Origin of the sequence: Komagataeibacter swingsii, from assembly GCF_003207895.1 — a bacterium.
GTDB lineage: Bacteria > Pseudomonadota > Alphaproteobacteria > Acetobacterales > Acetobacteraceae > Komagataeibacter > Komagataeibacter swingsii.
Window position 1 is genome coordinate 1 of the sequence record NZ_NKUB01000011.1, and the last position, 109312, is coordinate 109312.

Annotated in this window: 122 protein-coding genes, 1 tRNA gene and 2 pseudogenes (1 of these 125 cut by a window edge); 72 read left to right on the forward strand and 53 right to left on the reverse strand. The window is 63.1% G+C overall.

Annotated elements, in window-relative coordinates; genetic code table 11:
* A partial coding sequence (locus CFR76_RS09655) for a transposase (protein ID WP_146222658.1) occupies positions 1-217 on the forward strand: 217 nt, incomplete at its 5' end.
* Between the two features lie 12 nt (positions 218-229).
* The gene (locus tag CFR76_RS17720; protein WP_146222659.1) at positions 230-517 is read left to right on the forward strand and encodes a hypothetical protein; all 288 of its coding nucleotides are present in this window, start codon (positions 230-232) and stop codon (positions 515-517) included.
* Here the strand turns inward: CFR76_RS17720 and CFR76_RS17725 are convergent.
* Positions 514-720, reverse strand: coding sequence for a hypothetical protein (locus tag CFR76_RS17725; protein ID WP_146222660.1), 207 nt, complete (start codon positions 718-720; stop codon positions 514-516). The two genes, CFR76_RS17720 and CFR76_RS17725, sit on opposite strands and share 4 nt — an antisense overlap.
* A gap of 374 nt (positions 721-1094) precedes the next feature.
* On the opposite strand from CFR76_RS17725, the gene CFR76_RS09660 reads away from it, so the two are divergent.
* Both CFR76_RS09660 and CFR76_RS09665 read left to right on the forward strand, forming a co-directional pair.
* Positions 1095-1586 (forward strand): LysM peptidoglycan-binding domain-containing protein, encoded by a 492-nt coding sequence (locus CFR76_RS09660; RefSeq protein ID WP_208623966.1) that lies wholly within the window; start codon positions 1095-1097, stop codon positions 1584-1586.
* A 67-nt stretch (positions 1587-1653) separates the two neighbouring features.
* A complete protein-coding gene (locus tag CFR76_RS09665; RefSeq protein ID WP_244191864.1) occupies positions 1654-2040 on the forward strand; it encodes a lysozyme inhibitor LprI family protein in 387 nt (128 codons plus the stop codon).
* A gap of 235 nt (positions 2041-2275) precedes the next feature.
* Here the strand turns inward: CFR76_RS09665 and CFR76_RS18020 are convergent, their stop codons facing one another.
* Positions 2276-2413 (reverse strand): hypothetical protein, encoded by a 138-nt coding sequence (locus tag CFR76_RS18020; RefSeq protein WP_167402102.1) that lies wholly within the window; start codon positions 2411-2413, stop codon positions 2276-2278.
* 171 nt (positions 2414-2584) lie between these two features.
* Between CFR76_RS18020 and CFR76_RS09670 the strand changes: the two genes are divergently transcribed.
* The 5 genes and pseudogenes from CFR76_RS09670 to CFR76_RS09695 all read left to right on the forward strand — a co-directional run bounded on the left by CFR76_RS09670 (position 2585) and on the right by CFR76_RS09695 (position 9675).
* Entirely contained in the window at positions 2585-3064 is a 480-nt protein-coding gene (locus CFR76_RS09670; protein ID WP_244191865.1) for a lysozyme inhibitor LprI family protein, read from the forward strand.
* Between the two features lie 215 nt (positions 3065-3279).
* The gene (locus CFR76_RS09675) at positions 3280-3495 is read left to right on the forward strand and encodes a hypothetical protein (protein ID WP_110556958.1); all 216 of its coding nucleotides are present in this window, start codon (positions 3280-3282) and stop codon (positions 3493-3495) included.
* A 226-nt stretch (positions 3496-3721) separates the two neighbouring features.
* Positions 3722-3853, forward strand: a pseudogene (locus CFR76_RS09680) (IS5/IS1182 family transposase); the annotation flags it as partial.
* A gap of 495 nt (positions 3854-4348) precedes the next feature.
* Positions 4349-6697 carry a TonB-dependent siderophore receptor gene (locus CFR76_RS09685; protein WP_110557047.1) on the forward strand — a complete coding sequence of 783 codons (2349 nt, stop codon included), beginning with the start codon at positions 4349-4351 and terminating at the stop codon, positions 6695-6697.
* 707 nt (positions 6698-7404) lie between these two features.
* A complete protein-coding gene (locus tag CFR76_RS09695) occupies positions 7405-9675 on the forward strand; it encodes a TonB-dependent receptor (protein WP_110556960.1) in 2271 nt (756 codons plus the stop codon).
* A gap of 120 nt (positions 9676-9795) precedes the next feature.
* Here the strand turns inward: CFR76_RS09695 and sodC are convergent, their stop codons facing one another.
* The 3 genes from sodC to CFR76_RS09705 form a co-directional block, all read right to left on the reverse strand.
* A complete protein-coding gene (gene sodC / locus CFR76_RS09700; RefSeq protein WP_110556961.1) occupies positions 9796-10323 on the reverse strand; it encodes a superoxide dismutase[Cu-Zn] in 528 nt (175 codons plus the stop codon).
* 223 nt (positions 10324-10546) lie between these two features.
* The gene (locus CFR76_RS18025; RefSeq protein ID WP_167402100.1) at positions 10547-10711 is read right to left on the reverse strand and encodes a hypothetical protein; all 165 of its coding nucleotides are present in this window, start codon (positions 10709-10711) and stop codon (positions 10547-10549) included.
* Positions 10712-10767: 56 nt separating this feature from the next.
* Positions 10768-10968 carry a hypothetical protein gene (locus CFR76_RS09705; protein ID WP_110556962.1) on the reverse strand — a complete coding sequence of 67 codons (201 nt, stop codon included), beginning with the start codon at positions 10966-10968 and terminating at the stop codon, positions 10768-10770.
* Between the two features lie 744 nt (positions 10969-11712).
* On the opposite strand from CFR76_RS09705, the gene CFR76_RS18395 reads away from it, so the two are divergent.
* From CFR76_RS18395 to CFR76_RS09720, 3 genes are all read left to right on the forward strand, one after another.
* Complete coding sequence (locus CFR76_RS18395) at positions 11713-11865, forward strand: response regulator transcription factor (protein ID WP_244191878.1); 153 nt, start codon at positions 11713-11715, stop codon at positions 11863-11865.
* A 115-nt stretch (positions 11866-11980) separates the two neighbouring features.
* A complete protein-coding gene (locus CFR76_RS09715; protein WP_244191866.1) occupies positions 11981-13141 on the forward strand; it encodes a hypothetical protein in 1161 nt (386 codons plus the stop codon).
* A gap of 60 nt (positions 13142-13201) precedes the next feature.
* On the forward strand, positions 13202-14275 hold the full coding sequence (locus CFR76_RS09720; RefSeq protein ID WP_110557048.1) for a glycosyltransferase family 4 protein: 1074 nt from the start codon (positions 13202-13204) through the stop codon (positions 14273-14275).
* 252 nt (positions 14276-14527) lie between these two features.
* Here the strand turns inward: CFR76_RS09720 and kdsA are convergent, their stop codons facing one another.
* From kdsA to tpiA, 4 genes are all read right to left on the reverse strand, one after another.
* Positions 14528-15376 (reverse strand): 3-deoxy-8-phosphooctulonate synthase, encoded by an 849-nt coding sequence (gene kdsA / locus CFR76_RS09725; protein WP_110556964.1) that lies wholly within the window; start codon positions 15374-15376, stop codon positions 14528-14530.
* Positions 15373-17016, reverse strand: a complete 1644-nt coding sequence (locus tag CFR76_RS09730) for a CTP synthase (RefSeq protein WP_110556965.1) — start codon at positions 17014-17016, stop codon at positions 15373-15375. The genes kdsA and CFR76_RS09730 overlap by 4 nt, the downstream gene beginning before the upstream one ends.
* A 139-nt stretch (positions 17017-17155) precedes the next feature.
* Positions 17156-17452: a preprotein translocase subunit SecG gene (gene secG / locus CFR76_RS09735; protein WP_110556966.1), complete on the reverse strand. Its 297-nt coding sequence runs from the start codon at positions 17450-17452 to the stop codon at positions 17156-17158.
* Positions 17453-17489: 37 nt separating this feature from the next.
* Positions 17490-18233 (reverse strand): triose-phosphate isomerase, encoded by a 744-nt coding sequence (gene tpiA / locus CFR76_RS09740; protein WP_110556967.1) that lies wholly within the window; start codon positions 18231-18233, stop codon positions 17490-17492.
* A gap of 206 nt (positions 18234-18439) precedes the next feature.
* Here tpiA and CFR76_RS09745 point away from each other — a divergent pair, with 206 nt between their 5' ends.
* The 14 genes from CFR76_RS09745 (at position 18440) to CFR76_RS09805 (ending at position 32614) form a co-directional block, all read left to right on the forward strand.
* On the forward strand, positions 18440-20431 hold the full coding sequence (locus CFR76_RS09745) for a peptidylprolyl isomerase (RefSeq protein ID WP_110556968.1): 1992 nt from the start codon (positions 18440-18442) through the stop codon (positions 20429-20431).
* The gene (trpE, locus tag CFR76_RS09750) at positions 20428-21996 is read left to right on the forward strand and encodes an anthranilate synthase component I (RefSeq protein ID WP_110556969.1); all 1569 of its coding nucleotides are present in this window, start codon (positions 20428-20430) and stop codon (positions 21994-21996) included. Before CFR76_RS09745 ends, trpE begins: the two co-directional genes overlap by 4 nt.
* 103 nt (positions 21997-22099) lie before the next feature.
* Positions 22100-22696, forward strand: coding sequence for an anthranilate synthase component II (locus CFR76_RS09755; protein WP_110556970.1), 597 nt, complete (start codon positions 22100-22102; stop codon positions 22694-22696).
* A gap of 6 nt (positions 22697-22702) precedes the next feature.
* Positions 22703-24037: an anthranilate phosphoribosyltransferase gene (gene trpD, locus CFR76_RS09760; protein ID WP_110556971.1), complete on the forward strand. Its 1335-nt coding sequence runs from the start codon at positions 22703-22705 to the stop codon at positions 24035-24037.
* Positions 24038-24040: 3 nt separating this feature from the next.
* Positions 24041-24931: an indole-3-glycerol phosphate synthase TrpC gene (gene trpC / locus CFR76_RS09765; RefSeq protein WP_408884367.1), complete on the forward strand. Its 891-nt coding sequence runs from the start codon at positions 24041-24043 to the stop codon at positions 24929-24931.
* Entirely contained in the window at positions 24928-25419 is a 492-nt protein-coding gene (gene moaC, locus CFR76_RS09770; protein WP_110556973.1) for a cyclic pyranopterin monophosphate synthase MoaC, read from the forward strand. The genes trpC and moaC overlap by 4 nt, the downstream gene beginning before the upstream one ends.
* Positions 25420-25550: 131 nt before the next feature.
* Positions 25551-26510 carry a pyruvate dehydrogenase (acetyl-transferring) E1 component subunit alpha gene (pdhA, locus tag CFR76_RS09775; RefSeq protein WP_244191879.1) on the forward strand — a complete coding sequence of 320 codons (960 nt, stop codon included), beginning with the start codon at positions 25551-25553 and terminating at the stop codon, positions 26508-26510.
* A 7-nt stretch (positions 26511-26517) separates the two neighbouring features.
* The gene (locus tag CFR76_RS09780) at positions 26518-27876 is read left to right on the forward strand and encodes a pyruvate dehydrogenase complex E1 component subunit beta (RefSeq protein ID WP_110556975.1); all 1359 of its coding nucleotides are present in this window, start codon (positions 26518-26520) and stop codon (positions 27874-27876) included.
* Positions 27877-27890: 14 nt separating this feature from the next.
* Entirely contained in the window at positions 27891-29147 is a 1257-nt protein-coding gene (locus CFR76_RS09785) for a pyruvate dehydrogenase complex dihydrolipoamide acetyltransferase (RefSeq protein WP_110557049.1), read from the forward strand.
* Between the two features lie 12 nt (positions 29148-29159).
* Entirely contained in the window at positions 29160-30569 is a 1410-nt protein-coding gene (gene lpdA, locus CFR76_RS09790; protein ID WP_110556976.1) for a dihydrolipoyl dehydrogenase, read from the forward strand.
* A 26-nt stretch (positions 30570-30595) separates the two neighbouring features.
* Complete coding sequence (locus tag CFR76_RS18030) at positions 30596-30745, forward strand: hypothetical protein (RefSeq protein WP_167402103.1); 150 nt, start codon at positions 30596-30598, stop codon at positions 30743-30745.
* 59 nt (positions 30746-30804) lie between these two features.
* Entirely contained in the window at positions 30805-31797 is a 993-nt protein-coding gene (gene lipA, locus CFR76_RS09795) for a lipoyl synthase (protein ID WP_110556977.1), read from the forward strand.
* Positions 31797-32285: a type II toxin-antitoxin system RatA family toxin gene (locus tag CFR76_RS09800; protein WP_110556978.1), complete on the forward strand. Its 489-nt coding sequence runs from the start codon at positions 31797-31799 to the stop codon at positions 32283-32285. The genes lipA and CFR76_RS09800 overlap by 1 nt, the downstream gene beginning before the upstream one ends.
* A 38-nt stretch (positions 32286-32323) precedes the next feature.
* The gene (locus CFR76_RS09805; protein WP_208623968.1) at positions 32324-32614 is read left to right on the forward strand and encodes a hypothetical protein; all 291 of its coding nucleotides are present in this window, start codon (positions 32324-32326) and stop codon (positions 32612-32614) included.
* Between the two features lie 146 nt (positions 32615-32760).
* On the opposite strand, the gene CFR76_RS09810 is transcribed toward CFR76_RS09805, so the two are convergent.
* Genes CFR76_RS09810 through CFR76_RS09825 form a run of 4 tightly spaced genes read right to left on the reverse strand, consistent with a single transcriptional unit; the run spans position 32761 to position 36347 of the window.
* Positions 32761-33264, reverse strand: a complete 504-nt coding sequence (locus CFR76_RS09810) for a CinA family protein (RefSeq protein ID WP_110556979.1) — start codon at positions 33262-33264, stop codon at positions 32761-32763.
* A gap of 31 nt (positions 33265-33295) precedes the next feature.
* Positions 33296-33760, reverse strand: a complete 465-nt coding sequence (locus CFR76_RS09815; RefSeq protein WP_110556980.1) for a phosphatidylglycerophosphatase A family protein — start codon at positions 33758-33760, stop codon at positions 33296-33298.
* Positions 33760-35742, reverse strand: a complete 1983-nt coding sequence (locus CFR76_RS18705) for a lytic transglycosylase domain-containing protein (RefSeq protein ID WP_110556981.1) — start codon at positions 35740-35742, stop codon at positions 33760-33762. Before CFR76_RS18705 ends, CFR76_RS09815 begins: the two co-directional genes overlap by 1 nt.
* Entirely contained in the window at positions 35742-36347 is a 606-nt protein-coding gene (locus tag CFR76_RS09825; protein WP_110556982.1) for a YjbE family putative metal transport protein, read from the reverse strand. Before CFR76_RS09825 ends, CFR76_RS18705 begins: the two co-directional genes overlap by 1 nt.
* Positions 36348-36572: 225 nt before the next feature.
* On the opposite strand from CFR76_RS09825, the gene purB reads away from it, so the two are divergent.
* From purB to CFR76_RS09875, 10 genes are all read left to right on the forward strand, one after another.
* A complete protein-coding gene (gene purB / locus CFR76_RS09830) occupies positions 36573-37925 on the forward strand; it encodes an adenylosuccinate lyase (RefSeq protein WP_110556983.1) in 1353 nt (450 codons plus the stop codon).
* A gap of 51 nt (positions 37926-37976) precedes the next feature.
* The gene (locus tag CFR76_RS09835) at positions 37977-38720 is read left to right on the forward strand and encodes an NRDE family protein (protein ID WP_110556984.1); all 744 of its coding nucleotides are present in this window, start codon (positions 37977-37979) and stop codon (positions 38718-38720) included.
* A 131-nt stretch (positions 38721-38851) separates the two neighbouring features.
* Positions 38852-39616 (forward strand): phosphoribosylaminoimidazolesuccinocarboxamide synthase, encoded by a 765-nt coding sequence (purC, locus tag CFR76_RS09840; protein ID WP_010507961.1) that lies wholly within the window; start codon positions 38852-38854, stop codon positions 39614-39616.
* Positions 39613-39855 carry a phosphoribosylformylglycinamidine synthase subunit PurS gene (gene purS / locus CFR76_RS09845; RefSeq protein ID WP_110556985.1) on the forward strand — a complete coding sequence of 81 codons (243 nt, stop codon included), beginning with the start codon at positions 39613-39615 and terminating at the stop codon, positions 39853-39855. Before purC ends, purS begins: the two co-directional genes overlap by 4 nt.
* Positions 39852-40235, forward strand: coding sequence for a Rap1a/Tai family immunity protein (locus CFR76_RS09850; RefSeq protein WP_110556986.1), 384 nt, complete (start codon positions 39852-39854; stop codon positions 40233-40235). The genes purS and CFR76_RS09850 overlap by 4 nt, the downstream gene beginning before the upstream one ends.
* A complete protein-coding gene (gene purQ / locus CFR76_RS09855) occupies positions 40232-40936 on the forward strand; it encodes a phosphoribosylformylglycinamidine synthase subunit PurQ (RefSeq protein ID WP_110556987.1) in 705 nt (234 codons plus the stop codon). The genes CFR76_RS09850 and purQ overlap by 4 nt, the downstream gene beginning before the upstream one ends.
* Complete coding sequence (purL, locus tag CFR76_RS09860; protein WP_110556988.1) at positions 40933-43143, forward strand: phosphoribosylformylglycinamidine synthase subunit PurL; 2211 nt, start codon at positions 40933-40935, stop codon at positions 43141-43143. Before purQ ends, purL begins: the two co-directional genes overlap by 4 nt.
* A 19-nt stretch (positions 43144-43162) precedes the next feature.
* Positions 43163-43396, forward strand: coding sequence for a BolA family protein (locus tag CFR76_RS09865; protein ID WP_110556989.1), 234 nt, complete (start codon positions 43163-43165; stop codon positions 43394-43396).
* Between the two features lie 38 nt (positions 43397-43434).
* The gene (gene grxD / locus CFR76_RS09870; RefSeq protein WP_110556990.1) at positions 43435-43770 is read left to right on the forward strand and encodes a Grx4 family monothiol glutaredoxin; all 336 of its coding nucleotides are present in this window, start codon (positions 43435-43437) and stop codon (positions 43768-43770) included.
* Positions 43771-43912: 142 nt separating this feature from the next.
* Positions 43913-44245, forward strand: coding sequence for a hypothetical protein (locus CFR76_RS09875; RefSeq protein ID WP_208623969.1), 333 nt, complete (start codon positions 43913-43915; stop codon positions 44243-44245).
* Positions 44246-44260: 15 nt separating this feature from the next.
* Here the strand turns inward: CFR76_RS09875 and CFR76_RS09880 are convergent, their stop codons facing one another.
* A complete protein-coding gene (locus tag CFR76_RS09880; RefSeq protein WP_408884368.1) occupies positions 44261-44659 on the reverse strand; it encodes a YraN family protein in 399 nt (132 codons plus the stop codon).
* 121 nt (positions 44660-44780) lie between these two features.
* Here CFR76_RS09880 and CFR76_RS09885 point away from each other — a divergent pair, with 121 nt between their 5' ends.
* The 3 genes from CFR76_RS09885 (at position 44781) to CFR76_RS09895 (ending at position 47496) form a co-directional block, all read left to right on the forward strand.
* Positions 44781-46199, forward strand: a complete 1419-nt coding sequence (locus CFR76_RS09885; protein WP_110557052.1) for a phospholipase D-like domain-containing protein — start codon at positions 44781-44783, stop codon at positions 46197-46199.
* A 203-nt stretch (positions 46200-46402) separates the two neighbouring features.
* Positions 46403-47107 (forward strand): ferric reductase-like transmembrane domain-containing protein, encoded by a 705-nt coding sequence (locus tag CFR76_RS09890; protein WP_110556992.1) that lies wholly within the window; start codon positions 46403-46405, stop codon positions 47105-47107.
* The gene (locus CFR76_RS09895; RefSeq protein ID WP_244191867.1) at positions 47095-47496 is read left to right on the forward strand and encodes a cytochrome c3 family protein; all 402 of its coding nucleotides are present in this window, start codon (positions 47095-47097) and stop codon (positions 47494-47496) included. The genes CFR76_RS09890 and CFR76_RS09895 overlap by 13 nt, the downstream gene beginning before the upstream one ends.
* A gap of 15 nt (positions 47497-47511) precedes the next feature.
* Here the strand turns inward: CFR76_RS09895 and CFR76_RS09900 are convergent, their stop codons facing one another.
* Together CFR76_RS09900 and CFR76_RS09905 are read right to left on the reverse strand one after the other, a co-directional pair.
* Entirely contained in the window at positions 47512-48210 is a 699-nt protein-coding gene (locus CFR76_RS09900; protein ID WP_110556993.1) for an endonuclease/exonuclease/phosphatase family protein, read from the reverse strand.
* Positions 48207-49283 carry an AI-2E family transporter gene (locus CFR76_RS09905; protein ID WP_110556994.1) on the reverse strand — a complete coding sequence of 359 codons (1077 nt, stop codon included), beginning with the start codon at positions 49281-49283 and terminating at the stop codon, positions 48207-48209. The genes CFR76_RS09900 and CFR76_RS09905 overlap by 4 nt, the downstream gene beginning before the upstream one ends.
* Before the next feature lie 118 nt (positions 49284-49401).
* On the opposite strand from CFR76_RS09905, the gene CFR76_RS09910 reads away from it, so the two are divergent.
* From CFR76_RS09910 to CFR76_RS09930, 5 genes are all read left to right on the forward strand, one after another.
* Positions 49402-50250 (forward strand): sulfurtransferase, encoded by an 849-nt coding sequence (locus CFR76_RS09910; RefSeq protein ID WP_110556995.1) that lies wholly within the window; start codon positions 49402-49404, stop codon positions 50248-50250.
* 15 nt (positions 50251-50265) lie between these two features.
* Positions 50266-51525 (forward strand): cystathionine beta-lyase, encoded by a 1260-nt coding sequence (metC, locus tag CFR76_RS09915; RefSeq protein WP_110557054.1) that lies wholly within the window; start codon positions 50266-50268, stop codon positions 51523-51525.
* 140 nt (positions 51526-51665) lie between these two features.
* A complete protein-coding gene (adhP, locus tag CFR76_RS09920; protein ID WP_110556996.1) occupies positions 51666-52700 on the forward strand; it encodes an alcohol dehydrogenase AdhP in 1035 nt (344 codons plus the stop codon).
* 99 nt (positions 52701-52799) lie between these two features.
* Positions 52800-53099, forward strand: a complete 300-nt coding sequence (locus tag CFR76_RS09925; RefSeq protein ID WP_244191868.1) for a hypothetical protein — start codon at positions 52800-52802, stop codon at positions 53097-53099.
* Between the two features lie 650 nt (positions 53100-53749).
* On the forward strand, positions 53750-54775 hold the full coding sequence (locus CFR76_RS09930) for an acyltransferase family protein (protein WP_167402104.1): 1026 nt from the start codon (positions 53750-53752) through the stop codon (positions 54773-54775).
* A 289-nt stretch (positions 54776-55064) separates the two neighbouring features.
* On the opposite strand, the gene CFR76_RS09935 is transcribed toward CFR76_RS09930, so the two are convergent.
* Together CFR76_RS09935 and CFR76_RS09940 are read right to left on the reverse strand one after the other, a co-directional pair.
* Positions 55065-55328: a hypothetical protein gene (locus CFR76_RS09935; protein ID WP_244191869.1), complete on the reverse strand. Its 264-nt coding sequence runs from the start codon at positions 55326-55328 to the stop codon at positions 55065-55067.
* A gap of 337 nt (positions 55329-55665) precedes the next feature.
* The gene (locus tag CFR76_RS09940; protein ID WP_110556998.1) at positions 55666-56994 is read right to left on the reverse strand and encodes a DUF6056 family protein; all 1329 of its coding nucleotides are present in this window, start codon (positions 56992-56994) and stop codon (positions 55666-55668) included.
* Between the two features lie 202 nt (positions 56995-57196).
* Between CFR76_RS09940 and CFR76_RS09945 the strand changes: the two genes are divergently transcribed.
* Entirely contained in the window at positions 57197-58648 is a 1452-nt protein-coding gene (locus tag CFR76_RS09945) for a sugar porter family MFS transporter (RefSeq protein ID WP_110556999.1), read from the forward strand.
* A gap of 117 nt (positions 58649-58765) precedes the next feature.
* Here the strand turns inward: CFR76_RS09945 and CFR76_RS09950 are convergent, their stop codons facing one another.
* From CFR76_RS09950 to CFR76_RS09965, 4 genes are all read right to left on the reverse strand, one after another.
* On the reverse strand, positions 58766-59887 hold the full coding sequence (locus CFR76_RS09950; RefSeq protein ID WP_110557000.1) for a restriction endonuclease, SacI family: 1122 nt from the start codon (positions 59885-59887) through the stop codon (positions 58766-58768).
* An 80-nt stretch (positions 59888-59967) separates the two neighbouring features.
* A complete protein-coding gene (locus CFR76_RS09955) occupies positions 59968-60909 on the reverse strand; it encodes a DNA adenine methylase (protein WP_110557056.1) in 942 nt (313 codons plus the stop codon).
* 413 nt (positions 60910-61322) lie between these two features.
* On the reverse strand, positions 61323-62000 hold the full coding sequence (gene trhA / locus CFR76_RS09960) for a PAQR family membrane homeostasis protein TrhA (RefSeq protein WP_110557001.1): 678 nt from the start codon (positions 61998-62000) through the stop codon (positions 61323-61325).
* Positions 62001-62463: 463 nt separating this feature from the next.
* Positions 62464-62715 (reverse strand): hypothetical protein, encoded by a 252-nt coding sequence (locus CFR76_RS09965; RefSeq protein ID WP_110557002.1) that lies wholly within the window; start codon positions 62713-62715, stop codon positions 62464-62466.
* A 163-nt stretch (positions 62716-62878) separates the two neighbouring features.
* Between CFR76_RS09965 and CFR76_RS09970 the strand changes: the two genes are divergently transcribed.
* The gene (locus CFR76_RS09970) at positions 62879-64132 is read left to right on the forward strand and encodes a DUF2075 domain-containing protein (RefSeq protein ID WP_110557003.1); all 1254 of its coding nucleotides are present in this window, start codon (positions 62879-62881) and stop codon (positions 64130-64132) included.
* Between the two features lie 329 nt (positions 64133-64461).
* On the opposite strand, the gene CFR76_RS09975 is transcribed toward CFR76_RS09970, so the two are convergent.
* Positions 64462-64701, reverse strand: coding sequence for a hypothetical protein (locus tag CFR76_RS09975; protein WP_025438756.1), 240 nt, complete (start codon positions 64699-64701; stop codon positions 64462-64464).
* Between the two features lie 119 nt (positions 64702-64820).
* Entirely contained in the window at positions 64821-65009 is a 189-nt protein-coding gene (locus CFR76_RS09980) for a CsbD family protein (protein ID WP_208623970.1), read from the reverse strand.
* Positions 65010-65283: 274 nt separating this feature from the next.
* Between CFR76_RS09980 and CFR76_RS09985 the strand changes: the two genes are divergently transcribed.
* Together CFR76_RS09985 and CFR76_RS09990 are read left to right on the forward strand one after the other, a co-directional pair.
* The gene (locus CFR76_RS09985) at positions 65284-66684 is read left to right on the forward strand and encodes a M20/M25/M40 family metallo-hydrolase (protein WP_110557004.1); all 1401 of its coding nucleotides are present in this window, start codon (positions 65284-65286) and stop codon (positions 66682-66684) included.
* 168 nt (positions 66685-66852) lie between these two features.
* Complete coding sequence (locus CFR76_RS09990; protein ID WP_110557058.1) at positions 66853-67755, forward strand: sulfurtransferase; 903 nt, start codon at positions 66853-66855, stop codon at positions 67753-67755.
* A gap of 30 nt (positions 67756-67785) precedes the next feature.
* Here CFR76_RS09990 and CFR76_RS09995 read toward each other — a convergent pair whose 3' ends face one another.
* On the reverse strand, positions 67786-68706 hold the full coding sequence (locus CFR76_RS09995; RefSeq protein WP_110557059.1) for a DMT family transporter: 921 nt from the start codon (positions 68704-68706) through the stop codon (positions 67786-67788).
* Positions 68707-68928: 222 nt separating this feature from the next.
* Here CFR76_RS09995 and CFR76_RS10000 point away from each other — a divergent pair, with 222 nt between their 5' ends.
* Positions 68929-69738, forward strand: coding sequence for a class I SAM-dependent methyltransferase (locus CFR76_RS10000; RefSeq protein ID WP_208623971.1), 810 nt, complete (start codon positions 68929-68931; stop codon positions 69736-69738).
* Between the two features lie 218 nt (positions 69739-69956).
* Here the strand turns inward: CFR76_RS10000 and CFR76_RS10005 are convergent.
* The 3 genes and pseudogenes from CFR76_RS10005 to CFR76_RS18805 form a co-directional block, all read right to left on the reverse strand.
* A pseudogene (locus CFR76_RS10005) lies at positions 69957-70313 on the reverse strand (hypothetical protein); the annotation flags it as partial.
* 17 nt (positions 70314-70330) lie between these two features.
* Entirely contained in the window at positions 70331-70735 is a 405-nt protein-coding gene (locus CFR76_RS18800; RefSeq protein ID WP_110557005.1) for a GFA family protein, read from the reverse strand.
* A 181-nt stretch (positions 70736-70916) separates the two neighbouring features.
* Positions 70917-71060: a GNAT family N-acetyltransferase gene (locus CFR76_RS18805; RefSeq protein WP_110557006.1), complete on the reverse strand. Its 144-nt coding sequence runs from the start codon at positions 71058-71060 to the stop codon at positions 70917-70919.
* A gap of 461 nt (positions 71061-71521) precedes the next feature.
* Between CFR76_RS18805 and CFR76_RS10020 the strand changes: the two genes are divergently transcribed.
* Positions 71522-72121 (forward strand): CatB-related O-acetyltransferase, encoded by a 600-nt coding sequence (locus CFR76_RS10020; protein WP_110557061.1) that lies wholly within the window; start codon positions 71522-71524, stop codon positions 72119-72121.
* 187 nt (positions 72122-72308) lie between these two features.
* Here CFR76_RS10020 and CFR76_RS18035 read toward each other — a convergent pair whose 3' ends face one another.
* Both CFR76_RS18035 and CFR76_RS10030 read right to left on the reverse strand, forming a co-directional pair.
* On the reverse strand, positions 72309-72467 hold the full coding sequence (locus CFR76_RS18035) for a major capsid protein (protein ID WP_167402101.1): 159 nt from the start codon (positions 72465-72467) through the stop codon (positions 72309-72311).
* On the reverse strand, positions 72439-73293 hold the full coding sequence (locus CFR76_RS10030) for a hypothetical protein (protein WP_110557007.1): 855 nt from the start codon (positions 73291-73293) through the stop codon (positions 72439-72441). Before CFR76_RS10030 ends, CFR76_RS18035 begins: the two co-directional genes overlap by 29 nt.
* A gap of 136 nt (positions 73294-73429) precedes the next feature.
* On the opposite strand from CFR76_RS10030, the gene CFR76_RS10035 reads away from it, so the two are divergent.
* The 4 genes from CFR76_RS10035 (at position 73430) to CFR76_RS17730 (ending at position 75552) form a co-directional block, all read left to right on the forward strand.
* The gene (locus tag CFR76_RS10035; protein ID WP_110557008.1) at positions 73430-73708 is read left to right on the forward strand and encodes a BrnT family toxin; all 279 of its coding nucleotides are present in this window, start codon (positions 73430-73432) and stop codon (positions 73706-73708) included.
* Positions 73696-74037: a helix-turn-helix domain-containing protein gene (locus CFR76_RS10040; protein ID WP_208623972.1), complete on the forward strand. Its 342-nt coding sequence runs from the start codon at positions 73696-73698 to the stop codon at positions 74035-74037. Before CFR76_RS10035 ends, CFR76_RS10040 begins: the two co-directional genes overlap by 13 nt.
* A 129-nt stretch (positions 74038-74166) precedes the next feature.
* Positions 74167-74376 (forward strand): hypothetical protein, encoded by a 210-nt coding sequence (locus CFR76_RS10045; RefSeq protein ID WP_146222661.1) that lies wholly within the window; start codon positions 74167-74169, stop codon positions 74374-74376.
* A 330-nt stretch (positions 74377-74706) separates the two neighbouring features.
* Positions 74707-75552 (forward strand): hypothetical protein, encoded by an 846-nt coding sequence (locus CFR76_RS17730; RefSeq protein WP_146222662.1) that lies wholly within the window; start codon positions 74707-74709, stop codon positions 75550-75552.
* Between the two features lie 13 nt (positions 75553-75565).
* Here the strand turns inward: CFR76_RS17730 and CFR76_RS18710 are convergent, their stop codons facing one another.
* From CFR76_RS18710 to CFR76_RS10130, 17 genes are all read right to left on the reverse strand, one after another.
* The gene (locus CFR76_RS18710) at positions 75566-75700 is read right to left on the reverse strand and encodes a hypothetical protein (protein ID WP_264986544.1); all 135 of its coding nucleotides are present in this window, start codon (positions 75698-75700) and stop codon (positions 75566-75568) included.
* 94 nt (positions 75701-75794) lie between these two features.
* Positions 75795-76424 (reverse strand): hypothetical protein, encoded by a 630-nt coding sequence (locus tag CFR76_RS10050; RefSeq protein WP_110557010.1) that lies wholly within the window; start codon positions 76422-76424, stop codon positions 75795-75797.
* 159 nt (positions 76425-76583) lie between these two features.
* Positions 76584-76904 carry a hypothetical protein gene (locus tag CFR76_RS10055; RefSeq protein ID WP_244191870.1) on the reverse strand — a complete coding sequence of 107 codons (321 nt, stop codon included), beginning with the start codon at positions 76902-76904 and terminating at the stop codon, positions 76584-76586.
* A gap of 147 nt (positions 76905-77051) precedes the next feature.
* Positions 77052-77390, reverse strand: coding sequence for a hypothetical protein (locus CFR76_RS10060; RefSeq protein WP_110557011.1), 339 nt, complete (start codon positions 77388-77390; stop codon positions 77052-77054).
* Between the two features lies 1 nt (position 77391).
* Positions 77392-77829, reverse strand: coding sequence for a structural protein (locus CFR76_RS10065; protein ID WP_110557012.1), 438 nt, complete (start codon positions 77827-77829; stop codon positions 77392-77394).
* A gap of 36 nt (positions 77830-77865) precedes the next feature.
* Entirely contained in the window at positions 77866-78174 is a 309-nt protein-coding gene (locus tag CFR76_RS10070) for a hypothetical protein (protein WP_244191871.1), read from the reverse strand.
* Between the two features lie 65 nt (positions 78175-78239).
* On the reverse strand, positions 78240-78716 hold the full coding sequence (locus tag CFR76_RS10075; RefSeq protein WP_110557014.1) for a hypothetical protein: 477 nt from the start codon (positions 78714-78716) through the stop codon (positions 78240-78242).
* A 14-nt stretch (positions 78717-78730) separates the two neighbouring features.
* Complete coding sequence (locus CFR76_RS18405) at positions 78731-80116, reverse strand: hypothetical protein (protein WP_244191872.1); 1386 nt, start codon at positions 80114-80116, stop codon at positions 78731-78733.
* Between the two features lie 188 nt (positions 80117-80304).
* A complete protein-coding gene (locus CFR76_RS10090; RefSeq protein WP_244191873.1) occupies positions 80305-80802 on the reverse strand; it encodes a phage baseplate assembly protein in 498 nt (165 codons plus the stop codon).
* Positions 80799-82463 (reverse strand): phage tail assembly protein, encoded by a 1665-nt coding sequence (locus CFR76_RS10095; protein WP_244191874.1) that lies wholly within the window; start codon positions 82461-82463, stop codon positions 80799-80801. Before CFR76_RS10095 ends, CFR76_RS10090 begins: the two co-directional genes overlap by 4 nt.
* Positions 82460-82843 carry a phage tail tube protein gene (locus tag CFR76_RS10100; protein ID WP_110557015.1) on the reverse strand — a complete coding sequence of 128 codons (384 nt, stop codon included), beginning with the start codon at positions 82841-82843 and terminating at the stop codon, positions 82460-82462. The genes CFR76_RS10095 and CFR76_RS10100 overlap by 4 nt, the downstream gene beginning before the upstream one ends.
* A gap of 9 nt (positions 82844-82852) precedes the next feature.
* Positions 82853-84340 carry a phage tail sheath subtilisin-like domain-containing protein gene (locus CFR76_RS10105; RefSeq protein ID WP_110557016.1) on the reverse strand — a complete coding sequence of 496 codons (1488 nt, stop codon included), beginning with the start codon at positions 84338-84340 and terminating at the stop codon, positions 82853-82855.
* On the reverse strand, positions 84337-84576 hold the full coding sequence (locus CFR76_RS10110) for a DUF2635 domain-containing protein (protein ID WP_110557017.1): 240 nt from the start codon (positions 84574-84576) through the stop codon (positions 84337-84339). The genes CFR76_RS10105 and CFR76_RS10110 overlap by 4 nt, the downstream gene beginning before the upstream one ends.
* A gap of 8 nt (positions 84577-84584) precedes the next feature.
* Positions 84585-85103: a hypothetical protein gene (locus tag CFR76_RS10115; RefSeq protein WP_110557018.1), complete on the reverse strand. Its 519-nt coding sequence runs from the start codon at positions 85101-85103 to the stop codon at positions 84585-84587.
* The gene (locus CFR76_RS10120) at positions 85100-85444 is read right to left on the reverse strand and encodes a head-tail joining protein (RefSeq protein WP_110557019.1); all 345 of its coding nucleotides are present in this window, start codon (positions 85442-85444) and stop codon (positions 85100-85102) included. Before CFR76_RS10120 ends, CFR76_RS10115 begins: the two co-directional genes overlap by 4 nt.
* A complete protein-coding gene (locus CFR76_RS10125; RefSeq protein WP_110557020.1) occupies positions 85441-85722 on the reverse strand; it encodes a hypothetical protein in 282 nt (93 codons plus the stop codon). The genes CFR76_RS10120 and CFR76_RS10125 overlap by 4 nt, the downstream gene beginning before the upstream one ends.
* A gap of 10 nt (positions 85723-85732) precedes the next feature.
* Positions 85733-86809: a major capsid protein gene (locus CFR76_RS10130; protein WP_279628926.1), complete on the reverse strand. Its 1077-nt coding sequence runs from the start codon at positions 86807-86809 to the stop codon at positions 85733-85735.
* Positions 86810-86817: 8 nt separating this feature from the next.
* Between CFR76_RS10130 and CFR76_RS10135 the strand changes: the two genes are divergently transcribed.
* Genes CFR76_RS10135 through CFR76_RS10155 form a run of 5 tightly spaced genes read left to right on the forward strand, consistent with a single transcriptional unit; the run spans position 86818 to position 90029 of the window.
* A complete protein-coding gene (locus CFR76_RS10135) occupies positions 86818-87402 on the forward strand; it encodes a chromosome partitioning protein (RefSeq protein ID WP_244191875.1) in 585 nt (194 codons plus the stop codon).
* The gene (locus CFR76_RS18040) at positions 87399-87536 is read left to right on the forward strand and encodes a hypothetical protein (RefSeq protein ID WP_167402106.1); all 138 of its coding nucleotides are present in this window, start codon (positions 87399-87401) and stop codon (positions 87534-87536) included. Before CFR76_RS10135 ends, CFR76_RS18040 begins: the two co-directional genes overlap by 4 nt.
* A complete protein-coding gene (locus CFR76_RS10140) occupies positions 87533-88408 on the forward strand; it encodes a DNA adenine methylase (RefSeq protein WP_208623973.1) in 876 nt (291 codons plus the stop codon). Before CFR76_RS18040 ends, CFR76_RS10140 begins: the two co-directional genes overlap by 4 nt.
* Complete coding sequence (locus CFR76_RS10145; RefSeq protein ID WP_110557023.1) at positions 88405-88641, forward strand: hypothetical protein; 237 nt, start codon at positions 88405-88407, stop codon at positions 88639-88641. The genes CFR76_RS10140 and CFR76_RS10145 overlap by 4 nt, the downstream gene beginning before the upstream one ends.
* Positions 88638-90029: a tyrosine-type recombinase/integrase gene (locus tag CFR76_RS10155; RefSeq protein WP_244191876.1), complete on the forward strand. Its 1392-nt coding sequence runs from the start codon at positions 88638-88640 to the stop codon at positions 90027-90029. The genes CFR76_RS10145 and CFR76_RS10155 overlap by 4 nt, the downstream gene beginning before the upstream one ends.
* 62 nt (positions 90030-90091) lie before the next feature.
* On the opposite strand, the gene CFR76_RS10160 is transcribed toward CFR76_RS10155, so the two are convergent.
* Positions 90092-90166: transfer RNA gene (locus CFR76_RS10160), tRNA-Met, on the reverse strand.
* 177 nt (positions 90167-90343) lie between these two features.
* Between CFR76_RS10160 and CFR76_RS10165 the strand changes: the two genes are divergently transcribed.
* A complete protein-coding gene (locus CFR76_RS10165) occupies positions 90344-91573 on the forward strand; it encodes a mechanosensitive ion channel family protein (protein ID WP_110557025.1) in 1230 nt (409 codons plus the stop codon).
* 27 nt (positions 91574-91600) lie between these two features.
* Here CFR76_RS10165 and CFR76_RS10170 read toward each other — a convergent pair whose 3' ends face one another.
* Positions 91601-92443, reverse strand: a complete 843-nt coding sequence (locus CFR76_RS10170) for an undecaprenyl-diphosphate phosphatase (protein WP_110557026.1) — start codon at positions 92441-92443, stop codon at positions 91601-91603.
* 123 nt (positions 92444-92566) lie between these two features.
* On the opposite strand from CFR76_RS10170, the gene CFR76_RS10175 reads away from it, so the two are divergent.
* Positions 92567-93025: an MlaD family protein gene (locus CFR76_RS10175; RefSeq protein WP_110557027.1), complete on the forward strand. Its 459-nt coding sequence runs from the start codon at positions 92567-92569 to the stop codon at positions 93023-93025.
* Between the two features lie 105 nt (positions 93026-93130).
* On the opposite strand, the gene CFR76_RS10180 is transcribed toward CFR76_RS10175, so the two are convergent.
* Both CFR76_RS10180 and CFR76_RS10185 read right to left on the reverse strand, forming a co-directional pair.
* Positions 93131-94225 (reverse strand): ATP-grasp domain-containing protein, encoded by a 1095-nt coding sequence (locus CFR76_RS10180; protein ID WP_110557028.1) that lies wholly within the window; start codon positions 94223-94225, stop codon positions 93131-93133.
* Positions 94222-94797: a DedA family protein gene (locus CFR76_RS10185; RefSeq protein ID WP_025438730.1), complete on the reverse strand. Its 576-nt coding sequence runs from the start codon at positions 94795-94797 to the stop codon at positions 94222-94224. The genes CFR76_RS10180 and CFR76_RS10185 overlap by 4 nt, the downstream gene beginning before the upstream one ends.
* Positions 94798-95075: 278 nt before the next feature.
* On the opposite strand from CFR76_RS10185, the gene CFR76_RS10190 reads away from it, so the two are divergent.
* From CFR76_RS10190 to CFR76_RS10235, 10 genes are all read left to right on the forward strand, one after another.
* The gene (locus CFR76_RS10190; protein WP_208623974.1) at positions 95076-96092 is read left to right on the forward strand and encodes a lytic murein transglycosylase; all 1017 of its coding nucleotides are present in this window, start codon (positions 95076-95078) and stop codon (positions 96090-96092) included.
* A complete protein-coding gene (locus CFR76_RS10195; RefSeq protein WP_110557030.1) occupies positions 96089-97366 on the forward strand; it encodes a D-alanyl-D-alanine carboxypeptidase family protein in 1278 nt (425 codons plus the stop codon). The genes CFR76_RS10190 and CFR76_RS10195 overlap by 4 nt, the downstream gene beginning before the upstream one ends.
* A 3-nt stretch (positions 97367-97369) precedes the next feature.
* A complete protein-coding gene (gene tmk, locus CFR76_RS10200; RefSeq protein WP_110557031.1) occupies positions 97370-98044 on the forward strand; it encodes a dTMP kinase in 675 nt (224 codons plus the stop codon).
* Complete coding sequence (locus CFR76_RS10205; RefSeq protein WP_110557032.1) at positions 98037-98999, forward strand: DNA polymerase III subunit delta'; 963 nt, start codon at positions 98037-98039, stop codon at positions 98997-98999. Before tmk ends, CFR76_RS10205 begins: the two co-directional genes overlap by 8 nt.
* Positions 98996-100534: a methionine--tRNA ligase gene (metG, locus tag CFR76_RS10210; protein ID WP_110557033.1), complete on the forward strand. Its 1539-nt coding sequence runs from the start codon at positions 98996-98998 to the stop codon at positions 100532-100534. The genes CFR76_RS10205 and metG overlap by 4 nt, the downstream gene beginning before the upstream one ends.
* On the forward strand, positions 100531-101328 hold the full coding sequence (locus CFR76_RS10215; RefSeq protein WP_110557034.1) for a TatD family hydrolase: 798 nt from the start codon (positions 100531-100533) through the stop codon (positions 101326-101328). Before metG ends, CFR76_RS10215 begins: the two co-directional genes overlap by 4 nt.
* 3 nt (positions 101329-101331) lie before the next feature.
* Complete coding sequence (locus tag CFR76_RS10220; protein WP_110557035.1) at positions 101332-102126, forward strand: MBL fold metallo-hydrolase; 795 nt, start codon at positions 101332-101334, stop codon at positions 102124-102126.
* Between the two features lie 258 nt (positions 102127-102384).
* Positions 102385-103887, forward strand: a complete 1503-nt coding sequence (gene guaB, locus CFR76_RS10225) for an IMP dehydrogenase (protein ID WP_110557036.1) — start codon at positions 102385-102387, stop codon at positions 103885-103887.
* Positions 103888-103932: 45 nt separating this feature from the next.
* Positions 103933-105228: an RsmB/NOP family class I SAM-dependent RNA methyltransferase gene (locus CFR76_RS10230; RefSeq protein WP_110557037.1), complete on the forward strand. Its 1296-nt coding sequence runs from the start codon at positions 103933-103935 to the stop codon at positions 105226-105228.
* A gap of 222 nt (positions 105229-105450) precedes the next feature.
* The gene (locus CFR76_RS10235) at positions 105451-107304 is read left to right on the forward strand and encodes a cation:proton antiporter (RefSeq protein WP_208623975.1); all 1854 of its coding nucleotides are present in this window, start codon (positions 105451-105453) and stop codon (positions 107302-107304) included.
* Here CFR76_RS10235 and CFR76_RS10240 read toward each other — a convergent pair.
* Positions 107291-107746 carry a L,D-transpeptidase family protein gene (locus CFR76_RS10240; RefSeq protein ID WP_110557039.1) on the reverse strand — a complete coding sequence of 152 codons (456 nt, stop codon included), beginning with the start codon at positions 107744-107746 and terminating at the stop codon, positions 107291-107293. The two genes, CFR76_RS10235 and CFR76_RS10240, sit on opposite strands and share 14 nt — an antisense overlap.
* Positions 107747-107966: 220 nt before the next feature.
* Between CFR76_RS10240 and CFR76_RS10245 the strand changes: the two genes are divergently transcribed.
* Complete coding sequence (locus CFR76_RS10245) at positions 107967-108686, forward strand: response regulator transcription factor (RefSeq protein ID WP_025438719.1); 720 nt, start codon at positions 107967-107969, stop codon at positions 108684-108686.
* 80 nt (positions 108687-108766) lie between these two features.
* Here the strand turns inward: CFR76_RS10245 and CFR76_RS10250 are convergent, their stop codons facing one another.
* A protein-coding gene (locus CFR76_RS10250; protein ID WP_208623976.1) for an exodeoxyribonuclease III crosses the window boundary here: on the reverse strand, positions 108767-109312 show its 3' portion. It continues 249 nt past the right edge of the window; 546 of the gene's 795 nt are visible here — the last part of the coding sequence; its start codon lies off the right edge, out of view; its stop codon occupies positions 108767-108769.

Below are 109312 nucleotides of genomic sequence, written 5' to 3' on the forward strand. Positions count from 1 at the left end.
TGATATTGAGATAGGGCAGAATCATACCAGCCCTGCAAAGGGTTTTGTTCCCGCCGAGAAAAGATGGGTGGTCGAACGCGGCTTTGCATGGTTAGGTGATTACTGGCGTTTGGCTGTGGACAGGGAACGTCTGTTGAAAAACAGCGCAACCTTTGTCCGTATAGCATTCATTCGCCTTATGTTGAGGCGATTGTGCCCTGTCCCTAGTTTATGGTGAGTCTTTACTTAAATGTGTGATATTCTTGGACTAAGTGGAAAGTCTTATAAATTCTCATGGGAAGACTCTCTTCCAGAGGAAAGAGGGGTTTATATTATTGCTCCGAAATCCAAGGATAACTATATCTATAGAACCTTTGAACCTGTCATGGGTTACTCTGAAAATTTGAAGAATGATGGTGTAAAAATTAAGCAGATAAAAGATAAATATGATTATATTTGTGATGTTGATATTCTTATTTATACTGGAAAAGACTCCGAAAACGTATTTAAAGATATAGAATACAACTTCAACTCTTAATTTTTTATAATGTTTTCTAATTCTCGTATGCGATTTTCAAGGGCGTATATTTTATAACGATTTTCCTGATAGAGCTTATAAGCAACCATATAAGCTGCACCTTCAAACGGACGAAAAAGCATCCGTGCAGCCGTGCATTTAAAATGCCACCATTCACTTTTTATTCTTTTCCATCCTTTTGGATTTGTAACTGAGTTTTTCATTCCATTCTCCTTGGGAGCCTAATAGGTTCCCTTTTCTTTGTTTCGAGGGTCACTCCTCAAGCCGACGACCGACTTAGAAGCCCTCATTACTGATTTACCGGCATTTCATGACCATAACATATTGATATTACACGGTTTTTATTTAGAAAGTTACTTATTACGAAACAGTCTCTAAATGGAAGAATGGCATTGATGCTGCCGGGCGTTCCCCAGCCCAGTGGAATGCATGGGATAGCGAAATCCGCCGCACGGTCGATGAATACAACCGGCATTTATCCAATGCACCTGGCTATCATCCGCTGGATTGACGCTGGATCAAGGCGATTATCTGGGTAGAGACCGGGGCGCACAGCCCCGCATGGACCCGTCAGCCCATGCAGATCGGTAATCCGGGTGATCCGGGACTGACTTCGCTGTTGTCTGGAAAGGAGGGTGGTGACCACATTGTGCCACCTGCGTGGAAAGGGCGTCTGACAGTTGGTTCTGCTCGGTCAAATCCGGTAGATAACATTCGTGCCGGGGTCGGATATCTGCTTATGAGGATGGCAAACTTCAGGATGGATACGGTTGTCGATCCTAATGCCAGGATTGAGAAAGTTATGGTCACGGCGTCGAACAACAATCTGTGGAATATCGCGAGGAACACGGGTACAACAGTTAAAAACCTGCAAAGCCTGAATCCGGGTATTACGCCAGTCCAGCTTAAGCCAGGAATGGAACTAAAATATCAGAAAGCGTCTGAACAACGGGTGATTTTTGGATGGAAAAACATTGCCGCATCCACAGTGGCAGATTTGTATAATCATGCTAACATTTATGATTATACAAGGAAACTGAATTATGTATTCCCTCGTGTCGGTCGATAACAAATTTTTAATGCGCCGAAAGATAATTTCTTGTTTTTGCCTAATTCTCTGTATTCCAATGACAGCTATGGCAGAGACCAAGTCTATAGTCCCGACAGACGAGGAATTATATGAAGAATGTAGTGAATTTTCGATGGCAGGAATACATGAATGCCTACAAAAAAAACGTGATGAAAGTCAAAAAGCGTTAACGCAAGCTGAAGCCCATGTGAATACCATGCTGTCCCGATGGGATGTGGAAGACCAATATATTGTTCAGGCTAAAAGTCATTTTGCAATAGATAAGCAGGAATTTATTAATTATCGTGAGGCGCACTGTCTATTTATAAAATCTTTGGGGGCTAGTGGAATTGGTAATGCATTGGAAATAAAGGAATATTCGTGTATTGCCGAATTGAATTACAGAAGAATTGCGCAATTGCGGGAAGCTGTTTCTCAGTTCCAGCTTAAATAACTCGCCTCTTGGGTGAAAATAAGATCCCCTTTCATGTTTTCTGCTACTGCTGAGACAAAGGCGAAAATCGCCAGACGGAGTAAGGAAACTGGTTTGTCATTTAAGATTATGCTGTGACGGTGAGTATGCGAAGTTGTGGCAGTATCTAAAGCGAGGATTGAGTCTCAAAGGAGCTTATTCATTATCCCGATAGTCCCGAAATCTCACAATTTTTTCTTTAATTTCTGTTGGAAAATCAGGAATGTAGCATTTTTGCAGGACTGTTAGAGGCTGTTTGAAAACAAATCATTGATAAAAAACAATAAAAGTTTTTGGGTGCCGCCTTTTTCTCAAAAAGGCGGCGTTCTTTCGAAGCTTCTGCAAAAAGCTTCACCAAAAACTTCCTTTAATTTTAAAGCGCTATCATGAGCTGACTTTTCAAACAGTCTCTCAGAAGGCGTTTGAGCAGCATGTATTTTTTTTGGGTGGAAAAATATTTCTTCATTTAGTATAGCCCAGCCATATAATACAAGTAATGTTATCATCTATTCAAGGAAATTAGATTATGTGCGAAAATTCACTGGTCCGTAATAATTTTCCTATATGGATGAAGATTATTCTTGGGTTCAGTCTGGCTACCTGTCTTTCAACAATAGCCAGAGCAGATGATGCGTCTACAACTCCAACAGAAAAGGAATTATATGACGAATGTAGTGAATTTTCAATGGCAGGGATACATGACTGTCTGCGGAAGAAACGCGATGAAAGTCAGAAAGTGTTGGCGCAGGCTGAAGCGCGCATGAACACAGTGATGTCCCGATGGGATGTGGATGATCAGTTTATCGCGATAGCCAAAAGCAATTTCATCAAGGACAAACAGGAATTCCTGAAGTATCGTGAGGTTCATTGTAATTTTATGAGATCGTTGGGTGGTCCTGTAATTGGTATCGGGTTGGATGCAAGATTGTATACATGTGTTGCTGAGCTGAATTACAGGCGCGCCAGACTTCTTGAAGATGTATTTCCTGATTTGCCATCTAAATAGATTGTTTATTGTACAGGAAAATAAAATTTCATCATTTTCGTGATTCTAATATCATTGGATAGGTCAGCACCCGTTTAACGATCGTATCGAGAGTAAATAAAACAATGGCTCACTGTTCTGGATCACGCTGTGACGGTAGTTTTTCGGACTGGTAGCGGTATCTTAAACTGAGATCGTAGAACAACATTCTGTGGAATATCGCGAGGAACACGGGTATGACAGTTAAAAACCTGCAAAGCCTGAATCCCAGCATTACGCCAGCCCAGCTTAAGCCAGGAATGGAACTAAAATATCAGAAAGCATCTGAACAACGGGTGATTTTTGGATGGAAAAACATTGCCGCATCCATGATGTCAGATTTACATAATCATGCCAAAGTTTATGATTATACAATAAAACTGAATTATGTATTCTCTTGTATCAGTCGATAATAAATTTTAATGTGCATGAAGATAATTTCTTTTTTTGTCTGATTTTCAGCGGTCTATCTAGAATAGACCAAGTATGTGGTGCCAATAAAAGATAAATCATCATGACGAATGTAGTAAATTTCGATGGCAGGAATACATGGCCGGCTGCAGAAAAAAGTATGATGAAAGTCAAAAAGATTTAAGGGGTGTTATGTAATTTTGTGCCTGATTTGTGCAGCAATCAGGCATGATACCTGCACGCAAACCATATCCCTCTGATGTATCAGACGAAGAATGGTTTCTGGTTGTCCCGTATCTGGCCCTGATGCGCAAGGATGTGGAACAACGGCATCACGCAGTGTGCGAACGGTTCAATGGGTGGCCTGGCGCGCCCCGGCGTCATGGTTCACGTGGCTTTTTTCTTCATGGCGCGGCGGGGCCTGCGATGTGACGACAGGCAGGCGCCCTGACATGCCCCCCGCGCTGGCGGAGCATTCATCCGATCTTTCCTTCAGCTGCCCCGACACTATTCCATGGTTGCGCCAGAATACGCGATACGACGATCATGCCATCGCATGCGCGGCGGGTTCTGGCCGCGCGGTCCGGAATCACAATGGTGAAAATATGGAGGGGGGACTAATTCCGCCCGGCCTCAGCCCGCGCCATCACCGCGGGCACGCATCCGGTGTCGCTGTCATATTCTGGCAACACCTGTCGGTTATATATAGACATATATAGGTCTAGATACGAATATATATAGACAAATCCATCCGGCAAATGGAAAACACCTGTAGATGTCCTTTGCTCATACTCATGGTTGAACAGTATTATGCGTCGTTGTTATAATGCATTTTTTTTCGTAGGAACGCCGGGCCTGGTTTTGCTGGCGGGCACGGCGCTGGCTGCGCCGTCCGATACCGTATCGACGGGTGCGACTGCCAGGCTGGTCCCTGTAAAGGGGGCGCCGCGTCATGATTCCAGACCATCTGCAAAAACCCCGGCGGACCACGCAGCCCAGGCGGCCGCGGCGGGTACGGACGCACCCATCGCCGGGATACTCGACGGGTCCAATGGCGAAACGATAACCGTCCACGGCCACCATGCGGCGGATGGCACCGGCGCCAAATATATGAACAAGAACATCTATCTCGGCCCGCTGGGCAACCGGGACACGCTGGATACGCCGTATTCCGTCATGGGTGTTACGCATGATGTCGTGGTCAACCAGCAGTTGCGCAACGTCAACGACATGGCGCAGTACCTGCCTTCCGTGCAGTTGGAAATCCGTGGCGACCCCAACACGTCCCGCCCGCAGTCGCGCGGGTTCGAGGCCGACGTGATCTCCAACTCCCGCCTTGACGGGCTGAACGTGGTGTCCACCACGCCGTACCCGGCGGAATGGGTGGACAACCTGCAGGTGCTCAATGGCCTGGCCGGGGCGATGTATGGGCCGGAAAACCCGGCGGGTGTGTTTGAATACACGCTCAAGCGCCCGACCAACCGCCGCACCGAACGGCTTTCGGTCGGTGTGGATTCCATCGGCACGCCTACGGTCAATGGCGATATTTCCGGCCGTGTCGGCAGGAAGGGCTGGTTTGGCTACCGCCTGAACATGCTGCACGCCAATGGTTCGGCCTACGCGCCCGGAAGCTGGATACGGCGTGAGATGGTCAGCGCCGATTTCGATATCCATTTCGATTCCAAGACGGTCCTTGAACTGGACGCCAGCCATTACACCTATGACGAACGCGGCATGGCGCCCGGCTTTGGCATTTCCGCCGGCACGGCCGCCAACCCGACCGGCATTGGCGGGCAGTTGCCCGAGGCCCCGGACCTGAGCCGGCGCATGGCGCCCGACTGGAGCGGGTACAACATGGAGACCAATACCTTCCTGGCCAAGATCAAGCACCAGATCAACAGGGACTGGAGCTTTACGCTGGGCGGGCTGTACCAGGACGCCAAGCGCCAGTCCTTTGGCATAAGCGATACGCTCAGCGCCACCGAAGGGTATGAAGGTTTCTATACGTCCAAGGCCACGGCCACGACAACGGCGGACGATTTCCGCGTTGGCAGTAACATGGCCTATTTCAACGGCCGCGTGCATACCGGCCCCCTGACGCATGACCTGGTCATCGGCACCAATGGGTACATGATGGGGAATTACAATCCGACCAAGGCCGTGACCAGCGCCCAGAGCCTGGGCACATACAACATGTATGGCGCCGCGCCCACCAACGGCACGCAGCCCTATTATACCGGCCGCTACAAATCCAGTTCCATCATGAGCCAGTCCTTTATCATTGGCGATACGATGCGGATCAACAGGCACTGGTCGGTGATGGGCACCCTGGCGTGGAGCTGGATCAGCCAGGAAGGCACGACCAGCTACAAAACCCCGCTCCAGAAAACCTTTGAGGCCGACGCGACGTTCAGCCCGACGGCCAGCGTCATATACAAGCCGACGCGTAACCAGACCCTGTACTTCACCTATGGGCGGTCAGCGGAGGCAGGGCCGGTCACGCCCAATAACGCCGCCTATACCAATCCGAACATAGCCTTGCCGGTCTCGCATTCCGAGGAATACGAAGTCGGGTACAAGGTGCGTTACCAGAAGATGCAGTTCAATGTCGCCGGTTTCCGCATGACCTCGCCCTATGCGATGTACGTGCCCACGGCCAGCAATGCCTGTAGCAACGGCAAGAACTGCCAGACCTATGAATATGGCGGCACGCAGCGCAATTATGGCGTGGAGGCCCAGATTTCGGGCGAGGTCCTGCCCAACCTGTCCGTGCTGGCCGGCATGACCTGGCTGGATGCGGAACTGGTCAACAGCAGGACGGCCACCTACAACAACAAGGAAATTGTCGGCGCGGCCCCGCTGCAGGCCAGCCTGCTGCTGGATTACCGCCTGCCGGCCTCGATGGGATCGTTCGCCTCGGGCTGGGCGTTCAATGCCAGCGTGCATTACATGGGCAACCGTGCGGCCAACATTACCAATACGCTGCATACCGGGTCCTACACCACGCTGGACCTTGGGACACGTTACGCCTTCCACGTATCCAAATTCCCGTGGGTCGCGCGCTTTGGCGTCAGCAACGCCACGAATGAACGGTACTGGGCCTCGGTCTATACGGGTGCGCCCAGTGGCACATCGGGCGCGGCGTCAACCCTGTATGCCGGGCTGCCGCGCGTCTATCACTTCACGCTCTCGCTGGAATTCTGACCCCGTATCCCGGGTCGCCGTCAGGTCACGGCCTGTGGCGGCCCGGATAAGGGCGGAACGGCCATCCGTGCCGCGGACTGGCCGCGACAGCCGCTATACGTCCTGAAGGTGCGGCAACCCTTCGCGACGCGGCCACGGGTTCGGATATCTTGATGAACGTCCCCGGCCTGCCGATGTAAGAGACTGTTTGAAAAGTCAGTTCATGATAGCGCTTTAAAATGAAAGGACGTTTTTGGTGAAGCTTTTTGCAGAAGCTTCGAAAGAACGCCGCCTTTTTGAAAAAAAGCAGCACCCAAAAACTTTTTCTAAGCGCGCAGGGGCCATTCACCCGATGCCGCCGGACCCCGTTCAATACCCGATACAGCCGCCACCATGGCCCCGATACGGGAGTGGTGGTTGATCTGTATCGAGATATGGCGAAGCTTTGCAAAAGGTTTCGCCTTTTTCATTCCAGAATGCGCAATGCCAGTGCGAAAGCGCCGGATCATCTTGCGCCCCGTGTCGCGCATGGTCGGGGGCGGGGCCGGTTTTCCGGAGATATCTGCACGCATGCGCCCTGCAAACACGCCGTGGCCGGTCGGGCGGGCTGCGTCAGCGCATGCGCGCCGGTGCGGTGGCAGGCTGGGGAAGGGAGATATTTTGATATTGCAATTCATTATCAATTGCTGAATAAGCTGCCGGGAACCGTCACAATGTGAGCTTTGATAATGAGTCTTCGTGCGCTTTGCCTGAGCACCATCTGCGCCACCAGCCTGCTGGCGGGTGTGGGCAGTCCCGCCGCATCCCTTGCCGCAACGGACGGGGACAGCGCCGTGCAGCAGAAAAAGGTTAAAACGACCGCCCGGCCCGATGCGCCCCCGGCCCATGCCCCCGATGCGGATGCACAGGCAGGCGCGGCCAATGCGCCGGACGCGGCCCCGGGCGGGCACGAGGATATTGTCGTCACCGCCGCGCGCCAGAACCGCATGTATGTCAGCAGCGGCGGCGACCTGGGCGCGCTGGGCAAGAAGAAGGGGCTGGACGTGCCCTTCAACATCCGCAGCTACAATGCCAGCCTGATCCTGAACCAGCAGTCACAGACACTGGGCGATGTGCTGCTGAACGACCCCACCGTGCGCACGACCATGGGCTACGGCAATTACGCGCAGCTTTTCCAGATCCGCGGGTTCACGCTGTATGGCGATGACGTGGCGATTGATGGCCTGTATGGCGTCACCCCACGCCAGCTTGTCTCGCCCCAGCTTTATGATTCGGTGCAGGTGCTCAACGGCGCCAGCGCGTTCCTTAACGGCGCGGCCCCCGGTGGCTCGGCCATTGGCGGCAATGTCAACCTGATCCCCAAGCGGGCGGCGGCAACCGACATCACGCGCATCACCGGCGATTACACCAGCAGCGGGCAGGGCGGTGGCGCGTTTGACATAAGCCGCCGGTTTGGCCGCGACCACGCCTTCGGCTTCCGCTTCAACGCCGCCGGCATGGATGGGCAGACCGCGATAAAGGGCGAACGGCGCGATGACGTGGCCCTTGGCGCGGCCCTTGACTGGCATGATGACGATACGCGCATCGACATGAACATGAATTACCAGAAGCAGCAGGTTTATGGCGGGCGCAGCGCCATCATCGTCTCCAGCCTGGCCGATGGCATGCCCGCCCCCAAGGCCACCGCGCCGTCGGAAAACTGGGGCCAGCGCTGGGCCTATACCGACCTGAGCTACCTGTTCGGCACGCTGAACATCGAACATGACTTTGGCAGCCACATTACTGCCTATGGCAAATTCGGCGCGCAGGGCGGCAATGAAATGGGCAATTACGCCACCACCACGCTGACGGATTCCGTGACCGGCGCGGGCAAGGTCGGCGCCATGGCGGATGCCTACAATGTCATGAACGAGGCGACGCAGGCCGGTATCCATGCCCATGCCACCACTGGCCCCATCAAGCATGAAATCAATGCGGGCGGGTCCGCGATATGGGAGGAATCGGACGCCGCCTATGCCATGAGCCTGACATCACAGGCGGGCAACATCTATCACCCCACGCAGTTCACCCCGCAGGAAACCTATAGCGGCGGCACGCTGGACAATCCCGGCCGGGTGGCGTGGAACAAGCTGTACAGCCTGTTCCTGTCGGACACGATGACCTTCTGGCACGACCGCATCGCGCTGACGGGGGGCTTCCGGTACCAGGATATCCTGTCGGATTCCTTCGCCTACGGCACGGGCAAGCTCGGCACCCATTACGATGCGGCGGCGTTCTCGCCCGTGATCGGCCTTGTCATCCATCCGGTCAGGCATGCGGCCCTGTATTTCAACCGCATACAGGGCCTGTCGGCGGGGCAGACGGTGGGCGCCACCTACGTCAATGCCGGGCAGGTCTTCGCCCCGTACCAGAGCACCCAGTACGAGGTGGGCGCCAAGTATGACGTGGGCCGTTTCGCGGCCGGTGTCGCATTTTTCCAGACATCCATGCCGCAGGGCATGACCGAAGCCTACGGCAATACCGGGCAGGAGATTTACACGCAGGACGGCAGGCAGCGGAACCGGGGCATGGAACTGACCTTCAATGGCGAGATCCTGCGTGGCCTGCGCTTCAACGGCGGGCTGACACTGATCGACGCCAAGCAGATGCAGACCGCGGGCGGCGCGTATGACGGCAAGACCGTGATCGGCGTGCCGAACTACACCATCAACGGCAACCTTGAATACGACGTGCCGTTCGTGAAGGGGCTGACGCTGGTGGGCCGTGTCATCAGCACCGGCAAGCAGCAGTTCAACAGCATGAACACGACGCACCTGCCGGCATGGTCACGCTTCGACCTTGGCGCGCGCTATACGTTCCTTGCGGCGAAAAAGCCGCTGACCGCGCGTTTCGAGGTCGATAACATCGGCAACCAGCGCTACTGGGCTTCGGTCTACCAGAGCGACCTGGTCATGGGTGATCCGGAGACCTTCAAGTTCTCGATCAGCGCCGACCTGTAAAAAACCGGACGCAAGTAATGGAAGTTTTCGGGTGCCGCCTTTTTTCAAAAAGGCGGCATTCCTTTTGACGCTTTTTGCAAAAAGCGTCACCCGAAAACGTCTTTGCTTTGGAGTGTCGTTTTACCGGATGACCCCGCAGGCCACGCGATCGCCCGCGCCGCCAATGGGCTGGCTGCGATAGTCATCGGGGTTGGCGTGGATGACCAGCGCCGATCCGTCCGTATCCAGCAGGGCAGGGCGGCCATCCGCGCCGTTGAGGGAGACCAGCGTGGAATACATCTCCACCGTCGCCGTCCCGTCCTGGCTGACATACAGGTTGGGCAGGTCGCCCGCGTCATTGGCGTTCGCATTCAGCAGGCCATGCACCACCGGCGTCGCCGCATGGACATGCGCCCCGGCGGAGGTGAACTTCGGCGGCCCGCAATCGCCCTTTTCATGGAAATGGATGCCGTGCCAGCCGGGGATCAGCCCATGGGCCGTAATCCGCAGCAGCACGCCATGGGGGGCGTCCGTAACCTGCATGGTGCCGTGGTCGGCGCCATCATTGCCGACCAATGTGCCCGACGCCGTGCCCGCGGCATGGGCCATGGCGGGCAGGGTGGCCAGCCCGGCCAGCAGGCCGAGCAGTCGAAGGCGTGGTGTGAACATGGTCTTTTTTCCTTATTCCCGTTCGCGCATGGGCGGCCAGCGTGCCGGAATTAAGACCAGTTCGCAATAACCCGGAACCCGTCCCGTATTCCGCACCCATGGCACATGATGCCCGGACCCGTGCGCGGACAGGGTAATCAGTGCGAAAGGGGACGGAATTCACTTTGTGCTGAACGGGGCAGGACGTACGCCGGCAATAAAGAAGTTTTTGGTGAAGCTTTTTTCAAAAAGCTTCGAAAAGACGCCATCTTAAAAAAAAGCGGCACCTGAAAACTTTTATTAGAGACTGTTTGAAAACAACCCCTTTATAAAAAACAATAAAAGTTTTTGGGTGCTGCCTTTTTTCAAAAAGGCGGCGTTCTTTCGAAGCTTTTGCAAAAAGCTTCACCAAAAACTTCCTTTAATTTTAAAGTGCTATCATGAGCTGACTTTTCAAACAGTCTCTTACATGATGACCAGAACGTTTTCCTGCCCCGGATCAGCCCCCAGGTCAGCATGGGCAAAGGGCGCGTTTGCCCGCAGCACCAGGTCGCGCAGCCGGTCGGGGTCTATGGCGTGGACCGTGCGGTTGCGGCGGCCGGTCATGGTGCGCGCGCCCGGCAGGCCAAGCCCCCCGATCATGCTGCGGCGTGGGATATCGGTCATTACGCACGCCTTGCGGCTGTTTCGCATGGTGGTTCGCGGGGGGCGTGGTGCTGGCCCGCGCTGCATGCCTTTGGTAGCATCGACCATGCTGTCGGGGTATCAGGCGGAAGGGGGATGGACGTGTACTGCTTGGGAATTACGGGATGCAGGTAAGCGACCTTGCATTCCACGCGGCCCTGGGCAAGCTGGTCGCGGATGTGGGGCATGCGGATTTCTGGTGGCGGTTGACAACGTTCCTGCGCCGGCAGGTGGCGTTCGATACATGGGTCGCGATGATTTTCCAGCCCGGGCGCAGGCCGGTCCTGCTGGCCGGCTGCCCGGGTGACGCGGCGGCCGAGGCGCTGCTGCGCGACTACCTGGCGCGTTTCCACCTGCTGGACCCGTTCTGCCGCTTCGCCCTGTCCGGCCCCGAGGCCGGGCTGTACCGCATTGACGATGTCGCCCCCGAACTGTTCCGCCAGACCGAGTATTACCAGACCTATTACCGCCACATGGTGGACCATGACGAAGCGCAGTTCCTGGTCCCGGTCGGGGGCGGGCGGGTCATTTCCCTCTCGCTTGGCTCGCACGGGGTCTTTTCGGCGGCGGATATGGGTGGGCTGCAGCTTTATGCCGCGTGGGTGCTGCCGCTTATGGCGCTGGCGGTCAGGCTGGAAGCCGGCCGGCGGCGCGGACGTGGAGGCCGTGCTGGAACGCCTGGGCCGCCCCCGCCTGACCGCGCGGGAAATGGATGTGATGGTGCTGATGCAGGCGGGGCATTCGACCAAGTCCATTGCGCGGTCCATGCGGATCTCGCCGCATACGATCAAGGTCCACCGCCGCAACATCTATGAAAAACTGGGCGTTTCCACGCAGGCCGAGGTCTTTGCGCTGCTGTCGGGGCGCATGGCGCGCTAACCATCCCCGCGCGCCGGGGCGACGGGCGGTAAAGCGAGGGGCGGGAAGGCGAAGGGTTCCCATCGGTGGCGGCACGCTGTATGCCCACACGATCCCTGTCATGACATCGCGGCCCATGAAGATCGGTTTCCTGTTCAACCACGACTGCACCCACCAGGTCTCGCACACCGCGCCGATCATCTGCGAGCTGGTGGCGCTGGGGCAGGATGTGACGGTCGTGACCTCCACCCCCGCGCAGGAAGCGCATGTGCGCCGGACCATCGCGCCCTGCATGGACCGCGTGCGCTTTGTCCGCATTGATATCGGGCCGGTGTCGCGGGCCATAAACGTGGTGGCGCAGGCGGTCGTGCCCTTCCGCCGCATCGCCAACCTGCGCGAAAACGTGGACCTGTTCCGCCAGTTTGACGCGCTGGTGGTGCCCGAAACCACGTCGGCCCTGCTGAAAAGCCACTTCAACCTTGATATCCGGCTGATCTATTTCCCGCACGGGGCGGGGGACCGCTCCATCGGCTTTCGCGACGTGACGCGGTTTTTCGACCTTGTGCTGCTGCCCGGCGCCAAGACGCGCGACCGCATGCTGGCGCGGCGGCTTGTCCGCCCCGGCCACCACGCCGTTGTCGGCTACCCCAAATTCGACACCGTGGACATGGCGGCCCGTCCGCGCCTGTTCGGCAACGACCGGCCCACGGTGCTGTACAACCCGCATTTCGACCCGGTCCTGTCATCATGGTGGGACATGGGGATGGACGTGCTGGAATGGTTCGCGCGGCAGGACGACTACAACCTGATCTTCGCCCCCCATGTCATGCTGTTCCGCCGCAGGCTGCATACATCGGTCGAACACCGCCGCGTGCGCCTGCGCCGGATGATTCCCGAACGCCTGCGCAACCTGTCGCATATCCGCATCGACACCGGCAGCAGCCGGTCGGTGGACATGTCCTATGTCCTGGCTGCCGACATCTATCTGGGTGACGCCAGCAGCCAGGTCTATGAATGGATCGCCCGCCCCCGGCCGTGCATCTTCCTCAATTCCCACCACGCGCGCTGGCAGGGCAACCCCAGCTACGCGCACTGGAACCTGGGGCAGGTGATCGACAGCGTCAGCGCACTGCCCCATGCCCTGGCGGTGGCGAACGGGCGGCAGCACGAATTCGCCCCGCTCCAGCAGGCCGCGTTCGACGCCACGTTCCATACCGTCGCGGGCGAGACCGCCGCCCGCCGCGCGGCACGCGAAATTGTTTCCTTTTTATCGCGGGATCAGTCCCGCTCCCCCTGAACCCCGGCGGCGCGGGGTGCTATGGTCCCGCGCGGGTTCATGGAGTGGATGGGGCAGGCCATGCGCATCGCCTATGTCATCAATACGTTCGAAGGCGGCGGCGCCGCCCTGCCCATACCGGCCATTGCCGGGGTCTTTCGCCGGTGCGGGCATGATGTGCATGTCGCCGCCCTGTCGCGGCGCAACGGGCGAGCCATGCCCCACCTGCGCCGCGCGGGGCTGGACCCGGTGGTGCTGGGCGCGGATGCGGCCCCGATACCCCGGCAACTGGCCGGGCTGGATGCATGGGTGCGCCATGTGCGGCCCACCCATATCTGGACATCGCTTACGCGCGCGACCCTGCTGGGGCAGGTGGTGGGCGCATGGCGGCGCATTCCCGTGGTCAGTTGGCAGCATAATGCCTTCCTCCGCCCCGCCAACCTTGCGCTGTTGCGCCTGATGCGGGAACGCAGCCGGATCTGGGTGGGGGATTCCGCCTATGTCACCGCCCTGACGCGCGGCAGGCTGGCCCTGCCGGAAAGCCGCGTCATGTGCTGGCCCATCTTCCGCGCCCGGACCGATATGGCGCCCGCCCCGGCATGGCGACCGGGGGAGGACGTGCGGATCGGCTCGCTGGGGCGGCTGCATGCCAGCAAGGGATACGACGTGCTGTGTCGCGCGCTGGTCCAGCTACGCGCCGCGCCGGGGTTGCCGCCCTACCGCGTCACCATCGGCGGCGAGGGGGCGGAACACGACCGCCTGCGCGCCTTCTGCCAGCGCCACGGGCTGGATAACGTGCATTTCGCGGGCTATGTCGAGGATACGGCGGCCTTCCTGCGGCAATGCCACCTGTATGTGCAGCCATCGTTGTACGAAGGGTTCTGCATCGCCGCCCACGAAGCCATGAACATGGGCCTGCCGGTCATCGGTAGCGACGTGGGCGAAATGGGCCGGTCCATCGTGGATGGGGTGACCGGCTGGAACCTGCCGCCCCGCCAGCCCGGCGCGCTGGCCCGCAGGCTGGAAGCCGCCCTGCGCCAGCCGGGGCTGCTGGCCGCCATGGGGCAGGCCGCGCGTGAACGGGTCATGCACGATTTCAGCACGCGCGCCTTCAGCCGCGCCGGCTGCGCGATCCTGCACCGCATGGCGGGGTAAGGGTACGCAAGGGGTACAGGAAAAGCCCGGAAAACCGCGCCCCGCGCCGCCTGTACCCCCTGTACCCCTTATTTCCCCCGACTTTATACGGCAATACAGGCCCATCCCCCGCCGCACAGGGTTTGGTTTGGTGGGGGTACAAGGGGTACAGGGGTACACACACCCCCAAAGGCGGCAAGAAAGGCCGGTTTCCCGCGCCCTGCGACCGGGGCGGAAGCGTACCCCCGGCCATGGCGGTCAGGGGTACACGGTTCAGATGATGATGTCCGGCGGGCTTTGCTTGGTCAGCCTGTCATACTGCAACAGGGTGGTCAGCAGGTCCTCCATGCATTCCAGCGGCAGCATGGTCGCGCCATCGCTGGGCGCGGTGTCGGGGTCGGGGTGGGTTTCAATGAACACCCCCGCGACCCCGATGGCCAGCGCCGCGCGGGCCAGTATGGGCGCGAACACCCGCTGCCCGCCCGATGCCGACCCCAGCCCGCCGGGCTGCTGCACCGAATGGGTGGCGTCATAGATTACGGGGTAGCCCGTTCCCGCCATGATCGGCAGGGCGCGCATGTCATTGACCAGCGTGTTGTAGCCAAACGACGTGCCGCGTTCGCACAGCATGATGCGCTCATTGCCGGTGGAGGCGACCTTGGCCGCGACATTGGCCATGTCCCACGGAGCCAGGAACTGCCCCTTCTTGATGTTGATGGCCGCCCCCGTCTGCCCCGCCGCCAGCAAAAGGTCGGTCTGGCGGCACAGGAAGGCCGGGATCTGGAGCACGTCGGCCACTTCCGCCACCGGGGCGCACTGGTCGGGCTGGTGCACGTCGGTCAGCACCGGCACGGCGAAACGCGCGCGCACCTGCGACAGGATATCCAGCCCCTGCGCCATGCCCACGCCGCGCGCGCCGTTGATGGAGGTGCGGTTGGCCTTGTCGAACGAGCTTTTGTAGATCAGCCCGATGCCCAGTTTCGTCGCAATCCCGTGCAGCGCGTCGGCCACCTCGTTGGCCTGTTGCAGGGATTCGATCTGGCACGGCCCGGCGATCAGCACGAAAGGGGCTTCGTTGCTGAGCGTAAGGCCGCCGATGGCGACGGCGTGGTGGTCGGTCACCGCTTTGCTCCCTTGTCCGCCGCCTTGGCGACGGCGGCCTTGATGAAGCCGGAGAACAGCGGATGCGGGTCAAACGGCTTGGAAATCAGTTCGGGGTGGTACTGCACCGCGATGAACCACGGGTGGTCGGGGTATTCCACCACTTCGGGCAGGATGCCGTCGGGCGACATGCCCGAAAAGCGCAGGCCGGTCTTTTCCAACTGCTCGCGGTAGTGGTTGTTGACCTCGTAGCGGTGGCGGTGGCGTTCGCGGATGTCGGTGCGGCCATAGGTCTGCGCCGCGCGCGAGCCTTCGGCCAGCTTCGCGGGATAGGCGCCAAGGCGCATGGTGCCGCCCATCTCGCCGCCTTCGCGCCGGCGCAGCAGTTCGTTGCCGCGCGCCCATTCGGTCATGAGGCCCACCAGCGGCTGGTCGGTCGGGCCGAATTCGGTCGAGGACGCATCCCTGATGCCCGCAAGGTTGCGCGCGCATTCGATCACCGCCATCTGCATGCCAAAGCAGATGCCCATGAAGGGGATGTTGTTCTCACGCGCGTATTTCACCGCGCGGATCTTGCCTTCCGACCCGCGTTCGCCAAACCCGCCGGGCACCAGGATCGCGTCGCTGCGGGCAAGGGTGTTCACCGCGTCATCCGATTTCTCGAAATCCTCGGCTTCGACCCAGTTCAGGCGCACGCGCGCGCGGTTGGCGATGCCGCCGTGCTGCAGGGCCTCGATCAGCGACTTGTAGCTGTCCAGCAGGGCGGTGTACTTGCCCACCACCGTCACCACCACCTCGCGGTCGGGGTGGCGCACGGCGTCCACGATCTTTTCCCACCGCGACAGGTCGGGGTCCGGCGTCGTGGGCAGGCCGAAATGGTGCAGCACCTCGGTGTCCATGCCTTCGGCATGGTAGGAAATGGGGCAGGCATAGATCGTGTCCACGTCGCGCGCGGCGATCACCGCCTGCGGGCGCACGTTGCAGAAGCTCGCGATCTTGCGGCGTTCGTTTTCGGGTATTTCCCGGTCCGACCGGCAGACCAGCATCTGCGGCTGGATGCCGACATTCTGCAGTTCCTTGACGGAATGCTGCGTGGGCTTGGTCTTCAGCTCACCCGCCGCCGCGATCCATGGCAGCAGGGTGAGGTGGATGAACATGGTCTGGTCCGGGCCAAGGTCGTTGCGCAACTGCCGGATGGATTCAAGGAAGGGCAGGCTTTCGATATCGCCCACCGTGCCGCCGATCTCGACCAGGACGAAATCCAGGTCCTCGGTATCCGCCACGATCGTTTCCTTGATCGAGTCGGTGATGTGGGGAATGACCTGCACGGTCGCCCCCAGGTAGTCGCCGCGCCGTTCGCGCGCGATCACGCCGGAATAGATCTGCCCCGTCGTGGCATTGTCCGCCCGGGTGGCGTGCACACCCGTAAAGCGTTCGTAATGGCCAAGGTCGAGATCCGTTTCAGCCCCGTCATCGGTCACGAAGACCTCGCCGTGCTGGTAGGGACTCATCGTCCCCGGATCGACATTCAGGTAGGGGTCAAGCTTGCGCAACCGGACCCGATAGCCACGGGCCTGGAGCAGGGCAGCAAGGGCAGCCGAAGCAATGCCTTTGCCGAGGGAGGACACCACGCCGCCGGTGATGAATACAAACCGCGTCATGGATGGCCTTTCTACACAGCTTGCGCCCGCGCTGCAAAGGCTACGATGCGCCACGGGCCGAAAAAATGGAAAACGCCCCGGCACCGGGTGCGGGGGCGTTGGCCATGCCTGCGGAAAACCGCCGGATATCAGCCAGATATCAGGGTGTCGTGGCGGGCGTGGCCGCGGCTGGCGGCTGGGCCAGGATATCATGCCCCGCGCCGGTCGAGGCCCCGCGGTTCATGACCGCAAGCGTCAGCGACAGCACCATGAACACCGTGCCCAGCACGGCGGTCGAGCGCGTGAGCAGCGTTGCCGTACCGCGCCCGGACATGAAGGAACCCATGCCCTGCGACCCGCCGATTCCAAGGCCGCCGCCCTCGCTGCGCTGGATCAGGATGGTCCCGATCAGCGCGATGGTGACGAACAGGTGCAGTAGAAGAAGAACTGTGATCATGCGTCTTTCCAGTAGATCCCCGCCCGCCGCGCGGCAATCACGAGGCGCGGGCGGCGCGGACAAGCGGCACGAAGGCGTCGGCCTTCAGGCTGGCATTGCCCACCAGCGCCCCGTCCACGTGTTCGACAGGCAGGATATCGGTGACATTGCGTGCGTTAACGGACCCACCATAAAGGATTTGGATCGTTTTGCCAGCATCACCGAACTGCCGCACCAGTTCGGCGCGGATGAAGGCGGCCATGTCGGCGATATCCTGCTGGGACGCGGCCTGCCCCGTGCCGATGGCCCAGATGGGTTCGTAGGCCACGATCCCCCTGAATCCCTGCGGCAGCGAGCCTTCAAGCTGCCAGCCCACGGTGGCCTGCGAATCCCCGGCGGAACGCTGGTCGTCGTTTTCGCCCACGCACACGATGGGGGTCAGGCCCGCCGCCATGGCCGCGACCGTCTTTTCACGCACGGTCTCGTCCAGCTCATGGTGTTCGGCCCGGCGTTCGGAATGGCCAAGGATGACGTATTCCACCCCAAGGTCGGCCAGCATGGGGGCGGAAATGTCGCCGGTATGCGCCCCGGATTTGTCCTTGTGGCAGTCCTGCGCGCCCAGTTTCATGCCGGCCTGCCTCACCTTCGGCGCAAGGCGGGCCAGTTGCGTGAACGGCGGGCAGACCACGACATCGGCCCGGGGGGACAGCGTGGCCAGTTCCGCCGCCAGCCCGTCCACCAGCGCGTCGGCATCCGCGCACAGGCCGTTCATCTTCCAGTTGCCGACAATTATCTGCTTCATGTTTCCACTCCTGCGCCATGCCGTGACGCGCCGCCTGCGCGGCGTGCGGCATGGCTGTCATGGGGGTGCAGCCTACACCATGGCGCGACCCCGGTTGCAACCCGCATGCGCCGCATCGCGGGCGTGCGTGCATCCTTGTGCTGGTCAAACCGCTGGCGTGACCGTATGGTGCCCGACCGGAAAACAGGGCGCCCGCATGGGGGCGCATGGTGCGCACGCCCTGTTCCATCCGGCTTTGTCTTGGTGCTGGCGCAGGGTTTTTCATGCTATCTTTTCTGTATCGCGTGTTTGTCGATTCATGGGTGGGCCGCATCGTCGCCGGGCTGTTTTTCCTGGCCTTCATCGGCTTTGGCGTGGGCGACGTGCTGATGAACATCGGCACCGAACGCGCCGATGTCGTGGCCCGCGTGGGCGACCGCCCCATACTGGTGCAGTCGTACCAGAACGCGTTGCAGTCCGAAATGCCGCAGGTGGCGCAGTCCATGCACCTGTCCGACCCGTCGCAGATACCGGCCGCCACGCGCGAACAGATCGCCCAGCAGGTGTTGACCCGCCTTGTGCTGCAGGCCGAAATTGCCGAAGCGGCCGACCGCCACGGCCTGATCGTGCCCGATTCCGTGGTGCGGGACGAAATCTTCTCCATCCCCGCGTTCAGGGGGCGTGACGGGCAGTTCGACCGCGCGCTGTTCAATGACCGCCTGCGCCGCACCGGCATGTCCGAAGGGCGGCTGGTTGAGCTGGTGCGCCAGGAACAGGCGTCGCGCGTGCTGTTGCAGCCGATTCGCGATGGCGCCACCGTGCCCGCCGTGATGGCCCGCCGCCTGTTCGATTTCGAGGCCCAGACCCGCACCATCGACCTCGTGCGCGTGCCGTTCGACAGCCAGCCGGTTACAGCCACCCCCACGGCCGCCCAGCTTGCGCGCTACCACGCCAACCACCCGTGGGAATTCGTGGCCCCCGAATTCCGCCATGCCCGCATTGTCGTGCTGTCGGCGGACACCATCGGCCGCCAGATCGCCATTTCGGATGATGACCTGCACAAGGCGTATGACGCGCAGGCCCAGACCTTCAACGCGCCCGAACGCCGCGACGTGCAGATCGTGACCGTGCCGACCGAGGCGCGCGCCACCGCGCTGCGCGCGCAGTGGACGGACGCCAGCGCATGGGCGCAGGTGCAAAAGGACGCGGGCAAGGACGCCGCCGCCGTCGAACTGCCGGGCATGAAGGTCACCGACGTGCCATCCGCCGACCTGGGCCGGCAGGTTTTCGCAGCCCCCGCCAACGCGACGCAGGGGCCGGTCAAGAGCGAGGGCGGCTGGGTCGTCTTTCGCGTAACCGGCATCACCCCCGCCCACGCCACCCCGTTTGATGAGGTACGCCAGGCGTTGCATGACCAGATCGCCCATGCCCGCGCGCAGGCGGTGCTGGCCGACCGGGTGCAGAAGGTGCAGGACGCCATTGCCGGTGGCGGGCTGGATTCCATCCCGGCCGACCTGGGCGCCACCGCCGTGTCGGGCGACGTGGACGCATCGGGTCTTACGCATGATGGCGCGCCCGCCCCGATCCCGGGCAGTGACGCGGTGCGGCAGGCGGTCGTGGCCCGCATCTTTTCACAGGCGAAGGGGGCGAACCCCGAACTGGTGCAGGGGCCGGATGGCGTATGGTACGCGGTATCGGTTGATGGCGTGACCCCGGGCCATGCCCTGACGCTGGCTGAGGCCGGGGCGCGCGTGAACGCCGCATGGCTGGCCGATGCCCGCCGCCACATGGCCGACCAGCAGGCCACCACGTATTACACGCAGGCGCAGGCGCAGGGCGGCCTGGGCCATGTCAGCCCCGCCATTGCCGGGCTGGAACACAGCCAGCCGATTTCGCCCATGCAGCCCGCGCCGGAAATCCCGCGTGAGGTCGCGGCCCTGATCTTCCGCCTGACCCAGCCGGGGCAGGGCGTGATGACCGAGGCGGGTGACATGTACGTGGTCGCGACGCTGACCGCCATCAACCACCCCGACCCCGCCACGCAGAAGACCCTGTACGACCGCGTGCGCGCGGGCCTGACCCAGTCGATGGGCGATGACCTTGAAATGGGCTACGGCAACGCGCTGGAAGGCGTGGTCAAGCCAAAGCCGAACAATGCCGCCATCCGCGCGGTCATGGCGGACGTAACAGGCAGCCAGAACACGGGAACAGCACAGTGACAGCAGACGCCCCACGCCCCTCCTTTCGGACCGCTGATGCCGCCCAGCGCGCGACGGCCCTGGCCGACCTGCGCGCGGGCCGGGGCGCCGTGGCGTGGCGGGTGGAGCCTGCGGACCTGCTGACGCCGGTGGCGGCCTTCCTGCGGCTGTCGCGCCTTGCGCGCAGCCATGGCGGCGGCAATGGCGGGCATAACGCCTTCCTGCTGGAAAGTGTCGAGGGCGGCACGTCGCGCGGGCGGTATTCGGTCATCGGCCTGCTGCCCGACCTGATCTGGCGCTGCCATGACGGGCGGGCCAGCGTGTGTACCGACCCTTCGGCCCCCACCCATGTTTTCGTGCCCGAGGCCGATGCGCCGCTGGTGTCCCTGCGCCGCATCCTGCACGCAAGCCGCATGGACCTGCCCGAAGGGCTGCCGCCCATGACCGGCGGCGTATTCGGCTACCTTGGCTACGACATGATCCGGCAGGTCGAGCACCTGCCCGACATGCCGATTGATGACCTCGACCTGCCCGAAGGCATCATGATCCGGCCCGGCCTGTTCGCGATATTCGATACGGTGCGCGACGAACTGCTGCTGGCCGCCCCCCTGCGCCCCACGCCGGGCCAGACGGCCGAAGCCGTGTGGGACGCGGCGCAGGACCGCCTGCAACAGGCCCGCGCGGCCCTGTCCACCCCGGTCGAGCTGCCCGACGGGCCAGCGGGCGCGATCGCGGCCCCCGTGCCGCAATCCACCATGACGCGGGCGGAATTCTGCGCCATGGTGCGCAGGCTGCAGGACTACATCGCGGCGGGCGACGCCTTCCAGATCGTGCCCAGCCAGCGTTTCAGCGCGGCCTTCAGCCTGCCGCCATTCGCGCTGTACCGCGCGCTGCGGCGCATCAACCCCGCGCCCTTCCTGTTCTACCTTGACCTTGACGGGTTCAGCCTTGTGGGGTCCTCGCCCGAGATCCTGGTGCGCCTGCGCGAGGGCACCATGACCGTGCGCCCGCTGGCTGGCACCCGCCCGCGTGGCCGCACGACGGAGGAGGATCTGGCGCTGGAGGCCGAACTGCTGGCCGACCCCAAGGAACGCGCCGAGCACCTGATGCTGATCGACCTTGGCCGCAACGACGTGGGAAAGGTGTGTGAACTGGGTTCGGTCAGGGTGACGGAGCAATTCGTGATCGAACGCTTCAGCCATGTCATGCATATCTCGTCAAACGTGGAAGGCACGCTGCGCCCTGACCTTGAGGCGCTGGACGCGCTGATGTCGGGCTTCCCCGCGGGCACGCTGACGGGCGCGCCCAAGATCCGCGCCATGGAAATAATCGATGAGGTCGAACCCACCCGGCGCGCCACCTATGCCGGGTGCATCGGCTATTTCGGCCCCGATGGCGACATGGATACCTGCATCGGCCTGCGCATGGCGGTGGTCAAGGACGGGCGGATGTACGTGCAGGCGGGCTGCGGCGTCGTGGCCGACAGCGTGCCCGACGCGGAATACGAGGAAACCCGCCAGAAGGCCCGCGCCCTGTTCCGCGCGGCGGAGGAAGCGGTGCGTTTTGCCAGCGGCGACGACGCATAAGGCATTTTGATGGCGGGCGCGCGCATGATAAGGATGGGGGGAGACACGCCGGGCCGGACCTTGAGGGTTTGACCCGGCCCAGCGGAAAAGCCATGATACGCCCATGATCCTCCTGATCGACAATTATGACAGCTTCACCTTCAACCTCGTCCACTACCTGGGGGACCTGGGGGAAAAGTGTGATGTCTATCGCAATGACGCGATCAGCGTGGATGACGCGCTGGCGCTCAGGCCGGAGGCGATCGTCATCTCCCCCGGCCCGTGTTCGCCCAACGAAGCCGGGATCTGCTGCGACCTGATCGCGGCGGCGGCGGGCCGGGTGCCGGTTTTTGGCGTCTGCCTTGGCCACCAGGCGATCGGCCAGGTCTTTGGCGGGAAAGTCGTGCGCGCGCCCGTGCCGATGCATGGCAAGGTCTCGCCGGTGTACCATGACGGGACCGATATCTTCGCCGGCCTGCCCGACCCGTTCAGCGCCACCCGCTACCACAGCCTGACGATCGACCCCGACAGCCTGCCCGATACGCTGGTGGCGACCGCGCATACATCCGATGGCGTCATCATGGGCCTGCGCCACGCCAGCCTGCCGATCTTTGGCGTGCAGTTCCACCCCGAAAGCATCGCATCGGAATACGGCCACGAGATCATGGGCAATTTCCTGTCCATCGCACGCGGCTCCAACACACCGCGCAAGGCCGCCTGAACGGTAATGGCCAGCAGCAGGGACAGCGCCTCGGCCGCCAGCACCACGTTCCGCAATATCATGGGGCGTGTCGCGGGCGGCGAAGTCGTGGCGCCTGAACAGGTCAAGGGGGCGCTGGACGCCATCAGGGCGGGAATGGTGGACGAAATTCCCGCCATCGCCTTCCTGACCGGGCTGTACATGCACGGCCGCATCCTGTCCGACCCGGTGGAACTGGAGGCCGAACTGCGCCATCGCGCGCCCGCGACCACCACCATGACGCCGGAATTCCGCGAAATACTGGACTGGACGCTGGCGGGCCACGCGCTGGATGCGGACAGGGCGCAGGCGGCCTTTGACCAGATCATGGACGGGCTGGTGCCAGATGGCGCGCTGGCGGCCTTCCTGACCGCGCTGCACATGCGCGGCGAGAGCGTGACCGAACTGGAGGCCGCCGTGCGCGCCATGCGCGCGCGCATGGTGGCGGTGCCCGGCATGCCGCCGGGGGCGATTGACGTATGCGGCACCGGGGGCGACGGCCTGGGCACGCTGAACGTGTCCACCGCCGTGGCGTTCGTGCTGGCCGCGCTGGGGGTGCCGGTGGTCAAGCATGGCAACCGCGCGCTGTCCTCGCGCTCGGGGGCGACGGACGTGCTGCTGGAACTGGGGGTGCCGCTGCCGGCGCGGCACGGGCCGATCGGCAGCATGGTGGCGCAGCATAAGCTGGCCTTCCTTGCCGCCACAAATCACCATCCCGCCATGCGGCATGTCGGCGCGGTGCGCCGGGCGCTGGGCTTTCGCACCATTTTCAACCTGCTTGGCCCGCTATGTAACCCGGCGGGGGTGACGCGGCAGATGGTGGGCGTGTTTTCCCCCCACTGGCTGGACCCCATGGTCCGGACATTGCAGGCGACCGGGTCGGCGCGGGTATGGGCCATATGCGGGGATTGCGGCGATGGGCGCTACATTGACGAACTGACGTTGGCCGGTCCCAACCATGCCACCCTCCTCGAAGGCGGGCAGGTCACGTCCGTGGTCGTGGATGCGGGGCAGGCGGGGCTTGCGCCCGCGCCGATTTCGGCCATCGCCGGTGGCGCGCCCGCGCATAACGCCGCCGCCCTGCGCGCGCTGGCGCGCGGCGCGCGCGGGGCCTATCGTGATACCGTGCTGCTGAACGCCGCGGTGGCGTTGCACGTGGCGGGGCGGGGCGACAGTATTATCCGGGGCGGCGCGATCGATTACGCCGCCCTGCGCGCGCATGTCGGCCTTGCGGCCGATGCGCTTGATAAGGGTGCGGTCTTGGCCGTGCTGGAGGCTGTCCGGAATTTCCGGGCGGACATGCCAAACAGAGTAACAGGGTAGAAAATGAACGACACGCCAATGACCTCCCCCCAGACAGGCAGTGTCCAGCCCGTGGATGTGGACAGCATTCCCGATGTTCTGGAACGTATCTGTGCACGGACCCGGGTGGACGTGGCGCAGCGTGCCAAGGTCATCCCGCTGAAGGAAATCACGGCGCGCGCGCGCGAAGTGACCACGCCGCCGCGCGGCTTCGGGCAGGCGCTGAAGCAGAAGACCGCCGACCACCAGATCGGGCTGATCGCGGAAATCAAGAAGGCGTCGCCATCCGCCGGCATCCTGCGCCCCGATTACGAACCGACCGTGATCGCGCAGGAATATGAAAAGGCGGGGGCGGCGTGCATTTCGGTCCTGACGGAAGGGTCGTGCTTCCACGGCAGCGCGGAAGACCTGACCCGCGTGCGCGAGGCGTGCAAGCTGCCGCTGCTGCGCAAGGACTTCATCATCGACCCGTGGCAGGTGCATGAAAGCCGCCTGATCGGGGCGGACTGCATCCTGCTGATCATGGCCATCCTGACCGATGCGGAAGCGGCCGAACTGCTGGACATCGCGCGCGGGCTGGACATGGACGTGCTGGTGGAAGTGCATGACGAGGGCGAGCTGAACCGCGCCCTGGCGCTTGATACCTCGCTGATCGGCATCAACAACCGCAACCTGAAAACGTTGCAGACGGATATCGAGACCACCTGCCGCCTGGCCCCGCTGGTGCCGCCCGACCGGATCATCGTGTCCGAAAGCGGCATCCGCACCCATGCCGACGTGGTGAAGCTGAACGCCGTGGGCGCGTCGGGCTTCCTGGTGGGGGAAAGCCTGCTGCGGCATGAGGACGTGGGAGCCGCCGTGCACGAACTGCTGGGCACCGCGCCGGACGCGCCGGCCGACAGCGCCGCGCCATGACGGGCGGGCGCCTGTCACACCTTGATGCGGCGGGGCATGCGGTCATGGTCGATGTCTCGGCCAAGCCCGACACGCGGCGCGAGGCCGTGGCGCATGGCCATATCAGGATGCGGCCCGCGACACTGGCCATGATCCTGTCGGGCGCGATGCCAAAGGGCGACGTGCTGGCCACCGCGCGGATCGCGGGCATCATGGCGGCGAAGAAAACGTCGGACCTGATCCCGCTATGCCACCCGCTGGCCATCGCATCGGTCAGGGTGGACCTGGCGCCCGACGCGGCGGGCGAGGGGATCGAGATCACCGCCCGCGTGCGCACAACCGGGCCGACCGGGGTGGAGATGGAGGCCCTGACCGCCGCCTCCGTCGCGGCGCTGACGCTGTATGACATGTGCAAGGCCGTGGAACGTGACATGGAAATCGGTCAGATACACGTGATCCATAAATCCGGCGGGGCGTCGGGCGCTTATGACCGTGCCGCCACGTCATGACGGCATGCCGGCCACGGTACCGGCCCGATTGCCATGCCCGCGCAGGCGTGGCGCAGGAAACATGAACCTGAGGACGTTTGATGAGTAACGAGACAGATCCTGGCCTGTCCGGTGGCCATAACAGCCGGACCATGACCGAGGCCGACCTGAAGGAAGCCTATTACCAGATGGTCCTGATCCGCCGGTTCGAGGAGCGCGCGGGCCAGCTTTATGGCATGGGGCTGATCGGCGGTTTCTGCCACCTGTATATCGGGCAGGAAGCCGTCGTGGTCGGGGTCCAGATGGAGCTGAAGCAGGGGGACAAGATCATCACCTCCTACCGTGACCACGGGCAGATGCTGGCCGCCGGCATGGACCCGCGCGGGGTGATGGCGGAACTGACCGGGCGCGAGGGCGGCTATTCCCACGGCAAGGGGGGGTCGATGCACATGTTCTCCTCCGAAAAGCATTTCTATGGCGGGCACGGCATCGTCGGCGCGCAGGTCTCGCTGGGCATCGGGCTGGCCTTCGCCAACAAGTATCGCGGCACGGATGAAGTCTCGGTCACGTATTATGGCGAGGGCGCATCGAACCAGGGCCAGGTTTACGAAAGCTTCAACCTTGCGGCACTCCACAAGCTGCCCTGCCTGTTCGTGCTGGAAAACAACCGCTACGGCATGGGCACCAGCGTTGAACGCGCCTCCGCCTCCAAGGCGTTGTGGCGCAATGGGGAACCGTGGGGCATCCCGGGCATGTATGTCGATGGCATGGATGTCGAGGCCGTGCGGGCGGCTGCGGCCGAAGCCGTGGCGCATTGCCGCGCGGGCAAGGGGCCGGTGCTGATGGAGGTCGATACCTACCGCTACCGTGGCCATTCCATGTCCGACCCCGCGAAATACCGCCAGCGTTCGGAAGTGGACGAAATCCGCAAGAACCATGACCCCATCGACCGCGTGCGCCGCGAACTGCTGGAACGCGGGGTTGCCGAAAGCGACCTGAAGGCGATGGATGACAAGGTCAAGGCGGTCGTGCTTGACGCGGCGGAGTTTGCCCAGACCAGTCCCGAGCCTGACCCCTCGGAACTGTGGACGGACATCCTGGTAGGAAGCTGAATTAGAGATGGCAACAGAAATACTCATGCCCGCCCTGTCCCCCACGATGAAGGAGGGCAAGGTCGCGCGCTGGCTGCGCAGGCCGGGCGATGCCATTGCGGCTGGCGACGTGATTGCGGAAATCGAGACCGACAAGGCCACGATGGAAGTCGAGGCCGTGGATGAAGGCATCATGGGCCGCATCCTGGTCCCCGAGGGGACGGAAAACGTGGCCGTCAACACGCCCATCGCCATCCTGCTGGCCGAAGGCGAGGGTGCGGACGCACAGCCCGCCGCCGCTGCCCCCGACGCCGCGACGGCAACACCTGCCGCCCCGCCGTCCTGTGGCCCGACGCCTGCCGCCCCCGGCGCGCCGCCCGTATCGGCCCAGCCGGAAAGGGACTGGGGCGAAACCGCCGAGATTACCGTGCGCGAAGCCCTGCGCGACGCCATGGCCGCCGAACTGGCCCGTGACGGGGATGTGTTCCTGATCGGTGAGGAAGTGGCGCAGTACCAGGGCGCGTACAAGGTCTCGCAGGGGTTGCTGGACCAGTTTGGCGAAAAGCGGGTGATCGACACCCCCATTACCGAACAGGGCTTTACCGGCATGGCCATTGGCGCCGCGCTGACGGGGCTGAAGCCGATCGTCGAGTTCATGACCATGAACTTCGCCATGCAGGCCATTGACCAGATCATCAATTCCGCCGCCAAGACGCGCTACATGTCGGGCGGGCAGATGTCGTGCCCCATCGTGTTCCGTGGCCCCAATGGGGCCGCCGCCCGCGTGGGCGCGCAGCATTCGCAGTGCTTTGCAAGCTGGTACGGCCATGTGCCGGGGCTGAAGGTGGTCGCACCCTGGTCGGCGGCGGACGCCAAGGGCCTGCTGCGCGCCGCCATCCGCGATCCCAACCCGGTCATCTTCCTTGAAAACGAGATCCTGTACGGACAGCGTTTTCCCTGCCCGGTGGATGAGGATTTCATCCTGCCCATCGGCAAGGCGAAGATCGAGCGCGCGGGCACGGATGTCACCATCGTCGCCTTCTCCATCATGGTGGGCACGGCGCTGGAAGCGGCGGCCAAACTGGCGGAGCAGGGGATCGAGGCCGAGGTCATCAACCTGCGCACCATCCGCCCGCTGGATACCCAGACCATCGTGGACAGCGTGAAAAAGACCAGCCGCCTGGTCACGGTGGAAGAAGGCTGGCCGTTCGCGGGCATTGGCGCTGAAATCGCCATGCAGGTGATCGAGTACGCCTTCGACTACCTTGACGCCCCGCCGGTGCGCGTGGCCGGGGCCGACGTGCCCATGCCGTTCGCCGCCAACCTTGAAAAACTCGCGCTGCCCAACCCGGACTGGATCATCAATGCCGTCCGGCAGGTTGTGTGAAGGGGGACCGCACGATGTCCATCAACATCCTGATGCCCGCCCTGTCGCCCACCATGAAGGAAGGCAAGCTGGCGCGCTGGCTCAAGGCGGAAGGCGACGCGATCGCCGCAGGCGACGTGATTGCCGAAATCGAGACCGACAAGGCCACGATGGAAGTCGAGGCCGTGGATGAAGGCGTGCTGGGCCGTATCCTGATCCCGGAAGGGACGGAAGGCATAGCCGTCAACACGCCCATCGGCATTCTGGTGGCCGAAGGCGAAAGCGTGCCCGCCGCCGCGTCCGCCCCTGCAGCGCAGGCGGCGGCACCGGCAGCTACTTCGACGCCCGCCACGGCCCCCGCGCCGCAGGCCGCGCCCGCGCCCGCCCCGGCAACCACGGGGAAACGGGTATTCGCCTCCCCGCTGGCGCGCCGGATCGCGACGCGGAAAGGCATTGACCTGTCCACGCTGAAAGGCAGCGGCCCCAACGGGCGCATCGTGCGCCGGGACGTGGAACAGGCCGCCACCGCACCGGCGGCCCCGGCCCCCGCGCCGCAACCCGCGACCCCGCCCGCAGCCCCCGTGGCGGCCGGCGCCGGGTATGAAAGTGTGCCGCATTCCACCATGCGCAGGGTGATCGCGCGCAGGCTGACGGAAGCCAAGACCACCGTCCCGCATTTCTATGTCGAAATGGACGTGCGGCTTGACGCGCTGATGGCGCTGCGCAAGCAGTTGAACGCCGCATCCCCCGCCGAGGGGCCGGGCGCGTACAAGATTTCCGTCAACGACATGCTGGTGAAGGCAGCCGCCCTGACGCTGCGCCGCGTGCCGAAGGTCAACGTGGCCTACAGCGATGACGCGACGCTGGTTTATGACGACGTGGATATTTCCGTCGCCGTCTCCATCCCCGACGGGCTGATCACGCCCATCGTCCGCCGTGCCGACACCAAGGGCCTGCGCCAGATCAGCACCGAAATCCGCGACCTGGCCGCGCGTGCGCGGGCGGGCAGGCTGAAGCCGGAGGAATTCCAGGGCGGCACGTTCTCCATCTCCAACATGGGGATGTACGGGGTGAAGGCGTTTTCCGCCATCCTCAACCCGCCACAGGCCGGTATCCTCGCCATTGCGGCGGGGGAACGCAGGCCGGTGGTGCAGGGGGATGACATCACCGTCGCCACCGTCATGACCGTGACCCTGTCGGTCGACCACCGCGTGGTGGACGGCGCGCTGGCGGCGGAATGGGTTTCGGCCTTCCGCGATGTGGTTGAAAACCCCATGAGCCTTGTGGTCTGAGGAAACGGTCTGATGAGCACCACGCAATTTGATGTCATTATCATCGGCGGCGGGCCGGGCGGTTATGTCGCGGCCATCCGCGCGGGCCAGCTCGGGCTGAAGGTCGCGGTGGTCGAGGCGGCACAGCTTGGGGGCATCTGCCTCAACTGGGGCTGCATCCCGACCAAGGCGCTGCTGCGCGCATCCGAAATCAACCACATGCTGCACAACCTTGGCGAGTTCGGCTTTGCGGCGGACAATGTGCGCTTTGACTTCGCCAGCGTCATCAAGCGCTCCCGCAATGTCGCGGCCCAGCTTTCGGCCGGTGTCGCCCACCTGCTGAAAAAGCACAAGGTCACGGTCATCAACGGCTTTGGCAGGCTGGCGGGTACTGCGGGCGGGCAGCGCACGGTATCGGTCAGCGTGGATGGGAAGGAAACCGCCACCCTGACCGCACCCAACGTGGTCGTGGCCACGGGCGCGCGCGCGCGCGTGCTGCCGGGGCTGGAACCCGATGGCAAGCTGGTCTGGTCCTATCGCGAGGCGATGGTGCCGAAAGAACTGCCGCGCAGCCTGCTGGTGATCGGGTCGGGGGCGATCGGGGTCGAATTCGCCTCCTTCTACCGCAACATGGGCGCGGAGGTGACGATTGTGGAAGTCGCCGAGCGCATCCTGCCGGTGGAAGATGCCGAAATCAGCGCCTTTGCCCGCAAGGCGCTGGAAAAGCAGGGGATGAAGATCCTGACCGGGGCCAGGCTGGGCGCGATCCGCAAGGGCGACAACGCCGTCACCATCGACGTGACCGTGGGCGGCAAGGTGCAGCAGGTCACGGTGGAGCGCGTGATCTCGGCGGTCGGCATTGTCGGCAATGTCGAGAATATCGGCCTCGAGGGCACCGCGATCGAAGTGGACCGCACCCATATCAGGGTCGATCCCTACTGCCGCACGGGGGAAAAGGGGGTGTACGCCATTGGCGACATCGCCGGCGCCCCATGGCTTGCGCACAAGGCCAGCCATGAGGGCGTGATGGTGGCCGAACAGATCGCGGGCCGCAGTGTCCACCCGATCAATCCGCTGAACATTCCCGGCTGCACCTATTGCCGCCCGCAGGTGGCGTCCGTCGGCATGACGGAAGAAAAGGCGAAGGCGGCGGGCCACAAGCTGCGTATCGGGCGCTTCCCCTTCATCGGCAATGGCAAGGCGATCGCGATGGGCGAGCCGGAGGGCATGGTCAAGACCATATTCGACGACGCCACCGGCGAATTGCTGGGCGCGCACATGGTCGGCGCGGAAGTGACCGAGATGATCCAGGGCTACGTCATTGCCCGCACCGGGGAACTGACGGACGCGGAACTGAAGGAAACCATCTTCCCGCATCCCACCATATCGGAAACCATGCACGAAGCGGTGCTGGCGGCCTATGACGGGGCATTGCATATCTAATTGATAAATAAGGAAAAAGTTTTTGGGTGCCGCTTTTTTTCAAAAAGGCGGCGTTCTTCGAAGCTTTTTACAAAAAGCTTCGCCAGAAACTTTCTGTTGTCCGGAAGGCAAGGGATGACCGCGCTGATCGTGCGGTTGTGATCCCCTGCCGGGACGAAGGCGGCAAGAACGCTTGACGTGGTGGGGCAGGCGTTACACTTCTGATTATCTGCCTGTTTACGGGAATTTTTGCGTCATGTCCGTGCGTTTGATGATCGATCACCGGAAGAAAGGGGAGGCCGCACAGCGACACCCCGAAAAGGCACACCGGCCCGACAACCCTATCGCGCGCAAGCCCGAGTGGATACGCGTGCGCGCGCCCAACCACCCGACCTATCACGAGACGCGCCAGCTCATGCGCGACAACAAGCTGGTCACGGTGTGCGAGGAAGCGGCCTGCCCCAATATCGGCGAATGCTGGTCCCAGCGCCACGCCACCATGATGATCATGGGCGAGATCTGCACCCGCGCCTGCGCGTTCTGCAATGTCACGACGGGCCTGCCGCACGCGCTGGACGGGGATGAGCCGCAGCGCGTGGCCGACGCGGTGGCCAAGCTGGGCCTGCGGCATGTCGTCATAACATCGGTGGACCGCGACGACCTGCCCGATGGTGGCGCGCATCACTTCGCGCGCGTGATCGCGGCCATACGCGCCGCCGCCCCCGACACCACGATCGAAATCCTGACGCCTGACTTCCTGCGCAAGCCCGGCAGCCTGGAAATCGTGGTGGCGGCACGGCCCGACGTGTTCAACCACAACCTTGAAACCGTGCCCCGGCTGTATCCCACCATCCGGCCCGGCGCGCGGTATTACCAGTCGATGCGCCTGCTGGATGACGTGAAGCGGCTGGACCCGTCCATCTTCACGAAATCGGGACTGATGCTGGGACTGGGGGAAGAACGGGCCGAAATACTCCAGGTCATGGATGACCTGCGGATTGCGGACGTTGATTTCATCACCCTGGGGCAATATCTCCAACCGACAGTGAAGCATGCTGCGGTGGCCCGGTTTGTAACGCCCGAGGAATTCACCGATTATGCGGGCATGGCCCGTGTGAAGGGGTTCCTGCAGGTCAGTTCCTCGCCACTGACACGGTCATCGTACCATGCGGATTCTGATTTTGCGGAACTGCGCGCCGCACGTGAACAACGCCTGCGGACAGAACGTGGCGCAACGGAGATGAAGTGATGCCCACCCATGCCGAACGTCGGCTTATCGCCTATACCCCCAGCCAGCTTTTTGACCTGGTGGCCGACGTCGGGAAATACCCCCAGTTCCTGCCGTGGTGCACCAGCGCGCGCGTGCGCACCCGCACGGCGGATGAACTGGTGGCCGACCTGACCATCGGCTTTGGCCCGTTCCGGGAGACGTTCACCAGCCGCGTCCTGCTCGAAGCGCCCAATACCATCCGGGTCAGTTATGAAAAGGGGCCGTTCCGCTACCTGAACAACGTCTGGACCTTCACCCCCGAACCGCGCGGGTGCCTGGTCGATTTCTTCGTGGATTTCGAATTCCGCTCCCGCCTGTTGCAGGCGGCGATTGGCGTGGTGTTCAACGAAGCGGTGCGGCTCATGGTTTCCGCCTTCATCCGCCGGGCGCGTGACATCTACGGGCCGCCGCCCGCCCTTACCGCACCGCAGCAACCCGTCGGCCCGGCCAAGGCCGGTAACGCCTGACATCCCCTTACGTAAAACCGGACAGGGAAAGACCCAGCATGAAAACCATCATCACCGCCATGGCAGGGGGCGTGCTGCTGTGCATGGCGCAGCCTGCGTTCGCAGCCCCCGCGTCGTCGCATCACGCCAGCAGGGAATCCGTTGCCGCCAGCGATGCGGAAACCGCCGACCTGAACAACCAGAGCCTGCAGAAGGCCCGCGCCTCGCTCAAGGCCGTGCCCGCCGCGACCACGGCGGCCCCCGGCCACCCGGTGCAGGCCGAAGGCACGGGCCAGACCGCGCCAGCCATCCGCGTGCCCGAAACCGGCAGTACGGTTGCTGGATACTAAGAGACTGTTTGAAAAGTTAGTTCGTGATAGCGCTTTAAAATTAAAGGAAGTTTTTGGTGAAGCTTTTTGCAAAAGCTTCGAAAGAACGCCGCCTTTTTGAAAAACGGCAGCACCCAAAAACTTTTATAACATCCTGACCCGGCGGCCTATTCCGCCGACAGCCGCCCCGCGTGGTCCAGCAGCAGGGCCAGCGCCGTGCGCACGGCCTGCGTGCGCACGTCCCACCGTTCCCCCGTGAAGATATGGGATACCGTATCCACCGTGCCGCTGGTGGCCACGGCGAACCAGACCAGCCCCACCGGCTTGCCCGCCGTCGCCCCGCCGGGGCCGGCGATGCCGGTAATGGCGAGGGACAGGTTGGCGTCGGGCGCATGGGCCAGCGCGCCCTGCGCCATCGCGGCGGCGACCTCGCGGCTGACCGCGCCGTACTGTTCCAGCAGCTTCGCGGGCACGCCCAGCGCATGGGCCTTCATGCTGTTGGAATAGGTGACAAATCCGCCGCATACCACGTCCGACGCCCCGGCGGCCTCAGTCAGGGCGGCCGCCAGCAGGCCGCCGGTGCAGCTTTCCGCCGTGACGACCCGGCACCCCGCCGAACGGAAGCGGGCCAGCGCGTCGGGCATGCGGGCCAGGAAGGTATCAGGTAACATCCGCTATGGTCTCCTTTCGCGTCCTAACGCATCACGCCAGGAAACGGATGCCTGTCAGGATGATGCCCGCCATGATCCCGGCCACGATGTCGTCGCCCATGATGCCCATGGCGTCATGCCTGCGGTCGAACCAGCCCACCGGGCCGGGCTTGGTAATGTCAAACAGGCGGAACAGGGCGAACGCCAGCAGCAGCCACAGCACATCCGCCCAGCGCAGGGCCGACAGGCGCAGGGGGGCCAGCGGGAACATGGCCAGCCACATGCCCGCGACCTCGTCAATCACGATCCAGCCATGGTCCTCCCCGTTGGAGGCAAGCTGTGTCGCGCGATATCCCACCGCTGTGCATACCAGCACCGCCAGCGCCATCCAGATCCAGTGCCCCAGCAGCGGCACCCCCACGATCAGCGCCGCCAGCGACCCCACGGTGCCCGGCGCGCGCGGCGCGAACCCCGCGCCGCCAAAACTGGCGATCAGGTGGGACAGGGGGCGCGCCATCAGCCCCGGCCCAGCGCCGGATCGGTTGCCTGGTAAATGGCCATGTTCTCCTCCACCCGTTCAACGTAGTTGCGCGTCTCCCCGAAGGGGATGCTTTCAATCCAGTCCAGCATGGCGTCCGGCTGGGGCGTGTCGCGCGCGGGGTTGCCCAGCGTCATGAGCCATGTATCCGTGCGGTGCGGCCCCGCGTTGTAGGCGGCGGCCACATACGGCACGGCGCCGCCCATGCGCTGCGCGATATCGGCAAGAAACGCCGCCCCCAGCTGCATGTTCAGCCGCGGGTCGGTCAGGCTGGCCGCCGTGACGTTCACGTTCAGCCCGGCCTTGCGCGCGACCTCGCGCGCGGTGGGGACCAGAAGCTGCATGAGACCCACCGCATGGGCGGGGCTGACCACGCCCGCGTCAAAGCCGCTTTCCTGCCGCGCCACCGCCAGTTCCACATCGGCGGGCAGGATGGAGGTGGGCGGGGCATAGGCGCGTGGCCAGCCTTCGCGCACCAGCGTCAGCCCGTCCCTGCCCGCCAGCCGCGCCACCATCACGGCGGCATCGGGCATGCCCAGCCGGGTGGCCATGCGCGCGGCCAGCACGTGTTTCACGACGCCGGTATCCTGCGCATCAAGGGCGAGGACGAAGTCACGCGCATGGTGCCGGTCGCCCCATGCCACCAGTATCTCCGCCGCGCGGGCCAGGTCGCTGGTATCGAAATGCACGGAATCGGCCACGTCGGGCACGGGTTCGCGCTCGCGCAGCAGGTAGGCGCGGATCTGCTGTCCCGCCTGGTTGGGCGCCACGAGCTGGTTCATGCTGTCGCCGGCCAGCCGCTCGATGGCCATCTGTCCATAAAACGTGTTGGCCAGTGCCGCCGCCTGCTGCCACTGGGCCTTCGCCGCCCCATGCCGCCCCTGCGCCCATAGCGCGCGCCCGGCCCAGTACAGCCCGCGACTGCGGGTAATGACGGGGACGGCCTGCGTCAGTGGCGTGAAATCCGCCAGCGCGTGGTCGGCGTCATGCAGGTATTCCAGCCGCACCCACCCGGTCAGGAACAGGGCGTCGTACTGCGTGGCCGACCCGGTATCGGCGCTGTCATTGGCCATGAACAGCGCATCATCCGTGCGATGGGCCAGCAGCAGGTCACGCGCCATGGCGTCGCGTTCGCGCCAGAATACCGCGGCAACCGCAGGCGTCTGCTGTTTTTCGGTGTCCACCCCGCGTTCGCGCCACAGGGCCAGGGCCGCATCCAGCCGCTGCGCGTGGTGCAGCCAGCGCAGGCGGTCCAGCACCAGCGCGCCATCGGCCAGCTGTTCGGGGGGCAGGGTGGCCAGCATGTCTTCGGCGTCCGCGTCATTGTGGCGGAAGGCCAGCCGGGCGCGGGCGACAGGCTGCTGGGCGGTGTCCAGCATGGCGACCTGCTTCGTTGCCGCATCGATCCTGCCCGCGCGTTCCTGCCGGTCGAATCGCAGCCAGTGGTCCTGTGGCGTCAGCACGGGGCCGAAGGCGGACAGCATGGCCTGCGCATCAGGCTGCGTATCGGCGCGGTTGACCCACGCGACACGCGCCCAGCTATCCAGCGCGGCGGGCCGGGGGGTGGCGCGCGCGCAGCGCAGCAGGGCCTGCACGTCGGTCAGTTGCTGGCGGTCGCACAGCGCGCCTGCCGCCGCGTCATCGGGTTCGGCCGCCAGCTTCTGCTGGAAACGCGCCAGCAGCAGCGCGCGCTGCGGCCATGAAGGGTTTTCGGATAGGAAGGTGGCGTATTCCCCCGCCGTGCCGCCGCCCGACAGCAGGCGCAGGTAGACCAGCACCCTGGCCGCGACGGGGTCATCATCGGCATTGCCGGTCGCGGCCTGTCCCGGCGTGGGCCAGCCGCCCTGCGGCGTAGCGGGGGCAGGGGCGGCATGCAGCGCGGGGGCGGCCAGCAGCGCCAGCCCGGCCACAAGCCCCCATGCCGCAACGGGGCCGGGGCGGAAAGCAGCCCCGCGTGGCATTACACGCCACCCCCCACATGGGTCCAGACCTCGCCCCCGCCCTTGACGATCAGTTCGATCGCGACCGCCAGCACCACCAGCAGCCCGACCCACGAAATCCAGCGATAGCGTTCCAGCAGGCGCGCGATCAGCGACGCCGCCACCGCCATCAGCACCACCGATATCACCAGCCCCGCCACCAGCACGCCCATGTGCTTGCCCGCCGCACCCGCCACCGCCAGCACGTTATCAAGGCTCATGGACAGGTCGGCCACGATGATGCGGATGATGGCGTTGCGCAGCGACGCGGGCGCGGGCGCGCCGCCTTCGGCATGGTCGTCGCCGCCCATTTCGCGGTACATGCGCCAGCACACCCACAACAGCAGCAGCCCGCCGGCCAGCGTCAGCCCGATGATGGCCAGCAGCCTGACCGCCACCAGGGCAAGGCAGATCCGGATCAGCGCCGCCCCCAGCACGCCGCACAGGATGGCGATTCGGCGCGAGGCATGCGGCAGGTTGCGCACCGCCAGGCCCACCACGATGGCGTTATCCCCCGCCAGCGTCACGTCAATCAGGACAACCTGAGCCAGGGCGTAAAGGGAGGACGGGGAAAAAATGGCAGACATGGGCAAGCTATGTTCCTGGGCAGATGGCCGCGACAGGGCGCGCGGGGTTTCACAATCACTTTATGCCGTTCGCTGCCCGCATCATGCAAACACACCCGTTCCGGCGCATGATATATGCCACGTTATGAATTGCGCGTGAATATAAGGGAGACGCAAGCAGCAGAATTGGTTAGGAAGGCCGCCTGATTCGTGTATCGCCCGTTGCAGCAAAGGAAGCCCGAGAACATGGTACCGCGCTATACCCGCCCCGTCATGGCCGCCATCTGGTCGCCCGAGAACCGTTACCGCATCTGGTTCGAGATCGAGGCCCTGGCCTGCGAAGCCATGGCGGAATATGGCGCGATCCCGGCCGGGGCCGCGAAGACCATCCGTGAACGGGGCGACGCCGCCATGGCCGCCTTTTCGCAGGCGGACCTTGACCGCATTGATGAAATCGAGGCCGAAACCCGCCACGACGTGATCGCGTTCCTGACGTGGCTGGCCGAAAAGGTCGGCCCCGACAGCCGTTTCGTGCATCTGGGCATGACATCGTCCGACGTGCTGGACACCTGCCTGTCGGTGCAGATGGTGCAGGCCACCGACCTGCTGCTGGCCGATCTGGACGCGGTGCTGGCGGCGCTGAAGCGCCGGGCGTTCGAACACAAATACACCCTGACCATCGGCCGCAGCCATGGCATCCATGCCGAGCCGACATCATTCGGCCTGAAGATCGCGGGGCATTACGCCGAATTCGCCCGCAACCGCGAACGCCTGCTGCGCGCGCGCGACGAAATCGCCGTATGCGCCATTTCCGGCGCGGTGGGCACCTATGCCCATATCGACCCGCGCGTGGAGGAATACGTGGCGGCCAGGCTGGGCCTGAAGCCCGAGGGCGTGTCCACGCAGGTCATCCCCCGCGACCGGCACGCGGCGTATTTCTGCGCGCTGGCGGTGATCGCCAGCGGGATCGAGCGGCTGGCGACCGAGGTGCGCCACCTGCAGCGATCCGAAGTGCGCGAGGCGGAGGAGTTCTTCCACAAGGGGCAGAAGGGGTCGTCCGCCATGCCGCACAAGCGCAACCCCGTGCTGTCGGAAAACCTGACGGGTCTGGCCCGCCTCGTGCGATCGCACGTCATCCCGGCGCTGGAAAACGTGGCGCTGTGGCATGAACGTGACATCAGCCATTCCTCGGTCGAGCGCAACATCTGCCCCGATGGCACGATCGGGCTGGACTTCGCGCTGATGCGGCTTGCGGGCATGATGGAAAAGCTGGTGGTCTATCCTGACCAGATGCAGGCCAATATCGACAGCCTGGGCGGGGTGGTGCATTCGGGCGAGGTGCTGCTGGCGCTGGCGCGCGCGGGCATCCTGCGCGAGGACGCGTACCGCATCGTCCAGCGCAACGCCATGGAGACATGGACGAAGCTGGGCCACAAGGGCGCAAGGACCTTCCGCGAGAACCTCGCCGCCGACCCCGAGGTCGCGGGCCGGGTGCCCCCCGAAGTGCTGGACGCGGCCATGGACAGCAATGCCCACCTGCGCCAGATCGACCATACCTACACCCGCGTGTTTGGTGAGTCCGGCCCCGCGCGGGCCTGACCACACGGACCACCCCGTGGCCTGACGCAAACAACAGCAGGATATCAAGGCGTGTGCACAGTCGTCATTTCCCACGACCCGGCCCAGGAATGGCCGCTGCTGATGGCGGCCAACCGTGATGAACGCCTTGACCGGCCATGGCTGCCGCCGGGGCGGCACTGGGCGGGGCAGCCCGATGTCGTGGGCGGGCAGGACCAGGTCGCGGGCGGGTCGTGGCTGACCCTGAATGACGCGGGTGTGGTCGCCGGCATCATGAACCGCGTGGGCAGCCTTGGCCCGATGCCGGGCAAGAACTCACGCGGGGCGCTGCCGCTGCTGGCCGGGCGCTTTCCCACCGCGCGCGACGCCGTGGCGCATATCGCCACGATCGACGCGGGCGCGTGGCGGTCGTTCAACATGATCGTGGCCGACGGGGACGACGCCTTCTTCATCCGTGGCCCCGGCTATGGACAGCCACAAATCGAGCCGCTGGCGCCCGGCGTGCACATGGTCGCCACCACCGACCCCGATGACATGGCCATGCCGCGCATCGCCCGCCACCTGCCGCGTTTCCGCGCGGCCCCGCGCCCGGTGCCGCCGCAATGGACGGCATGGACCACGCTGCTGGCCGATCGGTCCCTGCCCGCGGGCAGCGAGCTGAACATCCCGCCGCGTTCGGGCTTTGGCACGTGCAGTTCGTCCGCCATCGGGGTGGCGCGCGACGGGCGGCATTCATGGTTTTTCGCCGCCGGCGCCCCGGACCGCGTGGGCTACCAGCCCGTCAACCTGTCGGCCCCGGGCGCGCGGGCGGGGTAAATATGGTATCTTCCGGGGCGGATCGCTGCTATGCCATGCGCATCATCAGGGATCATGCCGACAGCAGATCCCGCAGATCAGGGGAGGGGCCACTCCCGGCCCGTTCCCGCAGCGTTATGTGAAGGACGAGTATGGGCCGCCGCCGCCAGCTTTACGAAGGAAAAGCCAAGATCCTTTTCGAGGGACCCGAGCCGGGCACCCTCGTGCAGTATTTCAAGGATGACGCCAGCGCCGGCAACGGCGCGAAAAAGGGCGTCATCACCGGCAAGGGGGTGCTGAACAACCGTATCAGCGAACACCTCATGCTGCGGCTGCACGATATCGGGATTCCCACCCATTTCATCCGCCGCCTGAACATGCGCGAGCAGCTTATCCGCGAAGTCGAGATCATCCCGCTGGAAGTCGTGGTGCGCAACGTGGCGGCGGGCAGCCTGTCCAAGCGGCTGGGCATCCAGGAAGGCACGCGCCTGCCGCGCCCGATCATCGAGTTCTATTACAAGAACGACGCCCTGAATGACCCGATGGTGAGCGAGGAACACATCACCGCGTTTGGCTGGGCCTGCCCGCATGACATGGAAGATATCGTGTCGCTGAGCATGCGCATCAACGATTTCCTGTGCGGCCTGTTCATGGGCATCGGCATCATCCTTGTCGATTTCAAGCTGGAATTCGGCCGCCTGTTCGAGGGCGACAACATGCGGATCGTGCTGGCGGATGAAATCTCGCCCGACAACTGCCGCCTGTGGGACGCCAAGACCAGCGAGAAGCTGGACAAGGACCGTTTCCGCAAGGACATGGGCAAGGTCGAGGAAGCGTATCAGGAAGTCGCGATGCGCCTGGGCATCCTGCCCGAGGCCACGAATTCCGACATGAAGGGACCGGAGGTAATGCAATGAAGGTGCGTGTGACCGTCATGCTGAAGGAAGGCGTGCTTGACCCCCAGGGCAAGGCCGTGGAACACGCGCTGCACGTGCTGGATTTCAGGAACGTGGGCGAGGTCCGCATCGGCCGCGTGATCGAGCTTGAGGTGGACGAGACCGACCGCGACCGCGCCCGCGCGCAGGCCGACGCCATGGCGCGCGCGCTGCTGGCCAACCTTGTGATCGAGGACTTCACGACGGAGGTCGTTGGATGAAGATCGCCCGCCTTCTTGCCCTTGGCTGCGTCATCGCGGTGGGCCTGCCCGCAGGCCACGCATCCGCCCAGCGCCTGTCGCGCTTGACCGGCGAACAGCTTGGATCGCTGTGCACCAAGCCCGCCGGCACCGGCATCTGTGACGCCTATATTTCCGGCGTTGCCGATTCCGCCGCCCTTGACCACCTGTTCGAGCGCAATGCCGAAAAGGACGCCAGGGATGTTTCGGCCTTCTGCATAACCCCCGCCACCCCCACGGCGGACATGCGCACCAAGGTCGTAAGCTGGATGAAGGACCACCGTGACACACTGTCCCGCCCGGCGGGGGAGGCCGTGTTCACCGCCCTGCATGAATCCTATCCCTGCGGCGGCGGCAAATGAAGGCGGCGATCGTAGTCTTTCCCGGCACCAACCGCGAACGTGACATGGCCATCGCCCTGCGCGGCGTGACCGGCCGGGCGCCCGCCATGGTGTGGCACCGCGAGACGGCGCTGCCCGCGGGCTGCGACCTTGTGGTGCTGCCCGGCGGCTTCAGCTATGGCGATTACCTGCGCTGCGGCGCGATGGCGGCGCATGCGCCGATCATGGCGGCGATCCGTGAATTCGCGCTCAGGGGCGGCCATATCCTGGGCGTGTGCAACGGGTTCCAGATCCTGACCGAAGCGCAACTCCTGCCCGGCGCACTCCTGCGCAATGCTGCGCTGCGTTTCCTGTCACAGGACTGCTTCCTGCGCGTGGAACGCAATGACACGCCGTTTACCCGCCATTGGGCGAAGGGCGACGTGTTCCGCACCCCCATGGCGCATGGCGATGGCAACTACATCGCCAGCGCCGACACCATCCGCATGCTGGAGGACACGGACCGCGTGGCCTTCCGCTACGTGGCCGAAGATGGCCGCGTGGATGAAGGCGACCCGCAACTGAACCCCAATGGTTCCATGAACGCCATTGCCGGCGTGTTCAGCGAAAACCTGCGGGTCTGCGGCATGATGCCCCATCCGGAGGATCTGGTTGATCCGCTGATGGGTGGTGAGGACGGAAAACCCCTGTTTACGGGACTTGTGGAGGCACTGGTCGGATGAGCGCAAAGTCACCGCGCCCCGTTGATGCGGCACTGGCGCGCGAATTCGGCCTGACGGCGGAAGAATACGACAATGTCCTGTCGATCATGGGCCGCACGCCCACGTTTACCGAACTGGGCATTTTCTCGGTCATGTGGTCGGAACACTGCTCGTACAAATCGTCGCGCGCGTTCCTGAAAACCCTGCCGACCAAGGCCCCATGGGTCATCCACGGCCCCGGCGAGAACGCGGGCGTGGTCGATATCGGCCACGGGCTGGCGGCCATCTTCAAGATGGAAAGCCATAACCACCCCTCCTTCATCGAACCCTACCAGGGGGCGGCGACGGGTGTGGGCGGCATCCTGCGCGACGTGTTCACCATGGGCGCGCGTCCCATCGCCAACCTCAACGCCCTGCGCTTTGGCGACCCGAACAACCCGCAGACCCGCCGCATCGTGGACGGCGTGGTGCGCGGCGTGGGCGGCTACGGCAACTGCGTGGGCGTGCCCACCGTGGGCGGCGAGATCAACTTCCACCCCGCCTATGACGGCAACCCGCTGGTCAACGCCATGACGGTGGGTGTGGCACGTCAGGACCGCATCTTCCTGTCGGCGGCGGCCGGCGTGGGCAACCCGGTGATCTATGTGGGTTCCAAGACCGGGCGTGACGGCATCCACGGGGCCACCATGTCCTCGTCCGAGTTTGACGAGGACGCGCTGGCCAAGCGCCCGACCGTGCAGGTGGGCGACCCGTTTGTCGAAAAGCTGCTGATCGAGGCCTGCCTGGAACTGATGGCCACGGACGCCATCGTGGCCATTCAGGACATGGGGGCGGCGGGCCTGACCTCGTCTTCCGTTGAAATGGCGGGCAAGGGCGGGGTTGGCATCGACCTTGACCTGGATCACGTGCCCCAGCGCGAACGGGGCATGACGGCGTATGAAATGATGCTGTCCGAAAGCCAGGAACGCATGCTGATCGTGCTGCGCCCCGACCGCACGGAACAGGCGCGCGCCATCTTTGACAAGTGGGAACTGGATTTTGCCGTCATCGGCCACCTGACCGATACCGGCAACATCGTGATCCGCCACAAGGGCGAAGTCGAGGCCGACATTCCGCTGGCCCCGCTGGCGGACCAGGCCCCGGTCTACCATCGCCCCACGGCACCGGCCCGCAAGCCGCTGCCGATGGAGCCGATCATCGACCCCGTGGGCGTGGAACAGGCGCTGATCCGGCTGATCGGCTGCCCCGACCTTGCCTCCCGCGCGTGGGTGTACAACCAGTACGACAGCACGGTGGGCGGCCAGACGGTGCGCAGGCCCGGTGCGGCGGACGCCGCGATCGTCAAGGTCGAGGATACGGAAATCGGCCTGGCGCTGACCACCGACTGCACGCCGCGCTACTGCCGCGCCAATGCGAAGCTGGGCGGCGCGCAGGCCGTGGCGGAAGCATGGCGCAACATTACCGCGACCGGCGCGCGCCCGCTGGCGGTGACCGACAACCTGAACTTCGGCTCGCCTGAAAAGCCGGAGGTGATGGGCCAGTTCGTCGATGCCATCGCGGGGATGGGGGAAGCCTGCCGCGCGCTGGACTTCCCGGTCGTCAGTGGCAATGTCTCGCTATACAACGAAACCCGCGCGCCCGATGGCACGTCACAATCCATCCTGCCCACCCCCGCCATTGGCGGCCTTGGCGTGCTGGAGGACGTGCGCAGGGCGGTCGGGCTGGAAATGCCTGATGGCTGCGACATCATGCTGCTGGGGGAGACGAAGGGCCAGCTTGGCCAGTCGATCTGGCTGCGTGAGATCCTTGGCGCGCAGGATGGCGAGCCGCCCGAACTCGACCTGGCGGCCGAACGGCGCAATGGCGATTTCGTGCGTGGGCTGATCCTTGATGGTACCATCATCGCCTGCCATGACGTGGCCGATGGCGGCGTGCTGGTGGCCGTAACCGAAATGGTCATGGCGGGGCAGGCGGGCTGCGTGCTGGATGCGCCGCAGTCGGGCATGCGCCCCGAAGCCTTCTGGTTTGGCGAGGACCAGTCACGCTACGTCGTCGCGGTGCGCGACGGGCAGGCGCTGGCCACCCTTGCAGCAAAGGCGGGTGTGCCATGCCGCAGGCTGGGCCATTCGGGCGGGCAGGGTTTGACATTGCCCAGCGGGTCCACAATATCCAAGGCACGTCTGCTCGCGGTGCATTCCGAATTCTTTCCGCGACTGATGGACCGATAGGGCAGGAGTTTTAAGCCAGATGGCAATGACGGCACAGGAAATCGAAACCTATATCCGCGAAGCCCTGCCTGATGCGAAGATTGAGATCGACGATCTGGCAGGCGATGGCGACCACTATGCCTGCCGTGTCGTGAGCGAGGCCTTTCGCGGCCTGCCACGCGTGCGGCAGCACCAGATGGTCTATGACGCGCTGCAGGGGCACATGGGCGGCAAGCTGCACGCCCTGGCCCTGCAGACGCAGACCCCGGACTGACATGCGGATCCTTACCCCCAACGCAGGAAACGAAAACAATGGCTGAAACAATCGCACAGCGCATCCAGGCGCAGATCGACGCCAACCCCGTCATGCTGTACATGAAGGGCGACGCCAACTTCCCGCAGTGCGGCTTTTCCGCGCGCGTGGTGCAGGTGCTCAAGCACCTTGGCGTGCCGTTCGCGACCGACAACGTGCTGGCTGATCCCGAGATCCGTCAGGGCATCAAGGATTTCTCCAACTGGCCGACGGTGCCGCAGCTTTACATCAAGGGTGAATTCATCGGCGGCTGCGATATCGTGACGGAAATGTACCAGACCGGCGAGCTGGAAAAGCTGCTGGCGGAAAAGGGCATCGCCACTGCCGCGGCCTGACCGCGCCGGCCCCATATCATGGTCGATCGGGACGGGCGGGACAGAAATGTTCCGCCCGTTTCCTGTTTTATGGGCAACATCCCTTGCATCCGGCCCACGCTTTCGCCTAGCTTCGTGCAGGTTTGAAAAACAAGGGGGCCTGATGCGCTACAGCGACTTGCGTTATGCTACAATGTTTCTGCTTGGCGCAGGTCTTGCTGGCAGCATCGTAACCCCCGCCCATGCCCGCACCCATGCCGTGACGGACATGGAAGCCGACCGCCTGACACTGGGCGCGCTGACCGCGCCCCCGCCGCCGGTCCGGCATGTGGCCTATGTCCGTCGCGCGGGGGGGCGTCACGCCCCGGTGGTGATGGCGGCGAACCACGCATCGGTCGCCCATACCCGGCATGCCATGGTTCACACCGTGGCCTATCATCCCCATGGCGTGGTGGTCCATCACATCCATCCGACAGCGTCCCGCCACCGCACCTGATTGCGGATCGCGCCTTCAGTACTGCCTGAAGGCATCCGGTATCCATTCCACGACATTGCCCGGCAGCACCGCGCACAGATCGAAGCGGATGCTGTCGTAAACCCAGTGCGGGTTGGCCGCGCATAAAAACCGCGCGGCGTTCATGATGCGCGCCACCTGCGCCGGACGGATCGCTTCGCCCGCCGCCAGCAGGGACGGGCGCGCCTTGACTTCGGCAAAGATCAGGCAGCCCGCCCGTAGCGCCACGATATCCACTTCCCCCCATCGCGTACGCGCACGGTGCAGCAGGACCTGTCCGCCACGGGCCTGAATATCCGCCATCGCCAGGTGTTCCGCCGCCATGCCGTCAGCACTGGCCCGCCTGCCGCGCAGCCGGCGGTAAAGGGGGGCAGGGGGCGCGTTACGCATTGTCATGCTTTGTTTTTCCTGCGGCTGGCATGGGTGTGTAAAACCCGGCTGGTAGGATATAGCAGGCAGCACGACCAGGCTCTGGCGGTCGGGGGCGGACGCCGTGGGCCGCGACGGGATGTGCGACATGCTTCTTCATTTCCTGACCATATGGGATCTTTGCCTGCTGCTGGCGCGCGTGTCCATCATCGCGGCGGTGGTGGTGCGTGTGCTGCTGACCAAGCGCGATGTCGGGGCGTCCATCGGCTGGATTGGCGTGACCGTGCTCATGCCGCTTACGGGCGGGGCGCTGTACCTGATGTTCGGCATCAACCGCGTGCACCGGCGTGCGCGGCGCATGGCGGGACAGCACCCGTGGCGCAGCCGCACCATGTCATCGCAATGGCGGCGTGACGAATCCGGGGATTTCGCGCCACTGGCCTCCATGGTGGGCAAGCTGACCGGCCGCCCGCTGCTGGGGGGTAACGCGATCACGCCCATGCATGATGGCGACACCGTCTATCCCCGCATGCTGGATGCCATCAACGCCGCGCGGCACAGCGTGCTGATGTGTTCGTACATCTTCCGTGACGACCGGATCGGGCGGCAGTTCTGTGACGCGCTGGTCGCGGCCCACAGGCGCGGGGCACAGGTGCGCGTGCTGGTTGATGGCGTGGGGTCGGGGTATTTCCACTGTGGCGTGGGGCGCATCCTGCATGAGGCGGGCGTGCCGGTGGGGCGGTTCATGCATTCCATGCTGCCGTGGCGCATGCCGTTCATCAACATGCGCGACCACAAGAAGATACTGGTAGTGGACGGGCTGACCGGCTTCATGGGCGGGCTGAACATCGGCGCGGAAAACATCGCCGCATCCCACCCCCGCCACCCGGTATCGGACACGCATTTTGAAGTGAAAGGCCCGGTCGTCCACCAGTTGAGCGAGGCCTTCGCCCGTGACTGGGCCTTTACTCGAGGCGAGGAACTGACGGCGGACATCTACTTCCCGCGCCAGGACAGCCATGGCCCCACCCTGAGCCGCGTCGTGACCGCAGGGCCGGACATGGATCTGGAAAAGATCGAATACACCATGTTGCAGGCTTTCACGCTGGCGCGGCGCAGCATCCGGATCATGACGCCGTATTTCCTGCCCGATGACCGTTTCCTGACCGCGCTGGCGCTGGCGTCCATGCGCGGGATCGAGGTGGATATCGTCGTGCCATGGCACAGCAACCATACCGTGCTGGACTGGGCGCGGTCGGCCAACCTGCCGCGTTTCCTTGATTCGGGCTGCCGGATCTGGCTGGCGCGGCCGCCGTTCAACCATTCCAAGCTTATGGTGGTGGACCGGCACTGGTCATTTGTCGGCAGTTCCAACCTGGATGTGCGCAGCCTGCGGCTGAACTTTGAAATCAACCTGGAAGCCTATGACGGGGCGCTGGCGACCCTGATCGATGATTTCATCGCCACCCACCGCCATGTGCGCCTGACGCATCATGACCTTGACCGCCGTTCCTTCGCGCTGAAGATGCGCGATGCGGCGGCGCGGCTGTTCCTGCCTTACCTGTAGGGCCGGGGTGAATTGACAGGGCCGGGCGTGCATGCCTACCATTGCATAGGGGTAATGAAAGGTTCTGGGCGCCGCCTGTTTTCAAAAAGGCGGCGTATTCCGAGGCTTTTTGAAAAAAGCTTCACCAAAACCTTTACGCCGTTCTATCAACAGATTTCCCTGAAGCAGTCCCTTATGGCCATGCCACATATACCGCGTGTCGCATGTTCCTGATCCTGCCATTATGCGCGGCCTACAGCGTATTCCTGCTGTGTCTGTGGCCATACAGCACCATGCACCTGTCCATTGCGTGGGAAGCCAGCATGCTGTGCGGGTTTTCGGCGCTGTTTTTCCTGCTCACGCTGTTTGCCCTGACCGGGCGGCCGCTGCCCGAACCCTTCTTTGACGGCCGGTTCTTCCTGACCCTGCATCGCTGGCTGGCCTGGCTGTTCGTCGGGCTTGTGGCGCTGCATGCAGGCGGGATCATATGGGTTGACCCGCAGACGCTGTATGACCTGTGGCCATCGGGCGCGCCCGGCATGCAGTTCGGTGCCGCCGCGGCGGCGCTGGCGGTGGTGACGCCGTGCCTTGCGTTGCAGCGCGTGCGGCGCGGGCTGTATGCGACGGCGGCGATGTTCCGCCGGTCGCACGCGCTGCTGGCGATGGCGGTGCTGGGGGCATCGGTTTTCCATGTCGTGGCGACGCGGGTGCATGTGGCGCTGTGGTGGCAGGTATGGATGTGTGCCGGGATCGCCGTGGTGGCCTGCGTGCTGCCGGTGGGCGAGCGCAGGCTGCTGGCGCGCCTGCCCGCCCGCCACGATGGGCGCAGGCGGCGGCTGCATACGGCGTACCTGGCCCGCCGGCTGGCGGGCGCCATGCTGGGCGTGGCGGCGTGTGAAACGGTGGCGTTCGTGTTATGGCGGCATTAGGGCTGCGGCGCGCGCTGGCGCCCGTGCTGACGGTGACCGGGCTTGCGGCCCTGTTCGCCCTGCTGGTGGTGGGCCACCGGATGACGGTCGCGACGGGGCAGGACATTCCCCTTGTGTTCCACCACCGCGCGCATGGGGGCTATAACTGCGTCACCTGCCACCATGATTTCCTCAGCCCGGTGGTGACACCGGCGACGCACCGCACCTGCATCGCCTGCCACAGGGAAACGCCGCAACTGGCCCCCATCATCCGCGACCAGTTCCATGACCTGTGCGAAGGCTGCCACCTGAACCTGCAACAGCAGGGGCGGCAGGCGGGGCCGGTGCATGAATGCCGCGACTGCCATGCCCGCAGGCCGGACATTCCGGCGCATGGGCGGCTGTTCTGACCCTGTGCCACGGGTTCAGCGCGTGGGCCGGAGCAGGACGGAAATGGGGCGGTGGTCGGATGCGTAATTCTCGATCACGTGGCGCTCGACACAGGTCAGGCCGCGCACAAGGCAGCGGTCGAGCCGGATGGGCAGCATGTCGGCCATGCGGTGCGTGGGTTCGCGCGGCCCCACATCGTGGAAATGCCGGATCAGGGCGGGACCGACCTGGTTGAAATCGCCCAGTATGGCGGCCTGGTGCGGCAGGATCTGCACGACGCGGCGCAACTGCCTGCGGTTGAGCAGTTGCCCGTGCGAAAGATGGACATTGGCCACCGTGACCGTCCCGCAATCGACAATCTGGGCCACGCGGCGGATCAGCGTGCCCGCGGGCAGGGTGCAGGTCAGCGGCTGGCGGCGGTAGGGCCACGGACTCCAGCATGCCAGCCCGTGTATGCGGCCGGGCAGGGGGGAGCGCGCGTAATGCCCGCCGATCAGCGTGGGCAGGGTGTCGATTTCCACCGTCGCTTCCTGCATCAGCATAAGGTCGGGCCGTTCGGTGCGGATCAGGTCGATCACGTCGCGCACCGTCGCCCCGATGCGGCGCAGCAGGTTCCAGCTTACGATCTTGATCGCCTCGGCCTCGCGCTTGGGCGGGGTCAGGTCCATCTGTGGCGGCGTGCCGTGCCGGGGCTGGATGGATGGCAGGCGAAGGTAGGGGCGCGCTAGGGTCATGGTTCGATAAACGGCTCGCGTATCTCGTCAGGGATGGGGTCTTTGGATCGGGGGTCGCCCGCGGCGAATTCGGCGGTCAGGGTATAGCCTACGCCAATCAGCACGGGGCCAAGGAAAATTCCCAGCCCCCCGAAGGTCAGCACGCCGCCCAGGACCCCCAGCACGGTCAGCAGGTAGGGCATCTGCGCCCCGCGCGCGATGAACATGGGCCGGATGACGTGGTCCGCCCCCGATACGATGATCGTGCCATACAGCAGCAGGAAGACGCCCCAGCCCGGATGGTGGGTCAGCAGCAGGAACACGGCGGCGGGAATCCATACCAGCGGCGCGCCGATGGGCAGCACCGCGACAAAGGCGGTGACCGCCCCCAGCAGCACCGGGCTGGAAATGCCCGCGATGGCGAAGCCGATGCTGGTCAGGATGCCCTGGATGATGGCGGTGCCAAGGATACCGTACACCGTGCCGCGTATGGTCCGCCCCACGATGCGCAAAATCCGGTCGGCATACACGCCCGCGATCCTGTGCACCACGGCGACGAAGGTATCGCCCAGCGCATCGCCCCCCAGCCAGAAGAAGAAGGAAATGAACAGCGCCATGGCCAGGTGCGCCAGCCCGCTGGCCAGTTGCATCATGGCGGTCAGGATGGATTGCCCGATGCGCCCGGCATAGGGGCGCACGATCTGGTCTATGCTGCCGATATCAACCGACCATTCCTGCCATTTTGCAACGATTTCGGGGCCGAAATGCGGGATACGCGCAAGGCGCGCGGGCAGCGGCGGCAGGTGCAGCGTGCCCACGGCGTCAACGATGTACTGCAATGTGGCCGGTACATCGGCAATGCTGTTGGACACCACGGCGGCCAGCGGCACCACCAGCACCAGCGCGCACAGCACCGTCATGGTCAGGGCGGCGGGCAGCAGCGACATGTGCCGCCGCAGCCGCATGAATACCGGCCATGTGGAAAAGGTCAGGATCGCCGCCCACAGCAGGGCGGTCATGAACGGATACAGGATCAGGACGCAGCCGAATGCGATCCCCCCCAGCATCAGTCCCATCATGATACGTTCGACCATAACGGTGGCGTATCCCCTCCTGCCATTAAACGAAAGACAAATGTTCAGGACTTTCGTTCCCGTGCCGTATGCTGCACCTTATCGTGCGACACGCAATTCCTAAACACCGGGAGAAGGTATGCATCCGCTGATTTCAGCCAGTGATCTGGCACAGGCCATCCCGCATGGCGACATCCTTGTGCTCGATGCCTCCATGGCGCTGCCGGGGCAGGCCTTCGACCCGCAGCAGCGTTTTGCCAATGCCCATATCGCCGGCGCCGTGCGCTTTGACATCGACACGTTCTCCGACCCGGATTCCCCCCTGCCGCACACCATCCCCGGCCAGGCCCGCTTCACGCGCCTTGCGACCGAACGCGGCATGGCGAACACGAAGCGCATCGTGTTCTACGACCAGGACGGCATGGTGTGCGCCGCGCGCGCGTGGTGGCTGGCGCGCCTGTTCGGCCATGAAGGGGTGCAGGTGCTCGAAGGCGGGCTGGCCGCGTGGAAAAGTGCCGGCCTGCCGCTGGAAAGCGGGCCGGACCTTGCCACGCCCGCGCCGTTTGTCAGCCGCCCGCGTTATGACCGCCTGCATGGCACGGGTGACGTGCTGGATATCGTGCAGGGCCGCCTGCCGGGGCTGATCCTTGACGCGCGCAGCCGGGGCCGGTTCGAAGGCCGCGACCCCGAACCCCGCGCCGGGATCGAATCCGGCCACATGCCCGGCGCGCGCAGCCTGCCGTACACCGAACTGCTGGATGACAATGGCCGTTTCCTGCCGGTTGATACGCTGAAGGAAAAGTTCGCGGGCCTTGGCGTAAGCGGGGCCACCGCCGTCACCTGTTCATGCGGCAGCGGCATGACCGCGTGCATGATCGCGCTCGCCCTGGTCAGCATCGGCGCGGGTGCGGGGGAACCCGCGGTCTATGACGGGTCATGGGCGCAATGGGCGTCCACGCCTGATGCGCCCATCGTGTGCGGCGCGTAAGGGCGGATGGCGGACATGACCGATCCCATGGCGCTGGTGCCCCCTGACCTGCTTGAACGCGTCGTGCGCGGCTGGCGCGACATGGCCACGCGGCTGGTCCAGATCGGGCGCGACCACCCTGAAGGCGACAGGGGCGTATTCGTCAACCCTGCCGCCGGGCGGGGTTCCACCGTGCTGTTTTCCAGCCTGGAGGCCATGGACCGCGCAGGCCACGGCCGCTACGGGCCGGAACTGATATACGGCGCCATGGGCACGCCCATCCAGCACCGGCTGGAAGCGGTCATCGCTGAAATCGAGGGCGGCGCCCACGCGCAGGTCGTGCCATCGGGGCTTGCGGCCTGCACGCTGCCGCTGCTGGCCTACCTGCAGGCGGGGGATCACTGCCTGCTGTCCGATTCCGTCTATGGCCCCACCCGGCGCTTTGCCGACCGGGTACTGCGCCGTTTTGGCGTGGCGGTCACCTATTTCCCGCCCATGGCGGGCGAGGATGAGTTGCAGGCGCTGGTGCGGCCCGAAACCCGCCTGATCTTTGCCGAAAGCCCCGGCAGCCATTCGTTCGAGGTGCAGGACGTGCCCATGCTCGGCCGCCTTGCCGCCCGCATCGGCGCGCGGCTGGTGGTGGACAACACATGGGGCATCGGCCTGTTCAACCCGTTCGCGCATGGGGCGCATGTGTCGGTGCAGGCGCTGACCAAATACCCGGCAGGCCATTCCGACACCATCATCGGCGCGGTCACGGTGGCGTCGGATGCCGACTGGCGGCCCCTGCGCGACACCGCGATACAGGCGGGCCAGACGGCGGGGCCGGATGACTGCTGGCTGACCCTGCGCGGGCTGCGCACCATGGGCGCGCGGCTGGAACGTCAGGCGGCCACCGCGCTGGGGGTGGCGTTGTGGCTACAGTCCCGGCCCGAAGTCCATCGCGTGCTGCATCCCGCCCTGCCGTCATGCCCGGGGCATGCATACTGGGCGCGGGATTTCAGCGGCGCGTCCTCGCTGTTCGGCGTGGTGTTTGACGCAGGCTTCACGCAGGCGGACCTGACCGCCATGATCGACGGCCTGCGGCTTTTCGGCATTGGCGCGTCATGGGGCGGGTATGAAAGCCTCGTGCTGCCCACCACCGGCGGGATTTCGCGTTCATGCCCGTCGGTTACGGGGGCGGGACCGGCCTGCCGGCTGCATGTCGGGCTGGAGGCGGGCGCCTTGCTGGTGGCCGACCTGGCGCGCGGGCTGGATGGCATGTCTGCCGCCCGCGCAGGGCGGGGGACGGGCTGACGTAGATCAAGGTTGCGACGGGGCAGGGATGGGACACTTGCCCATACATGATGCCCCCGCCCGGCCATGCCGGCCGGGCGGGTGGCGCAGGAACAATGGCTCCATGGCCGGGGCCATGACATCGGAACGGAAGGTGCAAGATGGCTGGAAAGATGAAGGCTGCGGTTGTACGGGAATTCGGCAAGCCGCTGACGATCGAGGAACTGGACATTCCGCAGATCAACGCCAACCAGATCCTGGTCAAGGTCGATGCCTGCGGCGTCTGCCATACCGACCTGCACGCCGCCCGTGGCGACTGGCCCACCAAGCCCAAGCCCCCCTTCATCCCGGGGCATGAGGGGATCGGCCATGTGGTCGAGGTCGGCAGCAACGTCAACTGGGTCAAGACGGGCGACGTGGTGGGCGTGCCGTGGCTGTATTCGGCCTGCGGGCATTGCGAGCACTGCCTGGGCGGGTGGGAAACCCTGTGTGAAAAACAGGAGGACACCGGCTATTCCGTCAATGGCTGCTTTGCCGAATACGTGGTGGCCGACCCCAATTACGTCGCCCACCTGCCCAAGGACATCGACCCGATCAAGACGGCCCCCGTGCTGTGCGCGGGGCTGACGGTGTACAAGGGCCTGAAGATGACCGACACCCGGGCCGGGGAATGGGTCGCCATTTCCGGCGCGGGGGGGCTGGGGCAGATGGCCATCCAGTACGCCGTGGCCATGGGCCTGAACGTGGCGGCGGTGGATATCAGCGATGAAAAGCTGGAAGAAGCCCGCAGGCTGGGCGCGCGCGTGACCGTCAACGCGCTGAAGCAGGACCCGGTCGCCTATATCCGCCAGCAGACGGGCGGCACGCATGGCGTGCTGGTCACCGCCGTGTCGGACAAGGCGTTCAGCCAGGCGGTGGGGTATGCGCGGCGCGGCGGCACGGTGGTGCTGAACGGGCTGCCGCCCGGTGACTTCCCGCTATCCATCTTTGACATGGTCATGAACGGCACGACCGTGCGCGGGTCCATTGTCGGCACGCGGCTGGACATGATCGAGGCCATGTCCTTCTTCACCGATGGCAAGGTCACGACGGTGGTCAGCCCGGACAGGCTGGAAAACATCAACACCATCTTCGACAACCTGCAGCATGGCCGGGTGCAGGGGCGCGTGGTGCTGGACTTCCGCAACGGGGCGTAAGGCAACTCCACAATGCCTGGCGCGTTCGGTATCCTGGTATGGCGTGGGTGCCAGACGCGCCCATGCCCGCATTTTGAAACATGAAGACAGGGTAGGATTATGATGAAAAAGACGCTGATTCTGGCAGGGCTGTGCGCAACCGGACTGAACGTGGCGACCTTGGCCCCGGCGCTGGCTGATGCCTGTGACGGTGTTACGGATCATGCGGAATGTGAAGTGCGCCTGAAATCCCGTGAAACCGGCGCGGAGACCCGTGAAAAGGCCCATGAAGCGCGCGAAAAGGCCGCCGAGAAAACCGGCGGCGCCAAGGACTGGGGCGACCGGACCGGCAAGAAGCTGGATAACTGGGGCCACAAGACCAAGGGCGACATGAGCCAGTTCTTCACCGGCCATCGCTAAGCGGCTGTTTGAAAACAAATCATTGATAAAAAACAATAAAAGTTTTTGGGCGCCGCCTTTTTCTCAAAAAGGCGGCGTTCTTTCGAAGCCTTTGCAAAAAGCTTCACCAAAAACGTCCTTTCATTTTAAAGCGCTATCATGATCTGACTTTTCAAACAGTCTTTAAGCGGGTCATTCAATGGAAGGGAACAGAAGTCTCCGGATGCCACCTTTTTTCAGGGAAGGTGAGGCTCCCTGAAATTTTTCGGGATATTTTCCAGACCGATTGTCCAAACAATCCCTGATAGGGCTGTCAGCCGCCCGGAACCACCAACCGCAAAGGGAACCCGCCATCCGTGCGGCCCAGGACAGGGTGGCGCCATGGCAGGTCGGGTATCTCAGAAAGCCCTTACAATTTCAGGCAATTTACGTTATTGGCCTTACTGTAAATCGATCTGGACGATAATTTTATCCAGTCAATCATTAAATAAAATTTGCCTACAGTTCAGGAAAAGCTTGAGATATCTGGTAATGGACGATTTGTAGGGCATCCATGGATCAGACCGGAAAGAATAAATTTGAAAATAATCGTTTGCGTCTAATTTATTTTGCAATTACCACGCAACGAAATAGTATTTATGAACAGTTTTTGTTTTCATGGAACATTTTTTATGAAAAATGGTAGATTTACTTTAGTGGATGGATTGCGTGGAATCGCAGCATCATCTGTTGTGTTGTTTCATTGCGTTGAGGGACATCATGTCGATCATTTACTTGATGCGCTTCCGGCCGTAGTTCGCCAGACGGTAGAATGCGGATATCTCGGCGTGTGGATATTTTTTGCGTTGAGCGGCTTTGTCATCGCGCATTCACTGTATGGTAAAAGCCTGTCCGTTTCCGATTTCGGACGATTTATTTTAAAGCGATCATTACGTCTCGATATTCCTTACTGGACGACTATCGCCTTAACCATAGCCTACACAATAGCTTCGGCACACATCGTAAAGGACAAGGGACCTTCAGGTTTCAGTGCCGGGCAAATCATTGCGCATGTCTTTTACCTACAGGATTTGCTTCATTTCCAGCCAATCAGCGCCGTGTTCTGGACTCTTTGTCTGGAGATTCAATTTTACCTGATCTATGCGGTCATTATCAGGGCTGGCATTACCGGAATTACCATTGCCTGTGTGGTCAGTCTCCTTGCCCCGCTGGGGCTGATGCCCTCTCTCCCCCATGGGGTGTTCCTGAAGTTCTGGTACGCATTTCTTGTCGGGGTCGCTGCCTATTGGGCCTGGAGGCGTAATGACCTGCGCTATAAATTTGCAGGCTTTGTCACAATACTTGTAATCATCGCCATTATGCGTGGTAACCCCACCATCCTGGTGTCGGCCATGACCGCTACCCTTCTTTGTGCGGCAGGGATTTTGGGGAATATCTATTCCGCGATGAACTGGCGGTGGCTACAGTTTATGGGGGGCATTTCATATTCGCTTTATCTTACGCATAATATGGCCATCGGTCTGACGTTCAGAATTCTATCGCTCATTATAAAGAGCCATACTGCGTTGGTGGAGCTGGCTTTTCTTGTAATGGCACTGGCCGCCACCATTGGGGGGGCCTTCGTTTTCTGGTGGCTGGTGGAGAGGCCAAGCTCCAATTTATCAAAAAAAATCACGCTCATCCCAAGCAGGATCTAGGAGAGACTGTTTGAAAAGTCAGATCATGATAGCGCTTTAAAATTAAAGAAAGTTTTTGGTGAAGCTTTTTGCAAAAGCTTCGAAAGAACGCTGCCTTTTTGAGAAAAAGGCAGCACCAAAAAAATTTTATTGTTTTTTATCAATGGGTTATTTTCAAGCAGTCTTTAAGCGGGTCATTCAAGGCGATGGCAGCGTGTGCATGGCCATGCCCCCGGCCCGCGCGGAACACATGAAAAAAGGGGACGGTACCAAACGGTACCATCCCCTTGCGCGTCTTTACGCCCTGCGATCAGGAATGGTGGTGATCGCCTGCTTCATGCTCGCGCCAGCCGGCTTCCAGCGTGTGGAGGAAGGTCTTGAAGTGTTTCTTCACCTCGTCAGGGGATGCCTTTTCCATCACTTCCTTTTTCGCGGCTGTCAGGGTGGCGGCCGCGTGGATCAGGGCGGCGTGGATGATGTCGGTCGGTTCTTTGGCCATGGTGGTGGTCTCCCGTTGGGTTGATGGGCAGAGGATGGAAGATGCCACGATGGCTGGCAACCGTTGCGCCTGCATGACTGCCGCTCCCTGTCGCCCCTTGAAACCGTACGGGAACGAAACGGGGGAAACCCGCGCCGCATCGCGCCGTTGAACGGACCGGATACCAGATCGATGGGATAAGACATGTTTTTCAGGCGTACCGCCCTGGCCCTTGCCACCACAACCATCCTTGCCCTGCCGCTTGTGGCGCGGGCGGAACCGGGGGGATGCGTCAAGGGGGCCGTCGCCCGTGGCCGGTAAAAGGTTCAGGTAGAAGTTTTTGGTGAAGCTTTTTTCCAAAAAGCTTCAAGGAACGCCGCCTTTTTGAAAAAAGGCGGCGCCCAAAAACCTTGAATTATTAAAAAACCCGCCGTCAGGGCACGGACCGGACGGAAGATGCCCCCATGGCGCGTGCGAAACACATGGTCAGCATGTTGTGCGGGTCGGGGTTGATGCCCACGAAAATGATGTCCTTGCGCACATAAAGCAGCTTGTGCCGTGGCCCCATCGTGACGCGCGGCAGGACAACCGGCTGGTCACGCGCCACCTGTTCGCGCGTGCTGGCCACCCGGTCGTGGCTTATGCGGGCCAGAAGCAGGAAATCAGGCACCACGATGGCCATGTGCATGACAGCCAGCCCGGCACAGCCCGCGGCCATTACCCGGCTGAAAACCCGCCCGACGGGGCAGGTGAACAGCAGGCAGGTCAGGTAGCACACCAGCAGCACGCTGGCGGGAAAGGACACGCGCGCGGCCAGCGCCTCCCGCGGGAACATCAGCAGCAGCGCCATGTAGGCCAGCGCCAGCCCGACAAACCCTATCCCGCGCCCCGCGCGCAGGCAGGCGGGAAAAGGCGCCTGCCGCCGGCCCAGGAACAGGCCGATGCCGATCACCACCACAAATGGCGCCCAGAACGGGTCAAACAGGCTGCCAAGGTTGCCCAGCAGCCCATCCAGCCGGTCCATGACCGGGCTGGGCGCCATGGTGCGCATGCGCACGTAGTTGCCCGGCGCGATCCCCAGCACCAGCGTGCCCAGCCCGTGGCTGCACAGCAGCGGCCATGGCGCGCGCTGGCCCCGCTTCCACGCCCGTATGGCATCCCCCGCCAGCACCAGCGTCAGCAGCAGCGAAAGCGGTTCAAGGAACGTGGCGATCAGGAAAACGGCGACATGCTGCGCCATGTTCATGTCCGTGCGGCGCGACACGATGCGCGACAGCAGCCACATCTCCCCCGCAACCGGCCACAGGTAGCCGATGGCCCCGGTTTTCCATAACGCGACCTCGCCAATGGTGCGTGGCAGCCACCACAGCATGAGGAACACAAGCCCGTACTGCGCCACCCCGTCCCGCCAGCGGGCCGGGGCGGGCCGTCCCGCCACCGCGCGGCACAGATGCGCCACGACATGGACCAGGAAGGTGAAGATGCCCGCATTCACCACCGTGAAGGCCACAAGCGCGCCATAGGGCCGCAGGTCCAGCACGAAAAAGGTCACCAGCGTGGTGAACCACCGCCCCGTCCAGAAATTGTAGTTGCCCCATACGATGCGCGCGATGGTGACGGGGTTGAACGGCATGGTGCGGCAGTAATCATCCGCCCATAGCGGCGTGACGTGGTTGGCCCACAGCAGGAAGGCGAAACACAGCGCCAGCCCCGTCCGCTCGCCGGGGTCGTGACGGGGGGGAATGCCTGCGGGTGGTTTCATGCGATGCTGGGCCTCTGCCGGTCCGGGTTTCGCCATGATGGCGGGGGCTACGGAAAAATGATGGGTTCCGACCCCGGGCCGTGCGTGCAATTGATCCGTGGCTGGGGTTGTATCATGGATCGGCGGCGCCGCATCGCCTAAGAATCCAGCCTGACCGGCCCCGTCAATCACGATCATGCCGGAGACCAGGGGATAGAGCCACGTGTTACAGCCTGCCGACCAGTCCGTCTCCCCCCCGCATGGCGCGGTATCCGCCACCCCGGCCACGGCCGGGTCGCCGCCCTCCTCCGGCGCGGGCGGGGGGGCGGCGCGCGCGGCCCTGACCACGGCGTGCGCCGGGTTGCTGGTGGGGCTGGATACCGGCCTGATCGCCGAGGCGCTGGGCTTCATCGGCCGTGATTTCCATGCCTCCGCCCGGGCGCAGGAATGGGTGGTGTCGGTGCTGATGGTCGGCGCGCTGCTGGGGTCAGGGGGGGCGGGCGTGTTTTCCAGCCGCTTCGGCCGCAGGCTGGCGCTGGGCACGGCAACGCTGCTGATCGGGGTGGGGGCGCTGTTATGCGCCACGGCGGGCCTGATCGGGCAGATCCTGCTGGGGCGGTTCCTGATCGGGATGGCCATTGGCATCTGCACCTTTACCGCGCCGCTGTATATTTCCGAACTGACGACGGGACGCATGCGCGGCACCATGGTCACCACTTTCTCCATGCTGCAGTCGGCGGGCATCCTGCTGGGGTACCTGGCTGGCGGCATCCTGTCGGGCGGGGGGCACTGGCGGATGATGGTGGGGCTGCCGGTCATCCCGGCGGCGGCGCTGTTCATGGGGTGCGCGTTCCTGCCCTCCAGCCCGTCATGGCTGGCGGCAAAGGGCCGGTTCGAGGACGCCCGCAAGGTCCTGCGCAGCCTGCGCGGGGATGAGGTGGCGGCGGACCGGGAACTGGACAACATCCGCCGCGAACTGGGCGCGGGCAGGCCGGTGGGCGGCCTTGCGCTATTGCGTGGCAAGCCGTTCTTCCGCCGTTCCGTCGCCCTGGGCATCGGGCTGCAGGTCATGCAGCAGCTGACCGGCATCAATGTGGTGATGTATTACGCGCCCAAGATCCTGGAAGGCGCGCATTTCGGCACCTCGGCGGCCGCATGGGCCACGGTCATGGTCGGCGCGGTCAATGCGGTGGTGGGCGTGCTGGCCATCTTCATGGTCTCGCGCTGGGGGCGCAGGCCGCTGCTGGTGACAAGCTGTGTCATCATGGCGGTGGCGCTGGCCGCGGCAGGCGTGATCGAAGGGATGCACCTGAGCGGATTTGGCGCGGTGCTGGCGCTGGTGGCGAGCCTGCTGGTGTTCGTGGCGGGGTTTGGCATGGGGGCCGGGCCGCTGGTGTGGACCCTGTGTTCGGAAATCCAGCCGATCGAGGGCCGCGACTTTGGCGTTGCGTGCTCGACACTGGCCAACTGGGGCATGGACTGGGCGGTCAGCAACACGTTCCTCAGCATCGTGGCGGTGGTGGGCGCGGGCTGGACCTTTGCCGGGTTCAGCGTGATGAACGTGGTGTTCGTGCTGTTTACGCTGGCGCTGGTGCCCGAAACCCGCGACGTGCCGCTGGAGGTGATCGAACAGCACCTGGAGGCCGGCCGCCCGCTGCGTGACATCGGGCGCTAGGGCGTGGCGCGAAACAAGGACGGCCGAGCGTGGAAAACGGCCTGGGGAGAACTGAATTTCAGTCGGTCATCGCGTGCGTTGATGTCGCAGGTCAACATCATGATGCCGGCTGTGGGCTTACTCGCCACTTTCGGCGGCCTGGCGCAGTACCAGGAATGCTTCTTTCAGCGCCTGGCTTACCGCTGAATCCGGTTCGTTCAGCACCAGTGCCTGATAGGCGGCAAGGTAGTCCGCCCGGATACGGTGGAACAGGTGAAGGAAGTGCCGCAGGAACCCGATGCAATCGAGAATGGCGATCTCGATGCCGTCGGTTTTCTCGTAAAACGTCGCGGCATATGCAGCTACAACCGGATCGATTACATCTGTAGTGACAAACAGATAATTGTTAATCCTGTTCGGTGCCCTGGCTATCTTGGCGACCGCCGCGTCGATGTCACCCTGCGTGACACGTTTCATCTTCATTTCATAGGCGGTGACAACAGCATCCTTGCCTGTCAGACAGATTTCAATGTCGCCCAATGAACCGGTCTGGAGGTCAGCGGCATTGTGCGCGTTCAGGGGTAACATGCTTTCGCATAATTGCGTCCCTGCGGCCTCATAGGCTGCGGCAACGACCAGTACCGGCAAACGACTGGAATTTTTACAGGCAAGGTGCTGTTTTATCAGTGTTACGATGGCTTCCGACGAAAGGGGCAGTGCACCGCCGGAACGCTCCAGAGCTTTCAGCAATGACGCCATGCGGGCCAGCTTTTCATCGCGCAGCAATAGCAGCACGCGCACGGTTTCCACAAAAAGAACATCGGCGGGAATGCGCCGCAGGGCGACATCCTCCAATAGCTCAAGCGTCTTTTTATAGAGGTCACGCGGCCTGCCAACCAATTCCCTGTCGGTTGTCAGTGGCTGGCCAATGTTGCGTAACGTGGGGGTCAGGAAAGCGGTCGTTGGATTGACCGGAAGCCGATGTTCGTTAATGAACCTGGTCAGGTAGCGTTCATCATAAGTGCGCCCGGAAAAACTGTCCGTCCCCCCGATTTCTGTATATGGCCTGCGTGGGTCGACATTCGGCCTATCCAGCTTTCCCAGCAGGCAGGCCATGAGCAACCGCACGCCGGCACGGTTGCTCATGCAGCGGCAGACGTCATCGACACGCGCCCGGATTGCCGGATCGGTAATGACAGAAACATTCAATGCAGCAGCGGCCCTGTGCTGGATGTCTTGCAATATCTTTTCTGGTGTCATTGGAATTGCTTTTGTTTTTCTAAATTCCATCGGTCAGGCAATATGCACGCCGTCGTGATGATATTGAAAGCATGTGGCGGTCATTCAAACAGTCGTTTCTGTGGCTTGGGGTCGTAGTTGGTCCACAGTACTTCTGATCGTCGGCCCTTGGTCGAGTGGATCGTTTTATCTGGTCCCATGGTTTTGTACCAACGTCCCGTCTGGAACAGTTCATCCATCAGGGGATGGTCATACCCGGAAACAGCCACCATGCCCTTGCAGTTATTAACCGTTTCGGCAAACGCCCTGTGCTGCGTCTCGTCCATTTCAAAGCCATAAGCCTTGGCGTCGCCGCGCGTGGCGTGCAGATACGGCGGGTCGCAATAGAAAAGGGTTCGGGAACTGTCATACAGGCGGATGATATCGACGGCGGGGCGGTTCTCGATCTGAACGCGAATCAGCCGCTGGGCGATTTCGTCCAGTGCATCAACACCACCAAGCCAACGTGAGACGACACCCGACATGCCGGCCCGGCTTGTATCCTTGCAGTTTGCCCACCGCCCCAGGGAAGCGGTCTGGGCAAGCCCGGTGCGGGTCTGTCGCGCCTTGATATAGAACCGTCTGGCCCGTTCCACATCACTGATGCCGCTTGTGTCGCCATGGATTGCCTGATGGTATTCCTCGCGTGAGAACGGCGTTAAGGCAATGGCTCTGACCAGTTCTTCATGCCGGTCACGCAGAACACGAAAGAAATTCACCACATCGCCGTCGATATCATTATAGGTCTCGACCGATGCGGGAGCACGATTGATCAGTACGGCGCCAGATCCTGCAAATGGCTCACAGTAGTGATGGCATTCAGGCAGCAGGGGAAGAAGCCATTCAAGGTGGGAAAATTTTCCGCCATACCAGCCAAAGACGATACGCCGCCGCCTGCGACCGCGCATATGAATGACGTTGGATTGCTGCGACTGTTCATCCTCATCCAGATAGATTGGAGATACTCTCCGACCACGTTTTGCGGCTTGTACGGCCTTGGTCATATTCTGCTTGCTTCTTTCGCTGGGTTCATCTCTGACCCTGTCCATGCCGTACGGTGTATCCGCCCCGGCGGGCTCATGTTTCACTGCCTGGCCACCTGTTTTCCAGCCGGGAACTGGTCGCTTATATCGCCCTCTTCGTGGATGTTCATATCAGATAATAAGAAATGCCCAGGTCTGCGTGCAAGCAGACCTGTCCGATTTTATTCATTCCCCCGGGCTGCTGGTATCAGGCGATTCACAGGCAGGTCAGGGAAAGGCATCAGGCTCTGCTGGTCTTGCAGCGCCATGCGATCATGGCGTTTTTTTGATATTCAGGCGTTGAATGCAGCGGGCCATGATCCGGTCAATCGCCTGTGGCGGCCAGCAGGGATATCCTCCCTGGAACCATCTGGTCATGATGGGTGATACGCGCCCTAGAAACCCCGCATCGCCCCCCGGCTGTAATGCAGCAGCATCGCTCCCACCGCAGCCATGTGCGTGCCCGCGCCCAGCACGACCATCACATGCCACAGCGCGTTGGAAAACGGCATGTTTTCACGCATGTAGAACACAACGCCGATACAGTAGAAAACCAGCCCCAGCACGATCAGGAAAAAGACGGGCGCGGGCAGTGCCCACACCGGCGGGTCGGGGCACAGGAAGAAAACCCATGCAACGCACAGATAGGGCACGACGTGAAACCGGCGCGACCATGTAAAGAAACACATCTTGGCCAGCACGCCCGCCCCGGCCATGGCCCATAACAGGGCGCAGAACCACAGGCTGCCCCGCCCGTGGCCGCCCAGCAGGATGAAGGGGGTGTAGGTGGCGGCAATGGCGATGAAGATCACGGACTGGTCAACACGCTGCAACCCGCCCTTGAGCCAGCATGACGGGCAGAAATTATACGCGGCCGAGGACAGGCACGTGGCCAGTATCGCCCCGCAGTACAGCAGCGTCACCCCGGATTCCAGCCCCGAATGGGACAGCATGGCCGTATGCGCCAGCCACAGCACGCCATACCCCAGCCCCGCCACGCCAATGACATGCACCAGCAGGTCGGCCGCCCGTTCGGACAGGGAATAGATGGGAAAACGCGTGCGGGTATTCATGGCGGCGGAAAATACTCCTTATTTTTCCGCAGGTCCGGCCCCATATGGTGAATAAGTCTGTTTCCACATATGCAAAAAAGATCATGCATGCGTGAGGTGTCCGGCAGGCCGGCTCCATCACCCGTCCCGTCGGGCCGCCTGCGGATCATACAGTCCACGCCCCATGCCGGGGTGGTTGATCCGTGTCCGGCATGAAGGGAGCGCGGGCAGGGGATTGTTTCAGGACAACCCGTTGACGGTAAAATAATAAATACGTCAGGCTGTTGTCTTTACTTGAAAGCCCGGACCGGGGACTTTCCGCAAGCAATACAGACGTTTCTGGTGAAGCTTTTTTCAAAAAGCTTCAGGGAACGCCGCCTTTTTTAAAAAAGCCGACACCCGAAAACGTTCTGAACGCCCGGCAACGGGATGAACCGGGGAACACCGGGGCACGCATGCGCCCGGCGCTCCCCGCCCCCGCGCCTTAGCGGGCCGTGCGTTCGCCCTTGATGTGGCTGCACAGGGTCTTGATTTCGGTCACCGTGACGCCTTCGGGGTTGTGCTGCGCCTTCTTGGCGATTTCATGCTCGGCTTCGGTGGCGTGGCCGTGTTCCTTGGCGACGTGCTGGCCCAGCGAGATGACTTCTTCCTTCGTCAGCAGCTTGGGTTCCTTCAGGCCCTTGTCCGCCAGCTTGTGCATGTGTTCGCGTGCGGCGGCGGTGGGTTTGTCGGTCATTATGGGCAATCCTGTCTGAATGATGCGCGGTATGCGCGGGGATGGATGATATAACGTATGGCAGGGCAGGAAAACCAATGGGGTACACATGCCCTTGCGTCATATTTCACATATCTGGTCAGTCACCGCGCGGCATAAAAGGGGGCGAGCGGAAGGGACAGACATGCCACACCCCATCGACCATACCCCCGACAGCGCGCTTGCACGCCTTGCCCCCACCATGGCGCTGACGGGCCGGCAGCAGGCGCTGAAGGCGGAGGTCATGGCCTTCTGCCGCGCCCACCGGCGCGATGACCACGCGCTGTTCATCATCGAAGGGGATGCGGGCACGGGCAAGAGCCTGCTGCTCAATGCGCTGTTCACCGCCATACAGGCTGCGGCGCGGGGGCGGGACACGCATGACCCGCTGCATGGCAGCCGCAACTGGCTGCTGGTCAACCACCCGGAAATGATCAAGCTGTACCGCAACATTTCCGAACGCCAGCCCGACCTGCGCAAGAAGGATTTCGAACGCCCCACCACCTTCATCAACCAGATGCACGACCGCGGCGGCCGCGCCGACATCGTGCTGGTGGACGAGGCGCACCTGCTGCTGACCCGCAGCGACCCTTACAACCGGTTCCGGCAGGATAACCAGCTTGCGGAAATCATCCGCAACACCCATGTGGTGGTCATCATATTCGACGCCTATCAGGTGTTGAAGTTCAAGAGCCTGTGGAACGACGCCACACTGGCCCGGCTTGTGGCGGGCTACCCGGTGGTGACCCGCAGGCTGGACCAGCAGTTCCGCGTGCATGCCCATGCGGATGTCATGGCGTGGGTCCATGCGCTGCGCGACGGCAGGCTGCTGCCCTTGCCCGCCCCGCAGCCCTTTGATTTCCGCATCTTTGACGACGCGCAGGCCATGTACGCGGCCATAAGGCAACGCAACGGCCAGTACGGCCTGTGCCGCATGCTGGCGACATATGATTATCCCTATACCCTGAACGGGCAGGACCATTTCATTACCGAGGGGCGTTTCCACCTGCGCTGGGACCGCGCCATGCCACAGGCGCGCCTGCCATGGGCGGAACGGCCCGATACGATTGATGAGGTCGGTTCGGTCTATACCATCCAGGGGTTCGACCTGAATTACGCGGGCGTGATCCTTGGCCCGTCCGTGACCTATGACCCCGGTACCGACCGGATCGTGATCGACCCGTCGCGGTACGAGGACCGCGCCGCCTTTACCGGACGGGACGGGATAGGCGACCCGCGGGCGGTGATGGAACGCATCATCCTCAATTCCATCAACGTGCTCATGACGCGCGGGGTGAGGGGACTGTACATCTATGCCAGCGACCCGCGCCTGCATGCCCGTCTGGCGGCATTGTGGCAGGCCCGCGCGGCCGTGCCGGCGGGGGACACGGTACCGTAATGGTTCGCTGTGGCGGTGGGCGATCAGGCCGGAAATGTTATAACGCAGGGCTGCGCTTGGTCCCTGAAGCCTGAAAGCCTGTTCTGGAACGGGGAAAAAGCTTAGAGACTGTTTGAAAACAAATCGTTGATAAAAAACAATAAAAGTTTTTGGGTGCTGCCTTTTTTCAAAAAGGCGGCGTTTTTTCGAAGCTTTTGCAAAAAGCTTCACCAAAAACTTCCTTTCATTTTAAAGTGCTATCATGAGCGGCCTTTTCAAACAGTCTCTTAGGGAACGCCGCCTTCGTGAAAAAAGGCGGCGCCCGGAAACGTCTGCCCACAAACAGCCTGTCAGCCGCGCTGGCCAAGACGCTGCAGATAGGGCAGGATTTCGGAGCCGGATTCAATGGCATGGCCCAGCACGGTTTCAACCAGTGTCGCCAGCTTCGCGGCGTCAAGCCCGGCAAGGGTCACGCTGAGGTCATGCTTCTGGGAATCGGACAGGCCGGGGGCCTGGATGATGCGCCGTTCAATGGCCGCCTTCATGGCGTCCGTGGTGAAGGGCATGTCGATGATCTGGTCTTTGCTCATGGCCGTCATTCCTGAATGGATTAGGTAATGCGGCCATCGTACGGGCTGCCGGTTTCCCGGCAACCTCCATGCGCGCGATGCGGTTATGCGTTTATCATCATGAATGGGGGGCAGGGTGGTCAGCCCTGTTCGGGCTGGTCCATGGCCGCCATGCGGTGCAGGCGGGCGGTCTGGGAAAAGCCCCGCATTTCCTGTGCGATGCCCTGGCGTTCCAGCCGCCGCAGGCCGGTGGCGTAGCCGATTTCCTGTTTCAGTTGGCCCAGCAGCATGTTGGTGCGACCGCTGAGCATCGTCTTGAAACGATCCATGTCAGACCTTTCATCCAGTGGTGGGAATGCTGCGCTATGCGCATGCCAGACAACAGCATGGCGCATGCGTAAATGCAACAATTAATGCATGCCTGATGGACATTTAATGCATGGGGAGTGCCATCCCGCCCCGTCCATCCCTGTCCGCGCCCGTATTTTGCGCCTGCGGCGGCCGCCGCCATGCATCCCGCGCCGGCGGGGCGGGTGACTGGCACGCAGGGCGGTTCCATGTCATTATTTTATCGAAATGATGATTATGGAAAGTACCCGATCAATGCGTAAAGTCGTGGCCCTGCTTGCCGTTACGGCCCTTCCGGTCCTGCTTCCCCCCATGGCGCGCGCCGACGTGGTGCCGCACCCGCAGGCGGATGCGCAGGCGCTGGACCTTGCGGAAAAGGCGATCGCGCTGCGTTCGGTCGCCGGGCCGGACAACAGGACGGCGGACGTGGCCAGGCTGTTCAGCAAGGCGCTGGTGGCCGGCGGCTTTTCCAAAAAGGACATCCAGATCGTCCCGGTCGGCAAGACCCTGTACATGACCGCCACGTGGCGCGGCACCGACCCGTCGCTCAAGCCGCTGGTGGTGCTGGGCCACATGGACGTGGTGGAGGCGAAGCCCGCCGACTGGAAGCGGGACCCGTTCACCCCGGTGGTGGAGGACGGCTACCTGTTCGGTCGCGGGGCCACGGACATGAAGCTGGATGACACGCTGGCGATCGCCTCCCTCATCGAACTGCGGCGCGAGGGCTACAGGCCGAAGCGCACGATCATCCTGGCCTTCTCCGGCGATGAGGAAACGGACATGCGCAGCGGCGCCGCCCTGGCGGACAAGCTGTCCGATGCGGGCATGGTGCTGAATGTCGATGGCGCGGACGGCGTACTGGACGAACAGACCGGCAAGCCGGAATATTTCGCATGGGCGGCGGCGGAAAAGACCTATGCCGACTATGAGCTGACGGTGACCAACCCCGGCGGCCATTCGTCCGAACCCCGGGCCGACAACGCGATTGCCGAACTGTCCGCGGCCCTGCTGCGTATCCAGAAATACCAGTTCAAACCCGAGGAAAACGACATCACCCGCGCCTATTTCGAAGGGGCGGCCAAGCTGGAGCCGGGCAGGCTGGGCGCGGCGATGAAGGCGTTCGCCGCCAACCCGGCGGACAAGAAGGCGATCGCCACCCTGTCGGCCGACCCGTCCATGGTGGGCAGGATCGGCACGACCTGCGTCGCCACGATGGTGAACGGGGGCCATGCGCTCAACGCCCTGCCGCAGCGGGCGACGGCCAACATCAACTGCCGCATCTTCCCCGGCCATTCCAAGGCGGACATCCAGGCCGAACTGCAGAAGGTGGTGGCCGACCCGAACGTGCAGGTGCGCGATGTTTCGGCCGGGTCGGTCGCGACCGATGCCTCCCCCATGGACAAGGGCTTCATTGACGCGGTGACCAGGGCGATCCACGGCGTCTATCCCGGCCTGCCGGTCATCCCGTCCATGGAGGCCGGGGCATCGGACAACATGTGGTTCCGCGCCCATAACGTGCCCAGCTATGAGGCCAGCCCGCTGTTCATCAAGCCTTCGGAAAACTTCATGCATGGCCTGAACGAGCGCACGCCGGTGGCCGCCATCGCGCCGGGCGTGGACTTCCTGCTGTCCATCATTCCCGACCTGTCCAACTGAGGGGCAGGCTCCGGGCGCGTTCCGGACCTTTCCGGCAGGCGCGTCGCCGGGACCTGCCTTGCGGCGGGCCGCGCCCGCGTGGAAAGGGATGCGCGCCTGCGTTCAGGGGATGGCTAACCTGCATGGGGCAGGGTGCAGGCCCGCCCCGTTTCTGATAGGGCAGGGATGATGTCCCGAACCATGCAGGAAGCCGTGATGCCGACAACCGTTCTCCATTCGCCCGATGATGTGCGCAGGCTGCTTGCCAGCGGCGACGCGGTCGTGATCGACGTGCGCGACCGCAAGGATTTTGACGCGGGCCACATTCCGGGCGCGGTCAACATGCCCGACATCTTCACCTATCTGGCCGAAACCACGCAGGACGGGCTGCACACGCTGCAGCAGACATTCGCCAACCTGTTCGCTGATTACGGGCTGGATGGGAAAAAGACCGCCATCGTTTATGAAGACGCCCTGCACACCCGCTATGGCGCGTCATGCCGGGGGTACTGGATCCTCAGCTACCTTGGCTATCCCGCCGTCGGCATCCTGGATGGCGGGCTGAGCGCATGGCGCAGGGGCGGCGGGGCGCTGACCACCGAAACCGTCGCGCCCGCGCGCACCACATTCCCGCTGCATGTCAATGCCGGCCTCATGGCGACATATCAGGACGTGCGCGCGGCCCTGGGGTCGCCCACGGTCAGGCTGCTGGACAACCGCGACCGGGTGGAATGGCTGGGTGAAAGCTCGTCGCCCTACGGTGTCGATTTCGCCCCGCGCAAGGGGCGCATTCCGGGTGCGGTGTGGATCGAGTGGTATGACTTCATGCAAGTCACCGACAACCACGCCGCCTTCCGCAGCGGTGACGACATCCGCGCCCTTGCCGCCAGCCGTGGCCTGCGGCCCGATGATGACATCATCATCTACTGCTTCAAGGGCGCGCGGGCGGCCAATACCTATGTGGCGCTGGCCTCCGCCGGGTTCAGCCGCCTGCGGCTCTACATGGGGTCGTGGAACGAATGGTCCCGCAATGCCGCCCTGCCGATCGAGGACGGCCTGCCCAAGGCCGCCGCTCCGTATCGCGGTAACTGACCGCGCCGGGGAACGTTTGTTTTCCATTCGTCAACGCAGTGTTTCGCGGCTGTCGGACCCGGCCCATGTGGGGTTTGGCGCCGCGCGGGCGGGGGCCTGCGCGCGGCTGGTCAGCAGGTACCACGCCACCGCCCCCAGCACGATGGCCCCACCCCCCATGACCGCCCCGGTCGGGCGTTCGCCATAGAAGAACCAGACCCATAACGGGCCAAGGGGCACGTCGAGCAGCGAGATGAACCCGGTCTCGCCCGACGAAATCAGCCGGCCCCCCTTCAGCAGCAGCATGTACGCCAGCCCCATCGTCATGGTGCCGAACAGGGCGCAGGCCAGCATGGACTGGAACGACGGGATGCCGGGCCGCATGAAGGGAATGGCCACCAGCATGCAGATCCCCGACATCAGGGTGATGATGATGGTCATGTCCAGCGCCGGATACCGCTTCACCAGCACCAGTTGTACCGCGAATCCGGTGGTCATGACCACGGCGGCGCCCAGGCCCAACAGGTCGCGTGGGCTGGCCGCGGCACGACCCATGATGGCAATGCCCGCGATGGCGATGCCCCCGGCCACAAGGAAGCGTGGCGTGACCCGTTCGCGCAGCCAGGTGAAGGCAATGCCCATGGTGATGAAGGGCAGGGCGGCATAGATGATCATGACATTCGCCACCGTCGTCATCCGCAGGGCCATGACGTAGCAGATGGCCGACACCACCGACACGGCAACGGCGCATGCCCCCGGCCACCCCTGCCGCCAGATGACGCGGCCCAGCGCCCGCCGGTACAGCACGATGGCAAAGCCCCCGAGGGTCATGAAGGAAAAGAACGAGCGCCACGCCACGATGGTCCATGTATCCAGATGGCTCATCCGCACGAACAGGCCCGCCGTGCTCCACAGCACGGCGGACAGGGCAACAAGGAAGATACCGGCTTTGCGGCTGTGAAGGCGGTCCATGGCGGCTCCGGGGCTGCTGCGCGTCACGTATATCCGATGACGGCAGGGGCAGCCATTCCGAAAACGGAACATCCTGGCATGCCAACCCTGTCCGGATGGCATACATCCCGGCCCGGGCCGATGCCCCGGACGGCGCTATCCGGCGGCGGATGGCGCGTAGTGCAATTTATGATACCGTAACGATTGCGATGCCAATATCGAAAAGGACCGGGCACAGTGTACATGCGCCATTCATTTTACGTGATCGCCTGCCTTGCAACCGCGATGCCGGCCATGGCGGCCCCCGCCAGCCAGCCCCTGCGCGCCGCGGTAAGCGCGTCAACCCGCACCCCGGGCCTGGTGGCGCGTGACACGGCGCGGCACCCGTACGAACTGCTTTCGTTCTATGGTGTCACGCCCCGGTCCACGGTTGTGGAGATATGGCCGGGCAGCGGCTACTGGACGGAAATCCTGGCGCCGCTGCTGCATGACAGGGGCACCTATTATGCCGCGATGGGCGTGCCGGGCGGCACGGAGGTCGAGCGTGAATACGCAACCTGGCCCGCGGCGACGCAAGCCCGGATCGATGCGCGTCCGGACCTTTATGGCCGCATTCATTATACGCAGTTCGGGCACGCGCACCCTGATCTGGCGCCCGCGGGCACCGCCGACGTGGTCCTGACCTTCCGCAACCTCCATAACTGGATGGCGGACAAGGACGCGCCCGAACTGCTGGCGGCTGTTCACAAGGCGCTCAAGGCCGGCGGCATCTTCGGTGTCGAGGACCATCGCGCCCGCCCGACCCGGCCGCAGGACCCAACTGCCGCAAGCGGCTATGTCCGGCAGGATTACGCGATCGCGCTGATTGAACGGGCCGGATTCAGGCTGATCGGCACTTCGGAAGTCGCGGCCAATCCCAGGGATACGACGGACTGGCCAAAAGGCGTGTGGACACTACCGCCTTCCTATGCGCTGGGCGCCGTCGATCATGCGAAGTATCAGGCCATTGGCGAGGGCGACAACTTTGAACTGAAGTTCCGCAAGGTCGATTAGGACGCAGCCTTGCCCCCCGTCACCGGATCATGGAGCGTGCAGGATGGGTGAAACCGCAGGCCGGCGGGACATGTGCCTGTCGCGTTTACACATCATGGATGTGGGGCGGCCATGATGAGTAAACGCGAAGAGGGCTGCCTGCCATTGCGGGCCGCGATTACGGGAAAGCCCTGACTGGCCTGCAGGCGGCAGGCAGCTTTGAACTGCCGACCAAGGATTTATGATTTTCCTGTTTTCTGATTCGGATCATCATGCCTTCCAATGAACGGAACAGCCGGCGACGGTTGGATGCGTTCATTTGCGCTCCAACTGTCAATCATAGCCTGTACGCGGCCACGCAGTTCCTCCCGATTGGCGATCAGCCGGGCTGCCTCGGCGTGTCGGGCATCATCGTTCCGGGCCAGCATTTCCGTCTCGTAGCCAAGCTGCCGCGACATCTCTACGTCAGGCATGGATGACAGGGGCGCATAGGCCACTGGTAGGCTGACCGTCTGCCCGCGCACCCGGCTTGCATCGGCCTGTGCGCCAAAGATGGGCGTTGCAGATATGGGCCAGACGCGCGCGTCAACGCTGAAAACGTCTGTCCCCTGATTTATATCGATTTTTTTGCATCACGTGATCGTGGGTAAACTACAAGGTCGTCTGTGATCTGGTCCCAATCGAGAATTTCGCCTGCCCAGACGTGGAAAGTTGGAGGGGCCGCGTTCGGGTTGTCCAGGCTCACTGTCATGACGTCGAGTTCGGCGGGACAGTCATCCCGGCGATATGTCAGGGGCGACCCGCACCGACCGCAGAAACTACGGGTGACGCCAACGGAGGACGTATAATCAATCGGTTCACCATGGGTATAGCGAAAGTCGGCGGATCGGACGCCAATGAAGGGAAGGCAAGGTGCCGATGCCGTGCGCCGGCAGGTCTTGCAATGACAAATACCACTACTGAGCGGATCCCCGTTAATGATGTAACGGATTATGCCGCACAGACACCCACCCTCCATTTACCCCTCCTGGCGAAATAGTTCCATGATCTTATTTTATAATGTTTTCAAAACAAATATTAATTAAATAAAGGCATATAAAATTTTATAAATTGTCTTTTATATATTCGTCTCGTGTGAGAATGAAAATTTGATCGTTTGTCGTTTCAGTGTGCGGCTCATTTTCTGGACGCATTTCGATCTACGTCGCAACATTGATAGATCCTTCATTTTCTATACGAATGTCGGCGATAATTTTATCCGGATCAGAAACTAAAAATGCGTATCGGAGAACTGCTGTTGCGGCTTCCGTCGCGTAACCTTTGCCCCATGCCTTTCTGACCAAGCGCTAACCAATTTCAATGTCTGGGCCGACACCGTCATGAGGGGCTAGCAGAATCCAGCTGAGAAACACATCGGGTTGTCCATGTTCAAATATTGACCAGTATCCGAGGCCGTTTCCGTAGTTTTTTCGATTTGTTTTCGTAAGAATCTTGCGTTATGAAAGCCGCGTCACGTGGGATGACCCGCAGGGTCCCTGGGGCGAACTGATGCCGCAATGAACTGTGGCGCACTGCAAACCATGCAGAATTTGGGGCGCCAAGTCATTGAAAACTGGCGCGCCCTGCTGGATTCGAACCAGCGACCCACAGCTTGGAAGGCACCGGTATTTCCTTTAAAAACAAAGGAATATTTTGCATGTGTGCTGCCTGCATGCGTCTCGATCCGTTTGTGCGGGTCGAGGCGTTTGCATTTATCAATAAAAAGAGGACTCTGGCCAAACGTGGAAAGGGAAGGACGCTGTCCATGCACGAAGCCAAGAAGGTTTTCTCGCTGCTTCTCCGCTACACCCATGCCTGCGAAATCGAACAATGGGGCTGGGAGATCGGAGAACATACATACGGCGCATCCGGATCTCCAATTGTTATAGAAGCCGAACATGCAACCCTTAAAATCGGGAAATACTGTTCGATTGCGCGTGAGGTGCTCATGATTCTCGGCAACCACCGTCCCGACACGGTTACCACTTACCCTTTTAAAGCCCTGTCCAGTTTCTGGCCCGAGGCGACTGATGCGACAGACGACCACTCCACGAAGGGAGATATCGTCATCGGAAGCGACGTATGGATCGGCGCTCGGGCCAACGTCATGTCCGGCGTGACCATTGGATCCGGCGCAATCATTGCCACCGGAGCCGTCGTGACAAAGGATGTGCCACCTTATGCCATCGTCGGTGGCAATCCCGCACGAATTCTCAAATACCGCTTCCCTGAGAAGACGATTGAGCGCCTGCTGGCAATAGCGTGGTGGGAGTGGCCTGATGAAATCGTAAGGGAACGCCTGCCGCTGTTAATGAATGATGATATCGAGGGCTTCCTTCAGGCGTTTGAAGTAGAGGCATCCTAATCATTCCTTCCCGGGCTATCGCCGGCCTCCAACGAAGGGCGCACCTGGCGTATGACTGCTGCACTGACCAGGCGGCCAGGAAGCAATCATTGCCTGCACCCGTTCCCTCAGTTGTTCACGATCAGCTTATCAGTCGGGCAGCTTCCGCGTGCCGCCCCCCGTCATCTGGCGCCCACACGCCCGGACATCAGGATTTCTGGACGCAGATGTGCAGCGGGTAGGAATAGGCTTCCATCCGCCACCAGAAATTGCGGTCACGATTGAAGATCGGGATGATGTAGATCGGACGGCCGAGGGTGTTGACCCATTCTACCGCTTCACCGGGAGCAAGAGCGCGCTGGAACACGCCTGGGGCATGCTGCACCTCGCAAATACGCCTCATTCGCCGCGACCAGCGCAGCCCAGTCATCGCCAGCCGGATACAGACTGCCAGGTGCATGCAGTTGCCCCCACGCCAGCCCGTGCGCTTCCATGATCCGCGACCGGACCCAGCGCCACGTCGCCTTTTGCAGGCTGCCCCATGTCAGCAGGGTGACCAGATCAGTGTCATTGGTGCCCGCATAATCCCATAGCAGCAGGCAGTGGCCGTTTTGCGGGTTCGGCGTAGGGTCGCCATGGTCGGCCGGGCTGTCTGTGTCCCACACAGGCGCCAGGTTGCCGTCCTGGTCTTCCCACATGTCCGCGTTGGCAAGCTGCACGCCCAGATAGGCGGCAGACAAGCCTGCGGTGATGTTGCGGATGCCGTTCAGGTCGCCCGGATCGGCGCTGCCCCAGATCGGGAACAGGGTCTGGTCTGCCAGCGCATAGCCGTCGCGCAGGGCGGTCGTCAGTACGTCCACCTCCACGCCGCCGTTGTCCGTGTCGGGATTGCCGGGCACGTAGCCGGTGGAGCGGGAATAGAACTGCACTGCGGCAGGCGTGGTTACGGCAATTTGGAAGCCTGCCAGCGCCGCCGTGGCGCGCAGATGATTGCCGATGCCCGCGCTGGTGCAGTCCCCCAGCATGTCGTTGCCCAGCATAAGCGGTGCGGGATTGAGACCGCTGCGGTCGAGTCGGGCAGGGGCCTGCCGCGCACAGAAGCCACGCATGGCAGATAGATGGGGCTGATTGGGACGGCGTTCGGCCGGGCGGCAGCCCAGCTTGCGGATTTGCGAAATTTTGCGATTTGTCATGCTGTTTCCAATAAAAAAGGCGGCTCCGGAGAGCCGCCCTGTGGTTACGCAATACGATTGATTGTTCTGATCAGAAATGCGCTGTTAGCGTATTATTTCCCTTGCGACTGATACGCTTCCAGCGTATAAAATGCCTATGACGGCAACACATCACGCCTTTGACTGGCACGATGAAAAAAGCGCAGCGTGCCTCGCCATCCGTGGTTTTGATTTCATATACGCCGCCCGCATTTTTCTTGGAGAAGTGATCGAACGCGAAGATACCCGCAAGGATTACGGTGAGACACGGATTCAGGCAGTCGGGATGATCGAAGGCTGCCGTTACATGGTCGTCTACACGCGGCGCGGTGATGTTACGTGGATCATCTCCGCGCGCCGCATGCACGGCAAGGAGTGGAAGAAATGGCAAGGATGACATTGAGCCAGATCGCCCGGCACGGTGGAACCATCGACCGGGACAAGGTGAATGCCACCACAGAGGACGATATCGACCGTCAGGCGCGCGAGGACGGCACGGATGACACAAGCCATCTGTCCGCCCCATACCCGACACCCGCAACCGTGCGGAAAACCTTGCGCATGACCCAGAAACAGATTGCGGAGATGACCGGCATACCTGTGGCAACGTGGCGCAACTGGGAGCAGGGGCGTGTAGGGTTGGATCCGGCCGTGCAGGCGCTGCTGCGTATTCTGGGGCGGGAACCGGATGCGGCGCGTCGGGCGCTGAATGTGGCGGCAGAATAGCGCGGACGCCATATCCTTCCCGATCATCCGATGGTTCTGGCAGAGAACTCGTATATGGCGGGCAGTCTAACGCCAGACGGAAGCCACGATCGAGGTCGTGGCTGTCAACAAGCGACGGGAGATTTACCGATGAGCCCGATTACACCAGTGTCCGAGATGGCGACCACGGTCATTGTCAACCGTGCGGACTGGGAGGCTATTCTGGACCGCCTGGATGACAGGCACGATCGGGAAGCGATTGCCCAGTCTGAATCCATCCTGCCGGATTATCGTGTGGCCTACATGGCCGATGAGACGCGCCGCATGGTTTTGGATGAGGTTTCACCCATCACCATGTGACGTGAGCACCGGAAACTGAGCCAAGGGGATGTGGCCGCCGGGGAAGGAAACAGTAAAAGCTATCTGTCTGAGATCGAAAGTGATAAGAAGACCGGCGGTACAGTTGCACTTCAGCGGCTGGAGCGTGTGCTACGTGTGTGCATTGAGGGTTTACTATTGCAATGTAAGGGACTTGAAAACGTAAATTATCTAGAGTTTCTTAAACATTTCTTCTCATCTCTACTCATGTTGTTGCCATATCTGATCAAAAAAACCAACAGAGGGATAGTATAGAAGTATTATACTGGATCGTAATAACTTTAACACTATAAAAATTAATGAGGCTTGTATATGTCAATTGACAATTTATCAGATAATAATGAAATATCTTATCTTATATATAAAAATAAATTAGAAAAAGATTACAATTCAAAAGAAAAAGAAAAAGAAAAAGAAAATTCAGAAAAAATGGAAGAAAAATTAAAAAATGTGATATCCGTTGTGAAAGGAATAAATATTGAAAATTGGAACTTGTTGTGCAGATTTAATTATTGCCGGTGCGCGGCAAGGGTAATTAAATTAGCAAACAAAGTAAGGGAGTCTAGGAATTTAGATTTGGCAGATTATTTGCTTGCTTCTGCTGAATATTTATCTAAGGGCGGATGTGGGATATATACTGCAATAAAGATAGTAAAATCACTAGAGGTTGATCATAGGATTGATGAATCTGCATACCTAAGAAAGGCAGATAGTAAATTCAATTTATCAATAATTGCATGTGTATTTCTTATTCTTTCTGTTCCGTTCTGTTTGTTATTGACAAGAAATGCTATGATTAATCAGCCTGAAGTATATTCTTTACTTCCATCTCCGGCATCTATATTTTATGTAACGGCAGGAGCGCTTGCTGGCCTTTTTGGCTCTATAGTAGGCTGGGCCGGACGATCCCCGCAGGCTTATGATATGTCTTCTGGAAAAAGAAGGATAGATATTCAGTGGGCTTTGCTTTCTGCAATAAGTTATCCATTCATTCCATCTATAATTGGGGCGGTAACAGCTATCGCAATTGTAACGGGGGTTTTTCCTTTGAAAAGCGATGAAAATATATTTGGTTATATAACGATTATTTGTTTTGCTATAGGGTTTAGTGACTCTTTCCGAACGTCAATAATGAAAAAATTGTCGAATTCAAAATAAAAACAATTACTAATTAATTGAAATGGCGATCCCGTAATTGCGATGCCACATAAAGCACATGTAGCTTGAGCGGGATCGTGACCAGCAACCCGATGAGGACGACAACGCCGCCCGCACCGGAGATGACGCCCTCCATGAAGGGCGTCATCGTGAATTGCTCGTCAGATAGGCCAGCAGGATAAAGCCCCCAAGCACGCCACCGATGGTGCTGGCAGCCCAGAGAGCGAAGATGCCGGTACGCGTCATGCCGTCACTCCCAGAACCTGGAGCGCCTGCTGCACCTGCGCTTGAGAGGGTGCGGCGGCAGAACCGGACAGCCGTGCCCCGACGTTCCGGCGTGCGGCCACGCTGTCCAGCAGGGCCTTGAAGGCCGATATGATTGTGTTCAGCGCGTTCAGGGCCGTGTTGGCGTTGGTCAGGTCCGTGCTGGGGACTTTGGTCGAGACCCCGGTGATGGCAGCGCTCAGGTCGCTTTCCACCTTGGTCAGCGCGGACAGGATGCTGTCCACCCAGCTTTTCCAGTTCGTGTCGTCATAGGTGATGGTCAGCGTGGATCCGGCGGCATCGGAGAAGGTGGTCAGGGCGGTGGACAGGGCCGTGTCGGCCAGGCCGATGATGCCCACGGCAGGGGTGCCGATCGCACTGGCGACGGCCGCAATGCTCAGGACAGTGGTGACGGCGTTCAGGCCGGCCTGCCCGTAATCCTTGATCTCGGCCACGTTGATCGTGATGGTGGTGACATTGCCGGTGGTGGTGCTCTTGCACCCGGGCAGCATTGCGGCAGCGGCGATGCCGGCCGCTGACAGCAGCCCCATGCCAAGGAAACGGCGGCGGCCGCCATCGACGGCGACGAAGTTGACACGCTGGGTCATGGACCAGTTTTCCAGTCTTGATGTGAAAATAGTCCACCCGCGCCACAACGCCGCAGAAATCCGGCGTTTTTCGTGTGATGCAGGTGGACCAGTTTACAGGTGGCAGGATGCGGGACGCCCGGCGGACGGTTTACAGACCGGCCGGATCAGGTTGACAGATCAGCGGATCGGCTGACCCGGCACGACCGGGTGCGGGGCCTCGACCTTGGCCGGGGCAACCGTGGCGGCCACTGTTGCCGGCTTCGCCTCGATCGCGGTTTTCAGGTCCGTGACGCCGCCCACGATCTTCGTGATGGCGGCATCGACACCCGCGAGATCGAGGTTCGGGGCGGCACGTTCGACAATCACGGGGATCAGCAGCTGCAGCACGGTGCCGGCCAGCTGGATGTCAGCCTGTGTCGCGGCCGTGTCCTTCTTGCCCAGCGCGGTTTCGAGCAGGCCTTCCAGCGCGGGAATGGCGGTGCTGGTATCGTCAGCCATATCTGGCGTCTCCATAAAAAAAACCGCCTCGCGGGCGGTTACCTTGGGTTGTATTTTGTTGCACAAATGCGCGTTCTGGTTGCGTATCCTGCGCGTGCAGTCCCGGCCTTTATCGGCCGTCCAACCACAAGGCCGGGGCTGTAGCAGTCAGGCTGGCGGGGCAGCGCACACTGGTGGCTTGCCCGGCCGGGTGGAACCGGGCGGCACGTCAAGGCGCTGCTCGACCTCCCTGCGCGGAACCGTGGCGGGGACCATCGCGGCCTTTTTGCCCGGCTGGTAGGCGGGCAGGTTCCAGCCGCGCGCCTGGGCAATGGCGGTGACGATGGTCCACACCAGCACCCATTTCGACGTGGGGTCCGGCGGCCGCCAGAACCGCGCGATCAGGGCGCAGGTCGAGATCAGGAATGACACGATGACCACGATGTCGGCGGCATACTGCGCGGGGAGCATCGACAGGACATCCTGCAGGATCGATGTGGGGTCCATGTCAGGCCTCGCTGGCTGGCTGCGGCACGGCAGGCGTGGCCTGTAGCACCTGGTCGATCTGGTCCAGGCCGAGGTGTCCCGGCCCGTTCTCCATCAGCGTGATCCCGTAGATCATCTGCCGCATGGTTGCCGGGTCATGCAGGTCCAGCACGGTCCCGGGCCGTACGCCCATCCGGCTGCACAGGACCGCGATATAGGCGCCGGTCGCGTTCTCGATGGGCGGGGCATAGACGTCGATGATCGCGGCGACCGTGTCCATCCCGTGCGCGACGTAGCGCAGCAGCTGGTCGCGCAGCGCGCGGATGCCATCCGCCATGGTGGGGAAAGCGGCAAAGCGTGGGTTGGGCACGCCCGTTTCCAGATGCGCCCCGGGCTGGTCCGCATAGTCCAGGTTGCCGGGGTTGTTGTTGCGGATGCCGCGCGGGAGCCTTTCGCTCATGTCGTCATGTTCCTTGTTCGGGGCATTTGCCCGCGGTCATGGATGGCCACCGTGCAGGAGATGCGTGACCCAGTCGCAGAAGGGCGGATAGGCGAACAGGGCGGCCGCCACGGCGCCGATGACGGTGATCAGGCCGACGGTCGCGGCCCCGATCATCTTGACCGCTTTCATGCCGCCGATCAGCTGGCCCATGCATTCGCGCATCTCGGTCGACAGGGTACGGACCTCGACCCGCAGGGCGCGCAGATCCGTCTCGGTTGCTTCGACCTTGGTCTCGACACGGACAAGCCGGTCACGCAGCTGGGGGTCTTCACCGAACCCCAGCAGTCTCCACAGAATGAACATCAGAATTCCAGGCATAAAAAAACCGCCTCACAGGGCGGTCGGGCAGGCGCGGATTGTGGGGATGGTCAGGCCGTGGCGGCGGCCACCGTCACGCTCAGGCTGGCCGGGTTCGTCAGTCCGCCACTGTTCGTGGCGCTGATGGTGACCGGACCCGCCGCCTTTGGCGTGTAGGTCACGCTCTGGGCCGTGTCCTTGCCCGCGCCGAACGTCACCGTGTCAGCCGAGAATGTCCCGCCCGCGCCGCCATCGGAAAGCGTGACCGTTACATCCGCGCCGGGGCCGCTGTTATTGGGTGTCAGGGCCAGCGTAACGGCGCTTCCGGCCATGGCTGTGGCTGGGCCTGACAGCGCATAGGCGCTGGAAACGGCCAGGGTCGCGTAAGTATTGCCCGGCGTGTAGGCGTTCGCCGCATCCGCCACGAAGGCATAGCCCGCGCCAGCGGGGAAGGAAGGCGCGCCCAGCCATGTGAACGCCTGCACGACGTAGCCATCGGTCGTGCGGTACTGGACATAACGGGTCAGGGTATTGGTAGTGGATGTCATTGTTTCCTCGCGTGTTAGCTAGCAACAAAAATGGCGGTTCCACCAATTAAAACTTCCGTAGTGGACGCCGAGAACGTGACAGACAGAGTGATGGTTGCTGTAACTCCTGCTGTAACACTGAATAGGCTGCTTCCTGCAAGTAGATTTGATCCGGCATTATTACCGGCGCCTCCTATATTAGTTGCTCCAGTTGCGCTTAGCTCCCAGTCAGTCATTTTAGCCGATCCGGCTGTGCCTGCGTTGTAGTCAATCTTGAGCGTGCCTGACTTTGACGGCGTAAATGTTAGCGTAGCAGACCCAGAACTTGCATCTGAGAACTGCGCACTAAAGGGCATCAGTGAGACATCACCGGCTTCTGCAAGCTCATATAGAGTGGTGGCCGTAAACACCTGCGGCCTCCCGGTATTACCGGAAACCGTCAGGCCATTGACCTGCACATCCGATTCAGACAACGCCCAAATGCCGGACACATAATTCGGCAACTGGCTCTGAACAGCAGAAACGGCAGCCACGCGGTCGGATGTTTCGGTTGTTACGTCCGAATACTCGGCCAATGTGTAATCCGTGGTGGCCGTAAACACCTGGGGCCTCCCGGTATTACCGGAAACCGTCAGGCCATTGACCTGCTGGTCCGCTCCCGACAGGTACCATATGCCGGACACATAATTCGGCAACTGGCCCTGAACAGCGGAAACAGCGGCCACACGGTCGGATGTTTCGGTTGTTACGTCCGAATACTCGGCCAATGTGTAATCCGTGGTAGCCGTAAACACCTGCGGCCTCCCGGTATTACCGGAAACCGTCAGGCCATTGACCTGCTGGTCCCCTCCCGACAGGTACCATATGCCGGACACATAATTCGGCAACTGGCCCTGAACAGCAGAAACAGCAGCCACACGGTCGGATGTTTCGGTTGTTACGTCGGAGTATGTGGCAATAGGTGCCCACTGGATGGCGGCTCCTGTTGCCCCGTAGCCAAGCATTGGCCTACCACTGACGGACCAATACAGCGAATACACGGACACATCGCCGTTGGAAGCAACCGCTCCGTAGTTCCCCGACACTAGAGGACCCAAATCCGTGCTTCCTACGCGGTAACGCAGGATGCCAGAGATGTCGGATGCGTTGCCGATACAGACCTTGTCGGCAGTCTGATCTGCTCCGCCGCCCTGCTGGACCGGAGTAAAAATGGCGCCGCCATATGGGGAGGCTATCATCTTCTGGATTGCTGCGGAGAGCTGGCCCCAGTTGCTCCGGTCCAGTGTCAGGCCGGCATCGATGATGACCTGCACCACCTCGGCCATCAGCATGTTGTAATGGCTGGCCGGGAAATCTGTGGCTGGGATGGTGGATGCCGGATCACCATCAGTTGCCCAGCCCGGTGTGCCGGTGGCGGGCATCGTGTCGCGCGAGGCCTAGACAACGGTGCCCGCGCCGATGATCAGTTCCATCAGTTATCCTTAGCTGTAATTGAAAATGAGGATGGTGTGCGCGGGCTTGCGGGCGGTCAGTTCGCATTCCAGCACAGCATTGCTCCAAGTCGCCCACGGGTTGCCGAAGGACTGGCCGAACTGCAGGCGGTTGATGGTCAGCTGACGGAAAAGGCGAGGATGTCGGTGTCGCCCGCGCCGTTGACGGAAATCACGTCAATGTTCATGCGACTGGCGACAGCCTGGGCAATGGCCAGCGCGTTGGTACTGTTCATCTGGAACGTGCTGAACTCGGCGGCGCACTCCACCAGATCGACGGATTTCGAGGCGATCTGCACCTCGATCATGTGGTCTTCCGGCCCGAGGTCATCCACTACGGTAATGACGTAGCCGGTGAACACCAGATCAGCCCCGATATAGACCTGACAGGTATCGCCCGGGTTGAGCGTGCTGGCCCCGGTGGCGGACGCGCGGGCAGCGGTCATGCCCAGCGTTGCCGTCCATGGCATGATCTCGATCCCCAGCCGCAGCACGGCCGACGTCCAGTTGGTGATCTGGCGTGACGCACCACCAGCCGTGACCACGATCGAGACCTGATCCGACGGGGCGTTATTCCACCCCAGAAAGTCGGACAGGGCGGTCAGTGCACCACTCATGATGACAGGGCCTCGAACGCGGTTGGCATGAAAGCGGGGTGGATGGGATCGGCGCGCCGGATCAGGTCGGGCGCGCGGGACCCATCGGCATAAAGCTGCTGGGCCAGCACCAGCGCGGGCAGGGCAGCGTTGCGGGTGACGGTGATCATGTCCGGCAGCCGCGCGCCCCGGTCGGCCAGATCCTGCAGAACCTGTGCCCGCAGGGAGCGCAGGGCCTGAAAGCTGGCGTCATTGCCACTGTCGGCTGCCGTGATGGCTTCGTCATCGAGCAGCGTGCCGATCTTGAGGCGCATGGCCTGCGCGTCCTCGGCCGAGGAGGGCTGCCAGTCGCCACAGGCGCGGGCCAGCGACAGCAGGGCGGCCTGCCGGCACAGTGTTGCGGTGGCGGTCCGCGCCGTTGCAATGGCCCCGCCGATCGGTGCGCTGGAGGCCAGCACCGTGGCATCGCATGACACCAGCGAGGTCAGGACCGCGATCTGCCCTGCCGGATCCGCGATGGCGGAGCGGACCGATTCCGGCACGGCAAGGATGCCGGTGGCCAGCGTCGTGGCGTCTGCCGCGTCCGCCAGCGCGGCCACATTGGCGCTGACGACCTGTCCGTTCCTGGTCAGGTCCTCCAGCACGCTAGCCTCGGTCGCATCGGGATCGATGGCGGCGCCATTGCCACCCACATAGCGGCCAAGGTTGCCCGGCAGGACGCCAAGGGCGGATGACCAGGCGCTGGGGGAACGGATGGCCGTCACCGCGCCCGCGCCCCAGAGACTGGCGACGTCGCGCCCGGCACTGAGGACGGAGCGCCCGTAGGAATACGGGGCCAGCGTGCTGGCGGTGTAATCGGATGACGCGGATGCGCCGAACGCGATGGCCGCGACCCCGATGGCGGCGTCGAGCGCCAGGGTGATGACCGAGCCGAGGTAATTGACGACCTCGACCAGTTCCATCTCGATATCGACAATGCCCATCACCCCGTCGCGTTCGTACCACTCGAAACGGGTGAGGGCGGCCTGCAGCGCGCCCACGGTGGGGTGGATCAGCGTGCCCGGCCCCTGTGCCTCGGCCGCCATGACCAGCAGGTCACGCTGCGCCAGGCATTCGCTGACCGCCTCGACCAGGGCGATTTCCGCCTGCAGGAAGGCTTCCGGTGTCCCCTTGGCTTCCGCCGCCTTCATGATCCGGCGTTCGCGCACCGTTGGCTCACGCAGCGTCATATCGCTGAATGTGCGGCCGGTGGCCTCGATCGGGTCAGAGAAAATTAAAGAGAAGGACGGGGCGGTGTCCGGCTCTTCATCGGGCCTGCGCCGCGCGTCCTCCTCAAACCCCGTGACGAACACGACAGCACGGTCAAGGATGGTGGAAGGCAGTTCGATGATGGCCCGTTCCGGCACGCCGGAGATGCGCGCGACCAGACCGATCTGGGAATTGTAGACCGATTCCGGTGTCATCTGCCGGCCCATGGCCTGCGCCGCGCATAATATATGGTACACGTTGGGTTCGTGCAGGCTCAGTTCGTCGAACGTCCCGGCCTTTTTTACCTCAAGCGGCGGGTCAAGATCGATGACAAGGACGCGGTCCCCGTCATCTTCCTGTTCTACTTCTTCGCCTGCGGGGATCACGATGGCCATGACTTCTTCGTCGGTGGGCTGTCTGTGGTGGTGGCTCACGAAACGATATCCTCGGTCACGGTGTCACTTTCGACATGCAGTTCGAACGTGCCTTCCTGCGTGTTGACGGTGATGTTTTCGGTCTGCCAGCCGGTGTTGCAGGTGATGACCTTGCCGTTGGCACAGACCAGCACGACGGTCAGGTCGGACGCGCCCTGCAGGCTGCTGACCGGGTAATCCCGGCGGTCACGGCAGGTGGCGCTGATGAAGCCCTGGCCGGGCATCTGAGTGAAACCCTCGACGGCAGACTGGCCCTTGGCGGTCTCATTGACCGGGCCAGAGGCCTGCCACTGGCCTTCGCCCACGACGTTGAAGGGGATGCCGTTGATGGTGAGGGTCGCGGTGCCGCCAAGCGGCCCGCGATAGACGGTTCCGGACATGGCGGCTCCTTACGATTTCACGAACTGGCAGTTGCCGGCGACGACCCACAGCTGGTTGGCGAAGTCATAGGGCATGAGCAGGAAGACCTGCCCGCCGCCCTGATTCTGCGCCTGCAGGTTGGCGGCAAAGGTCTCGGCGTTCTGTACCCAGAGCTGCGTGCACTGCCAGCGGTAGCGCGAGGCGCAGGCCTTGCCGATCAGCTGGGCCGTGGTCGCCTTGGCGCCCGCCGGGATCTTGGTTCCGTCCGCCACCAGGATGCAGCCACCGAACTGGGAGGCCAGATAGATGCGCATGTCGGGCAGGCAGATCATGGCGGTCATCAGCGTCTCGATGTCGAGGTAGCTGTTATCGGGCACGCCCTCGGCGTTTTCCTGATAGGTGGTGACCAGGCGATCGATGTTGACCGTGCCGCTGTCATCCACCGTGAAGGTGGAGATACCGTCCCACAGCAGGCTGTTGCGCTGGGCCAGCGTGAAGCGCCCGGCATCCGTGGGCGGCATGACGGTCAGGGCAACGCCGGTGACAGGAATGGCCGGATTGACGCGGATGCTGGCTGCGACCAACGCGCCAACCTGTGCCGCCCAGACCATGGGGCTGGACGGACTGTCGGACACGGGCATGACCGTGGTGTGCGGATCGTTCTGGGTCAGGCCGAATGTGGTGGCTTCCCCATACGTGCCCCGGTAGGCGGTGATGCCGTGGCCATACAGCTGGTTCATCGGTGCCCAGCGGCCATCGGTGTTGTTGAACAGGTTCTTGAACTCTGTCAGGCTGGCCGTGTCGGTGTAGGGATGGATGAACAGGTCATAGACACGGTCACCTAGCGTCGCCAATGCTGTGGCCAGCGTGGTGGGGTTCTGCGTGCCACCCGCCATCTGGGTCAGCGTGACCGACACGCCCGTGGGCAGGGACTGCCCGCCGGCAGTGCCCAGCAGATCCACGCCCAGCAGGATGTCATTGCCGCACAGCCCCTTGTTCAGGGCCGTGACATTGATCTGCCCCGCCGTGGCGGCATCCACCGCCAGCGAGACCGGCAGGCCGGTGACGGCTGCTGCTGCGGTGATGACGTTCTCCGCAATCACGTCAGCCGTGTCGCCTGCCGTGACCAGCGTGGGGATCAGCTGGTCGCCCACATACAGGCACAGCGTTCCGGACGCGGATGCCGGGCCTGCGATGGCAAAGGAACCCTTGGCGGCAACAGATGCGGCATCATCGGCCAGCGGCAGCACCCAGACCTCGCCCAGCGGGTCGAGGGCAAAATACTGCGCCACCATGATCGCAGCCTGCGACCCGATACCGTACAGGCCCTGCGCATCGCTGATCCCGGCGGACAGGCGCGCGGTGCCAGCAAGGGCCGCGCCGGTCGTGGTCTGTGCGATGATCAGCACGCGGCGGCCGTAGGAGGCGGTATTCGCCCGGGAATTGTCCAGGGCAAAATAAAAGCCGGGCACCCGGTTGTTGGTCGGGTAACCCGGCACCGTGATGGAGCCGCTCATGCGTGGGCCTCGGCGGGTTCAGGGATGGCCGTCGCGCCACTCTGGATGGGCGCAGGCGAAGGGGCAGGGATTGCCGGCGCTGCCGACGCTGCAGGCGGCGTGGCCTTCACCACGTCGCCATTGTGCAGGCACAGCAGCCAGAAGCCCGTATCGGGCACGGTTTCACCTGCGGACTTGAGCAGCCGCATGGTACCGGGCCACCGCACATTGCGGCCCGGGGCGGGTTTTACAAACATTGGGGACCTCAGTCTTGGGTGAGGGGGACCTGCATGCCAGCGAAGTCGTCGTTTCCGTTCGCGGTCATGGTGCCGGTGATTTCGGTGAGCGGGGTGCCTGGGGGCGGATAGGTCTCGATGTATTCGAGGCCGAAATGCATGCTGACTTCGCCGGTATGTTCGGCGGTCTTGCTGTTGATCTCGACTTCTGTGTCGATTTCCGTGACCTGCGTGACCATGGCCTGCAGGCCGACATCGAGCATGATGGCCAGTTCGATCTGTTCCGCGAAGGCCTCGACTTCCGCTTCAGCATTCTCGGGCGAGGTGTGGCAGAGCCGGGCATGCACGTACAGGTGCGACACGCGCGTGAACTGTGGCTGGGCGCGCCCGGCGCTGACCCCGTTGTCACGCGGGCAGGATATGATGATGGCGGGCAGCATGTCCTGTGTCATAGGCAGGCTGCGGTCGATAAAGACGTTTTTCACGCCATCGACATTGGCCAGCGCCGCAGCGGCGGCCTGTTTCAGTTCCACGCGGTAGAGGGTCATGCGCTGCTGTTCACCAGGTTGAGGTCGAGCCGTGCGCCACCGTGACTGTCCGGCTGGACCTCACGGATGGCGTATGTCCGACCATCGATGACAAAGGTGTCGCCCTGCACGGGCGGCACGGGGAAGTCCGACAGCCGCACCCCGAGCCGGGGCAGGCTGGTCGTTATGTCCGTAGGCGCCATGCCCGGGATGGTGCCCATGGGGTCGAGGGCCTCGTAACCGTCATCGAATATGGCGGTAATGGTTACGGGATCGGCCAGCGTCTGGGACTTCCATGCATAGGGCGCACCGAACGTGTCGAGACACGGCCCCAGGACAAGCTGGCCGAAGTCTATGCTCACGCGGGCGGCTTCTCTTTCGCCAGTGCCGGAGCCGGTGGCATGGATGCGGCGACCTTGTCCGGATCAACGGGCTGTGTTCCGTCTGTTGCAACCGGTGCAATGGTGCGGACCCGCTCGGCGTCGGACGAGCTGGCAGCCACTGCGATACCGCGCGCGATGAACATCGCGGCCTCATAGGAAGGGAGCGTTATTTCTGCCCCTACCGGGTGGGGACGACGCCCGGGCTGGGTATAAACAGGGCGACGCAGGATGACCTGCGCCGTATCTTTTTCAGGCATGTTTTATCCCTCAGATACCCGGTGCCGGAACGTCAGCCCCGGCGGCCATTACAGTGGCGCACAAGGATGCATTCGGGCGCGACGGGATGACCAGTGGCGCGGACTGCATGAGCAGGTTGACCTGTGCCGGGTTTTTCTCGATCCACATCTTGGGAGCGTAAGGCATGGGCATGTAGGCGAAGTCGGGATCAACGATCAGACCAAACACCTGCGTGCCCTGCAGTTGCGGCGTGGTCATGATAACGGTCCCGTCGGGGATCATTGGTTCCTCGATGTCCGTGTCGGGATCGACAAACCAGTCATTGAACAGCCAGCAGCGATACTGCCCCCAGTGCCCCTTGAACACGGCACCGGTCTCGATCTGGCTTCCAAGGTTCAGGTCAGCGCCGCCTGCGCGCGGATCCCACAGCACCGAATTGAGCACCCCGACATCTGCCTTGAATGCATTCCACGGGCTGGTCGTGAAAATGAGGTCACGCGGCGTCGCCCCGCTTTTCTTGAGCATCATCGCAGCCCAGGCATCGATCGATGCCGACGGCGAGACGCCCGTCTGCCCCCACTGCGCTGCACCGGACAGCGCGAAAGTCAGAGACGGATCGCGCCCGAAATCGATCTCGACAGCGGGATAACCTTCACCCTTTACGATGTAGGAGGAATTGACCAGCGCCTGGCATGCCATCCATTCCATCCGGCGCTTGATCATGTCCAGCTGGTCGGAAATCTCATAAGCGAGATTGAATTCCAGCCGATCGGCGGGGGACATGCCGCCCATGAGGCGTTCGCCATACTGACGACGCACCGGCTTGAGCAGATCGGGGTTACGCAGATCCTTGATGTAGGGTGGCGTGAACATGTTGGTGGTGAACCGGCGGGATTCCACCGGCTTGGCTTCGGACGTGGGAGCCGTAAAGGGTGCAAGACGCCGGACACCGATATCCACATCAAGCGCCACCTTTTCGGTTTCGCTGACCTCGATATCGGGGAAGAAATTATCCAGCACGAAAGTGTCGGCAAGCATAAGGTTGTCAACCGTGCCGATCAGCTGCGCCGTGTCATCCCGGCATGGATCAAAACCGCGACAGGGCAGGAGGACGCATGATGACGGAACCCCCGATCAAGCTGACCAGGCGCGGGCAGGAAATGCTGGCCAAGATCCGTACGCGCGCCCTGCATGACGCCCTGCGCGACCAGGAGAAGCAGCCCGCCATGGATGCGGTCCTGACCGCGCTGCTGATCCGCGCCACGGCTGGGTGCGCCCTCAAGACCGATGTGTTGGCGCGTCTGGTGGACAGGGAAGGGGACATCACCATCCCGCCGGCCGACCAGCTGGTGCGACTGGCCTGCGAGGTTCTGGCGCGCGACGTCCACATCACACCCGAACACAGGCAAAATACCGTCACGTATTCACAGGACCATTATGCCCGGGCTGAATGGATTGGCGCCCTGATGGATGCCGATTACAGCATGCCCCGCCTCGATACGGCAGAGATACTGGGTGAAATGTCCGGCGATCAGCTGCGCATCCTGTCCGCGCTTGTCGCGACCCGCCACGGCAAACCGCCCGCCAAGGTTGGGGAACTGCGGGAATGGCTGGTCGGCAAGCTGCCCGACTGGCAGCCCGTACCCTTCCATGCGCCCGGTCCAGTCCGCACACCTTTCCGCGTGATGGAGGAAGCATGATCCAGATCCCCGATCATCACCTCAACCGCATCCGCGACAACCTGCCCACAAAGCAGGGAATCGCCGCGCATGTCCTGCTGTTCTGCATCATCTGGGGCGCCCTTGTCCTGATCGTGCTGGAGGCGCTCCCATGAGGCTTATGTGCTCACCAGTCACGCGCCCGCTGTTGCGGTGGCATGGTGGAAAGTGGCGCATCGCACCGTGGATTACGGAGCACTTTCCGCATCACCGCTGTTACGTTGAGGCCTTCGGCGGAGCCGCTTCCGTTCTGCTGCGCAAACTGCGGTCCGGTGCCGAAGTGTATAACGATCTGGACGATGATGTCGTCAACCTGTTCCGTGTGCTGCGCAATCCTGCGCATGCTGACCAGCTTGTCCGGCTGCTGGAAATGACCCCGTTTGCCCGTACGGAGCATGATGACTGTCGCGAGCATGCGGACTGTCCGGTCGAGCGTGCCCGCCGGATGGTGGTACGCAGCTTCATGGGGTTCGGATCGGATTCATGCCGCATGGACCGGCGAACAGGGTTCCGGTCATCAACCAACCGCGATGGCGGTCGCAGTTCGCCGGCGCGGGACTGGGCAAACTATCCTGATGCGCTGAGAGCCATCATCGAGCGCGTGCAGTCAGTCGTAATCGAGCACCGGGATGCAATGGAAGTCATGCAGATCCACGATCAGCCGTGGACACTGCATTATGTGGATCCGCCCTATCTTCCTGCCACGCGCCGGATGCACGCAGGGCACGGTTACGTGCATGAACTGTCGGGCAAGGACCACCGCAAATTGCTGTCTGCTCTTCGTGGCCTCAAGGGAATGGTTGTCCTGAGCGGCTATCCCCACTCCAGCTATGACCGGATGCTCCGCGGCTGGCGATCAGTCTCTATCCAGACCTATGCGGATGGCGCGCGGCCCCGCACGGAAATGCTCTGGCTCAACCCCGCCACACAAAGCGCCTTGGCGCAGCAGGAACTGCCGCTCCACATAAACAAAGAAAAAGCGGCATGAGCGACCTGTCCAGCCATCCGCTCCTGCAGGGTCTCGAATTCGGCAAAGAGATCTACAGCATCGAAATCCACGGCAACGGCAAGGGCGAGTATGTCGGCATCACGCGCGAGGACGATGGCCCATGCTGCATCGTCTTCCGGGGTAGCCTCGTCACCGAGAACGGCCGCAAGCTGATCCGTGCGCGTGGCACGCAGGCTTGGGCTTCTGACAAGCAGAAGGACGATACGAAATGAAGGACGCATCACGCCTGCCAAATTGGCCGCGCGCCATGAGTGAAGAACTGGCGGCCGCGTATGCCGGCGGCATCAGCGTCACGACGCTGCGGCGAGAAGTGGCCGAAGGCAATGCGCCCAAGCCCCATCATATCTCCGGCCGCCGGGTCGTCTGGTTCATTGAAGAACTGGATGCCTGGATGGACCGGATCAAGGGGCAAACTGTCTCAGCTCAGCCCGAAAAGAAGCAGCAACAAATTCATGGGCTGCTGCTGCAGCGGCGGCAGGGAAGACCAGTGGCCAACGTCGTTCTACCTTACGTTAATACCTATCAGGCCCGTCGAAAAAAATACGCTTATTACCGTCGAGACGGTGTTCGCCTGCGGATCGCGGGTGAGATCGGCAGCCCCGAGTTTCTGAAATCCTACCAGGAAATCCATAATCGTTTTGAGCAAAGCGAAAGGCCTCGGCCGGGCATTATTCCCGGCAGCCTGGCCGAACTGATAACCCGTTATCGAGGAACACCGGAATGGACGCAGCTCAAGCCCAGCACGCGGAAGGACTATGAAAAGTTTCTCCAGCCGCTGGAGGACGATTTCGGCATGGCGCTGGTGTCTGAACTGGACAGGGCAGCCGTAAGGCTGGTCCGGGATCGCTACGCATTCCGCCCCGGCCGGAAAGAAGGGGATGACCCGATTCCAAGCCCACGTCGTGCCAACAAGACGGTATCGATGCTCTCGATCCTGATGAGCTACGCCATCGAGATCGGCATGCGTTCCGATAACCCGGCCCTTCGTCCCAAACGGCTCAAGACCGGTCCGGGCTATCGGGCATGGACGCGTGATGAAATTCAGACCTTCCTGCGGGAAAAGCCGCAGTTTCGGCTGCCCCTTCTGCTTGCACTGGGTACGGGGCAACGTGGGATCGACCAGATTGCCATGACCTGGAGCGCCTTTGATGGGGACGTGATCGAGGTCGTGCAGGAGAAGACGGGCGCCAAGGTATGGATACCCTGCCATCCCGAACTGAAAATCGTCCTTGAACGGGAACTGACGCTTCGGACCGCAGATACCATCCTGACATACATACCGGGCAGGCCGTGGGAACTAGGACAGTTTCAATCCGCTGTCAGTAAGGCAATCCGGTCTGCCGGGCTGAAAGGAATCGTGTGGCATGGCCTGCGGGCGACAGCGGCATCATGGTTGGCGGAAATGGGATGCACCGAACGGGAAATCATGTCGATCACAGGACACACTACGGCCGCATCCGTGAGCGTATATGTGCGTCACGCCGAGCAAAAAACCCGCGCGGTGAATGCCATTGCCAAGCTCCCCAATCGCGCCCTGGAGCAGCGGCAGGAAAAGAGGGGAGTGACTAACATTTCTAAACAGGGGAAAAAAAGTGACTAACAACGATACCGGCCAAGCCGTAGAGAAGTTGTCTAACTCCTTGAGGATAAACCCTAACGTGATGGTAGCGGTGGACGGATTTGAACCGCCGACCAAGGGATTATGATTCCCCTGCTCTACCGCTGAGCTACACCGCCATCGCGTTAGGATGAGTGCGGAATACCCGCGCTGCCGGGGCAAGTCAACCCGTGTTTTGAAACCCGGGATGAAAAGATCCGAAAACCCCATTGATTTGTCACATCCGCCCAATAGGGGGTACTACTGGTGGCCCCGCCCATATTTCGTAAACAACCCGAAAAGGCTGCGCATTTTTCGTGAAAACAGAATTCCTGGCACTTCTGACCAATATCCGGCACCTCTTCGGGTGGCTGCCGGGACTGCTGTCCTCCATACTCATGCTGTGCGTGGCGGGACTGGTGGCGGAGATGTTCAGCCGGTTCTTCACGAAACTGGTCCTGCGCATACCGGGGCAGAAACGCGGGGCCTTCGTGCGTTCCTTCACCATGGCCATGCAGCGCCCCGTGCGCATCATGCTGGTGATCGTGTTTGTCGGCACCGCGCTGCCGGTATCGGGCCTGCCCTATGAAATCATGCAGGCCACCATGCATGCGCTGGTGGTGCTGTTCGTGCTGATGCTGGGTTATGCGGCGGTGGTCGCCACCCGCATCCTGTCCGATGCCTACCTCAAACGGATCAATGGCAAGGATGACAAGGACGACATCCTGCTGCGCACCCACATGACGCAGGTGCGCGTGCTGCGGCGCACGACGGACCTGCTGATCGGCCTGCTGACCGTGGGCGCTGCGCTGATGACGTTCGAGCCGGTGCGGCAGTACGGGCTGAGCCTGTTCGCATCCGCTGGTGCCGCGTCACTGGTGGTCGGCCTTGCGGCGCGCCCGCTGCTGACCAACCTGTTCGCGGGCATGCAGATCGCCATGACACAGCCCATCCGCATGGAAGACCTGATCATCATCAACGGTGACTGGGCGTGGGTGGAGGAAATCACCTCCACCTATGTCGTGCTGCGGGTGTGGGACTGGCGGCGGCATATCGTGCCGATTTCGTATTTCCTGGAAAACACGTTCCAGAACTGGACGCATAATTCGGCGGCGCTGATCGGGGTCGTGTTCCTGTATGTGGACTTCAACGCGCCCATGGACCGTATCCGCGAGCGCCTGCGCGAAATCGTGCATTCCGCCCCGTTATGGGATGGCAAGGAATTCGCGGTGCAGGTGTCCGACTGCAATGCCCAGGTCATGACGATCCGCGTGATCGCCAGCGCGCGTTCGGCCATGCAGAGCTGGGACCTGCGGTGCGAGATCCGTGAACGGATCCTGGCCTTCCTGCGCGATGAATGCCCCGAGGCCCTGCCGCGCGAGCGCATATCGCACGTGGCGTCGGTATCGGGGCTGGATGTGATGGGCGATCCGGGCATGCTGTCGCCGCCCGTCAGGCGCCCGCCGCCGGGCGCCTATATGGGACCGCGCAGCGGCACGAGCGGCGGCGGCATGAGCATGACCGATGGCGGGCAGGGCCATGGCTGATCACACCCCAAAACTTTTATCGGCGTTTCAGAAGGACAGGTAGGCGAACGCGGCCCCGCCGGCCACGATGCAGTACCAGCCAAACGGGCGCAGCGCCCAGTCTTCATGATCGTGGAAATACCGCATGAGGATGCCGGTGCACACCAGCGCCACGACCCCCGCCACGACGGATGCGATGATGGCCATGTGCATCTGTTCGGGCTGGGGCGGGGCATGGCGCAGCTTCAGCGCCTCCAGCACGGTGGCGGCCAGGATGACCGGCTGCGCCATGAGGAAGGCGAACCGCGCCGAATTTTCATGCGACAGCCCGCGCAGCAGGCCACCGACGATACACGCCCCCGAACGCGACAGGCCGGGAAAGAACGCCAGGCACTGGAACAGGCCGATGACCAGCGCCTCCCCAAACCCCAGCGAGGCGAGCGAGCGGTCGCTGGCGGGCAGCAGGCCCGCGCGCATCCGGTCCACCAGCAGCAGCATGACGCCGTTCAGCGTCAGGAAAACCGCCGCGTACCGCGCCGTGCCGAACAGGCTGCGGATGGCGTGCTCGAACAGCCCGCCAATCAGCACGGCGGGAATGGTGGCCACAACCAGCAGCGCAAGGATGCGGATGCTGTCCATCTGTATGGTGACGCCATGGCGCCCGGCCGCCCCGGTGAACAGCGCCACCCAGTCGCGCCAGAAAAAAACCAGCAGGGCCGCGCATGTGCCCAGATGCAGCATGACCAGCAGGGGCAGGAACATTTCCCCATGCAGGTCGATGGGCCAGTGCAGGATGGCGGGCACGATGGCCGCGTGCCCCAGGCTGCTTATGGGAAACTGTTCTGTGGAACCCTGAATGATTGCAATGATAATAGCTTGAATGAGTGTCATTGTCCGCCCGTCCATGACGCAGTAGGATGAAAAGATGAGGCAAGGCATAGCGCCGGTTTCCCATCGCCCGGCATTGCGGCGGATTTCGGGATGGCGCGTCGCCGTATCGGGCAGGGAGCCACCATGGCAAGGCAGAGAAGTGGCGCGATCATATCCAGCGGGCTTGTCCTTCTGGTTGCGGGTGGGTTCTGTCTCTACGCCCGCGCGTCGCAAAGCGGCGGGTCACAGGACCGCTACCCCGTGATGGCGCGCTTCGTTTCGGCAAACGGGCTGGCGGTCGGGGCCGATGTGAACATGGATGGCGTGCCCGTGGGGCGCGTGACCTCCATCGCGCTGGACCCGGCAACCTACATGGCCAATGTCGGCTTCACGCTGGACCGTACATTGTCATTGCCGGAAGATACAACCCTTTCAATCGGCAGCCCGACGCTTACGGCGGACACCGCCCTGCTGGTGCAGCCCGGCCAGTCGGCCGACAGGCTGAAGCCCGGCGCGGTGATCACAAATACGCGTGAACCGCTCAGCCTGGAACAGCAGGTCAGCAACTACATCTTCGGCAATGGTGGCCTGCCCAGTGACTGACTGAGCGGACATGCCTGCCCGGGAAACATCCCGTAATCACAAGGAAGTTTTTGGTAAGGCTTTAAAAAGGCGGCGCCCGGAAACGTCTGTTTTTTACATGGTCATTCAGTCATTCAGCGGGTAGGACGCCATAAGCCTGCGCTGGCGCAGCCATGCGCGCAGCATGGCCATCGCCCCGCTGCTTTTCCAGCCCTCGCGCCGCTTCTTGGCCCCGATGCGGAAGGTCTCGCGGTAATGCATGAACTGCGTCGTGTAGGCATCGCGCAGGGTGGTGCGGGCATCCCAGATATGGGTGGCTTCCGACCCCACGCCGTTGATCTCGATGATCTGGAAATCCTCGCCCTTGCGCAGTGATGCAAGGCTGCGGGCCTTGGCGTCGATCCGGCCGAAATGGAAATCGGGGATGTCGCGCATGATGGTGTTCACCCGCGCGCGCAGTTCGGGCGTTATGTCGCCCGTGCGGTCATGGAAGATCGAGCCTTTGCAGTGATTGCCCGCGAACACCAGCGGCAGGGACTGCCCCGCCGGCGGGACTTCGTGCAGGCGCGCCTTCAGCCGCGGCAGGTAGATATGGGGGACCAGGCGGGTGCGGGCGTCAGCGTGGACCAGTTCCTCCACCGTGGAGGTGCCGTCACCCGTCAGGCACGGCACCTCCTTGTAGGTCAGGGAGGTGATGCGGCCTTCCGCCTCGTCAGGGTGGCGGATGTAGAACAGCCCGACCTCATGCCCGTAGGGGATCAGGTGTTGCAGCATGACCGGCACGTCGCGGCCGAAGGCGGCAAGGCCCGCGCGCAGGCCGTTTTCGTCGCGCATGATCCGCACGCCGGTGCCGTTGCACCCGATATCGGGCTTGAGCACGACGGGAAAGGACAGGCCCGCCCCCTTCATCGCCGCCAGCGCGCGCGGCAGGTCGTCGCGTCCCGTGGTCAGCACGGCATAGGGGGCGATCCATTCGCGCGCCACGTCGCCCGCCATGTCCAGGATCGAGCTTTTGCTTTCCCCGCACAGGCCGCCGGTCTCGATGCGCGGGTTGGCGGCGGTGGGCAGGCTGAAATCGCGATGCCACAGCCCCAGTATGATCCAGTACAGCACGATGGGGGTGTAGAAGACCCATCCCGGCCAGAATTCGAAGGCGGAAACCGTGGGGGTCCCGGCCTGCTTTGCTGGCCTGCCGTCAATGGCTGTGGTTACGTCGGTCATCGGGTCTCATTACTTTGCAAACGTGCGATCATGCGGCTGATCAGGAATATGGTCAGGATGAAACCGGCCATGCCCGCCCATTTCCATGTCCCCAGGTGGTCGATCAGGAACTGCCCCACCCGCAGCGAGACAAGGAACAGCATGGAGGTCCATATCAGGGTCGCCAGCACCGCCGCGATGCAGAACAGCCCGAACCGTGCGCGGAAGAAACCACACGCGGTGTAAAGCGGCAAGCGCGCGCCGGGCACGAAGCGGCTGATGAAGACGATGCGGAACACGTTGCGGTCGAACCACTGCCCTTCCCGCGCGCCGCCGGGCAGGGTGATCCACTTGCGCGCGGGCGGCCACAGCGCCGCCAGCCTGCCCATGCCGTACAGCCCCATGTCGCCCACGACAATGCCGATATACAGCGCCACCAGCGCCACCGTGACATCGACATGCCCGGTGCGCACCTGCATGGCGGTCATGATGGTCGCCGCATCTTCCAGTATGAAGGTGCCGATGATGATCGCCAGCCCCTGCATGAAAGGCGACGCCCCGGCCGCCATGAGATAGGCGGTCAGCGTGGGCATGCGCGCAGTTCCAGCAGGTCCCGGCCGTGCGGGATGGGAAAACCGTGACTACGCAAGCACAAGCCCTTCAGTCGGCCCGGCACGCGGGCATGGAAAACATTGGCCATGATGGGCCAACGGGAAATGGCGACGGGCGTTCTTGTGACATGCTTCGCCTGCCGTCACAAACGCGAAATTGTGTCGCAGCGTGTACACGGCCATGTCCGGGCGGGCCGGACATTGGCGTGTACGCAAGTCAGACATTGAAACGGGCGCAAGGCCGTGGCACAGCATTCGGAATGCTTTTACGTCGCCGCCTCCTTCATGCCGCCGCCGCCTCCCTAGCCGGGGCTGGCGCCGCATGGCGCGTGCCCGCGCGGGCGGCGCGCCATGCGGCGGGGGCTGTGGCCGGCGCGGGCGGCGATTACGCCGCCTTCCTGGCCGCCGTGCGGCGCGATGCGATTCGCCAGGGGCTGACGGCCGATGCCGTGACCCGGGCGCTGGCGCTGTCCGCGCCGAACATGCAGGTCATACAGCGTGACCGCAACCAGCCGGAATTCCACCTGACATGGGCGCAGTACCGCGACCGGGTGCTGACCCCGCGCAAGATCGCGGATGGCCGCGCGGCCTTCGCGCAGCAGCGCGCCATCCTGGAACAGCAGGTGCTGACCCGGTACGACGTGGCCCCCGGCGCCGTGATGGGCATATGGGGGCTGGAATCGGGCTATGGCGCGATGACGGGCAAATTCGCGGTGGTGGACGCGCTGTGCACGCTTGCGTTCGAGGGGCGGCGCGCCAAATTCTTCCATGACGAACTGTTCCACGCGCTGGCCATCCTCAATGCGGGCGACATTGCCCCCGAATTCATGACCGGCAGCTATGCCGGCGCCATGGGGCAGCCGCAGTTCATGCCCTCGGCCTACGTGAAATACGCCGTCGATATCGATGGCGACGGGCGGCGCGACATCTGGCATTCCATGCCGGACGTGTTCGGCTCCATCGCCAACTACCTTGCCGGGTCCGGCTGGGTGGGGGGCGAAAGCTGGGGCCAGCAGGTGGTCGTGCCCGACACCGTGGCGCAGGCCACGCTGGGCCGCGCCCAGACCCGCACGCTGGCGGAGTGGATGGCGATGGGCGTGCGGCAGGCGGGTGGCGCGCCCTTTGACCGGCCCACCGATACCGGCGCCGTCCTGCGCCCCGACGGGCCGGGGGGCGAGGCCTTCATGGTCTATCGTAATTTCGCCGCGATCCGTCGCTACAATCCATCCGATTTCTATGCGCTGGCCGTTGGCCTGCTGGGGAACGAAATCGCATGACGGACCCTGTCACGCCAGTCGTGGCCGCGCGCCCGGCTGGTACCTACCGGACCAAGGATGCAATGCACACCCGACGTTTCCTTCTGGCTGGGGCCACCAGCCTTCTTGTATCCACCCCGGCATGGGCCGCGGGCCGCCGCCGCCATCCCGCCGCCGCGGCGCCCGTCGCGGCCGAACCCGCGATCCCGTCATCCCCGGCCAACAGCCTGATCGGCCCGATCGACACCATCGCGCGGTGGGCGTGCATCGTCGATTACACCACGGGGGCCGTGCTGCTGGAAAAGGCGGCGGATGAACGCATGCCGCCGTCCTCGCTGACCAAGATGATGACGGCCTATGTCGTGTTCGGCATGCTGCGCGCGGGCCGGCTGACGCTGGAGCAGACGCTGCCGGTCAGTGAAAAGGCATGGCGCATGCAGGGGTCGAAGATGTTCGTGCCGCTGAACGGGTCCGTCGCGGTGTCCGACCTGATACAGGGCATGGTGATCCAGTCGGGCAATGATGCGTGCATCGTGCTGGCCGAAGGCATCGCGGGGTCGGAAGACCAGTTCGTCAGCATGATGAACGCGCAGGCCGCCCAGCTTGGCATGACCAACAGCCATTTCCTCAACGCCACGGGCTGGCCGATGGACGGGCACTACATGTCCGCGCGCGATGTCGCGACCATCGCCATGCACCTGATCCACGATTTTCCCGAATATTATCACTTCTTTTCCGAACGCAGCTTCACCTACAACAGGATAGCGCAGGAAAACCGCAACGCGCTGGTGGTCCGGGGCGTGGCCGACGGGCTTAAGACCGGCCATACCGACGCCGGTGGCTTTGGCCTGTGCGCCAGCGCCGAACGCGGCGGCAACCGCGTGGTCATGGCCATCAACGGCCTGCCCAGCAGCAACGCGCGCGCCAATGAGGGCGAGCGGCTGTTCGAATGGTCATTCGTCAATTTTGAAAACGCGACCCTGATCCGTAACGGCGCCGTGGTGGATAACGCCCCGGTCTGGCTGGGGCAGGCGCCCACCGTGCCGCTGGTGGCGACGCGTGACGTAACGCTTACGCTGCCCCATGGCTGGCAGAACCGGGTGCATGTCAGCGTGGATTACCGCAGCCCCGTGCCCGCGCCGGTCACGGCGGGGCAGGCGCTGGGTGAAATGGTCATCGCCAATACCGGCCTTGCGGAAATCCGCATTCCGCTGGTGGCAGGCGCGGCGGTGCCCCGGCTGGGGCTTATGGGCCGGGCTTCGGCCGTGCTGGGTCGCAAGCTGGGACACGGCTAGGCCATGTCCGGGCTGTTCATCACGCTTGAAGGCGGCGAGGGGGCGGGCAAGTCCACGCAGGCCCGGCTGCTGGCCGACCACCTGCGCGGCCTCGGGCTGGATGTGGACCTGACGCGCGAGCCGGGGGGCACGCCGGGGGCGGAGGCGCTGCGCGACTTCCTGCTGTTTGGCGGCCACGACCTGTCGCCCCGGGCCGAGGTCATGGCCCATTTCGCCGCCCGCGCCGACCATGTCGACCGGCGCATCGCCCCCGCGCTGGCGGCGGGGAAGGTGGTGATATGCGACCGCTTTGCCGATTCGACCGAAGCCTATCAGGGGCACGGGCTGGGTAATGGCGATCCGGCGCTGCTGGACCTGATCGCCCGCCTGCGCGCGCTGGTGCCCGCCATGCCCGACCTGACCCTTGTGCTGCAGGCGCCCCCGGCCATTGCCGCCGCCCGCATGGCGGCACGCGCCAACAGCCGCGCCGACCGGGGCCACACCGATCGGGGCCGCACCGACCGATATGAGGCTCTCGATACCGCGTTCCATGCCCGTGTCGCGGCGGGGTTCGATACGATCGCCCGGCGCGACGCCACGCGGTGCCGCCGCATTGACGCCAGCGCGGCGATGGATGCGGTGCAGGACGCCATCCGCGCGGTTGTGGCCCCGTACCTGGAACGGGTGGGCCATGCCTGATCCACGCGCCTGCCGCCGCCTGCTGGGGCATGACGCGGCATGGCAGGAATTCCTGTCGGTCATCCGTACGGGCAGGCTGCACCATGCCTGGCTGCTGACCGGGCCGGAGGGGATTGGCAAGGCCACCATGGCCTTCATGATGGCGCGCACCCTGCTGGGCGCGCAGGACCATGACAGCCCCGTGGGCCGCCGCGTCACCGCCGGCACGCATGCCGACCTGCTGGTGATCGCGCGCGGGATGGATGAAAAACGCCATCGCCTGCGCCGTGAAATCGTGGGCGATGACATCCGCCCCATTTCCGCCTTCCTGCGCCGCACGGCGGCGGAAGGGGGCTGGCGGGTCGTGATCGTCGATGGCGCGGAATACATGAACCGCACGGCGGCCAACGCCATCCTCAAGATCCTGGAGGAACCGCCCGAACGCGCCATCCTGATCCTGACCACGTCGGTGCCGGGGCGGCTGCTGCCCACCATCCGCAGCCGCTGCCGGGTGCTGGCGCTGTCGCCGCTGGATGACGCGGCCATGCGCGCGGTGCTGGCGGACATGGAATCCGCCCCCGCGCCGGACCAGGTCGCGCGCATCCTGCCGCTGGCCCACGGCGCGCCGGGGCGGGCGGGGGACCTGCTGGCGGGGAACGCGGCGGAACTGGCCGCACTCGTCGCGGGCGTGATGGATGGCACGGTGGGGGAACAGGCCGGCTATGACATTGCCGAACAGGTGACCCGGCGCGAAAATGGCTTTAGCGTCTTTTTCGATCTGCTGTGTGATGCCATATCAGACAGGACGCGCAGCCTCGCCCTCGACGCGGGGCGGGCGGGCGCGGGGGATCCGCACCCGGCCCGACTGGCCCTGCTGTGGCAGGACATGGTACGGCTGCGCGCGGAAACCGAGCGGTTCAATCTGGATAAACAGCAGGCGCTGCTTACGGCGCTTGCGCGGGTGAGTGGAACATGACACGGCGCTACTACGTCACAACACCAATCTATTACGTGAACGGGGCGCCGCATATTGGCCACGCCTATACATCGGTCGCAGCCGACGTGATCGCGCGTTTCAAGCGGCTGGCGGGATTTGATGTCTTTTTCCTGACCGGCACGGACGAACACGGGCAGAAGGTGGAACAGGCGGCCCAGGCGGCGGGCATGACCCCCATCGCCTTCGCCGACCGCGTGGCCGCCGATTTCCGCGACATGTACGACAAGATGGCCATTTCGTACGACGATTTCATCCGCACCACCGAGCCGCGCCACGCGGATGGCGCACAGGCGCTGTGGAAGAAGCTGGAGGAAAACGGCCACATCTACCTTGGCGCGTATGAAGGCTGGTACGCCACGCGTGATGAATGCTTCTATGGCGAGGAAGAACTGGTCGACGGGCCGGATGGCAAGAAGGTCGCCCCCACGGGTGCCGCCGTGGAATGGGTGAAGGAGCCGTCGTATTTCTTCGACCTGTCCAAATTCGGCGACAGGCTGCTGGAACTGTATGAAACCCGTCCCGGCTTCATCGAACCCGCCAGCCGCCGCAACGAGGTGGCGAGTTTCGTGAAGCAGGGCCTGCGCGACCTGTCCGTAAGCCGCACCAGCTTCAACTGGGGCATTCCCGTGCCGGGCGACCCGAAGCATGTGATGTATGTGTGGGTGGACGCGCTGGCCAACTACCTGTCCGCCGTGGGCTATCCGGACCAGACGGCCCCACGCTGGGATTTCTGGCCCGCCAACCTGCATCTGGTGGGCAAGGACATCCTGCGCTTCCACGCCATCTACTGGCCTGCGCTGCTGATGGGGGCGGGGCTGCCGTTGCCCGAGCGCGTGTTCTCGCACGGGTGGTGGACCATCGAAGGCCAGAAGATGAGCAAGTCGCTGGGCAACGTGGTGGACCCGCGCGACCTGGTGGCGGAATTCGGCCTGGACCCGATCCGGTTTTTCCTGATGCGCGAAATGCCCTTTGGCGGTGACAGCGACCTCAGCCGCCGCGCCATCATCTCGCGCATGAATGTCGAACTGGCCAACGACCTTGGCAACCTGGCCCAGCGCACGCTGTCGCAGATCGCGCGCAACTGTGATGGAAAGCTGCCCGCGCAGGGCGCGCACACGCCCGAGGACACGAAGCTGCTGGCCACAGCCAGCCTGCTGCCGGAAATCATGCATGAGCAGATCGACCGGCAGGCCCTGACCGATGCGCTGGAGGACGTGTGGAAGGTCATCCGCGCGTGTAACGCCTATATCGACCATCAGGCCCCGTGGAAGCTGAAAAAGACCGATGCCGCCCGCATGGGCGACGTGCTGCGCGTGCTGGCCGATGCGCTGCGCACCATCGCCACCGTGCTGCAACCCTACATGCCCGGCAGCATGGACAGGATGCTGACCCAGCTTGGCGTGCCGGAAAACATGCGGGACTTCGCCTCCCTTGATACGCCGCTGCCCGCAGGCTGCGCACTCCCCGCGCCGCAGGGCATCTTCCCCCGCCATGTCGAACCGGAGGCTTCATGACCCGTACGGGACTGACCGACTCCCACTGTCATCTCGACCATTTTTCCGATGCGGAAATGCCCGAAATCCTGGCCCGCACGCGTGAAGCCGGGGTGGATGGGCTGGTCACCATCGGCACCCGCCTGTCGCGCGCGGACCAGCAGAAGAAGCTGGCCACGCTGGATACGCCCGCCCTGCGGGTATGGTGCACCATCGGCACCCATCCCGACCATGTGGATGAGGAAGTCCTGCCTGACGCGGCGGCGCTGGCGGCGATGGCCGATGACCCGCGGGTGGTGGGGATCGGCGAAAGCGGGCTGGACTATTTCCATGGCCAGCCCGACATCCGGCCGAAGCAGCATGAAAGCTTCCGCGTGCATATCGACGCCGCACGCCGCACCGGCCTGCCGCTGGTGATCCACACGCGCGAAGCCGATGGGGACACGCTGGGCATCCTGCGTGACGAGACCGCGCGCAATGGCGCGTTCCCGTTCCTGATCCACTGTTTTTCATCCGGGCCGGACCTTGCGCGCGGGGCGCTGGAACTGGGGGGGTATATCAGCTTTTCCGGCATTGCGACGTTCAACCGCGCGCAGTCGGTGCGCGACGTGGCGAAAGACGTGCCGGATGACCGGCTGCTGGTGGAAACCGATTCGCCCTACCTTGCCCCGGTGCCGCGCCGTGGCAAGCGCAACGAGCCGGGATACGTGGCCTATACCGCCCGCATGCTGGCCGGACTGCGCGGGATGGAAGACGCCGCGTTCGCGGAAATGACCACGCGCAATTTCAGCCGCCTGTTCAGCCGGGCGGCTTGACGGATGGAAATGATCATCCTTGGCTGCGCCGGCTCGGCTGGCGTGCCCATGCTGGGTGGGCCGGAGGGTGCTGGGGACTGGGGCGAATGCGACCCGACCGAGCCACGCAACCGCCGCACGCGCTCATCCGTCATCATAAGCGACGGGCCGGGGCGCGTGCTGCTGGTCGATACGGGGCCGGACCTGCGTGACCAGTTGCTGGCGCAGCGGATTGGCGTGGTCGATGCGGTGCTGTACACCCACGCCCATGCCGACCATATCGCGGGGCTGGATGAACTGCGCACCATCAACCGCATCATTGGCGGCCCGCTGCCGGTTTACGGCACGCGGCAGGTGATGGATGAAATCAGCATCCGCTTTGACTACGCCTTTCGCCCATGGACGCCGCCGCACATCTTCCGCCCCATTCTGGATGTCCACCATGTGATGCTGCCCTCCACCGTGGTGATGGCGGGGATGGCGGTCCGGCTGTTCGGCCAGAGCCATGGCCGGACCGAAACGCTGGGGCTGCGTGTGGGGCCGATGGCCTACTGCACCGACGTGGCCGAAATGGATGATGTGGCGCTGGAGGCCCTGCGCGGTGTCGATACGTGGGTGGTGGACTGTTTCCAGCGCGAGGACCATCCATCCCACGGCTGGCTGTCGCAGGTCCTGCAATGGCGTGACATCATCCAGCCGCGCCGCACGGTGCTGACCCATATGGGGCCGGACATGGACTGGGCGTGGATGCAGGCCAACCTGCCTGATGGCGTGGAAGCCGCCTATGACGGGCTGCGCCTGCATGCCGGTGGGGAATGAAAGTTTCTGGGCGCCGCCTTTTTTCAAAAAGGCGGCGTTCCCCGAAGCTTTCTGGAACAGGCGTCATCACGGGCTGCCTTGTGAATGCAGGACCATTCGCGACGCGCCGGGGCGGTTTTGCCGCTGTCCGCACAATAAAGCGTACCGGACCTGCGTGTAATGCTTGCCAGCGCCCGATTAGCCCCCTATGAGGGTGCGCCAACGGTCGGTGACCCGAGGCGCGGGGTAGCCGCCATCTGCTGACGAGGCCCCTGCATCATGTCTTCCATCCCCAAAAACACATCCGCCCCCCGGCTTGAGGACCGCATCCGCGAAGCCCTCGCCTTTGATGACGTGCTGGTTGTTCCCGACGAATCGAACGTCCTGCCATCGCAGACATCGACCAGAACCCGGCTGACCCGCAAAATTACCCTGAACATCCCGCTGATCTCGTCGGCCATGGACACCGTGACCGAGGACAGCATGGCCATCGCCATGGCGCAGAATGGCGGCCTTGGCGTGATCCACAAGAACCTGACGATCGAACAGCAGGCCGAGCAGGTCCGCCGCGTCAAGCGTTTCGAATCGGGCATGGTGGTCAACCCCGTCACGGTCTATCCCGACCAGACGCTGGCGGAAGTGAACGCCATCATGTCCCGCCACGGGATCAGCGGCCTGCCAGTGGTCGAGCGCGACACCAACCGCCTGGTCGGCATCCTGACCAACCGTGATGTCCGCTTCGCCACCGACCCGGCCCAGCGCGTGTATGAACTGATGACGCGCGAAAACCTGGTGACCGTGCGCAACAATGCCGACCGCGACCAGGCCCGCCAGCTGCTGCACCGCCACCGGATTGAAAAGCTGCTGGTCATTGATGATGAAGACCGCTGCATCGGCCTGATTACCGTCAAGGACATGGACCGCGCGGTACAGTACCCGCAGGCCAACAAGGACAGCCTTGGCCGCCTGCTGTGCGCGGCCGCGACCGGCGTGGGGGATGATGGCGTGGCGCGCGCGCGCGAACTGATCGCGGCGGGGGTGGACGTGGTGGTGATCGACACCGCGCATGGCCATTCATCGGGCGTGCTGAAAAGCATCGAGCGCATCCGCGCCATCGAAAACGACATCCAGATCATTGCCGGCAACGTCGCGACGCCGGAAGCCGCCCGCGCGCTGATCGCGTCGGGCGCGGACTGCGTGAAGGTGGGGATCGGGCCGGGGTCGATCTGCACCACGCGCGTGGTCGCCGGCGTGGGCGTGCCGCAGTTTTCCGCCGTGATGGAAACTGCGGCCGCGTGCCACGAACTCGACGTGCCCGCCATTGCCGATGGCGGGGTGCGGACCTCGGGCGATATCGTCAAGGCGATCGGCGCGGGGGCCGACGTGGTCATGGTCGGCTCGCTGCTGGCCGGCACGGAGGAAGCTCCGGGCGAGGTGTTCCTGTACCAGGGCCGGACCTACAAATCCTATCGCGGCATGGGCAGCCTTGGCGCCATGTCCCGTGGCTCGGCCGATCGCTATTTCCAGCAGGACATCAAGGACACGCACAAGATGGTCCCCGAAGGGATCGAGGGCCGCGTGGCCTACAAGGGCGCGATGGGCGCCGTCATCCACCAGCTGGTGGGCGGCCTGCGCGCGGGCATGGGCTATACCGGGTCCGCCACCATCGCCGACCTGCAGCAGCGCGCGCGCTTCCGCCGCATTACCGGCGCGGGCCTGCGTGAAAGCCACGTGCATGACGTGTCGATCACGCGCGAAGCCCCCAACTACCGGCAGGACTGATCCTGCTGGTTCCATGACAGTAACGGTTTGACGGTTCCATAATCCATGACACCCAGCGCACGGCTTTCCGCCGCCATTGACCTGCTTGCCGCAATGGAGGCGACGCCACAGCGGCCCGCCGATGCGCTGGCCAATGCCTTTTTCCGTGAACGGCGGTATATTGGCGGCGGCGACCGCCGGGCCATTTCGGCCCGCGTGTGGCGTATCCTGCGGCACTGGCGCAGGCTGCACTGGTGGATTGAACGCGCTGGCATGCAGCCAACGCCCCGCCTGCTGGCGCTGGCCATGATGGCGCTGGACCCGCAGGGACGCGAAAACCCCGATGACCTGTTTACGGGCGAACGCTACGCCCCGCTGGGCCTGACCGGGCCGGAGCGGCGGCTGTATGACCAGCTTCAGGGTCAGGCGCTGACCCATCCCGACATGCCGCGCGCGGTCGTGCTGGAGGTGCCGGACTGGCTGCTGCCCCGTCTGGAACGGACCTTTGGCGACGGGGTGGAGGCGGAACTGGCCGCGATGGAAGGCGAGGCGACGCTGGACCTGCGCGTCAACCTGCTGAAATCCGACCGCCCCACCGCGCGTGCAGCCCTTGCGGCGGATGGCATCCAGTCCGAGGACACGACCCTGTCCCCATGGGGCCTGCGGGTCGCGGGCCGCCAGCCCGTGACATCATGCGCGGCCTTTCGTGGCGGCATGGTGGAAATACAGGACGAAGGCAGCCAGCTGGTCGTGGCCGCCGTGGGCGCGCGGCCGGGCATGCGGGTGCTGGACTACTGCGCGGGCGCTGCGGGCAAGACGCTGGGCATGGCCATGACCATGGAAAACCGCGGCCATATCGTCGCCTGCGATGTGTCCGAACCCCGGCTGGATGGCGCGGTGCGCCGCCTGCGCCGCGCGGGTGTCCATAATGCCGAGCGCCACCTGCTGGTCGCGGGCGACCGCTGGGCGCGCCGCCGCAGCGGCAGTTTCGACCGCGTGCTGGTCGATGCGCCGTGCACCGGCACCGGCACATGGCGGCGCAATCCCGATGCGCGCCTGCGCCTGCGGGAGCGCGACCTGCTGGAACTGACCGCCAAGCAGGCCGACATCATTGACCGCGCGGCCAGCCTTGTCCGCCCCGGCGGGCGGATGGTGTATGCCACGTGTTCCATCCTGCGTGAGGAGAATGGCGACCAGATCGCGGCCTTCCTCGCGCGCAACCCCGCCTTTTCCATGGTGACGCCCGATGGGGTGGACGATGACCTGCCGCCGGGCCTGGCGGTGGACGGGCAGGTGCGCCTGACGCCGCGCCAGCACCACACGGACGGTTTTTTCGCCGCCATCGTGCAGCGCGAGTCCTGACCCGTCCCGCCACGGCGCGCCCATTCGGCAGGCGGCGGCGTTTCCTGAAAAAAGCTTTACCAAAAACCTCTTTGTAATTTGCGTGGCGTCCCATAGGCAGGGTCTCTGGGACAGTCTCTTGGATAATAAGAAAAACCATACGCCGGGACCGCATTCCAGGCCCATGACACAAATCTGGTGGCGGCAGGGGCGTTTGCGTTTGCAACAACGCGGGGCATGGGCATGCAGGCAACGAACCTTGCGATCGGAATTCTGTGCGTGCTGGGTGGCGGGATCGCGGCCCAGTGGGTGGCGTGGCGGTTCAGGCTGCCAGCCATCGTGCTGCTGTTTTCCCTTGGGCTGGTCCTGGGGCCGGGCCTGGGCGTCCTGCATCCCGGGGCGGCGATCGGGCCGTATTTCCACCCGCTTGTGTCCATGGCCGTGGCCTTCATCGTGTTCGAGGGGGGGCTTGCGCTGGACCTGCGCCAGTGGCGGGAATCGGGGGAGGGCGTGCTGCGGCTTACGGCCGCCGCCCTGCCCATCAACTGGGTGCTCGGCTCGCTTGCCGCGCATTATGTCGGCTGCCTGCCGTGGGGAACGTCGTGGCTGTTTGGCGCGATCGTGGTGGTGACGGGGCCGACGGTGGTGCTGCCGCTGCTGCGCCATACCAAGCTGCGGCCACGGGTCGCGGCCTTCCTGCGGTGGGAAGCCATCGTCAATGACCCCATTGCCGCCATCCTCGCGACGCTGGTGCTGGAATGCCTGCTGATCCGCCCGTCGCATACCGGCGGCATTTCGCTGGCGACGGTGGAGATCGGGCCGCACCTGCTGTTCGCCACCATGTTTTCGATCGCGTGCGGTGTTTTCCCCGCGATCCTGATCAAGTTCCTGTCCGCGCGCGACATGCTGCCCGAAATCCTGCGCATTCCCATGATCTTGGCCTTTGTCATGACGGTGGCCGCCCTGTGCAACCTGATCATGCAGGGGGCGGGGCTGATGGCGGCCACGGTGTTCGGCATGGCGCTGGCGAACCTGCATGTGACCGGCATGTCGGAACTGCAGCGGATCAAGGAATCGCTGGGGGTGATCGTGGTGTCGTGCCTGTTCGTGCTGCTGACGGCCGACCTGCCGCGCACGCTGCTGACCGAACTGTCGCTGCCCATCATGGCGCTGACGTTCACGGTCATGTTCGTGGTCCGGCCGCTGGGCATTTTCCTGTCCACCATCGGGGCCAGCATGTCATGGCAGGAACGGCTGTTCGTGGGCTGGATCGCGCCGCGCGGCATCGTGGCGGCGGCGGTGGCGGGGGTTGTCGGCATGCAGTTGCATGAAGCGGGCTATCCGGGCGGCGACCTGATCACGCCCGCCGTGTTCGCGCTGATCGCATCGACCATGATCCTGCACGGGTTCTCGTTACGGCCGCTGGCGCGCGCGCTGCGCCTGACCCTGTCGGATGAGCCGGCGCTGGCCATCATGGGGGCCAATGCATGGTCCACCAACCTGGCCCGCGTGGTGCATGACCGGGGCATACCGGTGCTGCTGGTCGATACCTATGCCCCCGCGCTGAACAAGGCGGCAGGGTTCGGCATCCCGATCCTGCGCGCGGAACTGCTGTCGGTCGAGGGGATGGAAAGCCTGGAGGAACGCCCGGCGGACTACCTGATCGCGGCCACGCCGGATGCGATCTATAACGGCCTTGTCTGCGCGCGCATGGCCCCCGACCTTGGCCGCCAGCGCGTGTTCCAGGTCAGTCCCGGCATTGCAAGGCTGGACCTGTATCACGGGCTGAGCCGGGATTCGCGCGGCAAGGTGCTGGGGGAGCCGGGGTGGAATTTCTCCTATATCGATTCCCTGTACGCAAAGGGCTGGCGCTTTGGCAGCCACGTCATGGAGGCGCATGGGGCCGAGGCCGACCTGCCGGCCGGCCCGGGCATGCTGTTCATGATCATCCGCAAGGGCACCGCGATCTGGATTTTCTCCGCCGAGGACGCGATTCCGGCCGAACCGGCGCCGGGCGACATCATCGTCATGCTGCGGCCCCCCGCCATGGCCGCGGGGGAGGGGGTGGGGGCATCGGCGCCGGCTAGGCCGGCCTGACGTCGATTTCCCCCAGTCCCGCCGCCAGCAGGTGGCGCAGCACGGGTTCGGGCAGGGCGATGCAGCCCTCCGTCGGGCGGCCGCCCCTGGGTGGCAGGTGAAGGAAGATGGCCGACCCCGCGCCAGAATGAACCGGGTCGTCGTTATAACCAAGCACCACGACAATGTCGTAAACGTGATCCTCCCGCCACAGCCGTTCGTGCCGGGCGGGGTGGGGCAGGCTGACATAACGGTTATAATCGGGGTGGTGGGGGTCGTCACACCACCCATCAAGCGGGGAAAGCGGCTCCACAGGCAGATGACAAACAGGTGATGCCACCCGGTCGGCGCGATAGAACACGCGCCGCAGGGGCAGAATACCGCCGGGTGTTGCGTGATCTCCCTCCGTTTTGCGGTTTCTGATGCCGCCCGCGCCGATAATGGCGGGAAAAATTTCGCGCATGCAATGCAGTTGTGCATCCAGCCCTGTATTCGTTTGCAAAATAGCGCGTATCATGAATTCCTCTGGATCGGGTCGTATTTATGTTATCTCCGGCCTAATCCGGCAGCATACGGCATTATGGCCGTCGGGTCGCGGGCCTGTCGGTGGTGTGGCCGGAAATGAACACAAAGACAGAGACCGCCCCCCAACGGGGCGGGACTAAAGTGATAAAGAGGGTTCGATGGCAGGAGCACGTCCCATACTGATAGCGGACGACGATCAGACTTTACGTCAAATGCTCGTTGAACAGCTGCAGATTGATGGTGAATTTGAAGCGATCGAGGCCGGCTCCGTCGCCGAGGCCTGGGAAAAGCTGCAGAAACCGGGGGCGCGTTTCGATGCGATCATCCTCGATGTGTCCCTGCCTGACGGGGACGGGCGCGATTTCTGCGCCGACCTGCGGCGCAAGGGCAAGCGCATTCCCATCATCATCCTGACCGGTTCCGATGACGAGACGGACGTGGTGCGCGGCCTTGACGCCGGCGCGAACGACTACGTCGCCAAGCCGTTCCGCATTGCCGAGCTGCTGGCCCGGCTGCGCGCGCAGATGCGCATTTTTGAAAACAGCGAGGACGCGGTCTTTGCAATCGGGCCGTACATCTTCCGCCCGTCCGCCAAGCTGCTGCAGGAAACGGCCAAGAACCGCCGCATCCGCCTGACGGAAAAGGAGGCCGCGATCCTGAAGTTCCTGTACCGCGCGGGCACGCGCCCCGTGCCGCGCCAGGTGCTGCTGAACGAGGTCTGGGGCTACAACGCCGCCGTGACCACGCATACGCTGGAAACGCACATCTACCGCCTGCGCCAGAAGATCGAACCCGATCCCACCAACGCCACCCTGCTGGTGACCGAAGGGGGCGGCTACCGCCTCGACCCCGAAGGGGGCAAGACCGCCCTCGCCTGACCGGGTCGTGGCCCGCATCGCTGGCTGTTCTGACGGGCCGCCCGGTTTCGGGCGGCCCGGTCGCGTCTGTGGGGTACCGTTCAGGCGTCCAGGTCGATCATGACCGGCACGTGGTCCGATGGCTTGTCCCAGTCGCGCGCCGCGCGTAGCACGTCCATGCCGCGCAGGGCGGGTTGCAGGTCGGGCGTGACCCAGACATGGTCCAGCCTGCGGCCACGGTTGGACCGGCTCCAGTCCCGGTTGCGGTAGGACCACCACGTATAAAGCTTTTCCGTCGCGGGCACGAAATGGCGCATGGCGTCGACAAAGCCGGTCTGCTGCCATGCCAGCAGGCGCTCGGTTTCCGCGGGCGTATGGCTTACGATCTTCAGCAGTTGCCTGTGGCTCCATACATCGTGTTCCAGCGGGGCGATGTTCAGGTCGCCCACCAGCACGGTGCGCCGCATGTCACGGCCGGAAAACCATGCCCGCGCTTCCTCCACGAACGCCAGCTTGTGCGCGAATTTGGGATTTTCCACCGGGTCGGGAATGTCGCCGCCCGCGGGCACGTAGAAATCATGCACGTCAATCGCGCCAGCGCCCGTACCGTGGCGTATGGCGATGTGGCGGCAGTCCCCACGCTGGCA

Excerpts from the sequence above, each read along its gene's own strand:
- purQ (WP_110556987.1), top strand. The coding sequence starts at position 40,232 with ATGAAGGCGGCGATCGTAGTCTTTCCCGGCACCAACCGCGAACGTGAC.
- CFR76_RS09850 (WP_110556986.1), top strand. The coding sequence starts at position 39,852 with ATGAAGATCGCCCGCCTTCTTGCCCTTGGCTGCGTCATCGCGGTGGGC.
- purL (WP_110556988.1), top strand. The coding sequence starts at position 40,933 with ATGAGCGCAAAGTCACCGCGCCCCGTTGATGCGGCACTGGCGCGCGAA.
- CFR76_RS10060 (WP_110557011.1), bottom strand. The coding sequence starts at position 77,390 with ATGGACCCCACATCGATCCTGCAGGATGTCCTGTCGATGCTCCCCGCG.
- sodC (WP_110556961.1), bottom strand. The coding sequence starts at position 10,323 with ATGTTCACACCACGCCTTCGACTGCTCGGCCTGCTGGCCGGGCTGGCC.
- CFR76_RS18395 (WP_244191878.1), top strand. The coding sequence starts at position 11,713 with ATGCAGGCGGGGCATTCGACCAAGTCCATTGCGCGGTCCATGCGGATC.
- CFR76_RS09930 (WP_167402104.1), top strand. The coding sequence starts at position 53,750 with ATGAAAAATGGTAGATTTACTTTAGTGGATGGATTGCGTGGAATCGCA.
- CFR76_RS10030 (WP_110557007.1), bottom strand. The coding sequence starts at position 73,293 with ATGACAAATCGCAAAATTTCGCAAATCCGCAAGCTGGGCTGCCGCCCG.
- CFR76_RS10135 (WP_244191875.1), top strand. The coding sequence starts at position 86,818 with ATGATGACGGAACCCCCGATCAAGCTGACCAGGCGCGGGCAGGAAATG.
- CFR76_RS18800 (WP_110557005.1), bottom strand. The coding sequence starts at position 70,735 with ATGGAGGGTGGGTGTCTGTGCGGCATAATCCGTTACATCATTAACGGG.
- CFR76_RS09905 (WP_110556994.1), bottom strand. The coding sequence starts at position 49,283 with ATGGTCGAACGTATCATGATGGGACTGATGCTGGGGGGGATCGCATTC.
- CFR76_RS09705 (WP_110556962.1), bottom strand. The coding sequence starts at position 10,968 with ATGACCGATATCCCACGCCGCAGCATGATCGGGGGGCTTGGCCTGCCG.
- CFR76_RS09715 (WP_244191866.1), top strand. The coding sequence starts at position 11,981 with ATGAAGATCGGTTTCCTGTTCAACCACGACTGCACCCACCAGGTCTCG.
- CFR76_RS10140 (WP_208623973.1), top strand. The coding sequence starts at position 87,533 with ATGAGGCTTATGTGCTCACCAGTCACGCGCCCGCTGTTGCGGTGGCAT.
- CFR76_RS09805 (WP_208623968.1), top strand. The coding sequence starts at position 32,324 with ATGAAAACCATCATCACCGCCATGGCAGGGGGCGTGCTGCTGTGCATG.
- CFR76_RS09755 (WP_110556970.1), top strand. The coding sequence starts at position 22,100 with ATGATCCTCCTGATCGACAATTATGACAGCTTCACCTTCAACCTCGTC.
- CFR76_RS09980 (WP_208623970.1), bottom strand. The coding sequence starts at position 65,009 with ATGGATCGTTTCAAGACGATGCTCAGCGGTCGCACCAACATGCTGCTG.
- CFR76_RS10100 (WP_110557015.1), bottom strand. The coding sequence starts at position 82,843 with ATGTCCGGAACCGTCTATCGCGGGCCGCTTGGCGGCACCGCGACCCTC.
- CFR76_RS10235 (WP_208623975.1), top strand. The coding sequence starts at position 105,451 with ATGCAGGCAACGAACCTTGCGATCGGAATTCTGTGCGTGCTGGGTGGC.
- CFR76_RS09695 (WP_110556960.1), top strand. The coding sequence starts at position 7,405 with ATGAGTCTTCGTGCGCTTTGCCTGAGCACCATCTGCGCCACCAGCCTG.
- CFR76_RS10240 (WP_110557039.1), bottom strand. The coding sequence starts at position 107,746 with ATGCGCGAAATTTTTCCCGCCATTATCGGCGCGGGCGGCATCAGAAAC.
- purS (WP_110556985.1), top strand. The coding sequence starts at position 39,613 with ATGAAGGTGCGTGTGACCGTCATGCTGAAGGAAGGCGTGCTTGACCCC.
- CFR76_RS09660 (WP_208623966.1), top strand. The coding sequence starts at position 1,095 with ATGCAGATCGGTAATCCGGGTGATCCGGGACTGACTTCGCTGTTGTCT.
- CFR76_RS09875 (WP_208623969.1), top strand. The coding sequence starts at position 43,913 with ATGCGCTACAGCGACTTGCGTTATGCTACAATGTTTCTGCTTGGCGCA.
- CFR76_RS10045 (WP_146222661.1), top strand. The coding sequence starts at position 74,167 with ATGAGCCCGATTACACCAGTGTCCGAGATGGCGACCACGGTCATTGTC.
- CFR76_RS18405 (WP_244191872.1), bottom strand. The coding sequence starts at position 80,116 with ATGCCCGCCACCGGCACACCGGGCTGGGCAACTGATGGTGATCCGGCA.
- CFR76_RS10175 (WP_110557027.1), top strand. The coding sequence starts at position 92,567 with ATGGCAAGGCAGAGAAGTGGCGCGATCATATCCAGCGGGCTTGTCCTT.
- lipA (WP_110556977.1), top strand. The coding sequence starts at position 30,805 with ATGTCCGTGCGTTTGATGATCGATCACCGGAAGAAAGGGGAGGCCGCA.
- CFR76_RS09665 (WP_244191864.1), top strand. The coding sequence starts at position 1,654 with ATGGCAGAGACCAAGTCTATAGTCCCGACAGACGAGGAATTATATGAA.
- CFR76_RS09910 (WP_110556995.1), top strand. The coding sequence starts at position 49,402 with ATGCATCCGCTGATTTCAGCCAGTGATCTGGCACAGGCCATCCCGCAT.
- CFR76_RS09895 (WP_244191867.1), top strand. The coding sequence starts at position 47,095 with ATGGCGGCATTAGGGCTGCGGCGCGCGCTGGCGCCCGTGCTGACGGTG.
- CFR76_RS09975 (WP_025438756.1), bottom strand. The coding sequence starts at position 64,701 with ATGAGCAAAGACCAGATCATCGACATGCCCTTCACCACGGACGCCATG.
- CFR76_RS10065 (WP_110557012.1), bottom strand. The coding sequence starts at position 77,829 with ATGAGCGAAAGGCTCCCGCGCGGCATCCGCAACAACAACCCCGGCAAC.
- metG (WP_110557033.1), top strand. The coding sequence starts at position 98,996 with ATGACACGGCGCTACTACGTCACAACACCAATCTATTACGTGAACGGG.
- CFR76_RS17730 (WP_146222662.1), top strand. The coding sequence starts at position 74,707 with ATGTCAATTGACAATTTATCAGATAATAATGAAATATCTTATCTTATA.
- CFR76_RS18705 (WP_110556981.1), bottom strand. The coding sequence starts at position 35,742 with ATGCCACGCGGGGCTGCTTTCCGCCCCGGCCCCGTTGCGGCATGGGGG.
- pdhA (WP_244191879.1), top strand. The coding sequence starts at position 25,551 with ATGACCGAGGCCGACCTGAAGGAAGCCTATTACCAGATGGTCCTGATC.
- CFR76_RS09950 (WP_110557000.1), bottom strand. The coding sequence starts at position 59,887 with ATGACACCAGAAAAGATATTGCAAGACATCCAGCACAGGGCCGCTGCT.
- CFR76_RS09965 (WP_110557002.1), bottom strand. The coding sequence starts at position 62,715 with ATGACCGACAAACCCACCGCCGCCGCACGCGAACACATGCACAAGCTG.
- trpD (WP_110556971.1), top strand. The coding sequence starts at position 22,703 with ATGGCCAGCAGCAGGGACAGCGCCTCGGCCGCCAGCACCACGTTCCGC.
- CFR76_RS10155 (WP_244191876.1), top strand. The coding sequence starts at position 88,638 with ATGAAGGACGCATCACGCCTGCCAAATTGGCCGCGCGCCATGAGTGAA.
- CFR76_RS17725 (WP_146222660.1), bottom strand. The coding sequence starts at position 720 with ATGAAAAACTCAGTTACAAATCCAAAAGGATGGAAAAGAATAAAAAGT.
- secG (WP_110556966.1), bottom strand. The coding sequence starts at position 17,452 with ATGATCACAGTTCTTCTTCTACTGCACCTGTTCGTCACCATCGCGCTG.
- CFR76_RS10075 (WP_110557014.1), bottom strand. The coding sequence starts at position 78,716 with ATGACATCCACTACCAATACCCTGACCCGTTATGTCCAGTACCGCACG.
- CFR76_RS09825 (WP_110556982.1), bottom strand. The coding sequence starts at position 36,347 with ATGTCTGCCATTTTTTCCCCGTCCTCCCTTTACGCCCTGGCTCAGGTT.
- CFR76_RS09995 (WP_110557059.1), bottom strand. The coding sequence starts at position 68,706 with ATGGACCGCCTTCACAGCCGCAAAGCCGGTATCTTCCTTGTTGCCCTG.
- CFR76_RS10040 (WP_208623972.1), top strand. The coding sequence starts at position 73,696 with ATGGCAAGGATGACATTGAGCCAGATCGCCCGGCACGGTGGAACCATC.
- lpdA (WP_110556976.1), top strand. The coding sequence starts at position 29,160 with ATGAGCACCACGCAATTTGATGTCATTATCATCGGCGGCGGGCCGGGC.
- CFR76_RS09885 (WP_110557052.1), top strand. The coding sequence starts at position 44,781 with ATGCTTCTTCATTTCCTGACCATATGGGATCTTTGCCTGCTGCTGGCG.
- CFR76_RS09935 (WP_244191869.1), bottom strand. The coding sequence starts at position 55,328 with ATGCAGGCGCAACGGTTGCCAGCCATCGTGGCATCTTCCATCCTCTGC.
- CFR76_RS10230 (WP_110557037.1), top strand. The coding sequence starts at position 103,933 with ATGACACCCAGCGCACGGCTTTCCGCCGCCATTGACCTGCTTGCCGCA.
- CFR76_RS09970 (WP_110557003.1), top strand. The coding sequence starts at position 62,879 with ATGCCACACCCCATCGACCATACCCCCGACAGCGCGCTTGCACGCCTT.
- CFR76_RS09815 (WP_110556980.1), bottom strand. The coding sequence starts at position 33,760 with ATGGCGCGCCCCCTGTCCCACCTGATCGCCAGTTTTGGCGGCGCGGGG.
- CFR76_RS10110 (WP_110557017.1), bottom strand. The coding sequence starts at position 84,576 with ATGTTTGTAAAACCCGCCCCGGGCCGCAATGTGCGGTGGCCCGGTACC.
- CFR76_RS10105 (WP_110557016.1), bottom strand. The coding sequence starts at position 84,340 with ATGAGCGGCTCCATCACGGTGCCGGGTTACCCGACCAACAACCGGGTG.
- CFR76_RS09800 (WP_110556978.1), top strand. The coding sequence starts at position 31,797 with ATGCCCACCCATGCCGAACGTCGGCTTATCGCCTATACCCCCAGCCAG.
- CFR76_RS10145 (WP_110557023.1), top strand. The coding sequence starts at position 88,405 with ATGAGCGACCTGTCCAGCCATCCGCTCCTGCAGGGTCTCGAATTCGGC.
- tmk (WP_110557031.1), top strand. The coding sequence starts at position 97,370 with ATGTCCGGGCTGTTCATCACGCTTGAAGGCGGCGAGGGGGCGGGCAAG.
- CFR76_RS09810 (WP_110556979.1), bottom strand. The coding sequence starts at position 33,264 with ATGTTACCTGATACCTTCCTGGCCCGCATGCCCGACGCGCTGGCCCGC.
- CFR76_RS10185 (WP_025438730.1), bottom strand. The coding sequence starts at position 94,797 with ATGCCCACGCTGACCGCCTATCTCATGGCGGCCGGGGCGTCGCCTTTC.
- CFR76_RS10070 (WP_244191871.1), bottom strand. The coding sequence starts at position 78,174 with ATGTTCATTCTGTGGAGACTGCTGGGGTTCGGTGAAGACCCCCAGCTG.
- tpiA (WP_110556967.1), bottom strand. The coding sequence starts at position 18,233 with ATGAAGCAGATAATTGTCGGCAACTGGAAGATGAACGGCCTGTGCGCG.
- CFR76_RS10050 (WP_110557010.1), bottom strand. The coding sequence starts at position 76,424 with ATGACCCAGCGTGTCAACTTCGTCGCCGTCGATGGCGGCCGCCGCCGT.
- CFR76_RS09865 (WP_110556989.1), top strand. The coding sequence starts at position 43,163 with ATGGCAATGACGGCACAGGAAATCGAAACCTATATCCGCGAAGCCCTG.
- CFR76_RS10115 (WP_110557018.1), bottom strand. The coding sequence starts at position 85,103 with ATGACCCTCTACCGCGTGGAACTGAAACAGGCCGCCGCTGCGGCGCTG.
- trhA (WP_110557001.1), bottom strand. The coding sequence starts at position 62,000 with ATGAATACCCGCACGCGTTTTCCCATCTATTCCCTGTCCGAACGGGCG.
- CFR76_RS09900 (WP_110556993.1), bottom strand. The coding sequence starts at position 48,210 with ATGACCCTAGCGCGCCCCTACCTTCGCCTGCCATCCATCCAGCCCCGG.
- moaC (WP_110556973.1), top strand. The coding sequence starts at position 24,928 with ATGACGGGCGGGCGCCTGTCACACCTTGATGCGGCGGGGCATGCGGTC.
- CFR76_RS09780 (WP_110556975.1), top strand. The coding sequence starts at position 26,518 with ATGGCAACAGAAATACTCATGCCCGCCCTGTCCCCCACGATGAAGGAG.
- CFR76_RS10035 (WP_110557008.1), top strand. The coding sequence starts at position 73,430 with ATGACGGCAACACATCACGCCTTTGACTGGCACGATGAAAAAAGCGCA.
- CFR76_RS10205 (WP_110557032.1), top strand. The coding sequence starts at position 98,037 with ATGCCTGATCCACGCGCCTGCCGCCGCCTGCTGGGGCATGACGCGGCA.
- CFR76_RS10215 (WP_110557034.1), top strand. The coding sequence starts at position 100,531 with ATGACCCGTACGGGACTGACCGACTCCCACTGTCATCTCGACCATTTT.
- CFR76_RS10170 (WP_110557026.1), bottom strand. The coding sequence starts at position 92,443 with ATGACACTCATTCAAGCTATTATCATTGCAATCATTCAGGGTTCCACA.
- CFR76_RS09720 (WP_110557048.1), top strand. The coding sequence starts at position 13,202 with ATGCGCATCGCCTATGTCATCAATACGTTCGAAGGCGGCGGCGCCGCC.
- guaB (WP_110557036.1), top strand. The coding sequence starts at position 102,385 with ATGTCTTCCATCCCCAAAAACACATCCGCCCCCCGGCTTGAGGACCGC.
- CFR76_RS09925 (WP_244191868.1), top strand. The coding sequence starts at position 52,800 with ATGATGAAAAAGACGCTGATTCTGGCAGGGCTGTGCGCAACCGGACTG.
- CFR76_RS09985 (WP_110557004.1), top strand. The coding sequence starts at position 65,284 with ATGCGTAAAGTCGTGGCCCTGCTTGCCGTTACGGCCCTTCCGGTCCTG.
- CFR76_RS09745 (WP_110556968.1), top strand. The coding sequence starts at position 18,440 with ATGGTGCGCACGCCCTGTTCCATCCGGCTTTGTCTTGGTGCTGGCGCA.
- CFR76_RS10190 (WP_208623974.1), top strand. The coding sequence starts at position 95,076 with ATGCTTTTACGTCGCCGCCTCCTTCATGCCGCCGCCGCCTCCCTAGCC.
- CFR76_RS18040 (WP_167402106.1), top strand. The coding sequence starts at position 87,399 with ATGATCCAGATCCCCGATCATCACCTCAACCGCATCCGCGACAACCTG.
- purC (WP_010507961.1), top strand. The coding sequence starts at position 38,852 with ATGGGCCGCCGCCGCCAGCTTTACGAAGGAAAAGCCAAGATCCTTTTC.
- CFR76_RS17720 (WP_146222659.1), top strand. The coding sequence starts at position 230 with ATGTGTGATATTCTTGGACTAAGTGGAAAGTCTTATAAATTCTCATGG.
- CFR76_RS10055 (WP_244191870.1), bottom strand. The coding sequence starts at position 76,904 with ATGGCTGACGATACCAGCACCGCCATTCCCGCGCTGGAAGGCCTGCTC.
- CFR76_RS09730 (WP_110556965.1), bottom strand. The coding sequence starts at position 17,016 with ATGACGCGGTTTGTATTCATCACCGGCGGCGTGGTGTCCTCCCTCGGC.
- CFR76_RS10220 (WP_110557035.1), top strand. The coding sequence starts at position 101,332 with ATGGAAATGATCATCCTTGGCTGCGCCGGCTCGGCTGGCGTGCCCATG.
- purB (WP_110556983.1), top strand. The coding sequence starts at position 36,573 with ATGGTACCGCGCTATACCCGCCCCGTCATGGCCGCCATCTGGTCGCCC.
- CFR76_RS10125 (WP_110557020.1), bottom strand. The coding sequence starts at position 85,722 with ATGCCTGAAAAAGATACGGCGCAGGTCATCCTGCGTCGCCCTGTTTAT.
- CFR76_RS09675 (WP_110556958.1), top strand. The coding sequence starts at position 3,280 with ATGACAGTTAAAAACCTGCAAAGCCTGAATCCCAGCATTACGCCAGCC.
- CFR76_RS10000 (WP_208623971.1), top strand. The coding sequence starts at position 68,929 with ATGCGCCATTCATTTTACGTGATCGCCTGCCTTGCAACCGCGATGCCG.
- metC (WP_110557054.1), top strand. The coding sequence starts at position 50,266 with ATGACCGATCCCATGGCGCTGGTGCCCCCTGACCTGCTTGAACGCGTC.
- CFR76_RS09880 (WP_408884368.1), bottom strand. The coding sequence starts at position 44,659 with ATGACAATGCGTAACGCGCCCCCTGCCCCCCTTTACCGCCGGCTGCGC.
- grxD (WP_110556990.1), top strand. The coding sequence starts at position 43,435 with ATGGCTGAAACAATCGCACAGCGCATCCAGGCGCAGATCGACGCCAAC.
- adhP (WP_110556996.1), top strand. The coding sequence starts at position 51,666 with ATGGCTGGAAAGATGAAGGCTGCGGTTGTACGGGAATTCGGCAAGCCG.
- CFR76_RS10090 (WP_244191873.1), bottom strand. The coding sequence starts at position 80,802 with ATGAGTGGTGCACTGACCGCCCTGTCCGACTTTCTGGGGTGGAATAAC.
- CFR76_RS09785 (WP_110557049.1), top strand. The coding sequence starts at position 27,891 with ATGTCCATCAACATCCTGATGCCCGCCCTGTCGCCCACCATGAAGGAA.
- CFR76_RS10195 (WP_110557030.1), top strand. The coding sequence starts at position 96,089 with ATGACGGACCCTGTCACGCCAGTCGTGGCCGCGCGCCCGGCTGGTACC.
- CFR76_RS09890 (WP_110556992.1), top strand. The coding sequence starts at position 46,403 with ATGTTCCTGATCCTGCCATTATGCGCGGCCTACAGCGTATTCCTGCTG.
- CFR76_RS09670 (WP_244191865.1), top strand. The coding sequence starts at position 2,585 with ATGTGCGAAAATTCACTGGTCCGTAATAATTTTCCTATATGGATGAAG.
- CFR76_RS10180 (WP_110557028.1), bottom strand. The coding sequence starts at position 94,225 with ATGACCGACGTAACCACAGCCATTGACGGCAGGCCAGCAAAGCAGGCC.
- CFR76_RS10020 (WP_110557061.1), top strand. The coding sequence starts at position 71,522 with ATGCACGAAGCCAAGAAGGTTTTCTCGCTGCTTCTCCGCTACACCCAT.
- CFR76_RS09940 (WP_110556998.1), bottom strand. The coding sequence starts at position 56,994 with ATGAAACCACCCGCAGGCATTCCCCCCCGTCACGACCCCGGCGAGCGG.
- CFR76_RS18710 (WP_264986544.1), bottom strand. The coding sequence starts at position 75,700 with ATGACGCCCTTCATGGAGGGCGTCATCTCCGGTGCGGGCGGCGTTGTC.
- trpC (WP_408884367.1), top strand. The coding sequence starts at position 24,041 with ATGAACGACACGCCAATGACCTCCCCCCAGACAGGCAGTGTCCAGCCC.
- CFR76_RS09955 (WP_110557056.1), bottom strand. The coding sequence starts at position 60,909 with ATGACCAAGGCCGTACAAGCCGCAAAACGTGGTCGGAGAGTATCTCCA.
- CFR76_RS10245 (WP_025438719.1), top strand. The coding sequence starts at position 107,967 with ATGGCAGGAGCACGTCCCATACTGATAGCGGACGACGATCAGACTTTA.
- CFR76_RS09990 (WP_110557058.1), top strand. The coding sequence starts at position 66,853 with ATGTCCCGAACCATGCAGGAAGCCGTGATGCCGACAACCGTTCTCCAT.